This window comes from Pseudomonas arsenicoxydans (assembly GCF_006438915.1).
In the GTDB taxonomy this organism is placed as follows: Bacteria; Pseudomonadota; Gammaproteobacteria; order Pseudomonadales; family Pseudomonadaceae; genus Aquipseudomonas; species Aquipseudomonas arsenicoxydans_A.
On record NZ_RCZE01000001.1, the window covers coordinates 630894 to 727753 of the forward strand.

General features: G+C 58.4%; 91 protein-coding genes, 3 tRNA genes, 2 rRNA genes and 3 pseudogenes (1 of these 99 only partly in view). 50 read left to right on the top strand and 49 right to left on the bottom strand.

Annotated elements, in window-relative coordinates:
• A protein-coding gene (locus EAH78_RS02885; RefSeq protein WP_140665319.1) for a choline sulfate utilization transcriptional regulator crosses the window boundary here: on the top strand, positions 1–413 show its final stretch. Its footprint begins 538 nt before the window's first position; only the last 413 of its 951 coding nucleotides appear in the window; the start codon falls outside the window, past its left edge; its stop codon occupies positions 411–413.
• On the opposite strand, the gene EAH78_RS02890 is transcribed toward EAH78_RS02885, so the two are convergent.
• Entirely contained in the window at positions 400–1071 is a 672-nt protein-coding gene (locus EAH78_RS02890) for an NAD(P)-dependent oxidoreductase (protein WP_140665324.1), read from the bottom strand. The two genes, EAH78_RS02885 and EAH78_RS02890, sit on opposite strands and share 14 nt — an antisense overlap.
• Positions 1072–1155: 84 nt before the next feature.
• Here EAH78_RS02890 and EAH78_RS02895 point away from each other — a divergent pair, with 84 nt between their 5' ends.
• Positions 1156–1482, top strand: coding sequence for a DOPA 4,5-dioxygenase family protein (locus tag EAH78_RS02895; protein WP_140665326.1), 327 nt, complete (start codon positions 1156–1158; stop codon positions 1480–1482).
• Here the strand turns inward: EAH78_RS02895 and EAH78_RS02900 are convergent, their stop codons facing one another.
• Positions 1483–1884, bottom strand: coding sequence for a GFA family protein (locus tag EAH78_RS02900; protein ID WP_140665330.1), 402 nt, complete (start codon positions 1882–1884; stop codon positions 1483–1485).
• 411 nt (positions 1885–2295) lie between these two features.
• Between EAH78_RS02900 and EAH78_RS02910 the strand changes: the two genes are divergently transcribed.
• The 12 genes and pseudogenes from EAH78_RS02910 to EAH78_RS02965 all read left to right on the top strand — a co-directional run bounded on the left by EAH78_RS02910 (position 2296) and on the right by EAH78_RS02965 (position 15223).
• Complete coding sequence (locus EAH78_RS02910) at positions 2296–3603, top strand: CitMHS family transporter (protein ID WP_140665336.1); 1308 nt, start codon at positions 2296–2298, stop codon at positions 3601–3603.
• Positions 3604–3688: 85 nt separating this feature from the next.
• Complete coding sequence (locus EAH78_RS02915) at positions 3689–4456, top strand: TerC family protein (RefSeq protein WP_140665339.1); 768 nt, start codon at positions 3689–3691, stop codon at positions 4454–4456.
• A 327-nt stretch (positions 4457–4783) separates the two neighbouring features.
• A pseudogene (locus EAH78_RS33210) lies at positions 4784–5281 on the top strand (PAAR domain-containing protein).
• A gap of 18 nt (positions 5282–5299) precedes the next feature.
• Positions 5300–6455: pseudogene (locus EAH78_RS33215) on the top strand (DUF2515 family protein).
• 74 nt (positions 6456–6529) lie between these two features.
• Complete coding sequence (locus EAH78_RS02930; protein ID WP_140665342.1) at positions 6530–7090, top strand: hypothetical protein; 561 nt, start codon at positions 6530–6532, stop codon at positions 7088–7090.
• 225 nt (positions 7091–7315) lie between these two features.
• Complete coding sequence (locus EAH78_RS02935; RefSeq protein WP_140665346.1) at positions 7316–8974, top strand: Na/Pi cotransporter family protein; 1659 nt, start codon at positions 7316–7318, stop codon at positions 8972–8974.
• A gap of 174 nt (positions 8975–9148) precedes the next feature.
• On the top strand, positions 9149–10525 hold the full coding sequence (locus EAH78_RS02940) for a M16 family metallopeptidase (RefSeq protein ID WP_140665349.1): 1377 nt from the start codon (positions 9149–9151) through the stop codon (positions 10523–10525).
• 103 nt (positions 10526–10628) lie between these two features.
• Positions 10629–11657, top strand: coding sequence for a DUF5924 family protein (locus tag EAH78_RS02945; RefSeq protein WP_140665353.1), 1029 nt, complete (start codon positions 10629–10631; stop codon positions 11655–11657).
• 54 nt (positions 11658–11711) lie between these two features.
• Positions 11712–12860, top strand: a complete 1149-nt coding sequence (locus EAH78_RS02950) for an ABC transporter permease (protein WP_140665357.1) — start codon at positions 11712–11714, stop codon at positions 12858–12860.
• Positions 12857–13660, top strand: a complete 804-nt coding sequence (locus EAH78_RS02955; RefSeq protein WP_140665362.1) for an ABC transporter ATP-binding protein — start codon at positions 12857–12859, stop codon at positions 13658–13660. The genes EAH78_RS02950 and EAH78_RS02955 overlap by 4 nt, the downstream gene beginning before the upstream one ends.
• A gap of 1 nt (position 13661) precedes the next feature.
• Entirely contained in the window at positions 13662–14600 is a 939-nt protein-coding gene (locus EAH78_RS02960) for an MlaD family protein (RefSeq protein ID WP_140665366.1), read from the top strand.
• A complete protein-coding gene (locus EAH78_RS02965; RefSeq protein WP_140665370.1) occupies positions 14597–15223 on the top strand; it encodes an ABC-type transport auxiliary lipoprotein family protein in 627 nt (208 codons plus the stop codon). Before EAH78_RS02960 ends, EAH78_RS02965 begins: the two co-directional genes overlap by 4 nt.
• 121 nt (positions 15224–15344) lie before the next feature.
• On the opposite strand, the gene EAH78_RS02975 is transcribed toward EAH78_RS02965, so the two are convergent.
• The 5 genes from EAH78_RS02975 to EAH78_RS02995 all read right to left on the bottom strand — a co-directional run bounded on the left by EAH78_RS02975 (position 15345) and on the right by EAH78_RS02995 (position 19886).
• Complete coding sequence (locus tag EAH78_RS02975; RefSeq protein WP_140665374.1) at positions 15345–16574, bottom strand: nucleoside recognition domain-containing protein; 1230 nt, start codon at positions 16572–16574, stop codon at positions 15345–15347.
• Positions 16575–16847: 273 nt separating this feature from the next.
• On the bottom strand, positions 16848–18179 hold the full coding sequence (gene gltP / locus EAH78_RS02980; protein ID WP_140665379.1) for a glutamate/aspartate:proton symporter GltP: 1332 nt from the start codon (positions 18177–18179) through the stop codon (positions 16848–16850).
• Between the two features lie 704 nt (positions 18180–18883).
• Entirely contained in the window at positions 18884–19348 is a 465-nt protein-coding gene (locus EAH78_RS02985; RefSeq protein WP_140665382.1) for an inhibitor of vertebrate lysozyme family protein, read from the bottom strand.
• Positions 19349–19350: 2 nt separating this feature from the next.
• On the bottom strand, positions 19351–19515 hold the full coding sequence (locus EAH78_RS02990; protein ID WP_003177151.1) for a DUF1328 domain-containing protein: 165 nt from the start codon (positions 19513–19515) through the stop codon (positions 19351–19353).
• 83 nt (positions 19516–19598) lie between these two features.
• Positions 19599–19886, bottom strand: coding sequence for a hypothetical protein (locus EAH78_RS02995; protein ID WP_140665387.1), 288 nt, complete (start codon positions 19884–19886; stop codon positions 19599–19601).
• 439 nt (positions 19887–20325) lie between these two features.
• On the opposite strand from EAH78_RS02995, the gene algB reads away from it, so the two are divergent.
• Both algB and EAH78_RS03005 read left to right on the top strand, forming a co-directional pair.
• Positions 20326–21672 (top strand): sigma-54-dependent response regulator transcription factor AlgB, encoded by a 1347-nt coding sequence (algB, locus tag EAH78_RS03000; protein ID WP_140665391.1) that lies wholly within the window; start codon positions 20326–20328, stop codon positions 21670–21672.
• A 10-nt stretch (positions 21673–21682) separates the two neighbouring features.
• On the top strand, positions 21683–23470 hold the full coding sequence (locus tag EAH78_RS03005; RefSeq protein ID WP_140665395.1) for an ATP-binding protein: 1788 nt from the start codon (positions 21683–21685) through the stop codon (positions 23468–23470).
• Positions 23471–23477: 7 nt separating this feature from the next.
• Here EAH78_RS03005 and EAH78_RS03010 read toward each other — a convergent pair whose 3' ends face one another.
• The 7 genes from EAH78_RS03010 to EAH78_RS03040 all read right to left on the bottom strand — a co-directional run bounded on the left by EAH78_RS03010 (position 23478) and on the right by EAH78_RS03040 (position 30749).
• Positions 23478–25097, bottom strand: coding sequence for an EAL domain-containing protein (locus EAH78_RS03010; RefSeq protein ID WP_140665398.1), 1620 nt, complete (start codon positions 25095–25097; stop codon positions 23478–23480).
• 75 nt (positions 25098–25172) lie between these two features.
• Complete coding sequence (locus tag EAH78_RS03015) at positions 25173–25952, bottom strand: N-acetylmuramoyl-L-alanine amidase (RefSeq protein WP_140665401.1); 780 nt, start codon at positions 25950–25952, stop codon at positions 25173–25175.
• Between the two features lie 102 nt (positions 25953–26054).
• Complete coding sequence (locus EAH78_RS03020) at positions 26055–28070, bottom strand: diguanylate cyclase (RefSeq protein WP_140665404.1); 2016 nt, start codon at positions 28068–28070, stop codon at positions 26055–26057.
• The gene (locus tag EAH78_RS03025; protein WP_140665409.1) at positions 28067–28945 is read right to left on the bottom strand and encodes an endonuclease/exonuclease/phosphatase family protein; all 879 of its coding nucleotides are present in this window, start codon (positions 28943–28945) and stop codon (positions 28067–28069) included. The genes EAH78_RS03020 and EAH78_RS03025 overlap by 4 nt, the downstream gene beginning before the upstream one ends.
• Before the next feature lie 13 nt (positions 28946–28958).
• Positions 28959–29600: a thiol:disulfide interchange protein DsbA/DsbL gene (locus EAH78_RS03030; protein WP_059181884.1), complete on the bottom strand. Its 642-nt coding sequence runs from the start codon at positions 29598–29600 to the stop codon at positions 28959–28961.
• A 200-nt stretch (positions 29601–29800) separates the two neighbouring features.
• Positions 29801–30412 (bottom strand): c-type cytochrome, encoded by a 612-nt coding sequence (locus tag EAH78_RS03035; protein WP_027926153.1) that lies wholly within the window; start codon positions 30410–30412, stop codon positions 29801–29803.
• Between the two features lie 46 nt (positions 30413–30458).
• Positions 30459–30749, bottom strand: coding sequence for a c-type cytochrome (locus EAH78_RS03040; RefSeq protein WP_140665412.1), 291 nt, complete (start codon positions 30747–30749; stop codon positions 30459–30461).
• Positions 30750–30940: 191 nt separating this feature from the next.
• Here EAH78_RS03040 and yihA point away from each other — a divergent pair, with 191 nt between their 5' ends.
• Complete coding sequence (yihA, locus tag EAH78_RS03045; RefSeq protein ID WP_027926151.1) at positions 30941–31582, top strand: ribosome biogenesis GTP-binding protein YihA/YsxC; 642 nt, start codon at positions 30941–30943, stop codon at positions 31580–31582.
• Positions 31583–31877: 295 nt separating this feature from the next.
• On the opposite strand, the gene polA is transcribed toward yihA, so the two are convergent.
• A complete protein-coding gene (polA, locus tag EAH78_RS03050) occupies positions 31878–34649 on the bottom strand; it encodes a DNA polymerase I (RefSeq protein WP_140665415.1) in 2772 nt (923 codons plus the stop codon).
• Positions 34650–34723: 74 nt separating this feature from the next.
• On the opposite strand from polA, the gene EAH78_RS03055 reads away from it, so the two are divergent.
• A complete protein-coding gene (locus EAH78_RS03055; protein ID WP_140665418.1) occupies positions 34724–35014 on the top strand; it encodes a DUF2782 domain-containing protein in 291 nt (96 codons plus the stop codon).
• A 57-nt stretch (positions 35015–35071) separates the two neighbouring features.
• On the top strand, positions 35072–36022 hold the full coding sequence (locus EAH78_RS03060) for a homoserine kinase (RefSeq protein WP_140665421.1): 951 nt from the start codon (positions 35072–35074) through the stop codon (positions 36020–36022).
• 120 nt (positions 36023–36142) lie between these two features.
• On the opposite strand, the gene EAH78_RS03065 is transcribed toward EAH78_RS03060, so the two are convergent.
• Positions 36143–37063, bottom strand: a complete 921-nt coding sequence (locus EAH78_RS03065) for a zinc ABC transporter substrate-binding protein (protein ID WP_140665424.1) — start codon at positions 37061–37063, stop codon at positions 36143–36145.
• Between the two features lie 66 nt (positions 37064–37129).
• Here EAH78_RS03065 and zur point away from each other — a divergent pair, with 66 nt between their 5' ends.
• From zur to EAH78_RS03085, 4 genes are read left to right on the top strand one after another with little or no spacing between them, the layout of a single operon-like run.
• Positions 37130–37612, top strand: a complete 483-nt coding sequence (gene zur / locus EAH78_RS03070) for a zinc uptake transcriptional repressor Zur (RefSeq protein WP_140665426.1) — start codon at positions 37130–37132, stop codon at positions 37610–37612.
• Complete coding sequence (znuC, locus tag EAH78_RS03075) at positions 37612–38388, top strand: zinc ABC transporter ATP-binding protein ZnuC (RefSeq protein ID WP_027926145.1); 777 nt, start codon at positions 37612–37614, stop codon at positions 38386–38388. Before zur ends, znuC begins: the two co-directional genes overlap by 1 nt.
• On the top strand, positions 38381–39169 hold the full coding sequence (znuB, locus tag EAH78_RS03080; protein ID WP_140665429.1) for a zinc ABC transporter permease subunit ZnuB: 789 nt from the start codon (positions 38381–38383) through the stop codon (positions 39167–39169). The genes znuC and znuB overlap by 8 nt, the downstream gene beginning before the upstream one ends.
• 37 nt (positions 39170–39206) lie before the next feature.
• Positions 39207–39923 (top strand): PA5502 family lipoprotein, encoded by a 717-nt coding sequence (locus EAH78_RS03085; protein ID WP_140665432.1) that lies wholly within the window; start codon positions 39207–39209, stop codon positions 39921–39923.
• A gap of 99 nt (positions 39924–40022) precedes the next feature.
• On the opposite strand, the gene katE is transcribed toward EAH78_RS03085, so the two are convergent.
• The gene (katE, locus tag EAH78_RS03090; RefSeq protein WP_140665437.1) at positions 40023–42212 is read right to left on the bottom strand and encodes a catalase HPII; all 2190 of its coding nucleotides are present in this window, start codon (positions 42210–42212) and stop codon (positions 40023–40025) included.
• Between the two features lie 212 nt (positions 42213–42424).
• On the opposite strand from katE, the gene EAH78_RS03095 reads away from it, so the two are divergent.
• The 3 genes from EAH78_RS03095 to EAH78_RS03105 all read left to right on the top strand — a co-directional run bounded on the left by EAH78_RS03095 (position 42425) and on the right by EAH78_RS03105 (position 44957).
• On the top strand, positions 42425–43432 hold the full coding sequence (locus tag EAH78_RS03095; protein WP_140665440.1) for a methionine ABC transporter ATP-binding protein: 1008 nt from the start codon (positions 42425–42427) through the stop codon (positions 43430–43432).
• Positions 43432–44106 (top strand): methionine ABC transporter permease, encoded by a 675-nt coding sequence (locus EAH78_RS03100; RefSeq protein WP_027926140.1) that lies wholly within the window; start codon positions 43432–43434, stop codon positions 44104–44106. Before EAH78_RS03095 ends, EAH78_RS03100 begins: the two co-directional genes overlap by 1 nt.
• Before the next feature lie 77 nt (positions 44107–44183).
• Positions 44184–44957, top strand: a complete 774-nt coding sequence (locus tag EAH78_RS03105; RefSeq protein WP_140665444.1) for a MetQ/NlpA family ABC transporter substrate-binding protein — start codon at positions 44184–44186, stop codon at positions 44955–44957.
• A 179-nt stretch (positions 44958–45136) separates the two neighbouring features.
• Here the strand turns inward: EAH78_RS03105 and EAH78_RS03110 are convergent, their stop codons facing one another.
• The 5 genes from EAH78_RS03110 to EAH78_RS03130 are packed head-to-tail and all read right to left on the bottom strand — an operon-like array spanning position 45137 to position 49045.
• Entirely contained in the window at positions 45137–45772 is a 636-nt protein-coding gene (locus EAH78_RS03110; protein ID WP_059181882.1) for an SCO family protein, read from the bottom strand.
• On the bottom strand, positions 45769–46668 hold the full coding sequence (cyoE, locus tag EAH78_RS03115) for a heme o synthase (RefSeq protein WP_140665447.1): 900 nt from the start codon (positions 46666–46668) through the stop codon (positions 45769–45771). The genes EAH78_RS03110 and cyoE overlap by 4 nt, the downstream gene beginning before the upstream one ends.
• Positions 46656–47735 (bottom strand): COX15/CtaA family protein, encoded by a 1080-nt coding sequence (locus tag EAH78_RS03120; protein WP_140665451.1) that lies wholly within the window; start codon positions 47733–47735, stop codon positions 46656–46658. Before EAH78_RS03120 ends, cyoE begins: the two co-directional genes overlap by 13 nt.
• 10 nt (positions 47736–47745) lie before the next feature.
• Positions 47746–48339 carry a hypothetical protein gene (locus EAH78_RS03125; RefSeq protein ID WP_140665454.1) on the bottom strand — a complete coding sequence of 198 codons (594 nt, stop codon included), beginning with the start codon at positions 48337–48339 and terminating at the stop codon, positions 47746–47748.
• Positions 48305–49045 (bottom strand): SURF1 family protein, encoded by a 741-nt coding sequence (locus tag EAH78_RS03130; protein WP_140665457.1) that lies wholly within the window; start codon positions 49043–49045, stop codon positions 48305–48307. The genes EAH78_RS03125 and EAH78_RS03130 overlap by 35 nt, the downstream gene beginning before the upstream one ends.
• A gap of 70 nt (positions 49046–49115) precedes the next feature.
• Here EAH78_RS03130 and EAH78_RS03135 point away from each other — a divergent pair, with 70 nt between their 5' ends.
• Positions 49116–49319 (top strand): twin transmembrane helix small protein, encoded by a 204-nt coding sequence (locus EAH78_RS03135; RefSeq protein WP_027926133.1) that lies wholly within the window; start codon positions 49116–49118, stop codon positions 49317–49319.
• Between the two features lie 4 nt (positions 49320–49323).
• On the opposite strand, the gene EAH78_RS03140 is transcribed toward EAH78_RS03135, so the two are convergent.
• The 4 genes from EAH78_RS03140 to coxB form a co-directional block, all read right to left on the bottom strand.
• Positions 49324–50211, bottom strand: coding sequence for a cytochrome c oxidase subunit 3 (locus EAH78_RS03140; protein ID WP_140665462.1), 888 nt, complete (start codon positions 50209–50211; stop codon positions 49324–49326).
• A gap of 33 nt (positions 50212–50244) precedes the next feature.
• Complete coding sequence (locus tag EAH78_RS03145; protein ID WP_027926131.1) at positions 50245–50802, bottom strand: cytochrome c oxidase assembly protein; 558 nt, start codon at positions 50800–50802, stop codon at positions 50245–50247.
• A gap of 165 nt (positions 50803–50967) precedes the next feature.
• Positions 50968–52554: a cytochrome c oxidase subunit I gene (gene ctaD / locus EAH78_RS03150; protein WP_140665465.1), complete on the bottom strand. Its 1587-nt coding sequence runs from the start codon at positions 52552–52554 to the stop codon at positions 50968–50970.
• A gap of 82 nt (positions 52555–52636) precedes the next feature.
• Entirely contained in the window at positions 52637–53764 is a 1128-nt protein-coding gene (gene coxB / locus EAH78_RS03155) for a cytochrome c oxidase subunit II (RefSeq protein ID WP_140665468.1), read from the bottom strand.
• Between the two features lie 372 nt (positions 53765–54136).
• Here coxB and EAH78_RS03160 point away from each other — a divergent pair, with 372 nt between their 5' ends.
• Complete coding sequence (locus EAH78_RS03160) at positions 54137–54787, top strand: hypothetical protein (RefSeq protein WP_140665471.1); 651 nt, start codon at positions 54137–54139, stop codon at positions 54785–54787.
• 124 nt (positions 54788–54911) lie between these two features.
• On the opposite strand, the gene EAH78_RS03165 is transcribed toward EAH78_RS03160, so the two are convergent.
• The 3 genes from EAH78_RS03165 to EAH78_RS03175 all read right to left on the bottom strand — a co-directional run bounded on the left by EAH78_RS03165 (position 54912) and on the right by EAH78_RS03175 (position 58561).
• Positions 54912–56438 carry a SulP family inorganic anion transporter gene (locus tag EAH78_RS03165; RefSeq protein ID WP_140665474.1) on the bottom strand — a complete coding sequence of 509 codons (1527 nt, stop codon included), beginning with the start codon at positions 56436–56438 and terminating at the stop codon, positions 54912–54914.
• A gap of 88 nt (positions 56439–56526) precedes the next feature.
• Positions 56527–57258: a carbonic anhydrase gene (locus EAH78_RS03170; RefSeq protein ID WP_140665477.1), complete on the bottom strand. Its 732-nt coding sequence runs from the start codon at positions 57256–57258 to the stop codon at positions 56527–56529.
• 244 nt (positions 57259–57502) lie between these two features.
• Entirely contained in the window at positions 57503–58561 is a 1059-nt protein-coding gene (locus tag EAH78_RS03175; protein ID WP_140665481.1) for a PA0069 family radical SAM protein, read from the bottom strand.
• A gap of 194 nt (positions 58562–58755) precedes the next feature.
• Between EAH78_RS03175 and EAH78_RS03180 the strand changes: the two genes are divergently transcribed.
• Both EAH78_RS03180 and EAH78_RS03185 read left to right on the top strand, forming a co-directional pair.
• The gene (locus tag EAH78_RS03180; protein WP_140665485.1) at positions 58756–59058 is read left to right on the top strand and encodes a hypothetical protein; all 303 of its coding nucleotides are present in this window, start codon (positions 58756–58758) and stop codon (positions 59056–59058) included.
• 229 nt (positions 59059–59287) lie between these two features.
• Positions 59288–59935, top strand: a complete 648-nt coding sequence (locus EAH78_RS03185) for a dual specificity protein phosphatase family protein (RefSeq protein WP_140665488.1) — start codon at positions 59288–59290, stop codon at positions 59933–59935.
• 8 nt (positions 59936–59943) lie between these two features.
• Here EAH78_RS03185 and EAH78_RS03190 read toward each other — a convergent pair whose 3' ends face one another.
• The 3 genes from EAH78_RS03190 to prlC form a co-directional block, all read right to left on the bottom strand.
• Positions 59944–61986: a M3 family metallopeptidase gene (locus EAH78_RS03190; protein ID WP_140665491.1), complete on the bottom strand. Its 2043-nt coding sequence runs from the start codon at positions 61984–61986 to the stop codon at positions 59944–59946.
• A gap of 112 nt (positions 61987–62098) precedes the next feature.
• A complete protein-coding gene (locus tag EAH78_RS03195) occupies positions 62099–62386 on the bottom strand; it encodes a YheV family putative zinc ribbon protein (protein ID WP_140665494.1) in 288 nt (95 codons plus the stop codon).
• Entirely contained in the window at positions 62383–64461 is a 2079-nt protein-coding gene (gene prlC / locus EAH78_RS03200; protein ID WP_170219093.1) for an oligopeptidase A, read from the bottom strand. The genes EAH78_RS03195 and prlC overlap by 4 nt, the downstream gene beginning before the upstream one ends.
• 62 nt (positions 64462–64523) lie before the next feature.
• On the opposite strand from prlC, the gene EAH78_RS03205 reads away from it, so the two are divergent.
• On the top strand, positions 64524–65069 hold the full coding sequence (locus EAH78_RS03205) for a gamma carbonic anhydrase family protein (protein ID WP_123433308.1): 546 nt from the start codon (positions 64524–64526) through the stop codon (positions 65067–65069).
• Positions 65070–65098: 29 nt separating this feature from the next.
• A complete protein-coding gene (locus tag EAH78_RS03210; RefSeq protein ID WP_140665501.1) occupies positions 65099–65749 on the top strand; it encodes an HAD family hydrolase in 651 nt (216 codons plus the stop codon).
• A 90-nt stretch (positions 65750–65839) separates the two neighbouring features.
• On the opposite strand, the gene EAH78_RS03215 is transcribed toward EAH78_RS03210, so the two are convergent.
• Positions 65840–66931 (bottom strand): aminopeptidase, encoded by a 1092-nt coding sequence (locus EAH78_RS03215; RefSeq protein WP_140665504.1) that lies wholly within the window; start codon positions 66929–66931, stop codon positions 65840–65842.
• 60 nt (positions 66932–66991) lie between these two features.
• Here EAH78_RS03215 and EAH78_RS03220 point away from each other — a divergent pair, with 60 nt between their 5' ends.
• Together EAH78_RS03220 and EAH78_RS03225 are read left to right on the top strand one after the other, a co-directional pair.
• On the top strand, positions 66992–67414 hold the full coding sequence (locus EAH78_RS03220) for a hypothetical protein (RefSeq protein ID WP_140665508.1): 423 nt from the start codon (positions 66992–66994) through the stop codon (positions 67412–67414).
• 41 nt (positions 67415–67455) lie between these two features.
• The gene (locus tag EAH78_RS03225) at positions 67456–67878 is read left to right on the top strand and encodes a hypothetical protein (RefSeq protein WP_140665511.1); all 423 of its coding nucleotides are present in this window, start codon (positions 67456–67458) and stop codon (positions 67876–67878) included.
• Positions 67879–67884: 6 nt separating this feature from the next.
• Here EAH78_RS03225 and EAH78_RS03230 read toward each other — a convergent pair whose 3' ends face one another.
• Positions 67885–68118 (bottom strand): DUF1161 domain-containing protein, encoded by a 234-nt coding sequence (locus EAH78_RS03230; protein WP_140665514.1) that lies wholly within the window; start codon positions 68116–68118, stop codon positions 67885–67887.
• 159 nt (positions 68119–68277) lie between these two features.
• Positions 68278–68709 carry an OsmC family protein gene (locus tag EAH78_RS03235; RefSeq protein ID WP_140665517.1) on the bottom strand — a complete coding sequence of 144 codons (432 nt, stop codon included), beginning with the start codon at positions 68707–68709 and terminating at the stop codon, positions 68278–68280.
• Between the two features lie 244 nt (positions 68710–68953).
• On the opposite strand from EAH78_RS03235, the gene EAH78_RS03240 reads away from it, so the two are divergent.
• Positions 68954–69955: an LLM class flavin-dependent oxidoreductase gene (locus EAH78_RS03240; protein WP_140665521.1), complete on the top strand. Its 1002-nt coding sequence runs from the start codon at positions 68954–68956 to the stop codon at positions 69953–69955.
• 67 nt (positions 69956–70022) lie between these two features.
• On the opposite strand, the gene EAH78_RS03245 is transcribed toward EAH78_RS03240, so the two are convergent.
• Positions 70023–70244, bottom strand: a complete 222-nt coding sequence (locus EAH78_RS03245; RefSeq protein WP_140665525.1) for a DUF1161 domain-containing protein — start codon at positions 70242–70244, stop codon at positions 70023–70025.
• A gap of 122 nt (positions 70245–70366) precedes the next feature.
• Positions 70367–70582 carry a dodecin gene (locus EAH78_RS03250; RefSeq protein ID WP_140665528.1) on the bottom strand — a complete coding sequence of 72 codons (216 nt, stop codon included), beginning with the start codon at positions 70580–70582 and terminating at the stop codon, positions 70367–70369.
• A 155-nt stretch (positions 70583–70737) separates the two neighbouring features.
• Between EAH78_RS03250 and EAH78_RS03255 the strand changes: the two genes are divergently transcribed.
• On the top strand, positions 70738–71064 hold the full coding sequence (locus EAH78_RS03255; RefSeq protein ID WP_140665532.1) for a DUF883 family protein: 327 nt from the start codon (positions 70738–70740) through the stop codon (positions 71062–71064).
• Here EAH78_RS03255 and EAH78_RS03260 read toward each other — a convergent pair.
• A complete protein-coding gene (locus EAH78_RS03260; protein WP_140665535.1) occupies positions 71061–71954 on the bottom strand; it encodes a LysR family transcriptional regulator in 894 nt (297 codons plus the stop codon). The genes EAH78_RS03255 and EAH78_RS03260 overlap by 4 nt on opposite strands.
• 111 nt (positions 71955–72065) lie before the next feature.
• On the opposite strand from EAH78_RS03260, the gene trpB reads away from it, so the two are divergent.
• The 3 genes from trpB (at position 72066) to EAH78_RS03275 (ending at position 74675) form a co-directional block, all read left to right on the top strand.
• Positions 72066–73286: a tryptophan synthase subunit beta gene (trpB, locus tag EAH78_RS03265; protein ID WP_140665538.1), complete on the top strand. Its 1221-nt coding sequence runs from the start codon at positions 72066–72068 to the stop codon at positions 73284–73286.
• Positions 73286–74098, top strand: coding sequence for a tryptophan synthase subunit alpha (trpA, locus tag EAH78_RS03270; protein WP_140665542.1), 813 nt, complete (start codon positions 73286–73288; stop codon positions 74096–74098). The genes trpB and trpA overlap by 1 nt, the downstream gene beginning before the upstream one ends.
• A 121-nt stretch (positions 74099–74219) precedes the next feature.
• Positions 74220–74675, top strand: coding sequence for an anti-virulence regulator CigR family protein (locus tag EAH78_RS03275; protein WP_140665545.1), 456 nt, complete (start codon positions 74220–74222; stop codon positions 74673–74675).
• Positions 74676–74729: 54 nt separating this feature from the next.
• On the opposite strand, the gene EAH78_RS03280 is transcribed toward EAH78_RS03275, so the two are convergent.
• The 11 genes from EAH78_RS03280 to EAH78_RS03330 form a co-directional block, all read right to left on the bottom strand.
• Positions 74730–76691 carry a DUF4105 domain-containing protein gene (locus EAH78_RS03280; protein WP_140665548.1) on the bottom strand — a complete coding sequence of 654 codons (1962 nt, stop codon included), beginning with the start codon at positions 76689–76691 and terminating at the stop codon, positions 74730–74732.
• The gene (locus tag EAH78_RS03285) at positions 76688–77008 is read right to left on the bottom strand and encodes a DUF2388 domain-containing protein (protein WP_140665553.1); all 321 of its coding nucleotides are present in this window, start codon (positions 77006–77008) and stop codon (positions 76688–76690) included. The genes EAH78_RS03280 and EAH78_RS03285 overlap by 4 nt, the downstream gene beginning before the upstream one ends.
• Positions 77009–77035: 27 nt before the next feature.
• The gene (locus EAH78_RS03290) at positions 77036–77353 is read right to left on the bottom strand and encodes a DUF2388 domain-containing protein (RefSeq protein WP_140665557.1); all 318 of its coding nucleotides are present in this window, start codon (positions 77351–77353) and stop codon (positions 77036–77038) included.
• 108 nt (positions 77354–77461) lie between these two features.
• On the bottom strand, positions 77462–77782 hold the full coding sequence (locus tag EAH78_RS03295; protein WP_140665562.1) for a DUF2388 domain-containing protein: 321 nt from the start codon (positions 77780–77782) through the stop codon (positions 77462–77464).
• A gap of 141 nt (positions 77783–77923) precedes the next feature.
• A complete protein-coding gene (locus EAH78_RS03300; RefSeq protein ID WP_140665567.1) occupies positions 77924–78133 on the bottom strand; it encodes a DUF1127 domain-containing protein in 210 nt (69 codons plus the stop codon).
• 257 nt (positions 78134–78390) lie between these two features.
• A complete protein-coding gene (locus EAH78_RS03305) occupies positions 78391–78606 on the bottom strand; it encodes a DUF1127 domain-containing protein (protein ID WP_007947887.1) in 216 nt (71 codons plus the stop codon).
• A 319-nt stretch (positions 78607–78925) separates the two neighbouring features.
• Positions 78926–80419: an acetyl-CoA hydrolase/transferase family protein gene (locus EAH78_RS03310; RefSeq protein WP_140665571.1), complete on the bottom strand. Its 1494-nt coding sequence runs from the start codon at positions 80417–80419 to the stop codon at positions 78926–78928.
• A gap of 214 nt (positions 80420–80633) precedes the next feature.
• Positions 80634–82067, bottom strand: a complete 1434-nt coding sequence (locus EAH78_RS03315; RefSeq protein WP_140665574.1) for an NAD(P)(+) transhydrogenase (Re/Si-specific) subunit beta — start codon at positions 82065–82067, stop codon at positions 80634–80636.
• A complete protein-coding gene (locus EAH78_RS03320) occupies positions 82067–82390 on the bottom strand; it encodes an NAD(P) transhydrogenase subunit alpha (protein ID WP_007947884.1) in 324 nt (107 codons plus the stop codon). The genes EAH78_RS03315 and EAH78_RS03320 overlap by 1 nt, the downstream gene beginning before the upstream one ends.
• A gap of 15 nt (positions 82391–82405) precedes the next feature.
• A complete protein-coding gene (locus EAH78_RS03325) occupies positions 82406–83527 on the bottom strand; it encodes a Re/Si-specific NAD(P)(+) transhydrogenase subunit alpha (protein WP_123433328.1) in 1122 nt (373 codons plus the stop codon).
• 435 nt (positions 83528–83962) lie between these two features.
• Positions 83963–84862, bottom strand: coding sequence for a LysR family transcriptional regulator (locus tag EAH78_RS03330; RefSeq protein ID WP_140665578.1), 900 nt, complete (start codon positions 84860–84862; stop codon positions 83963–83965).
• Positions 84863–85020: 158 nt separating this feature from the next.
• On the opposite strand from EAH78_RS03330, the gene EAH78_RS03335 reads away from it, so the two are divergent.
• From EAH78_RS03335 to EAH78_RS32555, 11 genes and pseudogenes are all read left to right on the top strand, one after another.
• Complete coding sequence (locus EAH78_RS03335; RefSeq protein ID WP_027926097.1) at positions 85021–86202, top strand: acyl-CoA dehydrogenase; 1182 nt, start codon at positions 85021–85023, stop codon at positions 86200–86202.
• A 13-nt stretch (positions 86203–86215) separates the two neighbouring features.
• Positions 86216–87436 (top strand): CaiB/BaiF CoA transferase family protein, encoded by a 1221-nt coding sequence (locus EAH78_RS03340; protein ID WP_140665581.1) that lies wholly within the window; start codon positions 86216–86218, stop codon positions 87434–87436.
• Positions 87437–88306: 870 nt separating this feature from the next.
• A 16S ribosomal RNA gene (locus EAH78_RS03355) occupies positions 88307–89843 on the top strand.
• Between the two features lie 124 nt (positions 89844–89967).
• Positions 89968–92859 (top strand): 23S ribosomal RNA (locus EAH78_RS03360).
• The 16S and 23S rRNA genes sit together here, the layout of an rRNA operon.
• A gap of 257 nt (positions 92860–93116) precedes the next feature.
• Entirely contained in the window at positions 93117–94076 is a 960-nt protein-coding gene (gene birA, locus EAH78_RS03365; protein ID WP_140665587.1) for a bifunctional biotin--[acetyl-CoA-carboxylase] ligase/biotin operon repressor BirA, read from the top strand.
• Positions 94066–94815, top strand: coding sequence for a pantothenate kinase (locus EAH78_RS03370; RefSeq protein WP_140665592.1), 750 nt, complete (start codon positions 94066–94068; stop codon positions 94813–94815). The genes birA and EAH78_RS03370 overlap by 11 nt, the downstream gene beginning before the upstream one ends.
• A gap of 7 nt (positions 94816–94822) precedes the next feature.
• Positions 94823–95263: a hypothetical protein gene (locus EAH78_RS03375; protein WP_140665596.1), complete on the top strand. Its 441-nt coding sequence runs from the start codon at positions 94823–94825 to the stop codon at positions 95261–95263.
• Between the two features lie 144 nt (positions 95264–95407).
• Positions 95408–95492: transfer RNA gene (locus tag EAH78_RS03380), tRNA-Tyr, on the top strand.
• A gap of 24 nt (positions 95493–95516) precedes the next feature.
• Positions 95517–95590 (top strand) — tRNA-Gly (locus EAH78_RS03385).
• Between the two features lie 26 nt (positions 95591–95616).
• Positions 95617–95692 (top strand) — tRNA-Thr (locus EAH78_RS03390).
• 84 nt (positions 95693–95776) lie between these two features.
• Positions 95777–96860: pseudogene (locus tag EAH78_RS32555) on the top strand (elongation factor Tu).

Below are 96860 nucleotides of genomic sequence, written 5' to 3' on the forward strand. Positions count from 1 at the left end.
CCCTGCCCTTGCCGGCACAGTCGCTGTTGGAGTTCCCGCTGCTTCATTTAAGGGGTGAAAACAGCAGTAACTGGTTCGACTGGAGCGGTGTGTTTCGCGAGGTGGGGATCACCTCGGCCCCAGCACCTGGGCAGCTGCGCTTCGACAATTACACGTTGCTGATTCAAGCGGCGATTGGCGGTCAAGGTGTGGCGATTGGCTGGCGGCACCTTGTGGATAACTTGTTGGCGCAGGGGTTGTTATGTCGCCCGATTGCCGAGTCCGCGATGTCCAGGCTCGGCTATTACGTAGTCTTGCCCCAACGCAAACGGCGCGGGGCATTGATTCAACAATTTGTGGATTGGTTGATGGAAGAACAGGCCAGTAGCGCGCAATCGCTCAATGGTTTGCCGTTGCCGTCTATCGCTGTGTAGTGTCCGCCGCGATGAAGTTCACATGCTCGCCAACGTGCAGGTTCAGCTTTAGCTCATCGGCAATCCCGACGGCCACGCGGTTTAACCGTTGCAGAGGCTCGGCCAGCCCCGACTCAAGGCTGCTGCTGACATGGCTGAAGTGCTCGATCGTCAGGCCGCAAACACCGCGCGGCGCATTGACCAACGTCCAATGCAATGGACTGTTTTGCAGCGCTTCGCGGATTTCTTCGGCGGCGTGGCGCTGCAATCGATCTTCTATTTCCGGATCGTCCAGCAATTCAAAATCACCCACCAGAAACAACCGAGAAATGCCCGCCGCCTGCATGCCTTCGATCAACGCGTCCACGGCCAGCACTTGCTCGACCGGGCCCGGAATGATGGTTTTTTCAATGTATTCGCTGTTGAACGGTAAGCCTGGTGCGTCCAATAAACAGACGACGGCCGAACACCCTGCCACACTTTGTTTAACGCGCTCCGCTTCAAACAGGTCGCCGCTTTTTGTTCGAAGGCCCGGGCGTGGCGCCAGCGCCGTGAGGTCGTCCAGAATGGCGATCACTTCATGTTGGCGCCGCAGCATTTCAGCCATCAGCGCACTGCCGAGGCTACTCATGGCACCATAAAGCACCACTTTTACCACGGGGGTTTCGGCATTTTTCATGGCTGAAGTTCCTTGTTTCCTACGTATATGGTGTGTGACCAGTAGGAAACGGTGAGGGTTCGACCGGGTTTCAGAGGGATTCCGATGCAGCAGATCAAGGGCTATCACGCCCATGTGTATTTCGACGCCAGCACCATCGATCAGGCGCGAACGTTGTGTGAACAAGCGGCAAAAGTGTTTGATTTGAAGATGGGCCGCGTACACGAACGCCCGGTCGGTCCGCACCCGGACTGGAGCTGCCAACTGGCGTTCAGCCCCGAACTCATGGGTGAAGTGCTGCCGTGGCTGGCACTCAACCGCAAGGGGTTGGTGGTCTTTCTGCACCCGGACACGGGCGATGACTTGCTCGACCATACCGAGCACGCGCTCTGGATGGGCGCGATCCGGCCACTGGATCTGTCTATTTTCTGATCAGATCGATTCTTCTGCTTCACCCGGCAGGTGCTCGTCCAGGTGCAGCCAGGGCAATCGGCTGTCGGTCCATATATGCCGCTCGGCTGGCGCCAGCTCCGGATGGTCGAAGGTGGCGATGGTGACGTCGATGCTCTCGGGACTGAGGTGGGTCATCAGCGCCAGTTGCGCTCCACAGTTCGGGCAGAAAAAACGTACGCACGTTGAAGACGATTCGTACTGCGCGGGTGTGCCTTTCGTCCATTGAAAGGCTGACGCGGGCACGGTGATCCAGGTGGTGACGATCCCGCCGCTGACCCGTCGGCAAATCGAGCAATGACAGTGGGCGATGTCGTGCAACGGGCCGCTGAATTGATAGCGCAGATGTCCGCAGTGGCAGCCGCCTGTATGAATGTTGGCCATGCTGTTTCCTCCTGTTGCCTATGTGCTGACCCCTTCGCGAGCAAGCCCGCTCCCACATTTGATCTTCGTCGTATACAAAACCAATGTGGGAGCGGGCTTGCTCGCGAAGGCCTCAACTCGGTCCATCTGGATAAACCGGTCCGACGACCGGTCGCCCATCCGCTCAATGCTTTCACCAACGAAAGCTGGCTGAAAGCTTCCCCGATTAGGATCGCCCCCACTGCCGGCAACAGACCGGTTGGCCAATGAGTGTTTTATCGCTCGCACGGCCCATTTAACAACAACAATGGTGATCCTGATGTCCTTTGCTACCCGCCGCTTCGCTGTCACTCCGCCCGTACGCCTCGTGCTTCCCGTTCTGCGCTGACCTCAGCCCATTTCCCCTAGCCGCGCTACGCCTGGAGTATTCCCATGCTGACTTTCCTTGGCTTTGCCATGGTCATCACGTTCATGTTCCTGATCATGACCAAGCGCCTGTCCGCGCTGATCGCCTTGATCATCATCCCGATCATCTTTGCCCTGTTCGGCGGTTTTGCACCGAAGATCGGTCCGATGATGCTCGAAGGCATCACCAAGCTCGCGCCGACCGGCGTGATGCTGATGTTCGCCATTCTGTATTTCGCCCTGATGATCGACTCCGGCCTGTTCGACCCGGCCGTGCGCAAGATCCTCAAACTGGTCAAGGGCGACCCGCTGAAAGTTTCGGTCGGCACCGCCGTACTGGCGCTCGTCGTTTCCCTCGATGGGGACGGCGCGACCACTTACATGATCTGCGTGGCCGCCATGTTGCCGCTCTACAGCCGCATCGGCATGAGCCCGCGGATCATGGCCGGCCTGATCATCCTCGCCGGTGGCGTGATGAACATGACCCCTTGGGGCGGCCCGACCGCTCGCGCGGCCAGCGCCCTGCATGTGGACCCGTCGGACATTTTCGTTCCGATGATTCCGGCGATGTTGGCCGGTGTGGTGGCGATCCTGGCGATTGCCTACTTCTACGGTAAACGCGAGCGTGCGCGTCTGGGTGAGTTGCACCTGGCCGGCGATGAAATCGACCACAGTGAAATCAGCGTTTCGCAGTTCCCTGATGCCCGTCGTCCGAAGCTGATCTGGTTCAACGGCGCCCTGACGCTGGCGCTGATGTGCACCTTGATCGCGGGCTTGTTGCCGCTGCCGGTGCTGTTTATGGTGGCGTTCAGCATCGCGATGATCGTCAACTATCCTTGCCTGCAACAGCAGAAGGACCGCGTCGCGGCCCACGCCGGTAGCGTGCTGGCGGTGGTCGGCCTGATTTTCGCGGCCGGTATCTTCACCGGTATCCTGACCGGCACCGGCATGGTCGACGCGATGTCGAAAAGCCTGTTGGCGGTCATCCCTGATTTCCTCGGCCCGTACCTGGCGGTGATCACGGCACTGGTGAGCATGCCGTTCACGTTCTTCATGTCGAACGACGCATTTTATTACGGCGTGTTACCAGTTCTTGCCGAAGCCGCCAGTCATTACGGTATAACAGCGGTTGAAATGGCACGTGCCTCGATTGTCGGTCAGCCCGTCCACTTGCTGAGCCCGCTGGTACCATCGACCTACTTGTTGGTGGCCCTGGCCGGTATCGAATTCGGTGACCACCAGCGCTTTACCCTGAAATGGGCTGTGCTGGTGTGCATGTGCATACTGGTTGCCGCACTGCTGTTGGGGACTTTCCCGATGTACAGCACTCTATAAGCCCAAGACTCACCACAACGGGTCCCGGCTTCGCGATTTGAAGTCTGGGCCCTTTGTGGTTTAACACTCGCTCAAAGGAATACACATGGAATGGCTGACCAACCCTGAAATCTGGGTTGCCTTCTTTACCCTGACCGCCCTGGAAATCGTTCTGGGCATCGATAACATCATCATGATTTCGATCCTGGTCAGCCGCATGCCCAAGCACATGCAGGCGCGCACGCGGATTTTCGGGCTGGCCCTGGCCATGGTCACGCGGATCCTGTTGCTGTTGTCGATCACCTGGGTCATGCGCCTCACGGCGGATCTGTTCGTGGTGTTCGGCCAGGGTATTTCCGGGCGAGACCTGATCCTGTTCTTCGGTGGTCTGTTCCTGCTGTGGAAGAGCTCGCAAGAGATGTACCACGCGCTGGAAGGTGAAGACGAAACCAACGAAGAGCCTTCGGGCAAGGGCGGCAACTTCCTCTACACCATCATCCAGATCGCGATCATCGACATCGTGTTCTCGCTGGACTCGGTGATCACTGCCGTCGGCATGGTCTCCCATGTTCCGGTCATGGTCGCCGCGATCGTCGTGGCCGTGCTGGTGATGATGTGGGCGTCCGGCACCATCAGCGAGTTCATCGACAAGCACCCGTCGCTGAAGATGTTGGCGCTGTCGTTCCTGCTGATCGTCGGTACCGTGCTGATTGCCGAATCCTTCGACGTACACGTGCCAAAAGGCTACGTCTACTTCGCCATGGCGTTCTCGCTGGCGGTTGAAGCGATCAACATCAAGATGCGCACCGCCATCGCGAAAAAGAAGAAACAGCAAGACCCGGTGAAACTGCGCAAGGACGTTCCGGGCCAATAACCCCGGCGTCACCGCAAAACCTGTGGGAGCGGGCTTGCTCGCGAAGGCGGAGTATCAGTCGACGTCAATGTTGCCTGACCCTCCGTCTTCGCGAGCAAGCCCGCTCCCACATTTGTTTTGCGCAAGGCTTAGGGGTAAGTGGCTGACTTGAGGATCGAGATTATCCAGCACCCGACTCACCGCCAATTCCCCGCACGGGAACATTTAAGCGTTTTCCTACAGCCATCGCGCGTGGTGCTTGATACGGTCGCACTCCAAGGTTGACGCACAGCCCCTCGGTGGTTAGCGTCCCCCGCTCGCCTCAAACGACAATGACAAGGAATGCATATGTCTGGAAAACCGGCTGCACGCGTCACGGACCCGACCACCTGCCCGATTCCGGGCCATGGCACCAACCCCATCGCCAGCGGCTCCCCCGATGTGTTCTTCAATGGCCTCGCCGCCGCGAGAGTCAGCGACACATGCACGTGCGGCCAGACGCTCAGCGGTGGCTTCTCCTCCACGGTGTTCATCAACGGCCTGAACGCCATGACCCTCGATGGCACCACGAGCCACGGCGGCGTAATAATCGGCGGCTCCGGCAACGTCATCATCGGCAGCACCCATACCCCGTAGCCGTTCATTCCGCCCCTGCCGATCATTGGCCAGACCGTGGTGGAATTCAAAGCTGTCAGCGCCGGCAATGGCGAACCGATTGGCGAACAAGGCTACGAAATCGAAACCGCCGAAGGCCGCATCGTCAAAGGCCAGACCAACGCCTTGGGCATGACCCAAAGTGTCGCCACGCTAAAACCCGATCTCGCCGTCGTCCGCTGGACCGTCTAAGCCTCAAGGAAGAATCAAATGACCGGACAATGCATCGCACCAGACGACCTGGACATAAAAAACTCTGGGACAGTACCTGCGAACTGCCCGCCTGCAAACGCGAAACCACCACGTCCGGCCCCAACCCGAAAACCCGCGTCGAAGTGCCGTTGCTGACCTGCAACTGCCTGTGGGCCGGTTTCAGAAAGAAGCCGAAGAATGGGTCGCACCGGGCGGCGTGCTGATCGCCGACCCACAAACACGTAACCGCAAGATCAACGCCGCGTATGCACAGTTGTGGCTGGCGGATAACTGGTTTCAATGGGCGGGGTTGGCGGCGTTTGCGTCGAAGCAGGTGGGGTGTGGGTTGATTCATGCCACCAAACTGCAGACTGCTATTGGCGCGCAAAAGGCTGCGCAAGAGAAGCTAAGGACCGGTAAGTCGGAAACCATTTTCGAAGGGTTCGGGTTCAAGCTCAGCAAGACAGATCCTGAAGTGGAGAAGGAGCTCGAAAGAGCGCGAGCGGCCAATCCGTTGCCCACTGAAGACATCACCTTTGGTGATAACACTCGGTCAGTGGTCCAGCAGCAATTGGACTACGTGTATGAAATGCTGGCGTTGGGCAACACCTCGCTGTTTCTGGATGTTTATCCGTTGCATCGGTTTTTTATGGTGCGGGGCTACAAAGAGATGGAGAAGTGCCTGAAGAGCCGGCGTGGCATTGTGAAAGACGTGATGTGGCCGATTGCTGGGAAGGTAGAGTTCGGTGTTGATGCAGCAGAGATCTATCGTACTTTTGAAGCCATAGATGCTGGGCATATTGCGGATAGCGTCAGGCAGATGGCTCGACATGAGCAATTGAACATTTTGCAACCAGCGATGTAGGAAAATGCCCAATTCGCAGTTCTTATGCGCAGTACTCACGCGGGCAATTATGTTTCTGTCGTAACGGGGTTGATGTCTGGAGCGGCGGAAGAAATTCAGCTAACGCTGGCTAGTCAATGTAAAGCTCCTGATAGCAGACAGGTTTCATTCTCCAAGAACCCCTTGGCCAATCTTGCAGATCAAGATCAGCGAATGGAGTTCGTACTACGTGCAGCCAGTCAATTTGACAGCTTGCTCAAAAGTCCGACAACACATGCTCAGTTGAAACGGTCGATTACGGAAATTGCCAACGGGGGCGGAATCCAGTGATAGGATTTTCACGTCAGATACTGATCGTTGCGATTGGGATAGTCGTGGTGTTGGCGACAGCTGCATCCCACTTCATGTCCAGTTCCAACAAGATTTACGCCCATATCGGCAAGCCATATGCCGAGGTTGTAAAAGACTCTACTTTTCCAATCGAACGTAAAACCTCCGTTTATCCAAGCGAACCACCCGAGGTTGATTCCACCTGGATCAGCAGCCCAGTTGTTATTACGTTTGATGATCCTGATCATGGCTTCACCTTGCCAAAAACGGTCTATGGGGCTGTGAGCTATAGCAAGGAAAAGGTTGATGGCATCACGACCTCTCCGATGTTGGAAACATTACCTTTCAACCAGACAGCAGCGCTACTGGGCGAACTTCAGGCCATGTTCAAAAAAACCGGTTGGACACTTGAGCCTGCTGAGGGAAACGACTGGATAAAAGTGTCGAGCGAAGAAGAAAAGCGACAGCTGCAAGATAAGCTTTTTGACCAGGCTGACGGGGTAATTCTTTTGGTTCCCCATAAGTACAGTCTGTTGCTGCACATCAAATGCTATAGCCGCTGCGATGAGCGAAACCCCGAGACAGCCAAGTATCTGATCGACATTGGACTGGGTAAGGATCATTTCAGCGATTGAGCCCCCTCCGGGTCGGTGGATCAGTCCAATTGGGGATAAATGCAATACCGCCATCGCGAGCAAGGGTGGCGCAGTTTTCATGACAGTTTTGTTTCATTCGCGTCTTTAGCTGTGCAATGCTGGCGCCCAGACCGTTAGCCAACTACAGCTTAAGTACAGAACGTAGAAGAACGCGCGGTACCGTCAATTTGCCCCTCTGGGGCGCGACCATCACAGGGGGCCTTTATGCTCACCCTGCTCAATTTGTTATCCGCCGTGGCCTTGTTGATCTGGGGCACGCACATTGTCCGAACCGGCATTCTGCGGGTTTACGGCACCAACCTGCGCCATGTGATTGGCCGGAACATGTCCAAACGGTGGCTGGCGTTTGTCGCCGGGATCGTCGTTACGGCGATGGTGCAGAGCAGTAACGCCACGGCCATGCTTGTCACCTCGTTTGTCGGTCAGGGCTTGATGGCGCTGACCCCGGCCCTGGCGACCATGCTCGGTGCCGACGTGGGTACGGCGCTGATGGCGCGGGTGCTGACGTTCGATTTGTCGTGGCTGTCGCCCTTGCTGATTTTTGTCGGGGTGATTTTTTTCCTGTCGCGCAAGCAGACGCGGGTTGGGCAGATGGGCCGGGTCTGTATCGGCTTGGGCCTGATTATTCTGGCGCTGCAACTGATCGTCGAAGCCGCCGGGCCAATCACCCATGCGCAAGGGGTGAAGGTGATTTTCGCCTCACTGACCGGCGACATCCTGCTCGATGCCTTGATCGGCGCGCTGTTCGCGATGGTTTCCTATTCCAGTCTCGCAGCGGTGTTGCTGACCGCGACCCTGGCCGGCGCCAATGTGATCAGCCTGCCCGTGGCTATTGGCCTGGTGATTGGCGCCAACATAGGCAGTGGCGTCCTGGCGTTCCTCAGCACCAGCATGCAGAACGCCGCTGGGCGTCAGGTCGCCCTCGGTAGCTTGTTGTACAAGCTGATTGGTTTGCTGCTGATCATCCCGGTACTTGATCCGCTGGTGCACTGGATGGATAGCCTGGATTTCAGCCCGCAGGAAATGGTCATCGGCTTCCACCTGCTCTACAACACCGCGCGTTGCCTGATCCTGCTGCCGAGCGTCGGGTGGATGGCCCGGCTATGCGCCTGGCTGTTGCCGGAACGGCCGGAAATCAACGGAATGGCCAAACCCCGGCACCTCGATCCGACCGCGCTGGACACGCCGAGCCTGGCGCTGGCCAATGCGGCGCGGGAAACCCTGCGCATGGGCGATCTGATCGACAACATGCTCGAAGCGATGCTCGATGTGCTGCGCGGCAAGCAAACCGCCGTGACCCAGGAAATGCGCCGTCTGACCGATGATGTCGAAGCGCTCTACAGCGCAATTAAACTCTATCTGGCGCAAATGCCCCGCGAAGACCTCAGCGACCAGGACAGCCGGCGCTGGGCAGAAATCATTGAACTGGCGATCAACCTCAAACTCGCCAGCGACCTGATCGAACGCATGTTGCGCAAGGTTCAGCAGCAGAAAACCTCGCAGCGCCGGTCTTTTTCCGAGGTGGGGCTGGAAGAATTGGCCGGTCTGCACAGTCAGCTAATCTCCAATCTGCGCTTGGGCTTGTCGGTGTTCCTGAGTTCCGACAAGGAAAGTGCCCGCCAGTTGTTGCGGGAAAAACGTCGCTTTCGCGCACAGGAAAGGCGTCTGGCCCATGCCCACGTGAGCCGGTTGCAACGTAAGATTGTGCAAAGCATCGAGACCAGTTCGCTGCACCTGGAGCTGATTGCCGACATGAAACGTTTGAATTCGCTGTTTTGCAGCAGCGCGTATGTGGTGCTGGAGACGTTGGATACCGGGGCGCTCGTCGTCGACGATTTGGCGGACATCACGCATTCGCCTTGAACGTCTGGCAGTGTGGTCAGTCAGTTACATGGGTTCCGGCTTAAAAGCATCCCGAGCAAGCTCGCTCCCACCGTTGATCTGAGGTGTTCACACAATCACTGTGGGAGCGAGCTTGCTCGCGATGGCTGCCCGGAAAGCGACACGGATCTCCAATCAGCCGTATGGAAACTCGTTATGCGTTGTCTGTTGTTCGCCTGTTTGTTGCTGAGTTCACTTCCTTCGTTTGCCCTGGATCGTTTTCAGGTCGAGGGCTATACGCTGCCCAATGGCCTGCAATTGATGCTCAAACCGGGCGCTGACCGGGGGCATGTGGCGATTCGTCTGGTGGTCGGCGTAGGCCTGGATGATTTCAATTGCGACGACAAAGAGCTGCCCCATCTGCTCGAGCACTTGTTGTTCAGCGGCATCGACGCCACCGGCGAAGGCGGCCTGGAAGAACGCATGCAAGCGTTGGGTGGTGAGTGGAACGCTTACACCAGCAACGCCGACACCACGTTCGTCATCGAAGCGCCGGCGAAAAACCAGCGCAAGGTCCTCGACCTGTTGCTGGCGCTGCTGACCCAGACCCGCATCGACGACAACGCCATCAACGCCGCCAAGCAAGTGGTCGAGCGCGAAGACGGCGGTCATTACACTCACCTGCAACGTTGGCTGGATCGCCAGGACCTCGGCCATACGGCCAGCAATCAGCTGGCGGTGGAACTGGGCCTCAAATGCCCACAGCGCGCCGAAGTCGATCACCTGACCCGCGAACAACTGGAGAAGGTGCGCAAGCTCTGGTACGCGCCCAACAACATGACGCTGATCATGGTCGGCGACCTCGACCGGCTGCTGCCGGCCTATCTGGAACGGGCCTGGGGTGAGCTGGTGGCGGTCGACCCGAGCGAACATTTGCCCCTGCCGGAAATTCGCTCCAGTGCCGCCCACGAGCGCACGCTGAGCAGTGGATTCGTCGGCGATGGTGCCAAGTTGCACTGGCTGGTGCCAGAGCCGGTGCTGGAGGATGAGCACGACGAAACCTTCGACCTGCTCAAGGACTATCTGGACTGGGCGCTGTATCGCCAGATGCGCCTGGTCCACAGTTTGTCTTACGGCCCCTCGGCAGAGCGTGAGCTGTTTGGCGGTGTGGGCTTCATGAGCCTGAACGCCGACCTTGAGCGCGACGATGTGCCAGAGGCCAAGCAAGTCCTTGAAGCGTTGAAAGCGCAACTGCTCAAGGACGGTCTCGACGCCGACACCTTCAACCGCCTCAAGCAGGCGGCCATTGCCCGCCAGGCCTGGGCCGTGCAAGGCAATAGCGCGCTGGCGGATTATTACTGGAGTGCCCTTGGCGACTATGAGGACGGGCGCTTCGCTGACCCTGCGAGGGAACTGCAAGGCGTGACGCTGGAGGAAGCGAACAAGGCGTTGCGTGAGTTGCTGCTGCAACCGGGGTATCTGCGGATCGAGAAGCCGCTGGTGGGTGATGACCAGGTGATGTGGGTGATTGCCGGGGTGTTCGGGCTGCTGGTGCTCGGACTATTGGGCTGGCGTTTTCATCGCAGAAAATAAGAGGAGCCGCTTCGCGCCTCAACGGGGGCAAGCCCCCTCGCCACAGGGGTCCCCGGCGGGTAACCTGTCGAAGAAATTTCCTACGACGAATGTGAACCGCCGAATGCCGATCCTGACCCAATACGTCCAGCGCATCCTGGAATTGATGAAGCGCTATCCTGGGGTCATCGCGCTCGGTGGTTTCATCTCCGGTGTCGGCAGCTTCATCCTGGTGGATCGCCAACAAGGCCTGGCGACCTGGATCACCATCATCATGGTGCTCAGCTGGGTCTGGCTGATGCTGGAAAACAGCCTGACCCAGCTGTTCACCCGAATCTTCAAGCGCGAGATTCCCCAGCCGCTGCTGCGTTACGCCACGCAGATGATCCACCAGGAAAGCCTGTTCTTTGTCCTGCCGTTCTTTTTCATCACCACCACCTGGAACAGCGGCCAGTTGTTTTTCACCGGGCTGTTGAGCATCGCCGCGCTGATTTCCATCATCGACCCGCTCTACTATAAATGGTTGGCACCTCGGCGCTGGGCGTTCCTGGCGCTGCATACCCTGACGCTGTTCGCGGCATTGCTGACCGCCCTGCCCGTCATCATGCACCTCACCACGTCCCAGAGTTTCAAACTGGCGCTGGGGATCGCCGTGCTGCTGTCGTTTCCGAGCCTGGCTTCGATCTTCCCGATCCGCACCGTGCGCAACGCTTTGGCGATCCTCAGTATCACCCTGGGCATCGGCGGCCTCGGTTGGGTCCTGCGTTCGTGGGTGCCGCCGGCGACGTTGTGGATGACCGACGTGGCGATCAGCACGCAAATGCAGGACCGCACCCCCGGTGCCAGCCTGGATGAAGTCACGGCCGAGCAGATTCGTGGCGGCGGGCTGTATGCCTACACCGCGATCAACGCCCCGCGCGGCCTGGATGAGCGGATTTATCACGTGTGGCAGTTCAACGGCAAAGAGGTCGACCGCATCCCGCTGGACATCCACGGCGGGCGCAAGGAAGGCTACCGCGCCTGGACCCACAAACAGAACTTCCCGGGTAACCCAGCGGGCAAATGGCAGGTCCGGGTGTTGACCGAAGACGGCCAGGTCATCGGCGTGCTGCGCTTCATCGTCACGGACAGCACACCGACCAAAGAAAAGTAATGCGGTTCGTGCTATTACGTAGTTCTGCGTATTAACCGAACAAGCACGGAGCTTATGACCAGCAGCACAATGGCCGGCAATGCCCAACTGGACGACTCTCACTCCCCTGCTCAGCTGCGGGTTACGGGTGACTGGACGCTTGCCCATTACGCCGATCTCAAGACCTTGTGCGAAAAGCTTCGCGGCCAATACGACGACAACACCCACATCGATCTCAACAGTCTCGGTGCTCTCGACACCGCCGGAGCCTCGTTGCTGGTCGAGCTGTTGGGGACCGAGCGCCTCGGCCGATCCGCCGAACACCCCGATTGCACCCTGTCCACCGCCGATCGCGCCCTGCTGCAGACCATCTACCGCTCGATGACCGATTTCTGTGTGCCGATCAAGGAACCGGAAATCAGCGTCAGTATTCAATTGCTGACCCGCATTGGCCGCGCGGTGGACGCGGTTTGGCAGGACACCCTGCAACTGTTGGGCTTCGTCGGGCTGATTATCGAAACCATCGGCCGGGGTCTGTTTCAACCCAAGCGTTGGCGCATCACGCCGATGGTCGCGCACATCGAACAGACCGGTCTGGATGCCGCGCCCATCGTTGCCCTGCTGACCTTTTTGGTGGGCGCGGTGGTGGCGTTTCTCGGAGCGACGGTGTTGGCCAGTTTCGGCGCCACGGTGTTCACCGTGGACCTGGTGGCTTTTTCCTTCCTGCGCGAATTCGCGGTGCTGCTGACGGCGATCCTGATGGCCGGGCGCACGGCCAGTGCGTTCACTGCGCAGATCGGCTCGATGAAGGCCAACGAAGAAATCGACGCCATCCGCACCCTGGGCCTCGACCCGATGGAGTTGCTGGTGGTGCCGCGTGTCTTGGCGTTGCTGGTGGCGTTACCGATGCTGACCTTTTTGGCGATGCTCTCGGGGATTATTGGCGGCGGCGTGGTCTGTGCGGTGTCGCTGGATATTTCGCCGGCGATGTTTCTCTCGCTGCTGCAATCGGACATCGGGGTTCAGCATTTTCTGGTGGGGATCGTCAAAGCGCCGATTTTCGCCTTCCTGATCGCCTCGATTGGCTGCCTTGAAGGTTTCAAAGTCAGCGGCAGCGCCGAGTCGGTCGGTGCGCACACCACGTCCAGCGTGGTTCAGTCGATTTTCGTGGTGATCGTGCTCGACGCCGTGGCCGCGCTGTTTTTCATGGAGATGGGCTGGTGAGTCGTTTACCCCGAGCGCCTTCAGAGGCGGTGATCGAAGTCCGTGGGCTGTGCAATCGCTTCGGCAGTCAAAGCGTGCACGAAAACCTCGACCTCGACTTGTACAAAGGTGAAATTCTCGCCGTGGTCGGCGGTTCCGGCAGCGGTAAATCGGTGCTGCTGCGCAGCATTGTCGGCCTGCGTCGGCCCAATGAAGGGGACGTGAAGGTCTTCGGTAAAAACCTGCCGACCTTGTCCGAGCAGGAGCGCTCGAAGGTTGAACGGCGTTTTGGTGTGCTGTTCCAACAAGGCGCCCTGTTCTCCTCGCTGACCGTGACTGAAAACGTCGCCCTGCCCTTGATCGAACACGCCGGCCTCAGTCGTGAAGACGCCGAGCACCTGGCGGCGGTCAAGCTGGCGCTGGCAGGGCTGCCGCTGTCGGCCGCCGACAAGTACCCCGCTTCGCTGTCCGGCGGCATGATCAAGCGGGCGGCGCTGGCCCGAGCGTTGGCGCTGGACCCGGACATCCTGTTTCTCGACGAACCCACGGCCGGCCTCGATCCGATTGGCGCGGCAGCATTCGATCAATTGATCCTGACCCTGCGCGATGCGCTGGGGCTGAGTGTTTTCCTGGTGACCCACGACCTCGACACGCTCTACACCATCACCGACCGGGTGGCGGTGCTGGCGCAGAAGAAAGTGCTGGTGGCGGACGCCATCGACAAGGTGTCGGAAACCGACGATGCGTGGATTCACGAATACTTCCATGGCCCTCGCGGCCGCGCGGCGCTGACGGCCGCTCAACAGTTGAACGAGGTCTGACATGGAAACCCGAGCCCATCATGTATTGATCGGCCTGTTCACCGTGATTGTGGTGGCGGGCGCCCTGCTCTTCGGCTTGTGGCTGGCCAAGTCCAGCGTCGACACCGAGTTCAAGGATTACGAAGTGGTCTTCAACGAGGCGGTCAGCGGCCTGTCCAAAGGCAGTTCGGTGCAGTACAGCGGGATCAAGGTCGGCGACGTGGTGACATTGCGCCTGGACCCGAAAGACCCGCGCCGGGTGCTGGCACGTATTCGTCTGGGCGGTGACACCCCGGTCAAGGAAGACACCCAGGCCAAACTGGCGCTAACGGGCGTCACCGGGACTTCGATCATCCAGCTCAGCGGCGGTACGCCACAGAGCCCGGCGCTCAAGGGCAAGGACGGCAACCTGCCGACCATCGTCGCATCGCCCTCGCCCATCGCGCGCTTGCTCAATGACAGCAACGACCTGATGTCCGGTGTGAACACGCTGATGCAAAACGCCAATCTGCTGTTCTCCACGGAAAACGTCGAGCGCATCAGCAACACCCTGGAGCACCTGGAACAAACCACCGGGGCGATTGCCGATCAGCGTGGCGATATCCGTCAGGCAATGCAGCAACTGGCATCGGTCGGTAAGCAAGCCAATAACATGCTGGAGCAGACCACGGCGCTGATGCGCAATGCCAACGGCCTGCTCAATGATCACGGCAAGGAAGCGTTGGGCAGCGCCGAGCAGGCGATGAAGTCGTTGCAGCAGAGCACCGCGACGATCAACAAGTTGCTCGCCACCAATCAGGATTCGCTCAACAGCGGCATGCAGGGCCTCAATGGCCTGGCCCCGGCGGTGCGCGAGTTGCGTGAAACCCTGACCTCGTTGCGCGCCATCTCTCAACGCCTGGAGGAAAACCCCAGCGGTTACCTGCTGGGCAGTGACAAGAGCAAGGAATTCACGCCATGAAGCTGACTCGTATCGCCCTCCTCGCCGGCTTCACGCTGATCAGTTCGTGCTCGATCCTGCCCAAGCCCGAGCCATTCGATGTGTATCGATTGCCGTCCGCCCAGAGCAACGCGTCGGCCAGTCATGGCACGCCGCAGCGCTGGTCGTTGCGCCTGACCAAACTCCAGGCCAGCGGCGCGCTGGACGGCCCGAACATCGCGGTGATTCCCCAAGGCGATGTGATCAGCAGCTACAAGGGCTCACGCTGGAGCGACCCGGCACCGGTGCTGTTGCGTAATCGTCTGCTCGATGGCTTTCAGCGTGATGGTCGGGTGCCGCTGCTGAGCACCGATGACAGCATTTTCCAGGCGGATCTGGAGCTGGGCGGGCATTTGCAGGCGTTTCAGACTGAGTATCAAGGCACGAGCGCCACGGTGGTCGTGAGCCTGGATGCCTTGCTGGTGCGCGGTTATGACCAGCGCATCCTCGCCAGCCGCCGTTTCGAAGTGCGCCAGCCACTGAGCGATGTGAACGTGCCTGCGGTGGTCGCCGGGTTTGGCCAAGCGAGTGAACAATTGACGGCGCAGGTGGTGAACTGGGCGGTTGAGCAAGGGCAGAAAGTCGAGCTGCCCGCGAGACCCTGAAGTCAACACAAACCCAAATGTGGGAGCGGGCTTGCTCGCGAAAGCGGTGTGTCATTCAACGTTGATGTTGTCTGACACTACGCCTTCGCGAGCAAGCCCGCTCCCACAAGGGGTTATGTGGTTAGCCGAAGAACCAGTAGCACACCCCGATGGCGCCCAGTACGCCGGCCAACTCTGCCAGCAACGCACACCCCACCGCGTGCCGTGCGCGCTGGATGCCCACCGCGCCAAAGTACACCGCCAGCACATAGAACGTTGTTTCGGTGCTGCCCTGAACCGTGGCCGCCACTAGCGCCGGGAAGCTGTCTACGCCGGACGTCTTCATGGTTTCAATCAGCATCGCCCGCGCGGCACTGCCGGAGAACGGTTTGACCATCGCCGTCGGCAACGCGTCGACGAAGCGCGTGTCCCAACCGGCCCACTCCACCAAGTGCCGAATCCCGTCCAGACCCAAGTCCAGTGCGCCGGACGCGCGAAGCACACCCACCGCACAGAGCATCGCCACCAGGTACGGCAGCAGGTTCTTGGCCACGTCGAAACCTTCTTTGGCGCCTTCGACGAATGCTTCGTAGACCTTCACTTTGCGCAACGCGCCGATGATCAGAAACAGCATGATCAGCCCGAACAGCGTCAGGTTGCCGAGGATCGATGACAGGCCGGCCAGCGCGGTGGCTGAGAGCGTCGCCAGCAGTGCCATGAAACCACCGAGGGCGAGGGCACCGGGAATCAGGTACGCCAGCACCACCGGGTCCCAGATGCGCAGGCGTTGCATGAAGGCGACCGACAGGAAGCCGACGATGGTCGAGCAACTGGTGGCGAGCAGGATCGGCAGGAACACCAGCGTCGGGTCCGGCGCGCCTTGCTGGGCGCGGTACATGAAGATCGTTACCGGCAGCAGGGTCAGGGAGGAGGCGTTGAGCACCAGGAACAGGATCTGCGCGTTGCTGGCCACGGTGGCGCTGGGGTTGAGCTCCTGCAGGGCCTTCATCGCCTTGAGGCCAATTGGTGTGGCGGCGTTGTCCAGGCCCAGACCGTTGGCGGCGAAGTTCAGGGTGATCAGGCCGATGGCCGGGTGACCGGGCGGTACTTCCGGCATCAGGCGCAAGAACAGTGGGCCCAGGGCTTTGGCCAGCCATTCGACGATCCCGGCTTTCTCGGCGATGCGCAGAAAGCCCAACCACAGGGTCAGGGTACCGAACAACAGGACCATGACTTCGACCGACAGCTTGGCCATGGCGAAAATACTCTCCACCATCGCCGCGAAAATCCCGGCGTTGCCGCCGATCAGCCATTGCGCCAGTGCCGAAACGGCCGCCACGATGAAGAAGCCAAGCCACAGGCCATTAAGCATCAGTCAAATCCCCCGGAATATGCGGCGAATGATAGCGGGGTAGCCACAAACGACAAACCCCGGATTTCTCCGGGGTTTGTATGGCGCGATGGACGCGGTCCCTTGTGGGAGCAACCTGTGGCGAGGGGGCTTGCCCCCGTTCGGCTGCGAAGCAGTCGCAAAACCTGCTAAAGCGGTGTGCCAGAACAAACCAGGTCGCCAGTTCTCGGGGGCGCTTCGCACCCCAACGGGGGCAAGCCCCCTCGCCACAGGATTCGGTTCCACAGTCTGGTGTTAGTTCTTGGAAATCTCGCCAGCCGGCAGTTTTTCCTTGCTGCGCCAGTGCGGCAGGGAGTTCCAGTAGCGCTCGCCCTTGGCGTCGTCGTACATGCCTTCCCAGCGCGAGATAACCAGCACGGCCAGCGCATTGCCGATTACGTTCAATGCGGTACGGGCCATGTCCATGATGCGGTCGACACCGGCGATGAACGCCAGGCCTTCCAACGGAATCCCCACACTGCCCAAAGTAGCCAACAGCACCACGAAGGACACGCCCGGTACACCGGCGATGCCTTTGGAGGTGACCATCAGGGTCAGCACCAGCAGCAACTGCTGGCTGATCGACAGGTCGATGCCGTACAGCTGGGCAATGAAAATCGCCGCGATGCTCTGGTACAGGGTCGAACCGTCGAGGTTGAACGAGTAACCGGTTGGTACCACGAAGCTGCAAATGGCTTTCGGCGCACCGTAGGCTTCCATCTTCTCGATCACGCGCGGCAGCACGGTTTCCGAGCTGGCGGTGGAGTAGGCCAGCACCAGCTCATCCTTGAAGATGCGCATCAGCTTGATCACCGAGAAGCCGAACAGGCGAGCAATCAGGCCCAACACCACGAAGGCGAAGAAGGCGATGGCGAAGTAAACCAGCAAGACCAGCTTGGCCAGCGGCAACAGAGAGGCGAAGCCGAAGTTGGCCACGGTCACCGCGATCAGTGCGAATACGCCGATCGGGGCGTAGTTCATGATCATGTGAGTGACCTTGAACATGCTTTCCGAGACGCCCTGGAACATCTTCACCAGCGGCTCGCGCAGGTCCGATTGCAGGCTCGACAGGCCGAGGCCGAACAATACGGAGAAGAAGATGATCGGCAGCATCTCGCCGCGGGCCATGGCCGCGAAGATGTTCGACGGGATCAAGTTGAGGATGGTTTCGATGAACGCGTGTTCATGCTGGACCTCGGCGGCAGTCGCCTGGTACTTGGAAATATCCACGGTACCCAGGGTGCTCATGTCAATGCCGGTGCCCGGATGGAACACGTTGGCAAGCACCAGACCGACCAGGATGGCGATGGTGGTAACGATCTCGAAGTAAACGATGGTCTTCAGACCGATGCGACCAAGTTTCTTGGCGTCGCCGACACCCGCGATACCGACGATCAGCGAGGAGATCACGATCGGGATCACGATCATCTTGATCAGACGGATAAAGATATCGCCTGCCGGTTGCAGGACGTTGCTGATCCACCAGGCTTTTTCGGCACTGAAATGGTTGAGCAGCGCACCGATTGCAATCCCCAATACCAGACCGATGAGGATCTGCCAGGCGAGGCTAAGCTTTGCCTTCTTCATATCATTACCCTTACTTGCGTTTGACTCAGGCAGACGCAGTCACTGGTTCGCTTGTGGCGAAAAATGCGTGCATCTGCCCCCGTATAAGGAGCCCCGGAGCGCTTGTTAGTGGCTCTCTGGCAGGCGAAAAAAGGCGCAACTATTCCGATGCAAGGAAGCGACGTCTAATGCCGTAAACGCCTACCCTATGCCGAATCGGCATGAGCTTTTGCAAATGAAACTGGCGTCCCAACCGGTTCGAATGCGCCATTTCGGCAGGTATAAGTGCCGTGAACCGGCCATTTCAGAGGAGGTTGGTGATTTTTTAAACCAAGGATTAACGGCTAAATATTGAGAAAAAACCTACGTTTAGCTGCGGAAAATCGCTGCTGTCTTCTGACGGTTTCTCGATATACGGTCGCGAAGAAATACCGCGAAATGTTTTTGCGGGGAATGTAGCGGAAGTGGCATAGGGATAAATGAGCAATACGCTCTGGGCCACTGCTTTACGTGAGTGAAGCTCTCCGCAAATTCGTCGAGTTCCTGTGACCCGGCGAATTTGCGTCGCAGCTTTTGCCTGACCCGGCCCTTGCGCAGGCACTCCTTGTACCCGTAGGTCACTCCGACCCTGTAACAGTCAGAACGTCCCGGCCCCATGGTCATGCGGCTACCTTCCTCGGGTAGCGCAGTAGAGAGAAGCAGGGTGCTTCTTTCACATGACAAATTCAGTACCAGTTCGGATCTTTTTTCAGTTGTTCCATCAACAGGTCCTGCATGCCTTGATCGGGTTTGCCGAGGAAGCGGTAGCTGGCATGTCGCGTGGGCGACTTGTCGGCCGGCAGCCCTGCGGGCACTTCGACCAGCATGGCGTAGGCATCTTCCTTGTCGAAACTGAACGCCACGATCAAGCGCTCGTTCAGGCATGTGGGCTGTGATTTACACAGCGGCCCGACCAGATACTTGTGGCCGTCCTCTTGTACCGCATTCATTTGCTCGGCATCGCCAGACAGGTTCATCACCCATTCCGGCAGGCGTTCTTCCTTTTTCACCACGCCTTGCCATGTTTCACGGTACTGCGGGTCGGTAGTGATTAACTCATTGGCCCGCATTTGGCCGTCATTGGCCGCCATCGCCATGGCACTACCGCCCAGAAGCAGGGCGGCTGCCATTGTCTTGTACAAAATGCTCATGTTCAGCCTCGGCCACGACGGCCAAAGAAGAAGGAAGCAATGAACATCACCAGGAACACGACAAAGAGAATCTTGGCGATACCCGTGGCGGTGCCCGCGATACCACCGAAGCCCAGTACTGCAGCGATGATGGCAATGATCAAGAAGGTGATTGCCCAGCTCAACATGGTGATTCTCCTTACGCTTCATTATTTAGAGGTGATGCTTGTGTTGCGTGTCCCGGCGCAGACCGCACGCCAAGTTCTGTTACCTAGAACACCCAGCGCTCCTGACGAGGCATCTCGTCCAGGGGCTGCGCCTGGTCTACGTCCATCATCCGCATGGGAGTGAGGTCGGCCTGACTACTGCTGGCGGCGCTGAAGTGGGTTTGGGCTGGATGTTGAATCGATACGTGCGGCGCCTCTGGCTGCTGGCTCTGCTCCCAACGCATGAACTGTTGGCCGGCGATCAACGTGATCAGCAATGCCAGAACAGCAAACATGCCTTGTTGGATATGCAGTGGCGAGATGCGCAGTTGGGCGGCACGGTAGCTATTCATCCTGAAGCTCCTCCCACTTTGGTGGTGATCTTGTTGGTGGGCGTAAAGTTAAATGCCCTGATTACCCAGACTATTGCAGCCTGCATGCCAGCTTTTTTTAGTGGATAAAAACTAATAAAATCAATAACTTAAAAAGTTTATGAAAATCGTTTGCGACGCATCCTGCACGATGACCCCTCCAGGGTCGTGCGAAATGCACGATAGGTTCGCAGGCTCTTGGAATATTTTTGAATTGAGCGACGGGGGCAGATGTCAGAAAGGGAGGCGAGTAACTGCCAAAAATCCGGTGTTTTGCTAAAAAACCATGGAAATCAGCGAATTAGGTAGACAGGCTTTAGATAGCTACCCTGCTGGTGCTGGAATGGATCAGAATCGACCATGCAACTTGCCCGATTTATCCGGGACTAACCAAGATCAATCATTAAAGGAGCGCAGGAACATGGAATCAGCCACGGTGAATCAAGGCCGCATTCTGTTGGTAGACGATGAGTCCGCTATCCTGCGAACCTTCCGCTATTGCCTTGAAGACGAGGGGTACAGCGTCTCTACCGCGAACAGCGCAGCCCAGGCTGACGCCTTGTTACAGCGTCAGGTATTCGACCTGTGCTTTCTGGATTTGCGCCTGGGTGAAGACAACGGCCTGGATGTGCTGGCACAGATGCGTATTCAGGCACCCTGGATGCGTGTGGTGATCGTCACCGCGCACTCGGCCGTAGACACCGCGGTCGATGCGATCCAGGCGGGCGCCGCCGATTACCTCGTCAAGCCGTGCAGCCCTGACCAATTGCGCCTGGCCACCGCCAAGCAGCTGGAAGTGCGGCAACTGTCCGCTCGCCTGGAAGCCCTGGAAGGTGAAGTGCGTAAACCCAAGGATGGCCTGGACTCCCACAGTCCGGCGATGAAAGTGGTGCTCGAAACCGCCCGCCAGGTGGCCGGGACCGATGCCAACATTCTTATCCTGGGTGAATCCGGCACCGGTAAAGGTGAGCTGTCCCAGGCGATTCACGGCTGGAGCAAGCGTCAGAAGAAGTCCTGCGTCACGATCAACTGCCCGTCCCTGACCGCCGAACTCATGGAAAGTGAACTGTTCGGTCACAGCCGTGGTGCCTTTACCGGTGCCAGCGAAAGCACATTGGGTCGGGTCAACCAGGCCGACGGTGGCACGCTGTTTCTCGACGAGATCGGCGACTTTCCGCTGACGTTGCAGCCCAAGTTGCTGCGGTTCATTCAAGACAAGGAATACGAGCGGGTAGGGGACCCGGTGACCCGCCGCGCCGATGTGCGCATTCTCGCGGCGACTAACCTGAACCTTGAAGACATGGTGCGCGACGGCCGCTTCCGCGAAGACTTGCTCTATCGCCTGAACGTCATCACGTTGCACTTGCCGCCACTGCGTGAACGCCGTGAAGACATCCTGAACCTGGCCGACCGTTTCCTCGCCCGCTTCGTCAAAGAGTATGCGCGCCCGGCCCGGGCCTTCAGCGATGAGGCCCGCGAGGCGCTGCTGGGTTATCGCTGGCCCGGCAATATTCGCGAACTGCGTAACGTGGTGGAGCGGGCAAGCATTATCTGTCCGCAGGAACGGGTTGAGATCAGCCATTTGGGCATGGCCGAAACCCCGATCAACAATGCTCCGCGCATTGGCGCGGCGTTGAGCCTGGACGAACTGGAAAAAGCCCACATCGGTGCAGTACTCGCCACGGCGGATACACTGGATCAAGCGGCCAAGACCCTGGGCATTGATGCCTCGACCCTGTACCGCAAACGCAAGCAATACAACTTGTGAGCTGTCACCGATGAAATTGGCGATGAAGCTGCGTACTCGGCTGTTCCTGAGTATTTCTGCACTGATCACCGTGGCCCTGCTCGGACTTTTGCTCGGGCTGGTCAGCGTGATGCAGATGGCCGGGTCCCAGGAAGCGCTCGTTCGCAACAACTTTGTCACGCTCGACCTGGGATTGAAATTACGCCAGACCCTCGGCGATCAATTGATGATCATGGTCGACGAGAAACCTGATCCCGCCAAGTTCGAGGCGTCCAGGCAACACTATATCCAACTGCTCGATGAAGGCATCGCCATTGAACAATCCGGCAATAGTGGCCAACACGGGTTCCAGCAGGCCAAGGATGACTATCTCGATTTTGTTCAGGCCTACGGCCAGGCCTCTGAACCCAAGGTATTGAGTGGCAACGAAGCACTCACGGAAAAATTCAACACGTTGCGCAATGGGCTGCTCGCGGAACACAAACGGGCGCTGGATAACATCAATGACACCGAGCGCCAGTCCCGGGAGCGCGCGTTGCTGGTGGCTGGCCTGCTCGGGTTGGTGGGATTGGCGGTGCTGATCATCGGCTTCGTGACGGCCCACGCGATCGCCCGGCGTTTTGGCGGACCGATCGAAGCGCTGGCTCAGGCCGCCGATCATATTGGCCAAGGCAATTTCGAGGTGACCCTGCCGGTTTCCTCGGCCGTGGAATTGAACTTGCTGACCAAGCGCTTCGGGATCATGGCCGAGGCGTTGCGCGAGCATCAGGCCACCAACATCGATGAACTGCTGGCCGGTCAACAACGCCTGCAAGCCGTGCTCGACAGCATCGACGACGGTTTGTTGATGATTGATCGCGAAGGCCATCTCGAACACCTCAATCCGGTGGCTCAGCGCCAGTTGGGTTGGGACACAGATCGCCTTGGCCAAGGTCTGGGCGCAGCCCTTGAACGTCCCGAGCTGGATGAGCAGCTGCAACTGGTGCTGCGCGGTGGCACGCTGGAGCGCGCGCCGGAAGACTTGAGTATCGAGGTCGATGGCGAATCGAGGTTGCTGACCTATAGCCTGACGCCGGTCATCCATACCCAAGGGCACATCCTGGGCGCGGTGATGGTGTTGCATGACGTCACTGAACAGCGGGCGTTCGAACGGGTGCGCAGCGAGTTTGTCTTGCGTGCTTCTCATGAGTTGCGAACACCGGTGACCGGCATGCACATGGCGTTCGGCCTGTTCCGTGAGCGGGCGAAATATCCACAGGATTCCCGCGAAGCCGACCTGCTGGATACGGTCAATGAAGAAATGCAGCGCTTGATGCAGTTGATCAACGACCTGCTGAATTTCTCTCGTTACCAGAACGGCTTGCAGAAATTGTCCCTGGCGCCATGTTCCATCGAGGATCTGTTGGCGCAGGCCCATGCCCGCTTTGCCGAGGCCGCGACTGAGCAGGGCATTGAGTTGCGGGTAGAAGTGCAGGGGCCGTTGCCCCGATTGCAGGCCGATCAACCGCAGTTGGACCGGGTGCTCGACAATTTGATCGACAATGCCTTGCGCCATACCGCACGGGAAGGGCTGATCCGATTGCAGGCCCGACGTCATGGCGAGCGGGTGATTATCAGTGTCGAGGACAACGGCGAAGGAATTGCCTATGGCCAGCAAGGGCGAATCTTCGAGCCCTTTGTCCAGGTCGGCCGCAAGAAGGGCGGCGCCGGGCTTGGTCTGGCGCTGTGCAAGGAAATCGTGCAACTGCACGGCGGGCGGATGGGCGTCTATTCGCGGCCAGGGCAGGGTACGCAGTTCTATATGGCGCTGGCGGTGTAGGGCGCTTTCACGCCTCGTCATCCAGGCGCCGGCCTTTCATTCGCCGGCCGCGGGTAATCAGTTCGATGAACTGCACAGAGCTCAAGGCATGCGCGAACAGCCAGCCTTGACCGAACTTCACGCCTTCACTGCTTAAAAACGCTGCCTGCGCTTCATGCTCGATGCCCTCGGCAATCACTTTGAGTTGCAGCGCTTGAGCCATGTGGATGATGTGCGGTGCCACGCCACTGCTGGCGGCGTCATGACCGAGTGCGTCGATAAACGCCTTGTCGATCTTCAGGCAGTCCACCGGCAGGGTTTGCAGGTAGGCAAGGCTGCAATAGCCGGTGCCAAAGTCATCGATCAGCACTTGATGGCCGACATCGCGCAACGCTTGCAGGTTTTCCCTGGCCACTACCACATCGACCAATCCCCGCTCGGTCACTTCAAAGGCAATCTGTTTGGCCGCGACGCGGTGCAGCGTCAGCAGGCGGGCCATCACTTGGCCGATACGCGGCACCATCACATCGCACGCTGCCAGGTTAACCGAGATGTACAGCTGCGGGTTGGCGCGTAACAGTTGCCCCAGTTGTTCAAGCAGGCGTTGCAGTACGAAATCGGTCATCTGGCGGATCTGGCCAGTGTTTTCCGCCATTGGAATAAACAGGTCGGGGCTGGTCAGCGTGCCATCAGGCCTTCGCCAGCGCAGCAACGCCTCTGCGCCGACACAGTTGCGGCTGTCGAGGTCGAAAATCGGTTGATACAACACCTGCAACTCTCCACGTCGTATGGCGCCATGCAGCTCGGCATCCAGCGACTGGCGCTGGCGAACCAGTAGAAACACCAGAAAGCCGACAATGATGCCTAACACCAGACTGGCGGGAAGCAGCCACCACCAAACCGCGGGCACGTGTATGCCAGTGCGCGGTGTGATCAATACCAATTGGTATTCCGGGTTGTTGGTCGGCATGCGGTAAATCAAGCGGGTTTGCGTGACTTGCAGTGCGTCGCGGCTTTTGGGGGACCAGGAATCCGTCGGTGGCCAGACCTGTGCGGCACCCAGTACGGGAATGCCGCGACTGCCGTGGTCCAGCACCACCAGCAGACTGCTTCCGGGCGACAGGTCGACCATATCGGTCAAATGCCCGCGCGACGTCGCCACCCGAAAATTGCCCCTCCCGAGCATCAGTGCGGCTCGGTTTTCATCCGGTTCGGTGGTGGTGTTCAGCCAGTAGCTGTAGGTGGGGCCTCGGATGTCGGGCGGGCGCAGTAGCGAAAGTCCTTCCTGGCGAGGACGGTTGGAGCACAGGCGTGATGAGTCTGAGTCGATGTAGGCGGCTTCGTAAACGAAGCGGTAATTGAAGCTGACCTGTTGCAAGGTGGCGATCATTTCGGCATCGCAGACTCGAAGCGGCTGTGCTTCGAGGTCATCGAGGCTTTCGCGCAATTGCCCGAACATCTGCTCCATACGGGCGAGGAAGCGCTCGCCCTGAGCATTCATTTCCTCGCTTTCGTTCTGTTCAACCTGATGCAACGCCACGAACAGGCTGCCGGCCATCAATAGAGTTGCGCTGAGGGCAGCAGCCAGTATCGCCAGAAACCAGGGGCGATAGAACCAGCTACGGAGCGTCTCTCGTGCGGCAGCCATTATTGATATCCGAAGAATTACCAATGAGTTATAGCTGCTGATTGGGAAAAAGCTCTAACCGTCAGACGGGCGCCATTATTTTGTCTGATTCAAGACCTGCAGGATCGCCGCGGATTCAGCATCCGGCGTGCCGTCGAAGCGGGAAGGGCGGAAATGCATCTGAAAAGCTGCCAGCACATGACGCGTGGCTACGTCCAGCTCACCGGTCTGTGGCGTGGCATAACCCAACCTGGCCAGTTGTCCCTGAAACCAGCTGATGCTCGGCAGTTGTATGGCGAACTGGGCTTGCTGGCGCGCCACGGCCTGCTCATTGGGCCAGACACCCAGGCCTTCGGCGGCCAGGCGTTTCCAGGGGAACAGCGGACCGGGATCGAGTTTGCGCAGCGGCGCGATATCGCTATGGCCGATGATGGCGTGGGGATTGATGTTGTAACGTTTACTGATGTCCTTGAGCAGGACGATCAAGGATTTAACCTGGTCTTCGCTGTAGGGATACCAGAGGCGCCCGGTGGGGGTGTCTTTGAAGCCGGGGTTGACGATTTCGATACCGATGGAGCTGGAATTCAGCCAGGTCCGGCCTTGCCATTCGCTTTCGCCCGCGTGCCAGGCGCGATAACTCTCGTCCATCAGCTTAAAGATGGTGGCGCCCTTGTCGTCGCCAATCAGGTAATGACTGCTCACTTCGCCGTGGGTAAGCAGTTGCAGCGAGCGCTCCAGCGAGGCATTGGTGTAATGCACCACCACGAACTGGATGCGGCTGTCGTAGTTGGCCGAAGGGTGGCTGGTGTCGATACGCGGGCCGCTGGAACAAGCGGCCAACAGCAGCAGCGACACAATGAGAGCGAAATATTTCATGGCAGGAGGCGTACACGCAAGACAGTAATGCAACAGTGTAACGTACTGCCTTGCGTGCCGACGGCAAAAGCCCGGTTTTAAAAAAAATGGAACAACTGGCCGTCAGCCAGCTTCCACTCGATTGCGTCCGGCATTTTTGGCGCGATATAGCGCCTGATCGGCTCTTTTCAGCGCAATATCACTATGTTCACCGGGCTTTAAGGCCGTAAGGCCTATGGAAATAGTGATGGTGACCCGCTCGCCTTTGAAGTGGAAAGGACAGGCCTCGATCGCGGCGCGCAAGTTTTCCAACAGTTTTGCACCCACTGCCAGCACCGTGCCGGGCATCAGGAGCACAAATTCCTCACCGCCAAACCGCGCGATGAAATCTGTACCGCGCAGGCGCTTGCGCAACACGTTGGCGATGATTTTCAGCACCTTGTCGCCCGCCAGATGGCCGTAGTTGTCGTTGATGCTTTTAAAGTGATCGAGATCCAGCATGGCCAGCAGCAGGGTATTGCCGTGCCGCTGCCATTGATCGATCTCGTGGTCCAGGCGTTCGCTCCAGGCGGCGCGATTGGGCAGTCCGGTGAGTGGATCGATAAGGGCTTTCTGGCGTTGTTCTTCAAGGTGCTCACGGTAGCCCTGCGCTTCCTGTTCCATGTGCGCAACCCGTTCGGCCAGACTGTGCAGGCGCGTCGCCACTTCCTGTTCGCGCTCATCGCGCTGCTTCTGGTGCTGATCCATGGTGCCAAGCAGGCCTTCAAGATGGTTCTCCAGGACGAGCTTCAGGTCGTCCAGGTCCGCTGCTTCCTGCATGCTGCTTTGCAGGCCGTCGACCTGTTCGCGGATCTGCGTGTCCATCTGGCGCGCAGCAGAACGGCTGTCGGCGTGGCCTTCGCTGGCCGCCTGTAAATTACTTTGGAAGGACTCCAGGCGTTCATTGAGTTGCTGTAGATAGACTTCGAATTCGTGCTGACCGCTGTCATTGATCGCCAGCATCAAGGTCGCCAGATCGTCGAGGATCGGGATCAATTCGTACCAGTTAAGGCCATGTTGAAGGCGATCGCGCATCGCCTCAGCTTGCGGACGGTGGCGTTCCGGTAACGTCAGATCGTCGAGCAGGCCCAGTAGGGTGTCTTCGATGTGCTTGGCGACGGAGCTATAGGACGGCTCCGGTGAATCGGGCAAGGCGTAGAAGATGTCCTCGTGTTCGTTTTGGTCCGGATCAATCGTTGTCGCTGTCCGGGTCAGTTCATCAGGATTGATGGCTGGTTGAACCTGATTGGCTGGCGCAGGGAGGGGAAGGGCGGGCGCTTCGAGCAGTTCACTGTTCGAAGGTGTTGGTGATTCTGGTGCGGGCGCGATGTCGGGGTGAAGTACGGGTGGGACAAACGCGACCACCTCCGCAGAGGGCTGCGGTGCGCGAGTCTCTTGAGGTTCCGGAGTAGCAACGGTGGAATGGAGGTTGCGCGCCGCTGGCGGTGCGACTGGCGGCAGATCCTCCTCCTCATCTGCGTCATCGGCGTGCGCCATCTCGACAACCCGTTCCACAGCCTGCGCAGCCGATGCGTGAACGACAGGAGCGACGACCTGCGGCACTCCCTCATCCGCTTCGTGGCTACCGAACAGTCTCTGCAGAAAACCGGGCCGCTCAGGTTCGGCGGGGGTCTCCAGTTGCCTCAAGGCTTTGCCTTGCAGGCCACTCAGTTCGCTGAGCAGAAGCGGAATTTCACGGGCCTGACTGACTCGTCCATCGAGCTTTTTGGCAAAGCTCTTGAGCGGCCGGCTGACTTCCCGAGGCAGCGGCAACGATTGCAGTTGCGCGACCAGCGCAGTCAGTGCGGCGCTGGTCTGGTTGATTCGGGTTTCCCGGCGTTGCTCGGAATCAAGCACGGCTTTTTCGAGTCGCGGTAGCAGGGCCGCCAAGCCGGCGTCCATGTCATCGGTGCGCACGACCTCGCGCATCTCTTTCATGCATTGGTCGACAGCGCGGTCTGTGCCCTCCGCCGCCAGCGTGCTGCGCACCAGCCCACGACGCAGCAGGTCGAGCCTGGCATCCCAGCGACGCTCAAGCTTTTCCTGTTGTTCGATGCTTTTGAGGTATTTCTCTTTCCAGCGCTCTGTTTCGTCGCTCATTCATGGGATCCGCGAAGGGCAGGACTCAACGCGGGCAATGCATCAGCCGTGAGCGAACCCGGCAGACGAATCTCTACCGCGACCGGCAGGTGATCGGAAATGGGCTGTGCCAGCACTTCGACCTTTTCGAGGGTCAGTGTCGGGCTCAGCAGAATGTGGTCCAGGCAGCGTTGCGGGCGCCAGCTGGGAAAGGTCGCTTCCAGTTGCGGCGCGAGCAGGCCGAGGTCACGCAACGGGGAGTTTTGCAGCAAGTCACTGGCATGGGTGTTCATGTCGCCCATCAGCACCTGGTGTTTATAGCCGCCGATCAACTCACGGATGTAGGCCAGTTGCAGGCTGCGCACGCGAGCGCCCAGCGCCAGATGCATCATGACCACCACCAGCGCCTCCGGACCCTCGCCAAAGCGCACCAGGATAGCCCCGCGACCCTTGGGTCCCGGCAGCGGGTGATCTTCAATCGCCCACGGGCGCAAGCGGCTGAGCACACCATTGCTGTGCTGGCCGAGTCGTCCGAGGTTGCGGTTGAGTTGTTGATACCAGTAGGGGAAGGCACCGAGCTGCGCCAGGTGCTCGACTTGATTGACGTAGCCTGAGCGCAGGCTGCCGCCATCGGCTTCTTGCAGGGCGACCAGGTCGAAGTCGCCCAGCAGGTTGCCGATTTTTTGCAAATTGTCGGCACGCCCGGTGTGCGGCAACAGGTGTTGCCAGCCCCGGGTCAGGTAGTGCCGATACCGCTCGGTACTGATACCGACCTGAATATTAAAACTGAGCAAGCGCAGACGACTGTCTGCCGGCAGGCCCGTGGACTTCAGGTGATGTTCGTTGACCCGTGGATCATGCAGGCCAACAACGCGTTCAGTTCCCCAGCGGCGCATGGCAGTGCTTCGCTTAGTTGGCGGCAGCCTTGTTAGCCGCTCGCTCTTTGTCGACCAGTTTATCGGCCAGTTGCAGGGCTTGCTCGGCACCGCCGGCAGAACCCACGTCAAAACGATACTTGCCGTTGACGATCATGGTTGGTACGCCAGAAATTTCATACTTCTTGGCCAGCTCTTTGGCCTGGACGATTTTGCCCTTGATGGCGAAGGAGTTGAAGGTGGCCAGGAACTTGTCCTTGTCGACGCCCTGAGTGGCTAGGAACTCTGCCATTTCTTCTGGAGTGACCAGCTTCTTGTGTTCTTTCTGGATTGCTTCGAACACCGCGGCGTGAACCTTGTGCTCGACACCCATGGCTTCCAGGGTCAGGAACATCTGGCCGTGTGCGTCCCAAGGGCCGCCGAACATGGCCGGAATGCGGACGAAGTTGACGTCGGAAGGCAGCTTCTCGACCCATGGATTGATCACTGGCTCAAAAGCGTAGCAATGCGGGCAGCCATACCAGAATAGCTCCACGACTTCGATCTTGCCAGGCACGGCAACCGGAACCGGATTGGTCAGTTCGACATAAGGGGCGGCGGGTGCTTCGGCGGCTTGGGCAGTCATGCCGAACAGGCTGGCAGCGACGAGTGCGGCGCTGATGATCAGATTACGCATGCTTTACTCCTGGACAATTTTGGTCGCCTCGCGCGACCTGTTTTAAGACAGGTCCTGGCGGGCTTGAGTTCTGTAGTGTAACGGCAGCGGCCACAAAAAAGGGCGGCCAAAGCCACCCTTTTTATACTTGCTGCGACGGATTAATCGAGCGTTAACGTTGCAGGAGATGTTCATCGCACGCAACGCTCGATCAACCGGCCTTAGTGCAGGCCTTGAATGTAGCTGGACACGGCGGCGATATCTTCGTCGCTCAGTCGTTTGGCGATGGTCTGCATGGTTTTGGCATCGCCATCGTTGGTGCGTCCGCCTTCTTCCTTGCGGAAATCGGTCAGCTGCTTGGCGACGTATTGAGCGTGCTGGCCACCCAGGTGCGGGAAGCCGGCAGCGACGTTGCCTGCGCCGTTTGGCGAGTGGCAACCGGTGCAGGCTGGCAAGCCTTTGGCCAGGTCGCCGCCACGGAACAGTGCTTCACCGCGAGCCACGATTTTAGGGTCGGCGGCGCCAACACTGCCGTTCTGCTTGGCGAAATAGGCTGCGATATCAGCCAGGTCCTGGTCGCTCAGGTTGGTCAGCAGGCCGGTCATTTCCAGAACGGTGCGCTTGCCCGACTTGATGTCGTGCAATTGCTTGGTCAGGTAGCGTTCACCCTGACCCGCCAGTTTCGGAAAGTTAGGCGCCATGCTATTGCCATCCGGGCCATGACAGGCGCCACATACTGCGGCTTTCGCCTGACCAGCAGTCGCATCACCTGCAGCATGGGCAATGCCGGAGATCCCCACGGTCAACAGCAGACTCACGATCAATTTGTTCATCAGCTAATCCAACTACGGCTAAGGGTTAAAGAGTTATGGACCGGGATCACTCGCTCATCCAGTGGATGATGGCCTGGTAATCCTCGGCACTGCAGTCCATGCACAAACCACGCGGCGGCATCGCCTTGAAACCCTGGGTCACGTGTTGCACCAGCGTCTCCATACCTTTCGCCAACCTCGGCGTCCAGGCTTCCTGATCGCCCTTTTGAGGCGCCGAGGGTAGTTGGCCGGAATGACAGGCACCACAAACACGGTTGTACACAGCTTCCGGATCCTGTGTAGCCTGAGCGCTGTAAAGCGGTATCAAGACACCGGCAGCTAGCAGCCATTTCGTCATAAAACGACCTTTTCAGGGTTGAGAGCGTTCTGCGTTCTAATGCGCAATCAAGGTCAATCGCTCTCGTGAACTTCATCCTACGCTGGGACAAAGCGCACACAAAATCTGCGGCATTATATACTGGCGTCACTGAAACGGAAACGACACCGCTTGCCGCGTCCATTCCCGGCGCCGCCCACATCGGAAATCCCATGCAACTCAAGAATCCCATCCTCGGCCTGTGCCAACAGTCCACCTTCATGCTCAGCGCTGCCAAAGTCGACCAATGCCCGGACGATGAAGGCTTTGAAGTGGCCTTCGCGGGCCGTTCCAACGCCGGCAAGTCCAGTGCGCTGAACACCCTGACGCACGCCAGTCTTGCGCGAACCTCGAAAACCCCGGGGCGCACGCAGCTCTTGAACTTCTTCAAGCTAGACGATGATCGTCGTCTGGTCGACCTTCCGGGGTACGGTTACGCAAAAGTTCCTATTCCGTTGAAGCTGCACTGGCAGCGTCACCTGGAAGCGTACCTGGGCGGCCGCGAGAGTTTGAAAGGTCTGATCTTGATGATGGACATTCGTCATCCAATGACCGACTTCGACCTGTTGATGCTCGATTGGGCCGTCGCCGCCGGCATGCCGATGCATATTTTGCTGACCAAAGCCGACAAGTTGACGTACGGCGCAGCGAAAAACGTCCTGCTCAAGGTTCAGGCCGATATCCGCAAGGGTTGGGGGGATGCGGTCAGTATCCAGTTGTTTTCGGCGCCAAAACGCCTGGGTCTGGAAGACGCCTACACTGTACTGGCGGGCTGGATGGAGTTGGCGGACAAGGGTTCCGAGGCTGCCGAGTAAGCGTTGAGGCAAATCGCGGGCAAAAAAAACCCCGGACTTCTATGGGGAGGGGGAAGTTCCGGGGTCCAAGTTCCGGACCGCTAGGGCGGGGTCCAGATATCTGCCAACACTTAACACAACATAGGAGCATCGAAGGGCTTCACCAGCCATTCAGTAACTCTGAGGGCGGTTGACGAGATTAGTTCCTGAGAAGTTCCAAATCCATTTGGAATAATCCTCTGTACCTTTCGAAATATGAGCGCATCAACCTTCTGCCGCGGCACTATGCCGCAGCAGAAACGCCTGTTCAGACGGCTCAGTGAGCCTCATCCCAGTTATTTCCCACCCCCACCTCCACCAGAAGCGGCACGTCCAGCTTCGCCGCATTGCTCATGTGGAGTCGAATTTCCTCGCGAACTTGATCGACCAGATCCTCACGCACCTCAAGCACCAATTCATCGTGCACCTGCAGGATGACTTTGGCGTCGAGCCCTGACGAGGTCAGCCAGTTATCCACCGCCACCATGGCCTTCTTGATGATGTCCGCCGCCGTGCCTTGCATCGGGGCGTTGATCGCTGTGCGTTCGGCACCTTTGCGCAGGGCCGGGTTTTTCGCGTTGATTTCCGGCAGGTACAAGCGTCGACCGAAGATCGTTTCCACGAAACCTTGCTCGGCCGCCTGGGCGCGTGTGCGCTCCATGTATTGCAGCACGCCCGGATAGCGGGCGAAATAACGGTCGATGTAGGCCTGAGACTGTTTGCGATCCACGCCGATCTGCTTGGCCAGGCCAAACGCGCTCATGCCGTAGATCAAACCGAAGTTGATCGCCTTGGCGCTGCGTCGCTGATCGGTGGTGACGTCGGCCAGTTCCACGCCGAAGACTTCAGCGGCGGTGGCCTTGTGCACGTCCAGGTCATTACGGAACGCGTGCAGCAAACCTTCGTCCTTCGCGAGGTGGGCCATGATCCGCAGTTCGATCTGTGAATAGTCCGCCGCCAGCAATTTGTAGCCTGTGGGGGCAACAAACGCCTGACGAATGCGCCGGCCTTCGGCGGTGCGGATCGGAATGTTCTGCAGGTTCGGATCACTGGACGACAAACGCCCGGTCGCCGCGACAGCCTGATGATAAGAGGTGTGAATCCGCCCGGTGCGCGGGTTGATCTGTTCCGGCAGCCGATCGGTGTAGGTGCTTTTCAGCTTGCTCATCGAGCGGTACTGCATCAGCACTTTTGGCAGCGGGAAATCCTGTTCGGCCAGTTCCGCCAGCACGGCTTCTGCGGTGGAGGCCTGGCCCTTGGCCGTTTTGCTGAGCACCGGCAGACCGAGTTTTTCGTACAGGATCACGCCCAATTGCTTGGGCGAGCCGAGATTGAATTCTTCGCCAGCGATGGCGAACGCCTCACGCTCGAGCGCGACCATCTTCTCGCCCAGTTCCACGCTCTGAATGCCCAGCAAGTTGGCGTCGACCAACGCACCTTGGCGTTCGATCCGCGCCAGCACCGGCACCAGCGGCATTTCGATTTCGCTCAGGACTTTGCTCAGGTTCGGGATGGCATTGAGTTTTTCCTGCAGGGTTTGGTGCAGGCGCAGGGTCACGTCGGCGTCTTCGGCGGCGTAAGGCCCGGCCAGTTCCAGAGAGATCTGGTCAAAGGTCAGCTGCTTGGCGCCTTTGCCGGCGATGTCCTGGAAACTGGTGGTGGTGTGATTCAGGTACTTGAGCGCCAGGCTGTCCATGTCGTGCCGGGTCGCCGTGGAATCCAGCACGTAAGATTCGAGCATGGTGTCGAAAGCGATGCCCCGCACGGTGATCCCGCAGCTCTGATCACCGCCGATGGCGCAGTTGGCCAGGATGTTCATGTCGAACTTGGCATGCTGGCCGACCTTGAGCTTGTTCGGGTCTTCCAGGATCGGTTTCAGCGCGCGAAGTACCGTGTCGCGGTCCAACTGATCCGGCACTCCCATGTAGGAATGGGTCAGCGGGATGTAGGCTGCTTCGTTGGCTTGTACAGCGAAAGACAGGCCGACCAGTTGCGCCTGCTGCGCATCAACGCCGGTGGTTTCGGTGTCGAAGGCGATCAGCTTGGCGTCGTTGAGCTTTTTCAGCCACAGGTCGAAATCGGCCTGGGTGAGGATCGTGGTGTACTTGAGCTCAGTCTCGGCGGCGACTTCTTCAACCACCGGCGCGGTCACTTCCTGCCCGGAGCGCTTGGCATCGCGCTGGTTGTCTTCGAACCAGCTCTTGAACTCCAGCAGGGTATACAGCTCGGCGAGCTTGTCGTGATCCGGCTTGCCCATTTGCAGGTCATCGAGTCCGATGTCCAGCGGCACGTCGATCTTGATGGTCGCCAGTTGATAGGAGAGGAACGCCATCTCCTTGTGCTCTTCAAGCTTGGCCGGCAGGGTTTTCGCGCCGCGAATCGGCAGGGTCGGGACGATGTCGAGCTGTGCATACAGCTCGGTCAGGCCGCCATTCACGCCGACCAACAGGCCGGAAGCGGTCTTCGGGCCAATGCCGGGAACGCCCGGGATGTTGTCGGAAGAGTCGCCCATGAGGGCCAGATAATCGATGATCTGCTCGGGAGCGACTCCGAATTTCTCCTTCACGCCCTCCACGTCCATGCTGCTACCGGTCATGGTATTGACCAAGGTAATGTGGCCGTCGACCAGTTGCGCCATGTCCTTATCACCGGTGGAAATGATCACCGGGCGATCCGCCGCCGCGCTGCTGCGGGCCAGGGTGCCGATCACGTCATCGGCCTCGACGCCTTCGACGCACAGCAGCGGGAAGCCCAAAGCGATCACGCTCTGGTGCAGCGGCTCGATTTGCACGCGCATATCGTCGGGCATGCTCGGACGGTTGGCTTTGTATTCGGCATACATGTCATCGCGAAACGTCCCGCCCTTGGCGTCGAACACCACGGCGAACGGACTGTCCGGGTACTGCTTGCGCAGACTCTTGAGCATGTTCAATACGCCCTTGACCGCACCGGTCGGCAGGCCTTTGGACGTGGTCAGCGGCGGCAGCGCGTGAAAGGCGCGGTACAGGTAAGAAGAACCGTCCACCAGGACGAGGGGGGCTTGGCTCATGAGCAGGATCAACCTTTTCGGCGGGTCCGGCGCTAGAATAGCGGGACCGTTGACGACAAAGGGACAAGGTTATCATGCGCACACTAAATCGCCTGTTGCTGGCTGGCTTGTTTGCAATCGCGCCATTGGCCGTCATGGCGGCGGGCGATGTTTCAAAGTCTGAGCCAGAAGTCACGATCCACACGGAAGGGGACAAGGTCATTCAGGAGTACCGTCAAAACGGTTTCCTGTATGCCATCAAGGTCACCCCGAAGGGCGCGCCGCCGTATTTTCTGGTGCGCGCGGACGGGACAGATGCAAACTTCATCCGCTCGGATCAGCCGGATATGCTGATTCCGGCGTGGAAAATTTTTGAGTGGAAGTAGTTTCTTAATTTCAATCGGCGCCGGCTCACGAGCGGCGCCCGTACTGGCAGTTTAAACATGTCTGTGTTCACCCCCCTGGCTCGGCCCGAGCTGGAAGCTTTTCTCGCCCCTTATGGCCTCGGCCGCCTGCTTGATTTCCAGGGGATTGCTGCCGGTAGCGAAAACACCAATTTCTTTATCAGCCTGGAGCAGGGCGAATTCGTCCTGACCCTGGTCGAGCGTGGCCCGGTCGATGAAATGCCGTTCTTCATTGAGCTGCTCGACGTCCTGCACGAGGCTGATTTGCCGGTGCCTTACGCCCTGCGCACCACCGACGGCGTTGCCCTGCGCGAACTGGCCGGCAAGCCAGCGCTGCTGCAACCACGGCTGGCCGGCAAGCACATCAAGCAGGCCAACGCGCAGCACTGCGCTCAGGTTGGCGAGTTGCTGGCACACCTGCACCTGGCGACCCAGGCGAACATGATCAAGCGCAAAACCGATCGTGGTCTGGACTGGATGCTGGAGGAGGGCACGCAGTTTCTCTCCCATCTAAACGCCGAACAAAGCGATTTGCTGAAACGGGCGCTGGATGAAATCGGCGAGCAGAAGGCAAAAATCCTGGCGTTGCCGCGGGCCAATATCCACGCCGACCTGTTCCGCGATAACGCGATGTTCGAAGGCACGCACCTGACCGGGTTGATCGACTTCTACAACGCCTGTTCGGGGCCGATGCTCTACGACGTGGCGATTGCATTGAACGACTGGTGTTCGGACGACGACGGTTTGATCGATGGGCCGCGAGCGCGGGCGTTGCTGGGGGCTTATGCAGCGTTGCGTCCGTTCACGGCGGCAGAAGCCGAGCTGTGGCCGACGATGCTGCGCGTGGCGTGTGTGCGGTTTTGGTTATCGCGGTTGATCGCGGCGGAATCGTTCGCCGGGCAGGACGTGTTGATTCATGACCCGATGGAGTTTCAGCTGCGGTTGGCGCAGCGGCAAAAGGTCAGCACACCGCTGCCGTTTGCCCTTTAAAAGCTTCGCGAGCAAGCCCGCTCCCACATTTGATCTCCTGTGCACACAAATTCTGTGGCTGGCGCAGTTCCAATGTGGGAGCGGGCTTGCTCGCGAATGGGGGCGACACAAATGTCGGTGTTACAGCGACTCCAGGCACCCGGCCAAATCATTCCCTAGCTTCTCCAGCACCTGCTCATACCCCTGAGCCGTCGCTGGCGTGTACCCGCCCAGCGCATCCAGTTCCGCCAGTTTCACCGGCAAACCCGCGACCAGCGTCTCTGCCAGGCGTGGACGCAACGGCGGCTCGCTGAACACGCAGGTCTTGCCGACTTCCTGCAACCGCGCGCGCATCGCCGCGACGTGCTGGGCGCCGGGCTGGACTTCGGCGGCGACGCTGAATACGCCGGTGTGTTTCAGGCCATAGGCGTCTTCAAAATAGTCGAACGCTTCGTGGAACACGAAGTATGGCTTACCCGCGATCCCGGCGAGCCGTGCCTTCAGACGCAGGTCCAACGCATCCAGTCGCTCGTCGAAAGCTTTGACGTTGCTCTGATAACGCGCCGCGTTGGCGGGATCCACCGCACTCAGGTCAGCGGCCATTTTGGCGGCAATCACTCGGGCATTGACCGGTGACAGCCACAAATGCGCGTCGAGGCTGCCAGGGCGGTGATCGTGGTCATGCTCATCGGCTTCTTCCGCGTGGGAGTGACTGTCTTCGGCGAAGCGGCGCAATTTCAGTCCCGGCAAATCCTGCACGGCGACGCTTGGTAGCGTACGACCATTGAGCACGCGCGGCAGGAAACCTTCCATGTCCGGCCCGATCCAGTACAGCAGATCGACCGATTGCACCTTCCGTACGTCGGAAGGGCGCAAGGCATAGTTATGCGGCGAAGCCCCCGGCGGCAGCAACACTTCCGGAATCGCCACGCCGTCCTGCACCGCAGCGGCAATCAACTGCAGGGGCTTGATGCTGGTGAGGACTTTGACCTCCGCGTGCGCCGAACCGATCAGCAGAAAACTTGCGATGAATGCGACAAAGATAGAAAAAAGTCGGGACACGATGACCACTCGAAGAGGCGAGAACGGGTAACATAATAACGTCTCTCACAAAACTCGTCGCCGCTCATGCCTAAAACACCGATTGCCAGCCGTCCCCACGACCACTCTCATTGCGTGCATAGCGCTTTGTCCGAGGCCGATGTCCTGTGCGCACGTCAGGGGCTGCGCCTGACCGCTTTGCGCCGGCGGGTGCTGGAACTGGTGTGGCAAAGCCACAAACCGCTGGGGGCCTACGACATTCTCGCGGTGCTCAGTGAGCAGGATGGCCGTCGTGCCGCGCCGCCCACCGTGTACCGTGCGCTGGATTTCCTCCTGGAAAACGGCCTCGTACACCGCATCTCCTCGCTGAACGCCTTCGTCGGCTGTAACCATCCGGGGCACGCCCACCAGGGGCAGTTCCTGATTTGCCGCGAATGCCACGCCGCCATTGAGCTCGAACAGAAGTCCATCAGCGACGCCATCGTGGGCAGTGCCAAGGATGTTGGATTTATCGTCGAAGGCCAGACCGTTGAAGTGGTCGGTCTCTGCTCGGGCTGCCAGGGGGCTTGATGAGCAACGCGCTGATCCGCCTCGAGCAGGTTGCCGTCACGTTTGCCGGGCAATCCGTGCTGGATAACATCGAGCTGAGCGTCGAGCCGGGGCAGATCGTCACGCTGATCGGCCCTAATGGTGCCGGCAAGACCACGCTGGTGCGCGCGGTGCTCGGTCTGTTGAAGCCGGACAGCGGCACGGTGTGGCGCAAGCCGAAACTGCGCGTGGGTTACATGCCGCAAAAACTTCACGTCGATCCGACGCTGCCGCTCTCGGTGTTGCGCTTCTTGCGGCTGGTGCCGGGTGTGGACCGTGCCATGGCGCTGTCCGCACTCAAGGAAGTCGGTGCCGAACAGGTGATCGACAGCCCGGTGCAAAGTGTTTCCGGTGGTGAAATGCAGCGTGTGCTGCTGGCCCGGGCGCTGCTGCGCGAGCCGGAATTGCTGGTGCTCGACGAGCCGGTGCAAGGCGTCGACGTCGCCGGCCAAGCCGAACTCTATAGCCTGATCACACGGCTGCGCGACCGTCACGGCTGCGGCGTGCTGATGGTATCCCATGATCTGCACCTGGTGATGAGCACCACTGATCAGGTGGTTTGCCTCAATCGCCACGTCTGTTGCTCCGGCCATCCTGAACAAGTCAGCGGCGATCCGGCCTTCGTCGAACTGTTCGGCAAGAACGCCCAAAGCCTGGCGATTTATCACCACCACCACGACCACGCCCATGACCTGCATGGCTCGGTCGTCACGGCGGCTCAACCCCACGTTCACGGAGATAGCTGCAAGCATGGCTGATTTTCTGCTCTACGCCCTGCTTGCAGGTTTGGCTTTGGCGCTGGTGGCGGGCCCGCTGGGTTCGTTCGTGGTCTGGCGGCGCATGGCCTATTTCGGCGACACCTTGTCCCATGCAGCCTTGCTCGGCGTAGCGCTGGGATTCTTGCTGGACGTCAGCCCCACCGTTGCGGTGACCGTTGGGTGCTTGCTGTTGGCGGTGCTGCTGGTGACCTTGCAACAACGCCAACCGCTGGCGTCTGACACCCTTTTGGGAATTCTCGCACCGAGCACGCTCTCTCTGGGCCTGGTGGTACTAAGCTTCATGCACGAAGTGCGGATCGACCTGATGGCGTATCTGTTCGGCGACTTGCTGGCGATCAGCCCGACCGATCTGGCCTGGATCCTCGGCGGCAGCGCGGCGGTACTGGCGTTGCTGGTGATCTTGTGGCGGCCGTTGCTGGCCATCACGGTGCATGAAGAGTTGGCCAAGGTTGAAGGGTTGCCAGTGGCGTCGTTGCGTCTGGCCCTGATGCTATTGATCGCCGTGGTGATCGCGGTGGCGATGAAAATCGTCGGCGTTTTGCTGATTACATCGCTGCTGATCATCCCGGCAGCTGCGGCACAACGTCACGCCCGCTCACCGGAGCAGATGGCACTGGGCGCGAGCCTGCTGGGCATGCTCGCGGTCTGTGGCGGGCTGGCACTGTCGTGGTTCAAGGACACGCCGGCGGGCCCCTCGATTGTTGTGACGGCGGCCGCACTGTTTCTGCTGAGTTTTGTCCTGCCCCGTCGAGGGGTGTAGACTTGCTCGTTTTTTGCGCAAATAGAGAGTCGCAGGAATGAAGCCGTTCGCCTCACGTTATCTGCTCCTTGTCGCATTTTCCTTGCTGCTGGGCGCCTGCCAAAGCACGCCACCGGCGGCCACCGAAGCCACGGATGCGCGAGCTACGGCCATCACACAGCTGGAACAAAGCCTGGCCAGCAACGAGTTGGCCACCGCCGAAGATCAATTGGCCACCTTGCAGGCCCAGTCCCCCAACGATCAATCCCTTGAGCAATACCAACGGCAACTGGCCGAGGCCTATCTGCGTCGTAGCCAGATCGTCCTGCAAAAAGGTGATGTGAATGCCGCCGCCACCGCGCTGAGCCGTGCTCGGGTCCTGATGCCGAAAGCGCCGGCACTGACCGGTGGGGTCAATAACGCCATCGTCTCGGCTCGCAAAGCCGAGTTGGATAAAGCGGAAGCCGATTTGAAAGCCGCTGAGGCCAAGCCCCAGGCGAAGGTGATTGATCCGACCGCTGAAAGCACCACGGTTGCATTGAACCTCAACGATATGGCAAAACTTCGTCGTCAACTGGATGCCATCGCCGCTGATGTGGTGAATTATCAGTGCGACGTGAGCATTCAGGCACCGCGCACCGATGATTATCCTTGGCTGGCCACGTTGCTGACCAAGCGGGTGAAGAAGCTCGATCCGGACTTCGATCTGAAGCTGGAAAAGCAAATTCTGCGCAACATTCCGGCGCAGATGGTCCTGAGTCCGCGTAAACCCTAAAAGCTTCGCGAGCAAGCCCGCTCCCACAAGGTTGTGTGTTCGACACAGATCCAATGTGGGAGCGGGCTTGCTCGAAGGCGTCCTTCCTGCAATAAAGAACTAGGCCGGAATCGCCTTGGCCTTAGGCTCCCGATCCCAAACCCGATGCTGTCCGATCGCCGCAAAAAACGGCTTGATCAACTTCGCATCCGCCCCGACGATCAACCCCGCATCAACCTCCAGCTTCAACACATCCAGCAATTGCTTCGCCTCGCCATGCAGCGCAATCGCCTTCAAGTGCTTGTACGCCTCCAGCAGGTAATGCAATGCCACGCCATCACCGCTCAACGCCTTGATCGACGCCGCGCCACCCGGCACAAACACCGCATCGAACGCCACCGAAGGCAGACCTTCCATCGACGCGTCCACGGGCAACATTTTGCCATCAGCGGTTTTCACCGGTGCAGAGGTCGGCCCCAGCAATTTAGCGTGCGCGCCTTCGGCCTGCAGCGCCTTCTTCATCGCATCAATCGCGGCACCATCGACACCGTTGGCTGCAAGAATCGCCACTTTGCGGGTTTTGATGTTACCTGGCAGCAAATTGGCCTGACTGAGGGCCGGCGAGCGCTCCAGGGAGGTTTTTGGCACCTCGACCGTCCCGGCTTTCGGCGCTGGCAAGCCAAGGTTGGCGGCCACGCGTTTGGCCAGCTCCAGATCGATGTTGGCGAGGATCTCGTTCACCTCGCGTGCCCGAATGGCTTCACGCTCAACTTTGCCGAGTTCAAAGCTGTACGCCGAGATGATGTGTTCTTGCTCGTGCTTGCTCATGCTGTGGAAGAACAGGCGTGCCTGGGAGAAGTGGTCGCCAAACGATTCGCTACGCTGCCGGATCTTGTTGGCGTCGATACGCTCCGGATAGGTCTCAAAGCCACCATCCTGCGCGGCGGGCGGAGTTTCTTTGGGCCAGCCGCCGTCGATGGAGTTCGGCTCGTAAGCTGCACGGCCCTTGTCGATGGTGGTTCGGTGCATCGCATCGCGCTGACCGTTATGGAACGGCGCTACTGGCCGGTTGATCGGGATCTCATGAAAATTCGGCCCGCCGAGTCGGCTGATCTGCGTATCGGTGTAGGAAAACAGCCGACCTTGCAGCAACGGATCGTTGGAGAAATCGATCCCCGGTACGATGTGGCCCGGGCAGAACGCAACCTGCTCGGTTTCGGCGAAGAAGTTGTCCGGGTTGCGGTTCAGCACCATTTTGCCCAGCGGTGTAATGGGTACGGTTTCTTCGGGAATCAGCTTGGTGGGGTCGAGGATGTCGAAGTCGAAATCGTGCTCGTTTTCCTCTTCGATGATCTGCACGCCGAGTTCCCACTCCGGGTAATCGCCCATCTCGATGGCTTCCCAGAGGTCGCGACGGTGGAAGTCGGTGTCTTTGCCGGCCAGCTTCTGCGCCTCATCCCACACCAGCGAACACGTGCCCGCGGTGGGGCGCCAGTGGAATTTGACGAAGCGCGATTTGCCTTCTGCGTTGATCAGCCGAAACGTGTGCACACCGAAGCCCTGCATGCTGCGCAGGCTTTTCGGGATGGCCCGGTCGGACATGGCCCAAATCACCATGTGCGCCGATTCCGGTACCAGAGAGACGAAGTCCCAGAAGGTGTCGTGAGCCGAGCCCCCAGTGGGAATCTCGTTATGTGGCTCCGGTTTCACCGCGTGTACGAAGTCCGGAAACTTGATCGCGTCCTGAATGAAGAACACCGGCATGTTGTTGCCCACCAGATCGAAGTTGCCCTCGTCGGTGAAGAACTTCACGGCGAAACCTCGTACGTCCCGCACGGTATCGCCTGACCCTCGAGGGCCTTGTACCGTGGAGAAACGCGTAAACACCGGCGTCTTCTTGCCCGGATCCTGCAGGAAACCGGCTTTGGTCAGCACGGAATGGTTTTCGTACGTCTGGAAATAACCATGCGCGCCGGTCCCGCGGGCATGGACGATGCGTTCCGGGATGCGCTCATGGTCAAAGTGCGTGATTTTCTCACGCATGATGAAGTCTTCCAGCAGCGAAGGACCGCGGGCGCCGACTTTCAGGGTGTTCTGATTGTCCGAAACCTTCACGCCCTGGTTGGTGCGCAGGGCCTGTTCGGTGGCGTCGGAGCGAAATTTCTCCAGGCTGTCGAGCTTGGTATTGGTGTTGCCGCGGTCCAGGGTGTCAGTACCGGCCAATGCGCTTTTGCCGGGGGCAGGCTTCTTGTTACTCATCAGTCTAAACTCCTCGTTGCGATTCCCGCCGTAGCCAGGATTCTTGTGCATTCCCCAGGCACGGCACCGGGGGCGTTTTCGAGTTGCCTTATTAGTGACTGATGGGGTTTTTAGCCGTTCCTTTTTTATGACCTTTGATCGCGTTATTGCCAAATCGAAGGTTGAATGCGGAATAAATGCTAATAACCTCTATACGGACAGGCTAAAATGCGCGCCCGGCTAACCGCTGATCCTTTTCTAACGCGCCCCACAAGGTTCGCTACGTGATCGAGTTTCAAAACGTCCATAAAACCTACCGCGTCGCCGGTAAGGATATTCCCGCCCTGCATCCGACCAGTCTGACGATTGAGAACGGTCAGGTATTCGGCCTGATCGGCCATTCCGGTGCGGGGAAAAGTACCCTGCTGCGCCTGATCAATCGCCTGGAGAATTCCAGCGGCGGCAAGATCTTCGTCGACGGCGAAGAAGTCACCGCGCTGGACGCCAACAGCCTGCGGCGCTTCCGTCAGCAAGTCGGGATGATCTTCCAGCACTTCAACCTGCTGGCGTCCAAGACTGTGGCTGACAACGTCGCATTGCCACTGATCCTGGCTGGCGAGCTGTCGCGCAGCGAGATCGACCTGCGCGTGGCCGAGTTGCTGGCGCGGGTGGGTTTGTCCGACCACGCCAAGAAGTACCCAGCGCAGTTGTCCGGTGGCCAGAAGCAGCGCGTCGGCATTGCCCGCGCCCTGGCGACCAAGCCGAAAATCCTCCTGTGCGATGAAGCCACCAGCGCCCTGGATCCGCAAACCACGGCGTCGGTCCTGCAATTGCTGGCCGAGATCAACCGCGAGCTGAAACTGACCATCGTCCTGATCACCCACGAGATGGACGTGATCCGCCGTGTGTGCGATCAGGTCGCGGTGATGGACGCCGGTGTGATCGTCGAGCAAGGTTCGGTGGCCGAGGTGTTCCTGCATCCCAAGCACCCGACCACCAAGCGCTTCGTGCAGGAGGACGAGCAGATCGACGAAAGCGAGCAGCGCGATGACTTCGCTCACGTGCCGGGCCGCATCGTGCGTCTGACCTTCCAGGGCGAAGCGACCTACGCGCCGTTGCTGGGCACCGTCGCCCGGGAAACCGGTGTGGACTACAGCATCCTGGCCGGTCGTATCGACCGCATCAAAGACGTCCCTTACGGGCAACTCACCCTGGCCGTCACCGGTGGCGACATGGACGCGGCGTTTGCCCGTTTCACCGCGGCTGACGTCCACATGGAGGTGCTGCGCTAATGGAAGCCCTGACTGCATTCTTTGCCAATATCGACTGGTTCGAAATCTGGCTGGCCACCGGCGACACATTGCTGATGCTCGGCGGTTCGTTGTTGTTCACCGTGTTGCTCGGCTTGCCACTGGGCGTGCTGCTGTTCCTGTGCAGCCCGCGTCAGTTGCTGGAAGCCAAAGGCGTCTACGCGATGTTGTCGCTGGTGGTGAACATCCTGCGTTCGCTGCCCTTCATCATCCTGCTGATCGTAATGATTCCGTTCACGGTGCTGATCACCGGTACGTCGCTGGGTGTCGCCGGTGCGATCCCGCCACTGGTGGTGGGTGCCACGCCGTTCTTCGCACGACTGGTGGAAACCGCGTTGCGTGAAGTGGATCGCGGCATCATCGAAGCCACCCAGGCCATGGGCGCGACGACGCGTCAGATCATCACCAATGCCTTGCTGCCAGAAGCCCGCCCGGGCATCTTCGCGGCGATTACGGTGACGGCGATTACACTGGTGTCCTACACGGCCATGGCCGGCGTGGTCGGCGCTGGCGGTCTGGGTGACCTGGCGATCCGCTTCGGCTACCAGCGTTTCCAGACCGATGTCATGGTGGTGACGGTGGTGTTGCTACTGGTGCTGGTCCAGGTGCTGCAAACCGTTGGCGACAAATTGGTTGTGCATTTTTCTAGAAAATAAACAGTTCACGTAAATAAGTCATGAGCCGGCCATTCGCTGGCAGGCGCCAAACGGGCGCCTCATATGGAGTTAGCTGAATGAAGAAACTACTCGTCGTATTGGCTGCTGTAGCGGCGTTTTCCGCCCAGGCCGACGAAACGCTGACCGTCGCTGCGACCCCGGTCCCGCACGCAGAAATCCTCGAATTCGTGAAACCGGCGCTGGCCAAGGAAGGCGTGGACCTGAAGGTCAAAGTTTTCACCGACTACATTCAGCCGAACGTGCAGGTGGCGGAAAAACGTCTGGACGCCAACTTCTTCCAGCACCAGCCCTACCTCGATGAGTTCAACAAGGCCAAGGGCACCAACCTGGTCGCCGTTGCCGGTGTGCACATTGAGCCGCTGGGCGCTTACTCCAGCAAGTACAAGGCACTGACCGAATTGCCGGGCGGCGCCAACGTGGTGATTCCGAACGACGCCACCAACGGCGGCCGCGCGCTGTTGCTGCTGGCGAAGGCTGGCCTGATCAAGTTGAAGGAACCGAACAACATCCTGTCGACCGTGAAGGACATCACCGAGAACTCCAAGGACCTGAAATTCCGTGAACTGGAAGCCGCGACCATCCCGCGCGTGCTGACCCAGGTCGACCTGGCGCTGATCAACACCAACTACGCGCTGGAAGCCAAGCTCGATCCGTCCAAGGACGCACTGGTCATCGAAGGCAGCGACTCGCCGTACGTGAACATCCTGGTGGCTCGTCCGGACGACAAGGACAGCGAGGCGATGAAGAAACTGGTTGCTGCGCTGCACAGCCCGGAAGTCAAAGCGTTCATTCTTGAGAAGTACAAAGGCGCGGTATTGCCTGCGTTTTGATCTGAAGCTTTAACAAAAAATGGGGCGCATTGAATGCGCCCCATTTTTTTATGCCTGAAACACCGTACATGTGGGAGCGGGCTTGCTCGCGAAAGCGGTGGATCAGTCAGCATATCTTTTGACCGACACACCGCTTTCGCGAGCAAGCCCGCTCCCGCAGGGGTTATGTGTTGTCCGAACTATTTGCGGTTAAGCATCACCGGCAACTGCGCCACCAATTTCACATTGTTCAACGGTGCCCGAATAAACCCACGCTGCGTGCCATCCGGCCCGATCACCGCCAGATTACCGCTGTGATCCACCGTGTAATTGGGCTTGCTGGTGTCCGCCGGAATAAACGGAATGCTCACCGCGTTGGCCAGTTTCTGAATGTCATCCACCGATGAGGCGGTCAGGCCTTTGAACTGCGGATCAAAGTAGCCCAGGTACTGCTTGAGCTGAGCCGGGGTATCACGGTTCGGGTCGACGCTGACCAGGATGACCTGCAACTTGGCCGCCGCTTCCGGTGGCAGCTCGCTCTTGATCTGACGCAGCTGGGCTAGGGTGGTCGGGCAGATGTCCGGGCAGAAGGTGTAGCCGAAGAACAGCAAACTCCACTTGTCTTTCAGCTGATTGACCGTCACCGGGTTGCCGTCCTGATCGGTCATCTTCACGTCCGGCAGGTTGCGGCTTTGCGGCAGCAGGATGATGCCCGCGTCGATCAGTGCCGTCGGGTCGCCCTGGCCTTTACCGGACAGCACTTTGTTGATGGTCAGGCCCAGGACCAGTGCGATCAGGGCGACGAGAATGAAGACGGTTTTCTGGGTTCGAGTCATAGGTTCAACAGTAAGTAGTGGTCTACGAGCAGCGCGATAAACAGCAGGAACAAGTAGTAAATAGAGTACTTGAACGTGTTGATCGCCGCGTGCGGCCGAGTGCCACGGTACAGCACCACGGCCCATTGCAGAAACCTTGCGCCCAGCCCCAGCGCGCAAATCAGGTAGAGCACGCCGCTCATGTGGATCACGTAGGGCATCAGGCTGACGGCCAGCAACGCGAAGGTGTAAAGCAAGATGTGTACCTTGGTGTAGTGCTCGCCGTGGGTCACTGGCAGCATCGGAATGTCGGCCTTGGCGTATTCCTCTTTGCGGTGGATCGCCAGGGCCCAGAAGTGTGGCGGGGTCCAGGCGAAGATGATCAGCACCAGCAGCAGTGGTTCGGCACTGACATGCCCGGTCGCGGCGGTCCAGCCAAGCAGCGGCGGGGCAGCCCCGGCCAGGCCGCCGATGACGATGTTCTGCGGGGTCGCGCGTTTCAGGAAACCGGTGTAGACCACCGCATAGCCGAGCAGCGAAGCCAGGGTCAGCCAGGCCGTCAGCGCATTGGTGAACGCGAGCAGCACGGCTTGGCCCAGCACGGCCAATACCAAGGCAAACGTCAGCGCCGCCGCCGGCGACACCCGGCCTTCGGCCAACGGACGTTTGTGCGTGCGGGCCATCACCGCGTCGATGCGCCGGTCCACCACATGGTTGACCGCTGCCGCACCTCCGGCACACAGGGCGATCCCCAGATTGCCGAACACCAGCACCGTCCACGGCACCCCGGCGCGGGTCGCGAGGAACATGCCGACCAGCGAGGTGATGAGCATCAGCACCACCACTTTCGGCTTGGTCAGCTCCAGATAGTCACGCCAGATTGCCTGACTGTGACGTTCGCCGATCAGAGTCGCCATGGCATCTCTCCTTTTATTGTTATGGGCCCGGCCGAGTGTTTACGCGGGCTGAACCGCCAGCGCGCAGGGGATTGCTGCTTGACCCGAACCAGACTGGTTCGCGCGTGATAATTGACCAGCACCATCGTCAGCAGCAGTGCCGCGCCGCCCGCGTTGTGGGCGACGGCCACCGGCAGGGGCAAGTGGAACAGCACGTTGCTGATACCGAGGGTGATTTGGGTGGCGAGGGCGACCAGCACCAGCCCCGCGAGGCGGGTCATGCCGACGACTTTCAGCTGCCAGGCGAGCCCGAGCAGTACGAGCGTGACCAGCAGCGCGCCGATACGGTGAGTCAAATGAATCGCCGTGCGTGCGTCGCTGTCCAGTTGCCCGCCGAGATAATTCGGGCCGATGTGTTGAGTCAGGTGGAAGCCGTTGGCGAAATCGGCCGGCGGAATCCACTGCCCATGGCAGGTCGGGAAATCGATGCAGGCCACGGCGGCATAGTTGGAACTGACCCAGCCGCCGAGGGCGATTTGCAGGATCACCAGCAGCAAACCGGCCGTCGCCCAGTACTGCAAACGTCGTGGCACCGTCAGCGCCGGCAGCACGCCGGACAACCTCAACGTCAGTAGAAACAGCAGACTCAACGTGGCAAAACCGCCAAGCAAATGCCCGGTCACCACCTGTGGCCAGAGCTTGAGCGTCACCGTCCACATGCCGAACGCGGCCTGGGCGAACACCACGGCCAGCAGAAACAGCGGCAACTTCACCGGTTGCCCCGGATGACGACGATGCACCCAGGCGCGACCGGCCAGCACCGCGATCAGCATGCCCAGCGTGCCGGCAAAATAACGGTGGATCATTTCATTCCAGCCCTTGTGGGCCACCACCGGCGTATCGGGAAAATGCAGCTCGGCATGGGCCAGCTGGGCTTCGCTTTTTGGCACGCTGATAAAACCGTAGCAACCCGGCCAGTCCGGGCAGCCGAGGCCGGCGTGGGTCAGGCGGGTGTAGGCGCCGAGTAGCACCACAATCAGTGCCAGCAAGGTGGCAAACAGCGCGAGGCGAAATCCAGGTTTGGCCATGACGATGCCCTTATCCGATGTTCGACAGTTTCAGCAGATGACGCAGGTCGTTGAGCAGGTCCTTACCCTTCACCGTCGGGTCATAGCGCAGCACCAGATTGCCGTGCGGATCGATGATCCACAGCTGCGGGACTGTTTTGTCGCCGGTCGTCTTGCTGAAGGTGGTGAGGTCCATGGGGTAGCGTTGCAGTTGCGGGTATTCGCGGGTCAGCTTGGCGTCGTAATCCGCCGTCAGCGGTTGCGCGGCGGCCAAAGCGTGGCTGGCACGAGACGCATCGCGACCGAGGCCGATCTGAATCTGCCGCGCCAGGTACACCAGTTGCTGGCAGTCCACCGAACACTCCTTCGGCGCGGTCACCAGCATCTGCCAGCGATCCTCCTCGGCCTGCACACCGAGGTCCGCGCGGGTCTGGCCGTTGCCGATCAGTTCGCCGTGATAGCTGCGACCGTCCGGCACCCAGAACTGCAATTTGTACATGCCGGTGGCGAGGATCATCGGACCGATGACCCCGAGCAGAATCAGCAGCAACTGCAAGCGACCCTTGCGTCGACTCGCCGGCGGTTTCGCTTCAGACATGCTGGGTGGATTCATGGCCACTCCCATGGTGTTTCTCCTTTGCGTTGTGCCAACCGAGATAGAGGTAGAGGCCGAACAGGGCAAGCGACATGGCAAACCACTGCACGGCATAAGCGATGTGTTTTTCCGGGCCCATGGCGACGACTGGCCAATCGGCCTGGTACGTCGCGGGACCGTTTTCTGCGCGTAATTCGTAGGCAAACCCTTCACGCCCCAGCGCCGTCCAGAGCTTCGACGGCTCGACGGCGGTGACTAACTCAGGCCAGGTGGTGGCGCTCGGATCGGCGTGTAATTGAAAGGTCGCGCCGGGGGAAACGTAGACCCAGGCGTCCAGGCTCAACGCCTGAGTCGGCGTGATGAACTGCGGCGGCGTGCGCCGGTCCGGCCAGGGCAGCCAGCCGCGATTGACCAGCATCCAGAGCCCGGTCGCCTGGTCCTGAAACGGTTGCAGCAGCTCGACGCCGACCTTGCCGTCGCGCTGCCGATTGTCCAGCAACAGGCTGTGTGCGGCGTCGAATTGGCCGTGCAGATGAACGCGGCGGAAGGCCGGGTCTTCGGTGTGTTGCAGTTCGGTGCTGGCCATCGGCTCGGCGGCACGACGCTCGGCATAGCTTTGCAGCAGCGCGCTTTTCTCTGCGCCCCGGTTCAGTTGCCAGAACCCGAGCGACACCAGCAGCGGCAGCAACAGGGCGACCACCAGTGTCGGCACGATGCCCGGCCGGAAGCGCTTCATGGCGTGGCCAAAAAATCGTGAGTCGCGATAGCTATACTCAAGTGCATCGCCTTTCCCCCGGAGTCTCACCATGCTCAAAGCAGCCATCGTCCTGATGCTGATTGCCACGGTTGTCAGCCTGTTCAGCGGCCTTTTTTTTCTGGTCAAGGACGACAGCAGCTCAAACCGCCTCGTCATTGCCTTGAGTGTTCGTGTTGCCCTGGCCGCCACCACCGTCGGCTTGATCGCCTGGGGTTTCTACAGCGGCCAGTTGGTTTCTACGGCGCCTTGGTAAGGCCTCAGAGCACGTAGACGAAAACGAACAACCCGATCCACACCACGTCCACGAAGTGCCAGTACCAGCTCGCCGCCTCGAAGCCGAACTGGTGCTCGTTATCGAAGTGCCCGCGCATGATCCGAATGAGCATCACGAACAGGATGATCGTGCCAATGGTCACGTGGGCGCCGTGGAAACCGGTGAGCATGAAGAACGTCGCGCCGTAGATGCCGGAACCCAGGGTCAGGCCCAGTTCGTGGTAGGCATGCATGTACTCTTCGGCCTGGAACCCGAGGAATCCACAGCCCAGCAACACGGTGATCGCCAGCCAGATTTTCAGTGCGCCGCGATGACCCTTTTTCAAGGCGTGGTGGGCGATGGTCACGGTCACACTGGAGCTCACCAGCAAAATGGTATTGAGCAGCGGCAGGCCCCACGGGCTGATGACTTCCTTGGGCGGCGGAAAGAGTTTCGGGTCCGGGGTGTGCAGCAGCGGCCAGGCGAACTGGAAGTTTGGCCAGAGCATGTGGGCAATGCCTTTGGGCCCTTCGCCGCCGAGTGCGGGGCCTGAGATGTGCCGTACATAAAACAGCGCGCCGAAGAAGGCGATGAAGAACATCACTTCCGAGAAGATGAACCAGCTCATGCCCCAGCGGAACGAGCGGTCCATCTGTGCGCTGTACAACCCCGCGCGCCCTTCCTTGATCACCGTGCCGAACCAGCCGAACAGCATGTACGCCAACAACAGTCCACCGACGAAAAAGATCAGCGGGCCGTGGGATTCCGGCCGCGCGGCTTTCAGATCGTTGAACCAGGTGGCCAGGCCGAACACGGTGGTGAGCATGCCGAGCGTGGCGATGATCGGCCATTTGCTCTGGGCCGGTACGTAATAGTGTTCATGAGTTGCCATTTATTGTTCTCCTTATCGGGCACGCATTAGCGCCTAGCCACCGGTACTGGCGGCAACCGCCACGGGTGGATGGCGTGCGGTGATATCGAACAGCGTGTAAGACAGCGTCAGGTGTTTCACATCCTTGGGCATGTCACGGTCAACGATGAAACGTACCGGCATCTCGATCCGTTGACCGGGCTGCAGCACTTGCTGGGTAAAACAAAAACATTCGGTCTTGTGGAAGTACGCCGCCGCGGTGCTGGGCGCGATGCTCGGCACGGCCTGGGCGCTCATCGGTTTGTCGGTCGGGTTGTGCGCGATGAAAATCATCTCGTTTACCGCCCCCGGATGGGCCGTCAACTCTTCACTCTTGGGATAGAAATCCCAGGGCATGTCAGCGGTGTTGGTCGACAGGAACTGCACGCGCACTTGCCGCGACGTGTCGACCGTTTGCTCGCCCTCGTACTGCCCGGCAGTCTTGCCGTTAATGCCGAACGCCTTGCACATCACGTCGTAGATCGGCACCAGGGCAAACCCGAAGACAAACATCGCCACCACCACCAGCAACAGGCGGGTGACCAGTTTTTTCATCGAAATCGAGTCAGCCATGGTTTTCAACCTCTACGCCGAACCCTGTGGGAGCTGGCCTTTGTGGCGAGGTAGCTTGCTCCCGCTGGGTCGCGAAGCGGCCCCAAAAGCTTTGCGTCTGCTTCGCAAACGAGCGGGAGCAAGCTCCCTCGCCACAAAGGCTCACTCCTGCACAGCTCAGGGCGTTCATTTCACTTCCGGCGGCGTGGTGAAGGTGTGATAAGGCGCCGGTGACGGCACGCTCCACTCCAGGCCTTCGGCCCCTTCCCACGGTTTGGCCGGTGCTGGCGGGCCGCCGCGAATGGTCTTGATCACGATGAACAGGAAGAAAAGCTGCGTCGCACCGAACATGAACGCGCCAATCGACGACACCATGTTGAAGTCGGCGAATTGCAGGTTGTAGTCCGGAATCCGTCGCGGCATGCCCGCCAGCCCCACGAAGTGCATCGGGAAGAAAGTCATGTTCATGCCGACGAACGACAGCCAGAAATGCAGCTTGCCGAGGGTTTCGTCGTACATGTGTCCGGTCCATTTCGGCAGCCAGTAGTACGCCGAGGCAAAGATCCCGAAGATCGCCCCCGGCACCAGCACATAGTGGAAGTGCGCAACCACGAAGTAGGTGTCCTGGTACTGGAAGTCCGCCGGGGCGATGGCCAGCATCAGCCCGGAGAAACCACCGATGGAGAACAGGATCACGAACGCCACCGCAAACAGCATCGGCGTCTCGAAAGTCAGCGAGCCTTGCCACATGGTGCTGGCCCAGTTGAACACCTTCACCCCGGTCGGCACCGCGATCAGCAACGTGGCGTACATGAAGAACAGCTCGCCCACCAACGGAATGCCGACCACGAACATGTGGTGCGCCCAGACGATGAACGACAGGAACGCGATGCTCGCCGTTGCATAAACCATCGAGGTGTAGCCGAACAGCGGCTTGCGCGAGAAAGTCGGGATGATCGAGCTGACGGCACCGAACGCCGGCAGGATCATGATGTACACCTCGGGGTGGCCGAAGAACCAGAACACATGCTGGAACAACACCGGGTCACCGCCACCGGCGGCACTGAAGAAGCTGGTGCCGAAGTGGATGTCCATCAGCATCATCGTCACGCACCCGGCCAGCACCGGCATCACCGCGATCAGCAGGAACGCGGTGATCAGCCAGGTCCAGACGAACAGCGGCATTTTCATCAGCGTCATGCCGGGGGCGCGCAGGTTGAGGATGGTGGCGATCACGTTGATCGCGCCCATGATCGAACTGATGCCCATCAAGTGGATGGCGAAGATGAAGAACGTCACGCTTTCCGGGGCGTAGGTCGTTGATAGCGGGGCGTAGAAGGTCCAGCCGAAGTTCGGTCCGCCACCGGCGGTGAACAGGGTCGAGACCAGCAGGATGAATGCCGCCGGCAGCAGCCAGAAACTGAAGTTGTTCATTCGTGGCAACGCCATGTCCGGCGCGCCGATCATCAACGGGATCATCCAGTTGGCGAGGCCGACGAAGGCCGGCATTACCGCGCCGAAGACCATCACCAGGCCGTGCATGGTGGTCATCTGGTTGAAAAACGCCGGCTCGACGATTTGCAGCCCCGGCTGGAACAGCTCGGCGCGAATCACCATCGCGAACGAACCACCGAGCAGGAACATGCTGAACGCAAACCACAGGTACAGCGTGCCGATGTCTTTGTGGTTGGTGGTCAGCACCCAGCGCATCAGGCCTTTGGCGGGGCCGTGGGCGTGGTCGGCGTGACCGTGGTCATCGATAACAGCGCTCATGGCCTGTCTCCTGCAAACAGATGGGCTGGGCAGGCCGGGGCGCGTAGCCCCGACCGGTTCCTTACACGCGCAATAGACCGGGTCATTTGCTTTCCGCCTGTTTCAGCTCCAGCACTTCTTTAGGAGTGACCATGTCGCCTTTGTTGTTGCCCCAGGCGTTACGTTCGTAGGTCACGACCGCCGCGATATCGACTTCCGAGAGCTGCTTGCCGAACGCCGCCATGGCGGTGCCGGGTTTGCCGAAGTAAACGCGGTGCAGGTGATCGGCTTTCGGCCCGGTGGCAATCGGTGAACCCTTGAGCGCCGGGAACATCGGCGGCAGGCCCTGACCTTCGGCCTGGTGACAGGCGACGCAGGTGGTGTGATAGACCTTGTCGCCGCGCTCCTTGAGCTCGTCGAGGGTCCATTCCTTGCTGGTCAGCTCCTTGAGTTGCAGGGCTTCAGCCTTGCGGTCAGCGAGCCATTTTTCGTAATCGGCCTTTTCCTTGACCTCGACCACGATTGGCATGAAGCCATGGTCCTTGCCGCACAACTCGGCGCATTGGCCACGGTAGATGCCGGGCTTGTCGATGCGGGTCCAGGCTTCGTTGACGAACCCCGGGATCGCATCGCGCTTGACCGCGAAGGCCGGCACCCACCAGGAGTGAATGACGTCGGCGGAGGTCACCAGGAAGCGCACTTTCGCGCCAATCGGCAACACCAGCGGCTTGTCGACCTCGAGCAAGTAGTGCTCGCCCTTGGTTTCCTTGTTGTGGATTTGATCCTGGGGAGTGGCCAGGTTGCTGAAGAACTCGACGTCCTGGCCCAGGTATTTGTAGTGCCACTTCCACTGATAGCCGGTGACCTGGATGTCGATATCCGGCTCACTGGCGTCATACATCTTGATCAGGGTGGCCGTCGCGGGAACCGCCATGGCCACCAGGATCAGGAAGGGCACGATGGTCCAGAGGATTTCGACGGTAGTGCTTTCATGAAATTTTGCGGCCACCTGCCCGGTCGAGCGGCGGTGGACCATCATCGACCAGAACATGGCGCCGAAGACGATGATGCCGATCACTACACAGATCCAGAAAATGGTCATGTGCAGGTCAAATACTGCGTGACTGATTTCAGTCGCTCCCGGCGCCATATTCACAGTCCAGGCCGCTTGCGCCTGACTGAAAATCGACCACAACAGGAGGCCCATCCAGACGTGTGGATGTCGCATCATTGCGGGTTCCCCTTATCGTTCTTGTTATCCCGCCGGCTTTCACCTGCGGCAAGGGAGCGGCTTTTTCAGACTACGAACTTGAATCGCCGGGCCTTGCTGCGTGTGCAGTCGGGCGTCATCAGCTAACTCCATTTCCAACCCGAGTATAGACAGCGACTGCCACCTCGCAACGTGATGGCGTAAATGATCTGAAACAGCTGGGACTTGCGTTCAAGGGCACGAATGGAGAAGGATGCAGACGAGTGGTGGCAAATCGATATAACGGAGGCGTCTCAAGGATGAAACAATTATGACAAATGCGTCTTAGCATTTTTCATAAGGCAGCTAAGTTATGTCTTCCCTATTTCATTGCCTTTGTTTCCTGGAGTTTTCATGAACACCGCCGCATTGCGCGAGCAGATCCAAAAAGCCCAAACACATGAAGCCGAGACCGGCCTGCTGACGCGTCAGCTGGAAAGCAAACTGCCTCATCTGCACCCTTCGATCCAATTGCCGGAGGCGGACGCCAACGGCGTGCTGACACGTTTCGTCGCTGCCTACATCGACGAAGTACCTGATCTGTTGGAAGCAGCCAATGAAGTGGCCAGGGAAGCCGGTATCGAGTCCCAGATCAAACCGGTGCTGAAAATTGCCGAACAGTACTTCCTTCAGCCGCCGACGATCATGGCGGGACATGTCGGACTCGACAGCCTGTTGGACGAAGCCTACCTGGCGCACCGCTTTGTCGAAGAGGTCAACGACCTGTACATCAAGCATCTGGGCCAGCCATTGATCCCCTTGGACATGACTGTCGCCAACCTGATTGCCCACCAATTGATCGGTGAGGTGTTTGCCAACCAACTGGATGAAGTGGTGCATCACGCCCTGGACGAGATGCTCGACGACCAGAGCTTTGCACTGGAGTCGGTAGAAGCCTACCGCGAGAAACTCAGCAGTCCGGACACTGGCGCCGCGTGGAAACGCTGGCCGTGCATGTCGCGCCGTTTGGGCGTAGGCCTGGAACTGGATCAGCCGGCAGCTTGATTTAACAGTCAACGGAAATCCCCTGTGGGAGCGGGCTTGCTCGCGAAAGCGGTGTGTCAGTCGACATCAATGTTGAATGATTGACCGCATTCGCGAGCAAGCCCGCTCCCACATTGATTGTGTTTTAAGCCGTAGAACCCACTCTGGATGTAGTACGCAACCGCCCCTCCAACCTGCGCTTCAACCCCCGCGCTTCGATCAACAGCGTCGACCCCTTGGCCGCATTCGCCCGGCCCCATTCCTCCAGCAACTCCAGACACGAGTGATCGATGTAGCTCAGGTTATTGAGCGGCACATGCACCGTTGCACCGGCGGGAATGGTGCCCAGCACCTGGGTCAGCGCCGGCACCTTGAGAAAGGTCGCTGCGCCGGTCAGCCGCAACTCCATTTCTCCAACCGTCGGCAGGTCGATCAGACTGATCTTCAGCCGCGAAGCCTTCCACGCCAGTTTGGCCAGCGTCAGGCCGAAGCCTATCAACACCCCCGTGAGCAAGTCAGTAAAGATGATCGCCAGCGCAGTCGCTGCGTAGGTGAACATCGGCATCCGGCCATATCGGCCCAGTCCGCGAAAGGCCTTGAGGTCGACCAGTTTGAAGCCGGTGTAAACCAGCACACCCGCCAGGCTTGCTACCGGGATGCTTTGCAGCAGGCTCGATAGCAACAACACGAACGCCAGCAGCCACAGACCGTGGAAGATCGCCGACAGTCGCGTGGTAGCACCGGCCTGGACGTTGGCCGAACTGCGCACGATCACGCCCGTCATCGGCAATGCGCCCAAGAGACCGCAGAGCATGTTGCCCACGCCTTGCGCCGACAATTCCCGATCGAAGTCGGATCGCTGGCCGCTGTGCATGCGGTCTACCGCAGCGGCCGACAGCAGGGTTTCGGCGCTGGCAATAAACGCCACGGCGAACGCGGCGACCAGCAACGTCGGGTCTGCCAGGTTGAGCAAGTCAGCGGGTTTCAGCCAATCGATGGCCTCGGCCAGGTTGGCGGGGACTTCCACGCGTTTGACCTGCAACGCGAGCATCAGGCTGGCGACCGTCGCCAGCCCTACGCCCAGCAGCGCACCCGGAACGAAGCGCAACGAATGAGGCCGGAATTTTTCCCACAGCCACATCACCGCCATCGTCGACAGCCCGAGCAACCCGGCTTGCCAGCCTAGCGACGGCAGGGCTTGCATCACCGCGGCTGGAAAGGCCGCCAGGTTATCCAGCCCGGAAGGCTTGGGCACCCCGTCGAGCATGACGTGTACCTGCGAGAGCACGATCAGCACGCCAATCCCGGCGAGCATGCCGTACACCACCGCTGGCGCCGTGACCCGAAACCAGCAGCCGAGCTTCAGGCGCCCGGCCAGCAATTGCAGAAGTCCCGCCAGCAGCAGGATGGGCCCGAGCATGGCGACGCCGTGCTGGCGCACCAGTTCGAACACCAGAACCGCCAGACCCGCCGCAGGGCCGCTGACTTGCAACGGCGAGCCGGCAAGCCAGCCTACGACCAGACCGCCGATGATTCCGGTGATCAATCCCTTGGCTGGCGGCAACCCCGAAGCGATGGCGATGCCCATGCACAAGGGCAGGGCTACCAGAAATACAACCACCGAGGCCAGCAGCTCCCGTGGCAAAACAGCTCTAAGTTGCGCAGCACGCATATTGAAGCTCCCGACATTTTTCAGGCATGGCGAAGCCGGGCTGCTTGATTAGCAGCCTCGACTCAACCACACGGGGATTTAGGAGGTTTTAGAAACGCGCTTTGGGCGTTGCCACCGGAATCGGATGGCTGCCATCGAGCGGCAGGAAACACCCCTGTTCCGCGTCGTACGCTTTGATTTCGCTGGTTTCGATGTCGTAGACCCAGCCATGGATGAACAGATGACCGTTCGCCATGCGTGAGGCTACCGAGGGATGGGTACGCAAGTGCTGCAATTGGGCGATGACATTTTCCTCGGTGAGGATATGCATCGTCTCGTTTTCGTCGGTGCAGTTGCAGTTGTCGTGCACCATGGTTTTCGCGACTTCCGCATGCCGTAGCCAGGCTTTGACCGTGGGCATTTTTTCCAGACTGTCGGGGTTAAGCACCGCGCGCATCGCGCCGCAATCGGAGTGGCCGCAGATGATGATGTGCTGCACGCCCAGCGCCAGGACCGCGTACTCGATGGCCGTGGAAACGCCACCGTTCATTTGGCCGTAAGGCGGTACGACGTTGCCAACGTTGCGGGTCACGAACAGATCGCCCGGTGAACTGTGGGTTATCAGTTCGGGCACGATGCGCGAGTCGGCACAGGTAATGAACATCGCCCGTGGTTGTTGAGCCGTAGCAAGTTTTTTGAAGAGTTCTTCCTGCTGCGGAAAGATCTCATGATGAAAATGCAAAAAGCCGTCAATAATATGCTTCAACGCTGCATCGGCGGTTTCCGTCTCGGGTTGGGCGGAAGCCGACGCAGCCAACGGCTGTTTATCCTTGTCACTCATGAATTCATCCTCAATGGCGGAGTCAGGGAAGTGTCCCGTTTTGTCCGGTGTGAAGCCAGTGGCTGTTTAAAAAACATCCAGGTCGCAAAACCAGACCCGTCAGTCACTCGATGAACAAGGTAGCCGCCGAAACTTAACTCAAACTGAATCAAGCGCTCTAGAACGTGTGTTCCACGTCACAAAAAACGTGACCAGCCTGAATGCGCCGTGCGTTTCCCACTGTTCAACCTTAGGCCAATTGTCCTCAAATCAACGACATCTGGCGACCCGGCGGACAGAAGGCTTCACAGTCCAGATCAAAACCTTCCCGGCGATTGAGCCCCAGGCGTTTGATGGTCTTGGCAAAACGTTGCGCTAGCAGGTCGGCAAATGGCCCTTCGCCGCGCATCCGGGCGCCAAACCGGCTGTCATAGAGTTCCCCGCCACGGCTCTGGCGGATCAGGCTCAACACATGGGCGGCACGCTGCGGGTAATGGGCCGCCAGCCATTCTTCGAACAGCGGTGCGACTTCCAGTGGCAGGCGCAGCATCATGTAGGCCGCACTTTGCGCCCCGGCGGCATGCGCCTCGGTCAGCAGGCTCTCGAGTTCGCTGTCGTTGATCATCGGAATCATCGGCGAGCACAACACGCCAACCGGAATCCCCGCTTCACGCATCACACGGATCGCTCGTAACCGTGCTCTGGGTGCGGCGGCACGCGGTTCGAGGATGCGTTTGAGTTCGTCGTCGAGGGTGGTGAGGCTGATCATCACCGCCACCAACCGTTGCTCGGCGAGTTCGGCCAGCAAGTCCAGGTCACGAAGAATCAGCGAGCCTTTGGTGATGATGGTTACCGGATGACGGTAACGCAGCAGAACTTCGAGGGTTCTACGGGTGATTTTGTGCTCGCGCTCGATGGGCTGATACGGATCGGTGTTGGAGCCCAGGTTGATCGGCGCACATTGATAGCCGCGCTTGCTCAGCTGTTCTTCCAGCACATCGGCGGCGTTGGTCTTGGCGATCAACTTGGTTTCGAAATCCAGCCCCGGCGACAGGTCCCAATAGGCGTGGCTGGGCCGCGCATAGCAATAGATGCAGCCATGCTCGCAGCCGCGATAGGGATTGATCGAACGATCGAAGGGCAAATCCGGCGAATTATTACGGGTGATGATGGTTTTCGCCGTTTCGATGCGCACCTCGGTGCCTTGGGTGACCGGCGCTTCCTGATACCAGCCATCATCCTCGACCACCGAGCGATTCGGCGCGAAGCGGTTGTGCGGATTGGTGGCGGTGCCGCGACCGCGAGGTGGCAAAGGGGTAGCCATCGACAAGATCCTTTAGCTGTATGTGCATACAGTATACGGGCTTGGCGGAATCGACCAGTGCCGTTCGGCACCTGACAACTTTCCAGTTTCGTCATTATGAGAAACATAATGCGCGTGGCACTTTTGTCTATGTTGTCAGTATTCTTCGCTGCACACGAAGTTGTCGTGTTCTCACTATTAAAAGGATTTAATAAATGTCGGGCTACAACCAACGCGGCGTGTTTTTACAACTACAGGCGCCCTCTATCGTTAGTCCAAAAGAAGTTCGGGTTTCCATGCAATTTGCGTTAAAGGAAGAGGGTTATGATCCTGAAAACCGTGCGCCGACCTACTCTCTGCTGGATACCCGCACCCGCGAGGCCGTGTCGAATGATGGTGGCGTTACCTTTACCATGGGCAGCACGCCTGATGTCAACGGGGACGGTGCAATCGACGCGCAAGACAAAGTTGTTTTGATTGCGTTGGCGAAAGCGTATGCAAAGATTATCAACCCTTGACTGAAATTTGACTTCTGCAACCGATGGCTATTGAAATTCAATGGTTCAGTGATTGCTTCTAAAACGACACGGAACTTGTCCGTGTCGTTTTTTATTAGTGACATGTATAGGCAATAAGAAAAAACCGGGGGCCGCCGCTCAATTCACGATTCTTTGACGGATGGCTCACAGGCCTTTGACTGCTCACAGCAGAAGCTATGCAGTACTTATTCAACAGGGTTGTCCGAGCATGTCCCGACTGCGCCTCTTGCCTGCGACGTTTCTGCTGTCAATGGCTGCACTTTTCAACCTGACCCTGGCCCATGCGGATGACAGCGCTTCACCCCGCCCTGCTGAGTGGGCTCAATCGGTCGAGGTGCAATACAACCTCTTTCAAATGTCCTCGACGCTCTACCGCAGCGCATTGCCTGACCGCGGAGCCCTTCCACTGCTGGAAAAGCTGAAGGTAGGAACCGTCATCAACTTCCTGCCCGAATCGGATAAAAACTGGCTGTCGACACCAGGCATCACCCAGGTCCAGTTGCCCTACCGAACCAATCACGTGGATGACGCGGATGTACTCGCGGCCCTTCGTGCCATTCAGACAGCCGAGTCCCATGGCCCGGTGCTGATGCATTGCAAGCACGGTTCAGATCGTACGGGGTTGATGGCGGCCATGTATCGGGTCGTGATCCAGGGCTGGAGCAAGGAAGACGCCCTGAATGAAATGACTCAGGGCGGCTTTGGTGACAGTACCCATTTCAAGGATGGCGTGCGTTACATGATGCAGGCTGACGTCGACAAGCTTCGCACCGCGTTGGCCAATGGTGATTGCAGCACCAGCCCGTTTGCCACTTGTTCGATGAAGAGCTGGTTCAAATCGGCCCATATTGAGTAACCGTGTGTTTAGCGGGCAATAGCCTCTGGCAACACCGCAAAAACGTCGTCGGTGCCTGACCCTCCAAGGAACTCTTTCACGGCGCTCAGCAGCGAGCGAGAGTCGCCCGGTGAAAAAAATGCTTCACGAAAAGCCTTGCCTGTTTGCGGGTTAAAGACCCAATCCAGTTGAAACCGTTTGAACGCCTTGGTCGCCAGCACGCCCGACCACTGGTAGGCGTAAACCGAGGCCGCGTAGCCGGTCACCATGTAGTCGAACCCGTTGGCGAACCGGCTATACGATGGCAGTTGCAGGTCGGGAATCTCGCGTTGAACATCCTCGAACACTTGCTGAATGCTGCGGCCATCACCCCGGCAGTGATGCAATTCGAAGTCGAGCAAGGCGCCCATCAACTGGGTGGCTGTTTGCCGGCTGGTCTGTATTTGAACAGCGGCCAGCGCTTTGTCGACTCGCTCCTCGCTCAAGCGCTCACCGGTTTGATAATGAGCCCCCAGCCACAACAGAAATTCTCCTGACAGGCACCAAAGCTCGAACAATTGACCGGCAAACTCCGCACTGTCACGCCCCAGTTGGGAAATGCCGGAAAGGCTATGGTGAGGCGAACGCGTCAGAACGTGTTGTAAGCAATGACCGAACTCATGGAACAGTACCCTCAGATCCTGGTGCGCGAGCAGGCATGGATGGTTGTTGACGCCAGGTGTGAAGTTTCCATGGAGCACAGCGATTGGCCGCGTCAGTCGACCCTCGGCGTTTATCCGTCGATTGCGGCGGGTGGCGGTCCAGGCATAGTCCGCAGCCTCCTCTCGGTGGAAAGGATCAAGGTAGATGTACCCGATCACCTGCCCATGCTCGCTGACTTCGAAGAGGCGCACGCTGTCATGCCAATAACTGAACGTTGTCTGCTCGACGATCTGGATGGCAAACATGCGTTCACAGAACAGGCAGAGCCGCCGCAATGTGCCGTCCAGCGGAAAATAAGCACGCAGGTTTTTCAAGCCACCACCGAGATTTTGCTGGCGGAACTGTTCGGCAAGAAACTCATCGTCCCAGGCGCGGACTTCACTGATGCCGCACTCCAGCGCAAATGCTTTGAGCGCCTGTGTGTCCTGCGCGAGCGCAGGTATCACCTGGGTCACCTGTCGACGCAGGAACGCGCTGACTTGCGTCGTGGACTCCGCCATCTCTGTTGCGAGGTTCAGATGCGCAAAGTTTTCATACCCGAGCAACCGGGCTTTCTGGTGACGAAGGGACAATAGGCGCTCAAGCACGGGTTCATTATCGAATTGCCCGGCGTCAGGACCTTGATCGGAAGCTCGAGTGGAGTAGGCGACAAAATACTCTTCGCGAAGTGCACGATTTTCGGCATAGGTCATGACTCCATGATAGGTGCCCTGGTCCAGATGGATCAGCCAGCCGGACTGCCTTGCCTGCCGGGCATTGAGCGCAAGGCGATCCTGAGTTGCCTGGGTTAAGCCCTTGAGCTGCGTGACGTCGTCGATCTGCTTGCTCCAGGCCGTACTGGCGCTTTGCAAATTGCTCAAGAACAAACGTTCGAGCAGGCCGATTTCGACGTTCAGTTGCGTCAGCTTCTGGTGTTGCTCGACGGACAACTCGATCCCTGACAAGTGAAACTCGCGCAGAATTTTGCTCAGTACGGCTTTGCGCGCGTCATCGTAATTCTGGGCGGCAGGACTTTGCGCGAGATCCCGGTAGGCTTGCCAAAGTGCGCGATGACCCATCTTCTCTGTTTTGTAATGCGCCATGGCTTCGCCACACCACAGACTCGCAACGTCCCATGTGTCGTCGTCATGTTTGACCGACATGAGAGTTTCGATGATACCCATGGCTTCATCCAGGCGTGCATCGAGGTCATCAATGGCCAGCACAAGATCATCCCAAGTCGGGAGAGCGGATTGGCTGACCGTTATTTCAGCAATGCTCCGGCGGTTGTCAGCAATGATTGTTTCGATGGCTGGCACCAGATGTTCAGCACGGATGGCTGACCACGGCGGGAGGTCCCAGTATTCCAAAAGGGGGTTGGTATCAGGCATGGCGTCCTACTTGAATGGCGACTGAAGGATTCAGCCTAAGCAGGAGGCGCGGTGCAGGTGCGGTAGATAAATACCACCTTCCACCCTTAAACGAGGGGAAGGTGGTACTGACTCAGTGTTGCTCGTCAGGCTTTTTCTTCAGCTTGGGGTTCGGGAAAAACTGTACGGCCTGAACCTTGGCGTCCGGTGCTTTCAGCGCCGATGTATTGACCCGCGTGCCCAACTCCTTGGGCACGGACAGACCTTGTTCATTCAACGTGTCGGAATAACCGCAGGCCACGCACTCGCGGTGCGGGACCTCGTCTTCGTTCCACATCATCAACTTGTCCGGCTCGCTGCATGCCGGGCAGACCGCCCCGGCGATAAAGCGTTTCTTGGTAATCACAGGTCCCTCACTCATGCTGCCGCGACCTCACTCAGACCGCTGTGGCGCAAGAGTGCGTCAATCGAAGGGGCACGGCCACGGAAGTCGACGAACAGCACCATCGGCTCCTGGGAACCGCCACGCGCCAGGATGGCTTCGCGGAACGCGCGGCCGGTCTGGGCATTGAGCACGCCGTCTTCTTCAAACTTCGAGAACGCATCGGCCGACAGCACTTCCGCCCATTTGTAGCTGTAGTAACCCGCCGCGTAACCACCGGCGAAGATGTGCGCAAAGCTGTTCGGGAAACGGTTGTAGGCCGGTGGACGCATGACCGACACCTCGTCGCGTACGCCTTCAAGTACTTGCGCCACGCTGCGGCCATCGCCGTGGGTGGCGTGCAGTTCGAAGTCGAACAGCGAGAATTCCAGCTGGCGGACCATCATCAGGCCGGACTGAAAGTTTTTCGCCGCGAGCATTTTCTGCAGCAGGTCCTGAGGCAGTGGCTCGCCGGTTTCGTAGTGACCGGAGATAAGCGCCAGGCCTTCCGGCTCCCAGCACCAGTTTTCCATGAACTGGCTCGGCAGCTCGACCGCATCCCAGGCCACGCCGTTGATGCCGGAAACGCCGGCGTGTTCGACGCGGGTCAGCAGGTGATGCAGGCCGTGACCGAACTCGTGGAACAGGGTGGTGACTTCATCGTGAGTCAGCAGCGCAGGCTTGCCGCTGTCGGCCGGGGTGAAGTTGCACACCAGGTTGGCCACCGGGTTTTGCAGCACGCCCTCAGCGGTGCGGCGACGATCGCGGGCGCCGTCCATCCACGCACCACCGCGCTTGTTGGCGCGGGCATAGAGGTCGAAGAAGAAGCGGCCGACGTGCTGGCCGTTTTCCTTGATTTCGAACAGGCGAACGTCCGGGTGCCAGGTATCGAAGCCCTTCTGTTCGGCGATCTCGATGCCGTACAGACGCTGCACGATGGCGAACAGGCCGCCCAACACTTTGTCGATCGGGAAGTAGGCGCGAAGCGCTTCCTGGGCAACGCTGTAACGCTGCTCGCGAAGTTTTTCGCCGTAGAAACCACTGTCCCAGCTTTGCAGGTCCGGGCAGCCTTGTTCGGCGGCGTAGGCTTTGAGCTGTTCCAGGTCCTGTGCGGCAAACGGCTTGCTGCGCTTGGCCAGGTCACGCAGGAAGCTGAGCACCTGGTCGCTGGATTCGGCCATTTTGGTGGCGAGGCTCAGTTCGGAGAAACTGGCGAAGCCGAGCAGTCTGGCCAATTCCTGACGCAGATCGAGGATTTCTTCCATGACCGGGCCGTTGTCGTTCTGACCGGCATTCGGACCTTGGTCCGACGCACGGGTGCAGTAGGCGGCGTAGACTTCTTCGCGCAGGGCACGGTCGTGGGCGTAGGTCATCACCGCGTAGTAGCTGGGGAATTCCAGGGTGATCAGAAAGCCTTCCAGGCCTTTTGCCTGTGCGGCGGCGGCCATTTGTGCCTTGGACGAATCGGTCAGGCCGGCGAGGGTGGCTTCATCGGTGACGTGCTTGGTCCAGGCTTGAGTGGCGTCGAGCAGTTGGTTGGAAAAGCGGCTGCCCAATTCCGAGAGCTTGCTCTGCACTTCGGCGTAACGCTGTTGCTCGGCTTGCGGCAGGTCAATACCCGACAGACGGAAGTCGCGCAGGGAGTGTTCCAGGATAGTTTTCTGCGCCACGTCGAAACCGTTGGCTTCCGGGCTCTTGGCCAGGGCGTCGAAGGCTTCGAACAGCTCGCGGTTCTGGCCCAGCTCGGTGGAGTAGGCGCTCAGCGCGGGCAGGCAGGATTCGTAGGCTTCACGCAATTCGGCGCTGTTGCACACGGCATTCAAGTGGCTGACCGGGCTCCAGGCGGCGCCCAGGCGATCATTGAGCTCGTCCATCGCCAGCACCAGGCCGGCCCAGGTCGGTTGTTTGCCCTGGGTCTTGAGGATCTCGATAATGGCGGCACGGTTGTCAGCCAGGATCTGTTCAATGGCCGGTTGCACGTGTTCGGCACGGATCGCCGAGAACGGCGGCAGGTCGTAGGACTGCAAAAGAGGGTTGTTCACGCTCACGGTTGGCACCTTGGCTGGAAGAAACATGCGGCCATCTTAATTACAATCGACGCTCACCGCAGCTATCAGCAACAGAGAGAAACCCTATCGTGAACCTTCGCAAGTACCAGAACCACACGCCGCTACTGGGCAAAGGCGCTTTTGTCGACGGATCGGCGGTGGTAATCGGCGACGTTGAAATCGGCGAAGACAGCTCTGTCTGGCCACTGACAGTGATTCGCGGCGACATGCACCGCATCCGCATCGGCGCGCGTACCAGTGTTCAGGACGGCTGCGTGCTGCACATCACCCATGCCGGCCCGTTCAATCCCGATGGCTTTCCGTTGCTGATCGGCGACGATGTGACCATCGCGCATAAAGTCATGCTTCATGGTTGCAGCGTGGGCAGCCGGGTTCTGATCGGCATGGGCAGCATCGTCATGGACGGTGCGGTGGTCGAAGATGAGGTGATCATCGGTGCTGGCAGCCTGGTGCCGCCGGGCAAACGCCTGGAAAGCGGCTTCCTGTATGTGGGCAGCCCGGTGAAACAGATCCGCCCGCTGACTGACAAGGAAAAAGCCTTTTTCACCTACAGCGCAGCGAATTACGCGAAGCTCAAGGATCTGCATCTGGCCGAAGGTTACGACCAGCTCTGACCCCGCCCCGTTATTGCCCTGGATTATTCATGCATTACCAAACCGTTTTATTCGACCTCGATGGCACCCTGACCGACCCGCGCGAGGGCATCACGCGTTCGATCCAGTTCGCCCTGAGCAAACTGGGTATCGACGAACCCGACCTGACCAAGCTGGAACACTTCATCGGCCCGCCGTTGTTGCAGGCATTTATGCAGTTTTACGACTTCGATGAGCCCAAGGCCTGGGAAGCGGTCAACTTCTACCGTGAACGCTTCAAGGTCACCGGTCTGTACGAAAACCGTGTGTTCGATGGCGTCACGCCGCTGCTGGAAACCTTGGGTGGGCAAGGGCGTCAGTTGTACATCGCCACCTCCAAGCCATGGGTATTCGCTCGGGAAATCGCCCGGCACTTTGATTTCGCCAAGCACTTCAAGGTGATTTACGGCAGTGAGCTGGACGGGACGCGTACGAATAAGGTCGAGTTGATTGCGCATTTGATGGCTGAAGAGGGGCTGGATCCTGCCAATACCCTGATGATCGGTGATCGTAAGCATGATCTGATCGGTGCGCGCAGTAATGGGCTGGATTCGGCGGCTGTGGGTTATGGTTTTGGCAGCCATGAAGAGTTGAGTGCAGAAGCGCCGACTTATCACTTTGAAACGCTGGATGAGATGCATCAGGCATTTTTGCAGCGCTGATCAAATCCATTCGCGAGCAAGCCCGCTCCCACATGGGATTTTTGAACACAGGTCCATTGTGGGAGCGGGCTTGCTCGCGAAGAGGCCTATTCAGCCGCTGAAACTCTTTGATTCTGCCAACACCTTCAACGCCGCCTTGCGCTCCCCAACCGGCAACGCCCCCAGCTTGTCGACCGCCGCATAAAACCTCACCCAATCCCCTCCCTCCTGCCGAAACAACGCCGCAAACCCTGGCACCCATTGGTCATACAATCCAAACGGCAACAGCCGGGCGTTGTTCATCGGCGCGTTGACCCAGGCGTCATAGCGCCTGTCCCCCGCCCATTGGCTGTCACGTAACTGCCGGTATTCGCTGCGCAGTCGTTCAAACTCGGCGGCCTTGCGCTGGCGCATCTGGTCCACCGGCAAGGGCAGGGCGTAAAGCGTTTCAAGGCGCGTGCGAGTGTCCAGCACCAGTTGCGTGAATTGATCCCGACGCTGTACGTGTGCGCCGTTGTCCGGCGCCAAGCCGCGGGATGCACGCCATTGGCGCGTGCCTTCCTGTTCGACGAAGCTGGCGAAAGACTCGTTGAACTCAGTGTCGCCCTTCACATAAACACGTTGATGCGCCAGCTCATGGAAAATCAGGGTCGCCAGCCGCTCGTCGCCCCAGCCCATCATTGAGCTGATGATCGGATCGTTGAACCAGCCGAGCGTCGAGTACGCCTCGACACCACCGATCGAAACGTCCATACCTTGCAGTCGCTGAACGGCGGCCTCGCCTCGGGCGGCGCTCTGGCTGTAGTAGCCGCGATAGGCGACGCAGCCGGCGATCGGGAAGCAATGGTTTTGCGGCTTCAGGGAAAATTCCGGGGTGACGAAGACATTCCAGACCACGTACGGCCGGCCGATGTCGGCATACAGGCGATAGCTTTGGTTATCCGGCAGGTGCAGATGCGCACTGGCGAACGTGCGGGCTTTTTGTGACTGCGCCAAGTGCGCACGAAGTTTCTGATCGCGGGAGGGGTCGGCAATCACCTCGGCGACCGGCTCGCGGGCCCGCAACAGTTGCAGCTGACCACTGGCCAATTGACCGTAATAGCTGACGCTGGCGCAACCGTTGAGCAACAAAAACAACACACTCGGAAACAAAACGCGCAAAACGCGATCAAGTACCCCAAGGCTTGGAAACGGCCTGATCAAAATAAAAACATCCCTGGAAAGTCTGCCCGCAAGACTATCCCGCCTGACTGGAGCTGCGCTATGCACAAGTTGATGCTGACGGGAGGCCTGTTGTTGCTGACGGGCTGTGCTGGATTCGGATTCCCTCACCACGATCCGGCGCAAGCGTGGATTGACCTGGAATCAAAACAGCAAGACACGGCACTGCAAGCGGTGGAAGTCGACAATACAGCCTCCAGCGACAAGCGCTATTTCCAGGTGCAGCCCGGTAGTCATGAGCTGACGGTACGCTACCAGTTCGCGGTCCAGCCGACCAATATCGGCCCGGATGCCGAGCCGCTGTGGCGTGATTGCCAGCTGAACGTGAAATTCAACGATTTCAACGCCGGTGAGCGCTATCAGCTGCAAGCGGGGAACATCGGCTTTCGGCCGTGGGCGAAGCTCTATAACCAACAGCGACAAGTGATTGGCCATGGCACACCGGCAGGCTGCCAACACACCTGATCAGCGTTATGCTGAATGTCCGAATCAGTGGGACATTCATCATGCGCAGGTTGATGCTGTTGCTCGCCGCCAGTGTGATTGCTGGCTGTCAGAGCCCGTTGCCAGCGGTTAATCCGCAGATGGCCTGGGTCGATTTCTCTGTGCCATTCCCCAACGACAAGTTGTTAATGGCCGAGCGACTGGACAATCAGCGGTTGAACGACGGACGATTTTTTCAGGTGATGCCCGGCAGCCACGTGCTGCTCGTTCGATTCGACTTTGAAATCCCCGGTGGGGGCGGTTTGGGAGTAATGGACGGGCCAACGGAACGGCTGTGCTACCTGACCATCAAGTACGATCATTTCGAAGCCGGTCAGCGTTATTTGCTGGTCGGCCAGTCGATAGTGTTCACGCCCGGTGCCCGGTTGTACAACGCCAAGCGCGAGATCGTCGCTGAAGACAGTGAGTCCTATTGCCTGATGTGAGGCGAATCAGCGGTCATTTTTCTGATAGATGATTTTCTTGGTGCCGTTTTCGCATGAGCCCACGACCATGTTCTGATCGTGCACTTCATCGTTGGTGACGATTTCCAGGGTGTAGGACGAGACGTTATTGGCCTGAATCTTGGCTTCGATTTCGGCCTTCAATTCTTCACAGGATTTCGTTGCGGCAAGGGCCGATGTGGCCAGTGCGCAACAGATAACCGCCAAGGCAAAACGTTTCATGGTTGAAGCTCCTTTGAAGCAGCGCGCAGGGTAATGCGCTTTCACTGCTGTCATTTATTCGACCACAATTTCGCGGGTCAGGTTTTGTCCAGGCGCAAAAAAAGACCGCCGCCTGCTTTGAGGCGGCGATCTTTTATCCGTAACTGCGAAAAGCCGTGCTCAGTTGAGCAATGTCGCATCCAGACTGATTTTCGCATTCAACACTTTGGAAACCGGGCAGCCTTCTTTGGCTTTATTGCTCAATTCCTCGAATTGCGCCTGAGTCGCCCCAGGGATTTTCGCCTTGAGGATCAACTTCACGGCGGTGATCGCAAAACCACCGTCCACCTGGTCGAGGGTGACTTCGGCATTGGTATCAATGCTGTCAGCCTTGAGACCGGCATCGCCGAGAATCATCGAAAACGCCATGGAGAAGCACCCCGCATGCGCTGCGCCGATCAGCTCTTCCGGATTGGTGCCTTTGCCGCCTTCGAAGCGCGCCTTGAAGCCATAAGGTGCTTCTCTGAGTACGCCGGTTTCAGTGGAGATCGAGCCGATGCCGGTTTTCAGGTCACCTTCCCAATGAGCCGATGCTTTCTTCGTAATAGCCATATCTGCCTCCTCAAGTTCCCGGCACGAGCGTCGCGCCTTCGTGGTTTTCGGTTGCTAAGGGTTCTGAGGATAGTCGGCGGTGCAAAGTTCACCCGATCTGGTTAAGTCCTACTATTTTCGTAGGTTTTTTTGCCTTGGCTATTGAAACTCGGGTATATGCCCTTATTGATGAAACACGCTTATGGATTCGGCAGGTTTTCGTTTACGAGAAGAAACCTGCGACCTCAATTGGAGAAGCAGGTTTATGAAACGACTGTCCGACATCAAGTTCTCGACCCTTGATCTGGTGCCCGTGCGTGAAAACGGCAGCGCGGCCCAGTCGCTGCGCAACTCCCTGGACCTGGCGCAGCACGTCGAAAAATTCGGCTACAACCGCTTCTGGGTCGCCGAACACCACAACATGGACGGCATCGCCAGCTCGGCGACATCCGTGTTGCTGGGTTATCTGGCGGGCGGCACCTCGACCATTCGTGTCGGTTCGGGTGGTGTGATGCTGCCTAACCATGCGCCGCTGGTGATCGCCGAGCAGTTCGGCACTTTGGAAAGCCTGTATCCGGGGCGTATCGACCTGGGTCTGGGCCGTGCGCCTGGCTCCGATCAAATGACCGCTCGCGCGTTGCGCCGCGAACGCTCCGGCAGCGCCGACGATTTCCCGGAAGACGTGGCCGAACTGATGCGTTACCTCGGCCCGCGCACCCCGGACCAGCGGATCATCGCCATGCCCGGCACCGGCACCAACGTCCCGGTCTGGTTGTTGGGCTCCAGCCTGTTCAGTGCACAACTGGCCGGTGAGCGCGGTTTGCCCTACGCCTTCGCCTCCCATTTCGCACCGCGTTTCATGCATGAGGCGATTCGTGTCTACCGCAATCACTTCAAGCCTTCAGTAGTACTGGATAAACCCTACGTGATGCTTGGCGTGCCACTGGTGGCGGCGGATACCGATGAACAGGCGGATTACCTGGCGACGTCGGTCTATCAGCGGATTCTCGCGTTGATGCGTGGCCAAAGCCTGGTGCAGCGTCCGCCGGTGAAAACCATGGACGGGTTGTGGCTGCCGCATGAGCGCGAAGCGGTCAGTGATTTCCTCGGATTGGCCATGGTGGGCAGCCCGCAGAAAATCCGCGCCAAACTGGACGTGCTGGTCGAGCAGACGCAGGCCGATGAGCTGATCTTCACCTGCGATTTGTATGAACACGCTGATCGTGTTCATTCCTACGAATTGCTGGCGCAGGTCATGAAGGGCTGAAGCTCAAAACGCGCCCATAAATAAGCCGACGCATTGCGTCGGCTTTTTTATTTAAAGCGCGATCAGGCTACTTCTTGTAGACGATGACCTTGGTGCCCTTTTCACAGGTGCCGACGACCTTTGCGCCGCCAGCAGCACCTTTATCGGCTATTTCCAGTGAATAACCCGCAACGCCCTTGGCATCCAGCTTCGCGGCGATTTCGGATTTCAGTTCTTCGCACGACTTGCCGCCAGCAAATGCCGTACCCGCAAGGCTCAACAAACCTACTGCCACTATAAATTTCTTCATCGGTCGCATTCCCTGGTCGGATCAATAGGGGCATCCAGCAATTTGCCGGATGCACACATGTAGCGCTTTGCCATTCCCTATGGCACTCGGCCAGCGCGCAAGTTCAGAAGACTAGCTCAAACTCAGCTGCTGGCAATCCGGAACCCGACTTTGAGCGTCACCTGAAAGTGCGCTGCCTTGCCGTCCTTGATGTGCCCGCGGGTTTCGGTCACTTCGAACCATTCCATGTGCTTGAGGCTTTTGCTGGCTTCGGCCAGCGCGTTATTGATGGCGTCTTCAATGCTACTGGTGGACGAGCCGACCAGTTCGACTTTTTTGTAGGTGTGATGGTCAGTCATGGTGTTCTCCTCAGGGTGTGAATTACAGCCTAGCAGTGATTTTTCGTCTTACTTGCGACGGCTAACCTGAAGGAGATGTTCAGATTTTCTGCACTTTCTTCAACCCCTGAAGTCCCAACCAACACACGCAACTCAATCAATGCAGGAGAGCCACCATGGCCAACACTTCATTACGTAAAGCCTCATTGCAAAGCATGGAAGCCGAAATCGAGAGTCTGCTGAAATCGTTGGAAAGCCTGAAAGACGATGCGTCGGACGAGTCGCGTAGAACCCTCAAAACCCTGAAAGCCAACGCCGAAAGTGCGCTGAAACATTCGCGTCATCTGCTCAGCGATGCGTATGAAGACGTCAAAGTCAAAACCCGTGAAACCGGGATCGCCACTCGGGACTACGCCCAGGAACACCCTTGGACGACGGCCGGTGTTGCCGTGGGGGCGCTGGGCCTTCTCGCGGCTTATCTATTGTGCAAACGCGGTGACTAATCCGCCCGGTGCAGTTCGTTCTTGAGCCACTGCGCCAGTTGCCGAGCCCGCCCGTCCGCGGCGCGCTTGGGTAGCCACAACGCCAGTTGCGCCGGGGTTTCGCTGAAACCCCACGGCGCAACCAGGCGACCGGCCTTCACGTCTTCGGCCACCAGCGGCTCCGGCGCAATCGCCACTCCAAGACCGGCCACTGCGGCTTCCAGCAAGTAATACAAATGCTCAAATCCCTGACCGAACTTCAATGCCTTGGCGTCGAGGCCGCTTTGCTGCGCCCAACTGGGCCACGCCTGAGGTCGCGAGGTGGTGTGTAGCAACGGCTCGTTCAGCAACGCTGTGGCCGGCGCGCCTTGATACTGGTCGAAGTTGGCGAATCGCGGGCTCATGACCGGGCCGATTCGCTCGCTGGTCAATTCATAGACTTGCATGTCCGCAGGCCATGGCGGTTCTGCAAACACCAGCAACGCGTCCAGTCCCGGCCGGCGCGGATCGAGATCGCCTTCGCCGGCGGACAGGTGCAGACGCAGGTCTGGCAGGTCCGCATTCAGCCGTCCCAGGCGTGGAATAAACCAGCGTGCGAGCAAGCTTCCCGAGCAACCGAGGACGAATGGCGCGTCGGCAGTACTTTGCGTCAGCTCTGCACACACCGTGCGTAACCGTTCGAACGCTTCGCCGCTGGCATCGCGCAATCGAATGCCGGCATCTGTGAGTTTAAGGCCGCGACCGTCCTTGACGAACAGGCTGACCCCGAGGTGTTCTTCGAGCACCTTGAGTTGCCGGCTGACCGCGCCATGGGTGACGTGCAGCTGTTCGGCAGCCTGACTGACGCTGTTCAGACGGGCAGTGGCTTCGAAGGCGCGAAGGGCGTTGAGCGGGGGAAGGTCGTGGCTCATGGGATCTGTGAGTTTTCCTGACAGGTTGCGGCGATCTTATCGGTTTTCAGGTCGGGACGTCAGGGGTAGAGTTAAGCCCATCGTCATATCACGCATTCACTGGAGCGACCCATGACCCAGACTAATCTGCGCAACGGCCCCGATGCCAACGGCCTGTTTGGCGCGTTCGGCGGCCGCTACGTCGCCGAAACCCTGATGCCGTTGATCCTCGACCTGGCCCGCGAATACGAAGCGGCCAAGGAAGATCCGGCATTCAAAGAAGAATTGGCCTACTTCCAGCGTGACTATGTCGGACGTCCAAGCCCTCTTTACTATGCCGAACGCCTCACCGAGTTCTGCGGCGGCGCCAAGATTTACCTCAAGCGCGAAGAGCTGAACCACACCGGCGCGCACAAGATCAACAACTGCATCGGCCAGATCCTGCTGGCGCGGCGCATGGGCAAGAAACGCATCATCGCCGAAACCGGCGCGGGCATGCACGGCGTGGCGACTGCCACCGTGGCCGCGCGTTTCGGTCTCGACTGCGTGATCTACATGGGCACCACCGACATCGAGCGTCAGCAAGCCAACGTGTTCCGCATGAAACTGCTGGGCGCTGAAGTGATCCCGGTCGTGGCCGGCACCGGCACCCTGAAAGACGCAATGAACGAAGCGCTGCGTGACTGGGTAACCAACGTCGACAGCACCTTCTATCTGATCGGCACTGTGGCCGGTCCACACCCTTATCCAGCCATGGTTCGCGACTTCCAGTCCGTGATCGGCAAGGAAACCCGTACCCAACTGCAGGATCAGGAAGGCCGCCTGCCGGACAGCCTGGTGGCGTGCATCGGCGGTGGTTCCAACGCCATGGGCCTGTTTCACCCGTTCCTCGATGACAAGAGCGTCGAGATCATCGGCGTAGAAGCCGCCGGTTACGGCATCGAAACCGGCAAGCACGCGGCGAGCCTGAACGGCGGCGTACCGGGCGTGCTGCACGGCAACCGTACTTTCCTGTTGCAGGACGACGATGGTCAGATCATCGACGCCCACTCGATTTCCGCCGGCCTCGACTACCCGGGTATCGGCCCGGAACATGCGTGGTTGCATGACATCGGCCGCGTTCAGTACACCTCGGTGACCGACGACGAAGCCCTTGATGCGTTCCACAAATGCTGCCGCCTGGAAGGGATCATTCCTGCACTGGAAAGCGCCCACGCGTTGGCCGAAGTGTTCAAACGCGCACCGACCTTGCCCAAAGATCACCTGATGGTGGTCAACCTGTCCGGCCGTGGCGACAAAGACATGCAAACCGTGATGCACCACATGGAACAATCAAAGCAGGAGAAACACTGATGAGCCGCCTGCAAACGCGCTTTGCCGAACTCAAGGAACAGAATCGTGCCGCCCTGGTGACCTTCGTCACCGCTGGCGACCCGAGCTATGACACTTCCCTGGCGATCCTTAAAGGCTTGCCTGCGGCTGGCGCCGACGTGATCGAGTTGGGCATGCCCTTCACCGATCCAATGGCCGATGGCCCGGCGATCCAGCTGGCCAACATCCGCGCCTTGGGCGCCAAGCAGAACCTGGCGAAAACCCTGCAAATGGTTCGCGAGTTCCGTGAAGGCAATAGCGAGACGCCGCTGGTGTTGATGGGTTACTTCAACCCGATCCACATGTACGGCGTACCGCGTTTCATTGCTGATGCCAAAGCGGCCGGCGTTGATGGCCTGATCGTGGTCGACTTGCCGCCGGAACATAACGGCGAGTTGTGCGACCCGGCTCAGGCAGCCGGTCTGGACTTCATTCGTTTGACCACGCCAACCACCGATGACGTGCGTTTGCCGACTGTGCTGAACGGCAGCTCCGGTTTCGTCTACTACGTGTCGGTTGCCGGTGTGACCGGCGCAGGCGCGGCAACCCTGGAACACGTTGAAGAGGCGGTTGCCCGTCTGCGTCGCCACACTGATTTGCCGATCAGCATCGGTTTTGGCATTCGGACCCCAGAGCAAGCCGCTTCCATTGCGCGCCTGGCTGACGGGGTTGTGGTGGGCTCGGCATTGATCGATCACATCGCCAATGCTTCGACGCCGGATCAGGCGATTGATGGCGTGCTAAGCCTTTGCGCGGCCCTGGCTGAAGGCGTGCGTAAGGCCCGCGTCAGCTGAAGGTAAAGTTCCTGATACAGAGGAATTAGCGCCTCGCGGCACAGACTAAACAGCAAGACCGAGGGCTTCAGGACTACGTTCTGAAGCCCTTTTTGCTGTAGGTGCAGTGAGGAAAGACCCGATGAAAATGCCGAAACGTCTGATCGCCAGCCTGGGCGTGCTGATGCTGAGCGCGACCCCGTTGCTGCACGCGAGCGCCGATCAGCGCGACGATCACGACCACGGCGGCCCGCAACAGGGCCAGTACGATAACCATGGCGACAATCATGGTGATGATCACCGTGATCATCAGGACAATCATCGCAGTGGCCCTCCGCCGCGCGACTTCGGTCCGGTGCGTCAGACGATCCACGAACACCACGAGTATTTCGTGCGCGGCGCGCCACCACCTCCAGGTATTCATCTGGAGCGCGGCCGGCCGTTGCCTCACGGCTATTATGGTGAGCGTCTGGACAATCGCGCGCTGAGTCGCCTGCCGTATTACCCGGGGTACGAATGGCGCCGGGCAGGTGGCGACATCGTGCTGATCGCCTTGGGCAGTGGGGTTGTTTATGAGGTGCTGGAAGGAGTGCTTTGATTTAACGGGCAGATAAAAAAGGGCTTCGTGGATTATCCGCGAAGCCCTTTTTTCTTACGGCAGTTCCAACCCGCCGGCTGCTTTGTGCAGCTTTCTCAGGTGCTCGCCCACCTGCTTCAGGTTGGCTTCATTGGCGGCCATTTCCGCTGCGCGTTCCGGTTCGAGCAGCGCTCGCACTTCCTTGTCCAGATCGCCCGTCAGCACCAGCAATTGCTTTTGGCGCAGGCTGCTTTCCGATTCCAGGCGTTGCGATTCACTCGGCTGGGGCAACCCATAACCGCCACTGCCGAGCAGTTCCGCCGGGCGACTGAGGTAGCCGCTGTTGGCAAGTAGATCTTTCAAGGTCGCATTGGCCTTGTCCATGCCGCCGTTTTCCAGGTTCCGCGCGCCGAGGTAGCGCTGCTTCACTTCGTCCTGGGCCAGCAGCAGTTGTTGACGCAAGGCGGCTTGTTCCAACAACAGCAGTGCCGCGCTGGTGCGCAGGTCCGCTTGTTCGAACCATTGCCGGCGCTCTACCGCTTTCAGTGCCAACCAGTCTTCGACGTTGTCCTGCTTGATCGGCAAGCGCTTTTTCAGGACGTCGAACATGGCTTGATAGCGGTCGCGGAAGGAGTCGAAGCGATAGCCCAGTCGGAGTGCTTCCCGTGGATCATCCAGCACGCTGGTGTCGGCCAGTCCGCGACCCTTCAGCACCGCCAGCAAGCCGTTGGGCATGATGTTGTCGAGCCCGACCAGTTTTGGGTTGTTGGTGCCGCCTCGCAGTAGTTTCAGCTCTTCCACCGCGCAATTGTTGGAGAGGAAGAAGTAGTTGCCGTCGTAACTCCAGTGCATCTCGGCGGCACGTTCCACCACATCTTCGATCTCGCTGCGCGACAGGTTCAGCGGCACCGAAGCCAGGCTGCGCAGTTCGGTCTTGGTGTATTCGTCGATGACTTGGGAGAGCGGCAGGACGAACAGGCGCGACGGGTATTTACCGACCAGTCCGTCCCAACTCGAGAGCTGTACGTCACCGACGAAGGCGCGGTAGGACAAGACCAGATGCTGGTCCAGATCGAGACGGCAGTCGGGGCCTCGTGGTCGGCCCGGTGCACAGATCACCAGCCGCAACATGCTGTGACCCCAACGACTGACCCAGTTCTGATTGGCTTCGGCCAGCAGGTAGTCAATGGCATAGACACGTTCCGGATCGACCTGCCCGAGAGGGGTCTTGGCAAAGTCATTGCCGGCATTGAGGAAGGCAAAGGTCTTCGCGCAGGTGTTTTTCGCCGCTGGCGCCCAGCCGAAGTGTTCCTGGTAGTAGCGATACAGTGCCGGACGCCGGCAGGCGTAGCTCGGGTCGAGGAGGAAGTACTCCATGTTGACCGCAACGAACTCTTTTGGGCTGTCGGTTTCGTAAATGTCCGGGCTGCGCGCGATCTGCCGGTTGTGCTGTTCACGTTCACCGCGACGGCCGACGTATTGTTGCCAGCCCGCGAGGTCGAGCAGACGCGGATCGTCGCTGAGGGTGAAGCGCCGATCATTCTGGCCACGGCACTGATCGGGAATACCTACCAGTCCGGCGCTGTTGCTGCGTCGGGTGCAGTGTTGAATCAGTTTGCGCTCGGCATCTGGCCACAAGCGCGAACGGTCGTAGATGTGGGTGAGTTCGTGCAACACCGTGGCGAGCATTTCCCGGCGGACGGTGCCGTGGGGGCGATTGGTTTTGCGGGTCGCGGCGCTGCCGTCGGTGAGGCTGGCGAGCAGGTTGCGATTCAAGTCAAGTTCGGACACCCGCGTCGCCTGGCCGTAGGCGTTGCTCGGCATGTCATCGGTCCAGCCGACATCGATGCGCCGGTCCAGTTGCTCGATGAACCGCGGCGGCAGTGCCTGCATGGCTTCATCGAGCAGTGCCTGGCTGGCTTGCTGTTGTGGGGGGCTAAGGCCTTCAGTCTTGAGCTGTAATTGCAGGCTCGCATGGGCCGCGCTGCCGAGCAGCATCATGACCCCGGCCAACAGCCAGGCGGCTGACGGCCTCACAGTGCGAGGATGGCTTCGGCGAGTACCTGATCACTGGCATCCCGGGCTTCCGGCACGCGAACGCGCAGGGTATTGAAAGCCGCTTCGAGGTGCGCGCCGCGGATATCGCCATCGCTGGCCACGAAACTGGCGGCGTCATCCTGGGCTTCGCGAATGATCTTCGAGTCACGGATGGAGGTGGTGGTATCAGAGGTGAAATCAAGCGTGCGCTGAGTGGCACGAATGAGCATGTTACTGGTGGCAACCAGGGTATGTGCCTGGGCCACGTCAGCCAACAACAGCAGGCCAAGGGTGGCGGCAATCAGCGGGTTACGCATGGAACAACTCCGGAGAAACAAGGATAACTATTGGACGAGAATTGCTTGTGCCAGTTCAAGGTCGCTTGCATGAAGTTTTGGTCGGGTATGGCGCAGGTAAGTCAGGGCCGATTCCAGCTGTGCTCCGCGTAATTGGCCATCACTGGCGATGAAGGCCGCGGCATCATCGTGCGCGGCGAGCAGCAGTTTACGGTCGAAGGGCGCTGTGGTCACCAGACTGGTGCCATAACCACTGGCGACAGTGCCTTGTGTGGAAAGGTTGAAGGCATCGAAAGCACGTGCCGGACCCAACCAGCAGGCCCAAAGCAACAGTGGAGTGAGCAACAATTTTGAATGAAAACGCATGAGACTCGATAGCTGAAAGCGAGTCCTAAGGCTAGCGCAACGTCCGGTCTAGAGCCAGCGCCGAAACATAGGGACACGTGGGGGCGTGTCCCGCAACAAGGCTGTTGCTTAGATGGTCAGAATGGCTTGTGCCAGCTGTGCATCGGTTGCGCTCAGCTGTGGCGCCTGGTGGCGAATGTAATCGAGTGCACTTTCCAGTTTTACGCCGCGGATGGCGCCTTCGCTGGCGACGAAGCTCGCGGCATCATCACGCGCTTCACGCACAATTTTGTTGTCCTTGAAAGAAGAGGAAACGACGTCGGTGGTTGCGTCGGACGTGGCTTTAAGGGCATTGACGACCGCATCGGTGGTCACGATAAAGCTGGTGGCGTGGGAATTGGCCGCCACGGCAAGCAGGGCTGCAGCGCTGAGCAGACGAAGACGGGACATGGTGTAACTCCTTTGGATAACCGATTGAGAGGTGGCGATGTATCTGCGGATCAGACATCTGCCCTACAGCGCTCGCCACGTTCTGATTGGATATTAGGCGCTTTTACCCGTTAGAACAGTCCCGTCTGTGCTGGCAGGAAATTAACGCCAGAACGGTTTATCCAGTTCGTTGAGGCGATCGGTGTGGCTGATGCCCAAGTCTGACAGTTGCTGCGCGTCGAGTTGCCCCAATAGGCGCCGGGTTCTGGCCCGTTCCAGGCACCGTGAGAGCGCTGTCCACGCTCGCTGGAGCCTGGAGAAGCGAAGTTGCGACTGCGCCGCGGAAGCGGAAACATTTTGTAAGTGATTCATGGCGCGATCCTTGTGCTTGGAGATGAGATTCCATGGTGATCCCCCTTGCTCTTGTGAAACAGGCACACCGCGCCAAAATTGTACTTATACAATGTTAGCAATTAACAAACTGTACTGGCTGAATAGAGGTCACTTTGTTTTTCAGGTTTCACGGCCCCAAAACGACAAAGCCCGTCGTGGTTTCCCACGACGGGCTTTGTTTTTTCAATCTGGGATGCTGGCAGTGGACCCGATGGGTCAGGGCCAGCGACGCTAACTTAGCGCCAGAACGGCTTGCTCAGCTCTTCGTAGCGTTGTGCTTCGCTAATACCGGCGTCAGCCAGCAGACGCGAATCCAGGCGAGCCAGTTGGTGGCGGCTGGAGATGCGGCGCTGCCACAGCATCAGGTTGGCGATAACGCGCAGAGGCATGGAAGCCTGGGTTTTTGCAGCAGTGTCTTCGAAGAACAGGTCGGAACTGAGTGTACGTTCCATGATTGACATCCTTCCGCTTGTGGCGGGATTAGGTAGTGGTTTAACTGGTGCCCATGATCCTCTCGTTTGCCTAGTCTCTGTAGATACAGTTCACCTGTATTGTGAGGGACCAGTTAACTGTTAATAGGGGGTGTACTGGTCTAAATTGAGGCAACTGTATCTGTCCGCACCGATACAGTGCATTTTCATTGCTTTTGTCTCAGGTCGTAGGTTTTTGCGGTAGGAAATGACCAGTACAGCAGTACAGTTTTCAACAGATTTTTGCCTGGCATCAGCAGGCTGACAAAATTGTGTTTGCGTCAGCCGCCATCTGTACCAATTACACCTTGAGCATGCGCCCGGTTTCTTCCAGGTTGATGTGCCAGCTCAGTGCATCACGCAGAATATGCGGCGTGTGTCCGCCAATCGCGCAAGCGGCGGTGAAGTAGTCATCCAGGGCCTGGCGATAGTCCGGATGCACGCAGTTGTCGATGATGACCCGCGCCCGCTCCCGGGGTGCCAGCCCGCGCAAGTCTGCGAGACCGATCTCGGTGACGAGGATGTCGACGTCATGCTCTGTGTGGTCAACGTGGCTGACCATCGGCACGACACTGGAGATCGCGCCGCCCTTGGCGATCGATTTGGTGACGAAGATGGACAAATGCGCATTGCGCGCAAAGTCGCCCGAGCCGCCAATGCCGTTCATCATCCGTGTGCCGCAGACGTGGGTGGAGTTGACGTTGCCGTAGAGGTCGAACTCCAGGGCCGTGTTGACGGCGATGATGCCCAGTCGACGCACCACTTCAGGGTGGTTGGAGATTTCCTGTGGGCGCAGGACCAGTTTGTCCTTGTAGCGCTCGAGGTTGCCAAACACATCGGCGTTGCGGCGACTCGACAAGGTGATCGAGCTGCCCGACGCAAAGCTCAGTTTGCCGGCATCGATCAAGTCGAAGGTCGAATCCTGCAGCACCTCGGAATACATGGTCAGGTCTTCGAACGGCGAATCAATCAGGCCGCACATCACCGAGTTTGCAATGGTGCCGATACCGGCCTGCAGCGGGCCGAGTTTGTTGGTCATGCGCCCGGCAGCGACCTCTTGCTTGAAGAAGTTGATCAAGTGGTCCGCGATGGCTTGGGTATCGGCGTCGGGTGGCAATACGGTAGACGGCGAGTCCGGTTGATTGGTGAACACGATCGCGACGATTTTCTCCGGCGGGATCGGGATGGCAGTGCTGCCAATGCGGTCATCGACTTTCACCAGCGGAATCGGCGTACGGGTCGGGCGATAAGTCGGAATATAGATGTCGTGCAGGCCTTCGAGGTTCGGGTTGTGCGCCATGTTGATCTCGACGATCACGTGTTTGGCGAAAATCGCGAAGCTTGCCGAGTTGCCAACCGACGTGGTCGGCACGATATGGCCGTGTTCGGTGATCGCCACCGCTTCAATCACCGCGATGTCCGGCAGCTTGAGTTGCTGGTTGCGCAGTTGCTCCACGGTTTCCGAGAGGTGCTGGTCGATGAACATCACCTCGCCGGCATTAATAGCCTTGCGCAGGGTGCTGTCGACCTGGAACGGCATGCGTCGCGACAGTACGCCGGCTTCGGTGAGCTGTTTATCGAGGTCGTTGCCCAGGCTGGCGCCGGTCATCAGCGTGATTTTCAGCGGAGATACCTTGGCGCGCTCGGCCAGAGCCTGGGGGACGGCTTTGGCTTCGCCGGCGCGGGTGAAGCCACTCATGCCGACGGTCATGCCGTCCGCAATCAGAGCGGCGGCGTCGGCGGCGCTCATCACTTTGTCCAACAAGGAAGGCAGGCGAATACGGTCACGGTACATGGATGATCATCTCGGGCAACGGGTAGCAGGATACGCAGTCTAGTGAATTACACCGACTCCTGTCCCGCTACCAAGGTCGCAAACGAGGCGTCTATTCTGGGCCTTTAGAGCAAAACATCCTTACTGGATCGGTAACAAAAGCGTCGTTTTGTCCGGCAATTTGCGCAAACAAAAACGCCCCGACGAGTCGGGGCGTTCTGTGTACCGCTGAGGGTTACTCGACGGCTTTGACCATGTCTTCGATGACTTTCTTGGCGTCGCCGAAAACCATCATGGTCTTGTCCAGGTAGAACAGTTCGTTGTCCAGACCGGCATAGCCGCTGGCCATCGAGCGCTTGTTGACGATGATGGTCTTGGCCTTGAACGCTTCCAGAATCGGCATGCCGGCAATTGGCGATTTCGGATCGTTCTTCGCGGCCGGGTTGACCACATCGTTGGCGCCCAACACCAGCACCACGTCGGCTTGGCCGAACTCGGAGTTGATGTCTTCCATCTCGAACACCTGGTCGTAAGGCACTTCGGCCTCGGCCAGCAACACGTTCATGTGGCCAGGCATCCGACCGGCAACCGGGTGGATCGCGTACTTCACGGTCACGCCGCGATGGGTCAGCTTCTCGGTCAGTTCTTTCAGTGCGTGCTGTGCCCGTGCCACTGCCAGGCCGTAGCCCGGAACGATGATCACGGTATCGGCGTTAGTCAGCAGGAACGTCGCGTCGTCAGCCGAACCGGATTTTACCGGACGGGCTTCCTTGGCACCGGCCGGGCCTGCGTCGGCTGTGTTGCCGAAACCGCCGAGCAGTACATTAAAGAAGGAACGGTTCATCGCCTTGCACATGATGTACGAGAGGATCGCACCGCTGGAGCCCACCAGCGAACCGGCAATGATCAGCATTGAGTTGTTCAGCGAGAAGCCGATACCCGCCGCAGCCCAGCCGGAGTAGCTGTTGAGCATCGACACGACAACCGGCATGTCCGCGCCGCCAATCGGGATGATGATCAGCACGCCAAGCACGAAGGCCAGGGCCAGCATCAAGGCGAACGCGCTCAGATTGCCGGTCAGCATGAAGGTGATGCCCAGCGCCAGGGTTGCAACACCCAGTAGCAGGTTCAACTTGTGCTGGCCGCCGAACTGTACCGGTGCGCCCTGGAACAGGCGGAACTTGTACTTGCCCGACAGCTTGCCGAAGGCGATCACCGAACCGGAGAAGGTGATTGCACCGATGGCTGCGCCGAGGAACAATTCCAGACGGTTACCAGCCGGAATCGCGTCGCCCAGTTGCTTGACGATGCCCAGCGATTGCGGCTCAACAACCGCAGCGATGGCGATGAACACGGCGGCCATACCAATCATGCTGTGCATGAAGGCGACCAGTTCCGGCATCTTGGTCATCTCGACGCGCTTGGCCATGATCGAGCCGGCGGTGCCGCCGACCAGCAAACCGACGATGACGTAACCGATGCCGGCGGTGGCCAGCTCGGCGCCCAGCTTATAGATGAGGCCAACGGTGGTGAGGATCGCCAACGCCATGCCGAGCATGCCGTATACGTTGCCGCGCCGGGACGTGGTGGGGTGCGACAGGCCTTTGAGGGCCTGGATGAAGCAGATCGACGCGATCAAGTAGAGCGTCGTGACAAGGTTCATGCTCATTACTTGGGCGCCTCTTCTTTTACGACTTTCGGGGCTTTTTTCTTGAACATCTCAAGCATCCTGCGGGTAACCAGGAAGCCACCAAATACGTTCACCGCTGCCAGGGCCACCGCGAGGGTGCCCATGGTTTTGCCCAGTGGCGTGACGGTCAGCGCCGCTGCCAGCATGGCGCCGACGATAACGATGGCCGAGATGGCGTTGGTCACGGCCATCAATGGCGTGTGCAGTGCAGGCGTAACGTTCCAGACCACGTGGTAACCGACATAAATCGCCAGCACGAAGATGATCAGGTTGTAGATACCGGGGGAGATAAGCTCTTCCATCGTCTGAATCCCTGCTTAGGCGTTTTTGCGGATGACTTGGCCGTCGCGGCACATCAGGCACGCGGCGACGATATCGTCTTCGAGGTTCACTTCGAACTGGCCTTCTTTGTTGAAGACCAGCTTCAGGAAGTCCAGCAGGTTGCGTGCATACAGCGCCGAAGCATCTGCCGCCACTGCACCGGCCAGATTGGTCGGGCCACAAATGGTCACGCCATTCTCGACCACCACCTGATCAGCCACGGTCAGCGGGCAGTTGCCGCCCTGAGCCGCTGCGAGGTCGATGACCACCGAGCCCGGCTTCATCTGCGCCACGGTTTCCGCGCTCAACAGCGTCGGTGCCTTGCGGCCGGGAATCAGTGCGGTGGTGATGACGATGTCAGCTTGCTTGGCGCGTTCGTGCACGGCCAGGGCCTGACGTTGCATCCAGCTCGCGGGCATTGGCCGCGCGTAACCGCCGACACCGACGGCGCATTCGCGCTCTTCATCGGTTTCGTACGGCACGTCGACGAATTTCGCACCCAGGGATTCGATTTGTTCCTTCACCGCCGGACGTACGTCCGAAGCCTCGATCACCGCGCCCAGACGCTTGGCCGTCGCAATCGCCTGCAAACCGGCCACGCCTGCGCCAAGAATCAGCACGCGCGCCGCTTTCACGGTGCCCGCAGCGGTCATCAGCATCGGCATGAAGCGCGGATAGTGATGAGCGGCCAACAACACGGCTTTATAGCCAGCGATGTTCGCTTGCGAGGACAGCACATCCAGGCTCTGCGCACGGGAGGTGCGTGGCGCAGCCTCCAGGGCGAAGGCGGTAATGCCGCGTTCGGCCAGCTTGGCGATGGTTTCATTGCTGAACGGATTGAGCATGCCCACCACAACGGTGCCGCTTTTAATCAGCGTCAGTTCGCTGTCGCTGGGAGCGACCACCTTGAGAATCAGCTCGGCACCAAACGCATCGTTGGCGCTGCCAATCGTTGCGCCTGCCGCTTCATAAGCACTGTCGACGACGCTGGCATTAATGCCGGCGCCGCTTTGCACAGTGACTTTATGACCCTGGCCGATCAGCTTCTTGATGGTTTCCGGGGTTGCAGCAACCCGTGTTTCACCCGTCTGGGTTTCGAGAGGAACACCAATGTGCACGTCAAATCTCCTGCGTGATCTTATTGAGTAAACCCAGGCACTTCGGATGGTGCGGCTGGGGCGGCCGATCAGCACGATCCCACCGAATCAGGGCGGGGCGCGGCATTTTGCAGGCGAACTTTGTGCCCTTCAAGGGATTATGACGGGTGACGGAAAATTAACTACAAGTCACCCCGTGACCGAATGTCGCAACTAACCGCCTCAAACCCTGACAGGCCGTGACTTGTAAGGGGTTTTATCAAAAATTGGCAAATTACATATCTTTACCGTGAATGAGGCGTCATTGCCCGCCGATAGCGGCGCAAAGCCACGTCATCAGGCGCTTGTGGGACGTTTGTGCTGCTTTTCCATACAGTCTGTGTTTATGCGACATATAGTTATATCTGTAGGGCTTTTATTTTGCTGACTACGGGGTCAGTTAATTGGCTTAACCCTTTAACACTCTAGGTTGTAGTTGTGTGCCTGATTGAGCAGCCAGTCGCGAAATGCTTTTAAAGACGCCGATTCCACCTTTCGCTCGGGAATCATCAGGTAATAAGCCTTGATGCTCGACAATGCCTGCGGGTTGGCAACCACCAGGCGCTTCTCCGTCAATTCACGCTGAATCAGGAACGGCGGAATCAGCGCGATGCCCATGTCGTGCATGGCTGCTTGGGCAAGCATGGAGAATAGCTCGTAGCGCGGTCCTGTCATGTCCCGAGGGATATTGAGGTGCTGCGAGTTGAACCACTGACGCCATGCATAAGGGCGGGTGGTCTGCTGCAGCAGGGGAAGTTCGGCGATCTCAGCGGGTGTCAGATTTTTGTTCTTGCCCAGTAGGGCTGGGCTGCACACCGGCATCGGATTTTCGCCCATCAGCCTGTGGGATTCGGTACCTGACCAGTCGGCGTCACCGAAGTAGATCGCCGCGTCGAAGTCGGTGTCGGCAAACAGAAAGGGCCGGGTACGGTTCGTAAGATTGACCGTCACTTCCGGATGCTTCTGCTGGAAGTCCTTGAGTCGCGGCAGCAGCCACTGCGTGCCAAAGGTCGGAACCACTGCCAGTTCGATCACGTTGGCGCCCTGTTGCCCCATCACCGACAACGTGTCCCGCTCCACCGCATCGAGTTGTGTGGCGACGCGACGGCTGTAGGAAAGTCCGGCTTCCGTCAGCTTCACACCACGCCGCGAGCGTCGGAACAGTTCGACGCTTAGGAAATCCTCCAGGCTGGCGATCTGTCGGCAAATGGCACCCTGAGTCAGCGAAAGCTCCTGGGCGGCTTTGGTGAAGCTTTCGTGGCGTGCGGCCGCTTCAAAGCTGATCAGGGCCGTTGTGCTGGGGATTTTCCTGCGCATGTACGTCAACCTCACTAATCCATCGCATAAAGGCTATTTTGCGATGTTACGGAGTGAGAAATTAGCACAACAGTATGCAAAATCCTCGTTTGCCGTAACGCCAAACCCGGCCTAGGATCAGTCCACGCAATTTGACCCCGATTCGAGAGGACACACTCATGGGCGGTAAAGCTAGCTTCAACTGGATCGATCCTCTGCTGCTGGATCAACAGCTCACTGAAGAAGAACGCATGATTCGCGACACTGCCGAGCAATTCGCTCAGCAGAAGCTTGCACCGCGCGTTCTCGAAGCTTTCCGCCATGAGAAGACTGATCCAGCGATCTTCCGTGAAATGGGCGAAGTCGGCCTGTTGGGCGCGACCATCCCCGAGCAGTACGGTGGTAGCGGCCTCAACTATGTCAGCTACGGTCTGATCGCTCGTGAAGTCGAGCGTGTTGACTCCGGCTACCGCTCGATGATGAGCGTGCAGTCCTCGTTGGTGATGGTGCCGATCAACGAATTCGGCACTGAAGCCCAGAAGCAGAAGTACCTGCCGAAACTGGCTACTGGGGAGTGGATCGGCTGCTTTGGTCTGACCGAGCCTAACCACGGTTCCGACCCGGGCGCGATGATTACTCGCGCACGCAAAGTCGAAGGCGGCTACAGCCTGACCGGCAGCAAGATGTGGATCACCAACAGCCCGATCGCCGATGTGTTTGTGGTCTGGGCCAAGGACGACGCTGGCGACATCCGTGGTTTCGTTCTGGAGAAGGGCTGGAAGGGCCTGAGCACTCCGGCGATTCACGGCAAGGTTGGCTTGCGCGCGTCCATCACTGGCGAAATCGTCATGGACAACGTGTTTGTTCCTGAAGAGAACATCTTCCCGGACGTCCGCGGTTTGAAAGGTCCTTTTACCTGCCTCAACTCCGCGCGTTATGGCATTTCCTGGGGTGCGCTGGGCGCTGCCGAGTTCTGCTGGCACACCGCTCGCCAGTACACCCTGGATCGTCAGCAGTTCGGTCGTCCGTTGGCCGCCACTCAACTGATCCAGAAGAAGCTCGCAGACATGCAGACCGAAATCACCATGGCGCTGCAAGGCTGCCTACGTCTGGGTCGTATGAAGGATGAAGGTACTGCGGCGGTCGAGATCACTTCGATGATGAAGCGCAACTCCTGCGGCAAGTCCCTGGACATCGCTCGCATGGCGCGCGACATGCTAGGCGGCAATGGCATCTCTGATGAGTTCGGTGTCGCTCGCCATCTGGTCAACCTGGAAGTGGTGAATACCTATGAAGGTACGCATGACGTCCATGCGCTGATTCTCGGTCGCGCGCAAACCGGCATCCAGGCGTTCTATTAATAGGAGAACGTCCATGGGCGCGCTTTCGCATCTGCGGGTACTGGATTTATCGCGGGTACTGGCCGGGCCTTGGTCCGGTCAGATCCTGGCGGACCTTGGCGCTGAGGTGATCAAGGTCGAGCGCCCCGGCAATGGCGATGACACGCGCGCCTGGGGGCCTCCTTTTCTGAAAAACGCCTATGGCGAGAACACCAGCGAGGCCGCCTATTACTTGTCGGCCAATCGCAACAAGCAATCGGTCACCATCGACTTCACCCGTCCGGAAGGTCAGAAGTTGGTGCGTGATTTGGCGATGAAGTCGGACATCCTGATCGAAAACTTCAAGGTCGGTGGCTTGGCGGCTTATGGGCTGGACTATGCGTCGCTCAAGGCCATTAATCCAAATCTGATCTATTGCTCGATTACCGGGTTCGGTCAGACCGGCCCCTACGCCAAGCGTGCGGGTTATGACTTCATGATTCAGGGTCTGGGTGGCCTGATGAGCCTGACGGGGCGACCGGAAGGGGATGAGGGTGCCGGGCCGGTGAAGGTCGGTGTCGCGCTGACGGACATTTTGACCGGGCTCTATTCAACGGTGGCGATTCTGGCGGCGCTGGCGCATCGGGATCACGACGGTGGCGGCCAGCACATCGACATGGCGTTGCTGGATGTTCAGGTGGCCTGTCTGGCTAACCAGGCGATGAACTACCTGACGACGGGCAATGCGCCCAAACGTCTGGGTAACGCGCATCCGAACATCGTGCCTTATCAAGATTTTCCTACAGCGGACGGCGACTTCATCCTTACCGTGGGGAACGATGGTCAATTCCGCAAGTTTGCTGAAGTGGCCGGGCAGCCGCAGTGGGCGGACGACCCGCGCTTTGCGACCAATAAGCTGCGAGTGGCGAATCGGGCGGTGTTGATTCCGCTGATCCGTCAGGCCACGGTGTTCAAGACCACCTCTGAATGGGTGTTGCAGCTGGAGCAGGCCGGCGTGCCCTGTGGCCCGATTAATGACCTGGCGCAGATGTTTGCTGATCCTCAGGTTAAGGCGCGTGGGTTGGCGATTGAAATGCCCCATGCGTTGGCAGGGATGGTGCCGCAGGTGGCGAGCCCTATTCGTCTGTCCGAGACTCCGGTGGAGTACCGCAATGCTCCTCCTTTATTGGGTGAGCATACGCAGGAGGTGCTTCAGCGTGTGCTGGGTCTTGGGGCCGGTGCCGTGGCTGCTTTCAAAGAGGCTGGGGTGCTCTGAGGACTGTCACTATATAGAGGGGAGCTGTTTCCCCTCTATATAGTGAGAGGAATGGGGTGGTTTTGCACCGTTCGGCAAGTTATTGATGGATAAGCCAAATCAGTGCTTGACGGCAGATTCTGGATGTCTATAATTCGCCCCACTTCCGGCGCAGTCGAAACGGAAAAATCCTTGGTAAACAAAGAGTTACGCAGTTTTCGGCAGCAAGCGGCTTCAGGTCATCGAAGCCCGAAAGGAGTTGAAAAAGAGGTGTTGACAGCAGCGTGTAACGCTGTAGAATTCGCCTCCCGCTACCGAGTGATCGGAAGCGCAAGTGGTTGAAGTTGTTRAAGATTTCCAAGCGAAACTTTGAAAACTTCTGAAAATAACCGCTTGACAGCAACAGAGGCTGCTGTAGAATGCGCGCCTCGGTTGAGACGAAAGATCTTAACCAACCGCTCTTTAACAACTGAATCAAGCAATTCGTGTGGGTGCTTGTGGAGTCAGACTGATAGTCAACAAGATTATCAGCATCACAAGTTACTCCGCGAGAAATCAAAGATGTAACCAACGATTGCTGAGCCAAGTTTAGGGTTTCTTAAAAACCCAAAGATGTTTGAACTGAAGAGTTTGATCATGGCTCAGATTGCTTCTGAAAATAACCGCTTGACAGCAACAGAGGCTGCTGTAGAATGCGCGCCTCGGTTGAGACGAAAGATCTTAACCAACCGCTCTTTAACAACTGAATCAAGCAATTCGTGTGGGTGCTTGTGGAGTCAGACTGATAGTCAACAAGATTATCAGCATCACAAGTTACTCCGCGAGAAATCAAAGATGTAACCAACGATTGCTGAGCCAAGTTTAGGGTTTCTTAAAAACCCAAAGATGTTTGAACTGAAGAGTTTGATCATGGCTCAGATTGAACGCTGGCGGCAGGCCTAACACATGCAAGTCGAGCGGTAGAGAGAAGCTTGCTTCTCTTGAGAGCGGCGGACGGGTGAGTAATGCCTAGGAATCTGCCTGGTAGTGGGGGATAACGCTCGGAAACGGACGCTAATACCGCATACGTCCTACGGGAGAAAGCAGGGGACCTTCGGGCCTTGCGCTATCAGATGAGCCTAGGTCGGATTAGCTAGTTGGTGAGGTAATGGCTCACCAAGGCGACGATCCGTAACTGGTCTGAGAGGATGATCAGTCACACTGGAACTGAGACACGGTCCAGACTCCTACGGGAGGCAGCAGTGGGGAATATTGGACAATGGGCGAAAGCCTGATCCAGCCATGCCGCGTGTGTGAAGAAGGTCTTCGGATTGTAAAGCACTTTAAGTTGGGAGGAAGGGCAGTAACCTAATACGTTGCTGTCTTGACGTTACCGACAGAATAAGCACCGGCTAACTCTGTGCCAGCAGCCGCGGTAATACAGAGGGTGCAAGCGTTAATCGGAATTACTGGGCGTAAAGCGCGCGTAGGTGGTTYGTTAAGTTGGATGTGAAATCCCCGGGCTCAACCTGGGAACTGCATTCAAAACTGACRAGCTAGAGTATGGTAGAGGGTGGTGGAATTTCCTGTGTAGCGGTGAAATGCGTAGATATAGGAAGGAACACCAGTGGCGAAGGCGACCACCTGGACTGATACTGACACTGAGGTGCGAAAGCGTGGGGAGCAAACAGGATTAGATACCCTGGTAGTCCACGCCGTAAACGATGTCAACTAGCCGTTGGGAGCCTTGAGCTCTTAGTGGCGCAGCTAACGCATTAAGTTGACCGCCTGGGGAGTACGGCCGCAAGGTTAAAACTCAAATGAATTGACGGGGGCCCGCACAAGCGGTGGAGCATGTGGTTTAATTCGAAGCAACGCGAAGAACCTTACCAGGCCTTGACATCCAATGAACTTTCCAGAGATGGATTGGTGCCTTCGGGAACATTGAGACAGGTGCTGCATGGCTGTCGTCAGCTCGTGTCGTGAGATGTTGGGTTAAGTCCCGTAACGAGCGCAACCCTTGTCCTTAGTTACCAGCACGTAATGGTGGGCACTCTAAGGAGACTGCCGGTGACAAACCGGAGGAAGGTGGGGATGACGTCAAGTCATCATGGCCCTTACGGCCTGGGCTACACACGTGCTACAATGGTCGGTACAGAGGGTTGCCAAGCCGCGAGGTGGAGCTAATCCCAGAAAACCGATCGTAGTCCGGATCGCAGTCTGCAACTCGACTGCGTGAAGTCGGAATCGCTAGTAATCGCGAATCAGAATGTCGCGGTGAATACGTTCCCGGGCCTTGTACACACCGCCCGTCACACCATGGGAGTGGGTTGCACCAGAAGTAGCTAGTCTAACCTTCGGGAGGACGGTTACCACGGTGTGATTCATGACTGGGGTGAAGTCGTAACAAGGTAGCCGTAGGGGAACCTGCGGCTGGATCACCTCCTTAATCGACGACATCAGCTGCTCCATAAGTTCCCACACGAATTGCTTGATTCATTGAAGAAGACGAGAAATTCGAATTTTCGGCGAATGTCGTCTTCACAGTATAACCAGATTGCTTGGGGTTATATGGTCAAGTGAAGAAGCGCATACGGTGGATGCCTTGGCAGTCAGAGGCGATGAAAGACGTGGTAGCCTGCGAAAAGCTTCGGGGAGTCGGCAAACAGACTTTGATCCGGAGATGTCTGAATGGGGGAACCCAGCCATCATAAGATGGTTATCTTAAGCTGAATACATAGGCTTAAGAGGCGAACCAGGGGAACTGAAACATCTAAGTACCCTGAGGAAAAGAAATCAACCGAGATTCCCTTAGTAGTGGCGAGCGAACGGGGACTAGCCCTTAAGTGGCTTTGAGATTAGCGGAACGCTCTGGAAAGTGCGGCCATAGTGGGTGATAGCCCTGTACGCGAAAATCTCTTAGTCATGAAATCGAGTAGGACGGAGCACGAGAAACTTTGTCTGAATATGGGGGGACCATCCTCCAAGGCTAAATACTACTGACTGACCGATAGTGAACTAGTACCGTGAGGGAAAGGCGAAAAGAACCCCGGAGAGGGGAGTGAAATAGATCCTGAAACCGTATGCGTACAAGCAGTGGGAGCCCACTTTGTTGGGTGACTGCGTACCTTTTGTATAATGGGTCAGCGACTTATTTTCAGTGGCGAGCTTAACCGAATAGGGGAGGCGTAGCGAAAGCGAGTCTTAATAGGGCGTCTAGTCGCTGGGAATAGACCCGAAACCGGGCGATCTATCCATGGGCAGGTTGAAGGTTGGKTAACACTAACTGGAGGACCGAACCGACTACCGTTGAAAAGTTAGCGGATGACCTGTGGATCGGAGTGAAAGGCTAATCAAGCTCGGAGATAGCTGGTTCTCCTCGAAAGCTATTTAGGTAGCGCCTCATGTATCACTGTAGGGGGTAGAGCACTGTTTCGGCTAGGGGGTCATCCCGACTTACCAAACCGATGCAAACTCCGAATACCTACAAGTGCCGAGCATGGGAGACACACGGCGGGTGCTAACGTCCGTCGTGAAAAGGGAAACAACCCAGACCGTCAGCTAAGGTCCCAAAGTTATGGTTAAGTGGGAAACGATGTGGGAAGGCTTAGACAGCTAGGAGGTTGGCTTAGAAGCAGCCACCCTTTAAAGAAAGCGTAATAGCTCACTAGTCGAGTCGGCCTGCGCGGAAGATGTAACGGGGCTCAAACCATACACCGAAGCTACGGGTATCACTTAGGTGATGCGGTAGAGGAGCGTTCTGTAAGCCTGTGAAGGTGAGTTGAGAAGCTTGCTGGAGGTATCAGAAGTGCGAATGCTGACATGAGTAACGACAATGGGTGTGAAAAACACCCACGCCGAAAGACCAAGGTTTCCTGCGCAACGTTAATCGACGCAGGGTTAGTCGGTCCCTAAGGCGAGGCTGAAAAGCGTAGTCGATGGAAAACAGGTTAATATTCCTGTACTTCTGGTTATTGCGATGGAGGGACGGAGAAGGCTAGGCCAGCTTGGCGTTGGTTGTCCAAGTTTAAGGTGGTAGGCTGGAATCTTAGGTAAATCCGGGATTCTAAGGCCGAGAGCTGATGACGAGTGTWCTTTTAGWACACGAAGTGGTTGATGCCATGCTTCCAAGAAAAGCTTCTAAGCTTCAGGTAACCAGGAACCGTACCCCAAACCGACACAGGTGGTTGGGTAGAGAATACCAAGGCGCTTGAGAGAACTCGGGTGAAGGAACTAGGCAAAATGGCACCGTAACTTCGGGAGAAGGTGCGCCGGTGAGGGTGAAGCATTTACTGCGTAAGCCCATGCCGGTCGAAGATACCAGGCCGCTGCGACTGTTTATTAAAAACACAGCACTCTGCAAACACGAAAGTGGACGTATAGGGTGTGACGCCTGCCCGGTGCCGGAAGGTTAATTGATGGGGTTAGCTAACGCGAAGCTCTTGATCGAAGCCCCGGTAAACGGCGGCCGTAACTATAACGGTCCTAAGGTAGCGAAATTCCTTGTCGGGTAAGTTCCGACCTGCACGAATGGCGTAACGATGGCGGCGCTGTCTCCACCCGAGACTCAGTGAAATTGAAATCGCTGTGAAGATGCAGTGTATCCGCGGCTAGACGGAAAGACCCCGTGAACCTTTACTATAGCTTTGCACTGGACTTTGAATTTGCTTGTGTAGGATAGGTGGGAGGCTTTGAAGCGTGGACGCCAGTTCGCGTGGAGCCAACCTTGAAATACCACCCTGGCAACTTTGAGGTTCTAACTCAGGTCCGTTATCCGGATCGAGGACAGTGTATGGTGGGTAGTTTGACTGGGGCGGTCTCCTCCTAAAGAGTAACGGAGGAGTACGAAGGTGCGCTCAGACCGGTCGGAAATCGGTCGTAGAGTATAAAGGCAAAAGCGCGCTTGACTGCGAGACAGACACGTCGAGCAGGTACGAAAGTAGGTCTTAGTGATCCGGTGGTTCTGTATGGAAGGGCCATCGCTCAACGGATAAAAGGTACTCCGGGGATAACAGGCTGATACCGCCCAAGAGTTCATATCGACGGCGGTGTTTGGCACCTCGATGTCGGCTCATCACATCCTGGGGCTGAAGCCGGTCCCAAGGGTATGGCTGTTCGCCATTTAAAGTGGTACGCGAGCTGGGTTTAGAACGTCGTGAGACAGTTCGGTCCCTATCTGCCGTGGACGTTTGAGATTTGAGAGGGGCTGCTCCTAGTACGAGAGGACCGGAGTGGACGAACCTCTGGTGTTCCGGTTGTCACGCCAGTGGCATTGCCGGGTAGCTATGTTCGGAATAGATAACCGCTGAAAGCATCTAAGCGGGAAACTAGCCTCAAGATGAGATCTCACTGGGACCTTGAGTCCCCTGAAGGGCCGTCGAAGACTACGACGTTGATAGGTTGGGTGTGTAAGCGCTGTGAGGCGTTGAGCTAACCAATACTAATTGCCCGTGAGGCTTGACCATATAACACCCAAGCAATTTGCTTGCTTCGAGCTGAAAAGCGAACGAGCACCAGATTGCGGTGTGTGAAGACGATACATTGTCGAAATGGGGTTTCCCCATGTGAGAGTAGGTCATCGTCAAGATTAAATTCCGAAACCCCTATCTGCGTATGCAGGTAGGGGTTTTGTTTTGTCCGCAGGAAATCCGCCTCGTCGGGTTTCTATGCAACGGCTCGGGGCATGGCTATCATGCGGGCCTCATTGTGAGGCGAGACTTGCATGCTGACGTTGTTAAAGCTTCTTAAAGATGGCCGGTTCCATTCGGGCCAGACCCTGGGCGCTGCACTAGGGATCAGTCGTAGTGCGGTATGGAAGCAGCTTCAGCATCTAGAGGCTGAGCTTGGCTTGTCAGTTCATAAGGTGCGTGGCCGCGGATATCAGCTGGCTGCACCGTTGACGCTACTGGATCCTGTCGCCATCACGGACGAGGCGCCTGTTTGTGGCTGGCCAATTTTGCTCTTCGACTCTATAGATTCAACCAACGCTGAGGCCTTGCGCGCTATCGAGCGTGGTCAGGTTGCACCATTTTTGGTGCTTGCCGAGCGCCAGACGGCTGGTCGCGGGCGGCGGGGGCGCAAGTGGGTAAGCCCTTTTGCAGAAAACGTCTATTACAGCCTGGTATTGCGTATTGAAGGCGGAATGCGGCAGCTAGAGGGTTTGAGCCTCGTTGTCGGTCTTGCGGTCATGCAGACATTGCGAGCGCTCGGTGTTCCGGGAGTGGGGTTAAAATGGCCCAACGATGTTTTGGTGGGGCAGAAAAAGATCGCCGGAATATTGCTCGAATTGGTAGGTGATCCTGCGGATGTCTGCCACGTGGTGTTGGGTGTTGGAATTAACGTCAATATGCAGATAACTGAAGAGGTTGATCAGTTATGGACGTCAATGCGTCTGGAGTCAGGCAAGGCGTTTGATCGCAATCACCTGATTTCGGGATTGGGCTTGATGCTCCAGGAATACCTGGCTCGACACCAGCTTGACGGATTTTCTTCTATCCAGTCGGAGTGGGAGCAAAACCATCTTTGGCAGGGGCGGGCGGTGTCTTTGATTGCCGGCGTAAGCCAAATAGATGGTGAGGTATTGGGTATCGACAGTCAGGGGGCTTTGCGCTTGAAAGTGAATGGCGTGGAAAAAGTCTTTAGTGGTGGTGAGCTCAGTTTGAGGTTGCGTGATGATTCTTGAGCTCGACTGTGGAAACAGTTTTATCAAATGGCGTGTGCTCTGTGCAGATGTCAGGTGGGTGTTCAGTGAGGGTGTGGTTGATTCAGATGATGCTTTGTTAGAGGGCTTGAGCAAGCTTGATGGGCTCGCGCTTAAGCATTGTCGGTTGGTCAGCGTTAGAACGGCTGAAGAAACCGCTGCGTTAGCTTCTATATTGACGCAAGCTTTCGGTGTGTCCGTGGTATGCGCGACACCAGCCCGGGAAATGGCCGGGGTGCGCAACGGGTATGATGAGTTCGAGCGGCTGGGTCTCGATCGCTGGCTCGCGATGCTCGGAGGGTTTCATCTGGCTTCCGGTGCGTGTCTGGTGCTTGATTTCGGTACAGCTGTGACGGCCGACTTCATCGCTGCGGACGGGGAGCACCTCGGTGGCTTTATCTGCCCGGGCATGCCCTTGATGCGCAACCAGCTGCGAACCCATACTCGCAAAATCAGATACGGTGACCTGGCTGCCGAGCGAGCGCTCGAAAGTCTCGTTCCTGGCCGGACAACCGTCGAAGCGGTAGAGCGAGGGTGCTCTCTTATGCTGAGGGGGTTTGTGCTGACTCAGTTGGAGTTGGCGCGTAGTTACTGGGGGGATGAGTTTGTTGTGTTCCTTACCGGGGGCGATGCGACGCTGGTTTCCGGAATTGTGCCCGAAGCCAGGCTGGTTCCAGACCTGATTTTTGTAGGTTTAGCGATGGCATGTCCATTGTCCTGAGGTTTTTATGCGCTGGTTGTTCCTCTTGCTGCTCGTACTCAACGTCTTTTATTACATTTGGCATCAACAAGAGGCCCCGCTGCGGGCGAAAGACGTAACGCCTTTGAGCTTGTATCGGGGGGCGCAACAGGATATTCGCTTGTTAAGCGAGGCGGCTGATACGACTCGAGATAAAGGAAAATCCGCAGAGGTCGGTAATGGCTGTCTCTATTTGGGGGGCTTTGCTCGTCAGGAGTCAATCCTGTTGGCTGGACGCCGACTGGGAGAGATGGGCGTTAAGTACCAGTCTTTGTCGAAAGACGCCGTCGAGTCGTCTGGTTATTGGGTGCGTGTGGCCCCCGAAAGCCAGCGTTTACTGGATGATTTGCAGCTGTTAAACCTTTCTAAAGAATTCAATGAGTTAAAACATAAAATAATGCCGTGTGAGGGGGTTGCACCGGCTGAATAGTTTGCATAGAATGGCGCCCGCTTCGCAGTGAAGACCTTTAGCGGTCAGCAATGTGAAAGCAGTGTCAACGCAGCTAACCTCAGGTTTTTAATGAGAAAAATGCTTGACAGAAGGCTGGCATGATGTAGAATGCCGGCTCGCTTAGGAGGGGTTCCCGAGCGGCCAAAGGGATCAGACTGTAAATCTGACGTCTACGACTTCGAAGGTTCGAATCCTTCCCCCTCCACCATTTTTAGCGAGAGCTGCAAGCTCCGCGGGTATAGTTTAGTGGTAGAACCTCAGCCTTCCAAGCTGATGATGCGGGTTCGATTCCCGCTACCCGCTCCAAGTTTGCAGATCCTGCAAAGTGTTACGCTCTTGTAGCTCAGTTGGTAGAGCACACCCTTGGTAAGGGTGAGGTCAGCGGTTCAAATCCGCTCAAGAGCTCCATATAACAAGGCAGATATGAAAATATCTGCCTTTGTTTTAATGGTTGATATTACTTGCTCAATTCTTTTGTTGGGGGTTGTTTCGATGGCTAAGGAAAAGTTCGATCGTTCGCTGCCGCACGTTAACGTTGGTACTATCGGTCACGTTGACCATGGTAAGACTACGCTGACTGCTGCTTTGACTCGTGTTTGCTCCGAGGTTTTCGGTTCGGCCATCGTTGATTTCGATAAAATCGACAGCGCGCCAGAAGAAAAAGCTCGTGGTATCACCATCAACACCGCACACGTCGAGTACAACTCGAAGATCCGTCACTACGCTCACGTTGACTGCCCAGGTCACGCTGACTATGTGAAGAACATGATCACCGGTGCTGCACAGATGGACGGCGCTATCCTGGTTTGCTCGGCCGCTGATGGTCCGATGCCGCAAACCCGTGAGCACATCCTGCTGTCCCGTCAGGTAGGCGTTCCGTACATCGTGGTTTTCCTGAACAAGGCTGCGTATGGCTCTGGAAGGCAAAGACGACAACGAAATGGGCACCACTGCCGTTCGTAAACTGGTTGAAACCCTGGACAGCTACATCCCAGAACCAGTTCGTCTGACYGACAAGCCGTTCCTGATGCCAATCGAAGACGTATTCTCGATCTCTGGTCGCGGTACTGTTGTGACTGGTCGTATCGAGCGCGGTATCGTTCGCGTTCAGGATCCACTGGAAATCGTTGGTCTGCGTGACACTACCGTCACCACCTGCACCGGTGTTGAAATGTTCCGCAAGCTGCTCGACGAAGGTCGTGCTGGCGAGAACTGCGGCGTGCTGCTGCGCGGCACCAAGCGTGACGACGTTGAGCGTGGCCAGGTTCTGGTTAAGCCGGGTTCGGTTAAGCCGCACACCAAGTTCACTGCAGAAGTTTACGTTCTGAGCAAGGAAGAAGGCGGCCGTCATACTCCGTTCTTCAAAGGCTACCGTCCACAGTTCTACTTCCGTACTACTGACGTGACTGGTAACTGCGAGCTGCCAGAAGGCGTTGAAATGGTAATGCCAGGTGACAACATTCAGATGACTGTTACCCTGATCAAAACCATCGCGATGGAAGATGGCCTGCGTTTCGCTATCCGTGAAGGCGGTCGTACCGTCGGCGCTGGCGTCGTAGCCAAAATCATCGAGTAA

Bases quoted from the DNA above. Each gene is read 5' to 3' on its own strand.
- EAH78_RS02890 (WP_140665324.1), bottom strand. From the start codon at position 1,071: ATGAAAAATGCCGAAACCCCCGTGGTAAAAGTGGTGCTTTATGGTGCC.
- EAH78_RS02895 (WP_140665326.1), top strand. From the start codon at position 1,156: ATGCAGCAGATCAAGGGCTATCACGCCCATGTGTATTTCGACGCCAGC.
- EAH78_RS02900 (WP_140665330.1), bottom strand. From the start codon at position 1,884: ATGGCCAACATTCATACAGGCGGCTGCCACTGCGGACATCTGCGCTAT.
- EAH78_RS02910 (WP_140665336.1), top strand. From the start codon at position 2,296: ATGCTGACTTTCCTTGGCTTTGCCATGGTCATCACGTTCATGTTCCTG.
- EAH78_RS02915 (WP_140665339.1), top strand. From the start codon at position 3,689: ATGGAATGGCTGACCAACCCTGAAATCTGGGTTGCCTTCTTTACCCTG.
- EAH78_RS02930 (WP_140665342.1), top strand. From the start codon at position 6,530: ATGTCCAGTTCCAACAAGATTTACGCCCATATCGGCAAGCCATATGCC.
- EAH78_RS02935 (WP_140665346.1), top strand. From the start codon at position 7,316: ATGCTCACCCTGCTCAATTTGTTATCCGCCGTGGCCTTGTTGATCTGG.
- EAH78_RS02940 (WP_140665349.1), top strand. From the start codon at position 9,149: ATGCGTTGTCTGTTGTTCGCCTGTTTGTTGCTGAGTTCACTTCCTTCG.
- EAH78_RS02945 (WP_140665353.1), top strand. From the start codon at position 10,629: ATGCCGATCCTGACCCAATACGTCCAGCGCATCCTGGAATTGATGAAG.
- EAH78_RS02950 (WP_140665357.1), top strand. From the start codon at position 11,712: ATGACCAGCAGCACAATGGCCGGCAATGCCCAACTGGACGACTCTCAC.
- EAH78_RS02960 (WP_140665366.1), top strand. From the start codon at position 13,662: ATGGAAACCCGAGCCCATCATGTATTGATCGGCCTGTTCACCGTGATT.
- EAH78_RS02965 (WP_140665370.1), top strand. From the start codon at position 14,597: ATGAAGCTGACTCGTATCGCCCTCCTCGCCGGCTTCACGCTGATCAGT.
- EAH78_RS02975 (WP_140665374.1), bottom strand. From the start codon at position 16,574: ATGCTTAATGGCCTGTGGCTTGGCTTCTTCATCGTGGCGGCCGTTTCG.
- gltP (WP_140665379.1), bottom strand. From the start codon at position 18,179: ATGAAGAAGGCAAAGCTTAGCCTCGCCTGGCAGATCCTCATCGGTCTG.
- EAH78_RS02985 (WP_140665382.1), bottom strand. From the start codon at position 19,348: ATGAGCATTTTGTACAAGACAATGGCAGCCGCCCTGCTTCTGGGCGGT.
- EAH78_RS02990 (WP_003177151.1), bottom strand. From the start codon at position 19,515: ATGTTGAGCTGGGCAATCACCTTCTTGATCATTGCCATCATCGCTGCA.
- EAH78_RS02995 (WP_140665387.1), bottom strand. From the start codon at position 19,886: ATGAATAGCTACCGTGCCGCCCAACTGCGCATCTCGCCACTGCATATC.
- algB (WP_140665391.1), top strand. From the start codon at position 20,326: ATGGAATCAGCCACGGTGAATCAAGGCCGCATTCTGTTGGTAGACGAT.
- EAH78_RS03005 (WP_140665395.1), top strand. From the start codon at position 21,683: ATGAAATTGGCGATGAAGCTGCGTACTCGGCTGTTCCTGAGTATTTCT.
- EAH78_RS03010 (WP_140665398.1), bottom strand. From the start codon at position 25,097: ATGGCTGCCGCACGAGAGACGCTCCGTAGCTGGTTCTATCGCCCCTGG.
- EAH78_RS03015 (WP_140665401.1), bottom strand. From the start codon at position 25,952: ATGAAATATTTCGCTCTCATTGTGTCGCTGCTGCTGTTGGCCGCTTGT.
- EAH78_RS03020 (WP_140665404.1), bottom strand. From the start codon at position 28,070: ATGAGCGACGAAACAGAGCGCTGGAAAGAGAAATACCTCAAAAGCATC.
- EAH78_RS03025 (WP_140665409.1), bottom strand. From the start codon at position 28,945: ATGCGCCGCTGGGGAACTGAACGCGTTGTTGGCCTGCATGATCCACGG.
- EAH78_RS03030 (WP_059181884.1), bottom strand. From the start codon at position 29,600: ATGCGTAATCTGATCATCAGCGCCGCACTCGTCGCTGCCAGCCTGTTC.
- EAH78_RS03035 (WP_027926153.1), bottom strand. From the start codon at position 30,412: ATGAACAAATTGATCGTGAGTCTGCTGTTGACCGTGGGGATCTCCGGC.
- EAH78_RS03040 (WP_140665412.1), bottom strand. From the start codon at position 30,749: ATGACGAAATGGCTGCTAGCTGCCGGTGTCTTGATACCGCTTTACAGC.
- yihA (WP_027926151.1), top strand. From the start codon at position 30,941: ATGCAACTCAAGAATCCCATCCTCGGCCTGTGCCAACAGTCCACCTTC.
- polA (WP_140665415.1), bottom strand. From the start codon at position 34,649: ATGAGCCAAGCCCCCCTCGTCCTGGTGGACGGTTCTTCTTACCTGTAC.
- EAH78_RS03055 (WP_140665418.1), top strand. From the start codon at position 34,724: ATGCGCACACTAAATCGCCTGTTGCTGGCTGGCTTGTTTGCAATCGCG.
- EAH78_RS03060 (WP_140665421.1), top strand. From the start codon at position 35,072: ATGTCTGTGTTCACCCCCCTGGCTCGGCCCGAGCTGGAAGCTTTTCTC.
- zur (WP_140665426.1), top strand. From the start codon at position 37,130: ATGCCTAAAACACCGATTGCCAGCCGTCCCCACGACCACTCTCATTGC.
- znuC (WP_027926145.1), top strand. From the start codon at position 37,612: ATGAGCAACGCGCTGATCCGCCTCGAGCAGGTTGCCGTCACGTTTGCC.
- znuB (WP_140665429.1), top strand. From the start codon at position 38,381: ATGGCTGATTTTCTGCTCTACGCCCTGCTTGCAGGTTTGGCTTTGGCG.
- EAH78_RS03085 (WP_140665432.1), top strand. From the start codon at position 39,207: ATGAAGCCGTTCGCCTCACGTTATCTGCTCCTTGTCGCATTTTCCTTG.
- katE (WP_140665437.1), bottom strand. From the start codon at position 42,212: ATGCACAAGAATCCTGGCTACGGCGGGAATCGCAACGAGGAGTTTAGA.
- EAH78_RS03100 (WP_027926140.1), top strand. From the start codon at position 43,432: ATGGAAGCCCTGACTGCATTCTTTGCCAATATCGACTGGTTCGAAATC.
- EAH78_RS03105 (WP_140665444.1), top strand. From the start codon at position 44,184: ATGAAGAAACTACTCGTCGTATTGGCTGCTGTAGCGGCGTTTTCCGCC.
- EAH78_RS03110 (WP_059181882.1), bottom strand. From the start codon at position 45,772: ATGACTCGAACCCAGAAAACCGTCTTCATTCTCGTCGCCCTGATCGCA.
- cyoE (WP_140665447.1), bottom strand. From the start codon at position 46,668: ATGGCGACTCTGATCGGCGAACGTCACAGTCAGGCAATCTGGCGTGAC.
- EAH78_RS03120 (WP_140665451.1), bottom strand. From the start codon at position 47,735: ATGGCCAAACCTGGATTTCGCCTCGCGCTGTTTGCCACCTTGCTGGCA.
- EAH78_RS03125 (WP_140665454.1), bottom strand. From the start codon at position 48,339: ATGGGAGTGGCCATGAATCCACCCAGCATGTCTGAAGCGAAACCGCCG.
- EAH78_RS03130 (WP_140665457.1), bottom strand. From the start codon at position 49,045: ATGAAGCGCTTCCGGCCGGGCATCGTGCCGACACTGGTGGTCGCCCTG.
- EAH78_RS03135 (WP_027926133.1), top strand. From the start codon at position 49,116: ATGCTCAAAGCAGCCATCGTCCTGATGCTGATTGCCACGGTTGTCAGC.
- EAH78_RS03140 (WP_140665462.1), bottom strand. From the start codon at position 50,211: ATGGCAACTCATGAACACTATTACGTACCGGCCCAGAGCAAATGGCCG.
- EAH78_RS03145 (WP_027926131.1), bottom strand. From the start codon at position 50,802: ATGGCTGACTCGATTTCGATGAAAAAACTGGTCACCCGCCTGTTGCTG.
- ctaD (WP_140665465.1), bottom strand. From the start codon at position 52,554: ATGAGCGCTGTTATCGATGACCACGGTCACGCCGACCACGCCCACGGC.
- coxB (WP_140665468.1), bottom strand. From the start codon at position 53,764: ATGATGCGACATCCACACGTCTGGATGGGCCTCCTGTTGTGGTCGATT.
- EAH78_RS03160 (WP_140665471.1), top strand. From the start codon at position 54,137: ATGAACACCGCCGCATTGCGCGAGCAGATCCAAAAAGCCCAAACACAT.
- EAH78_RS03165 (WP_140665474.1), bottom strand. From the start codon at position 56,438: ATGCGTGCTGCGCAACTTAGAGCTGTTTTGCCACGGGAGCTGCTGGCC.
- EAH78_RS03170 (WP_140665477.1), bottom strand. From the start codon at position 57,258: ATGAGTGACAAGGATAAACAGCCGTTGGCTGCGTCGGCTTCCGCCCAA.
- EAH78_RS03175 (WP_140665481.1), bottom strand. From the start codon at position 58,561: ATGGCTACCCCTTTGCCACCTCGCGGTCGCGGCACCGCCACCAATCCG.
- EAH78_RS03180 (WP_140665485.1), top strand. From the start codon at position 58,756: ATGTCGGGCTACAACCAACGCGGCGTGTTTTTACAACTACAGGCGCCC.
- EAH78_RS03185 (WP_140665488.1), top strand. From the start codon at position 59,288: ATGTCCCGACTGCGCCTCTTGCCTGCGACGTTTCTGCTGTCAATGGCT.
- EAH78_RS03190 (WP_140665491.1), bottom strand. From the start codon at position 61,986: ATGCCTGATACCAACCCCCTTTTGGAATACTGGGACCTCCCGCCGTGG.
- EAH78_RS03195 (WP_140665494.1), bottom strand. From the start codon at position 62,386: ATGAGTGAGGGACCTGTGATTACCAAGAAACGCTTTATCGCCGGGGCG.
- prlC (WP_170219093.1), bottom strand. From the start codon at position 64,461: ATGTTTCTTCCAGCCAAGGTGCCAACCGTGAGCGTGAACAACCCTCTT.
- EAH78_RS03210 (WP_140665501.1), top strand. From the start codon at position 65,099: ATGCATTACCAAACCGTTTTATTCGACCTCGATGGCACCCTGACCGAC.
- EAH78_RS03220 (WP_140665508.1), top strand. From the start codon at position 66,992: ATGCACAAGTTGATGCTGACGGGAGGCCTGTTGTTGCTGACGGGCTGT.
- EAH78_RS03225 (WP_140665511.1), top strand. From the start codon at position 67,456: ATGCGCAGGTTGATGCTGTTGCTCGCCGCCAGTGTGATTGCTGGCTGT.
- EAH78_RS03230 (WP_140665514.1), bottom strand. From the start codon at position 68,118: ATGAAACGTTTTGCCTTGGCGGTTATCTGTTGCGCACTGGCCACATCG.
- EAH78_RS03235 (WP_140665517.1), bottom strand. From the start codon at position 68,709: ATGGCTATTACGAAGAAAGCATCGGCTCATTGGGAAGGTGACCTGAAA.
- EAH78_RS03240 (WP_140665521.1), top strand. From the start codon at position 68,954: ATGAAACGACTGTCCGACATCAAGTTCTCGACCCTTGATCTGGTGCCC.
- EAH78_RS03245 (WP_140665525.1), bottom strand. From the start codon at position 70,244: ATGAAGAAATTTATAGTGGCAGTAGGTTTGTTGAGCCTTGCGGGTACG.
- EAH78_RS03250 (WP_140665528.1), bottom strand. From the start codon at position 70,582: ATGACTGACCATCACACCTACAAAAAAGTCGAACTGGTCGGCTCGTCC.
- EAH78_RS03255 (WP_140665532.1), top strand. From the start codon at position 70,738: ATGGCCAACACTTCATTACGTAAAGCCTCATTGCAAAGCATGGAAGCC.
- EAH78_RS03260 (WP_140665535.1), bottom strand. From the start codon at position 71,954: ATGAGCCACGACCTTCCCCCGCTCAACGCCCTTCGCGCCTTCGAAGCC.
- trpB (WP_140665538.1), top strand. From the start codon at position 72,066: ATGACCCAGACTAATCTGCGCAACGGCCCCGATGCCAACGGCCTGTTT.
- trpA (WP_140665542.1), top strand. From the start codon at position 73,286: ATGAGCCGCCTGCAAACGCGCTTTGCCGAACTCAAGGAACAGAATCGT.
- EAH78_RS03275 (WP_140665545.1), top strand. From the start codon at position 74,220: ATGAAAATGCCGAAACGTCTGATCGCCAGCCTGGGCGTGCTGATGCTG.
- EAH78_RS03285 (WP_140665553.1), bottom strand. From the start codon at position 77,008: ATGCGTAACCCGCTGATTGCCGCCACCCTTGGCCTGCTGTTGTTGGCT.
- EAH78_RS03290 (WP_140665557.1), bottom strand. From the start codon at position 77,353: ATGCGTTTTCATTCAAAATTGTTGCTCACTCCACTGTTGCTTTGGGCC.
- EAH78_RS03295 (WP_140665562.1), bottom strand. From the start codon at position 77,782: ATGTCCCGTCTTCGTCTGCTCAGCGCTGCAGCCCTGCTTGCCGTGGCG.
- EAH78_RS03300 (WP_140665567.1), bottom strand. From the start codon at position 78,133: ATGAATCACTTACAAAATGTTTCCGCTTCCGCGGCGCAGTCGCAACTT.
- EAH78_RS03305 (WP_007947887.1), bottom strand. From the start codon at position 78,606: ATGGAACGTACACTCAGTTCCGACCTGTTCTTCGAAGACACTGCTGCA.
- EAH78_RS03310 (WP_140665571.1), bottom strand. From the start codon at position 80,419: ATGTACCGTGACCGTATTCGCCTGCCTTCCTTGTTGGACAAAGTGATG.
- EAH78_RS03315 (WP_140665574.1), bottom strand. From the start codon at position 82,067: ATGAGCATGAACCTTGTCACGACGCTCTACTTGATCGCGTCGATCTGC.
- EAH78_RS03320 (WP_007947884.1), bottom strand. From the start codon at position 82,390: ATGGAAGAGCTTATCTCCCCCGGTATCTACAACCTGATCATCTTCGTG.
- EAH78_RS03330 (WP_140665578.1), bottom strand. From the start codon at position 84,862: ATGCGCAGGAAAATCCCCAGCACAACGGCCCTGATCAGCTTTGAAGCG.
- EAH78_RS03335 (WP_027926097.1), top strand. From the start codon at position 85,021: ATGGGCGGTAAAGCTAGCTTCAACTGGATCGATCCTCTGCTGCTGGAT.
- EAH78_RS03340 (WP_140665581.1), top strand. From the start codon at position 86,216: ATGGGCGCGCTTTCGCATCTGCGGGTACTGGATTTATCGCGGGTACTG.
- birA (WP_140665587.1), top strand. From the start codon at position 93,117: ATGCTGACGTTGTTAAAGCTTCTTAAAGATGGCCGGTTCCATTCGGGC.
- EAH78_RS03370 (WP_140665592.1), top strand. From the start codon at position 94,066: ATGATTCTTGAGCTCGACTGTGGAAACAGTTTTATCAAATGGCGTGTG.
- EAH78_RS03375 (WP_140665596.1), top strand. From the start codon at position 94,823: ATGCGCTGGTTGTTCCTCTTGCTGCTCGTACTCAACGTCTTTTATTAC.